The 112118-nt window shown below is 61.8% G+C and carries 109 protein-coding genes, 1 tRNA gene and 8 pseudogenes (1 of these 118 running past the window's edge); 66 read left to right on the top strand and 52 right to left on the bottom strand.

The window, feature by feature from the left end:
- From ATY29_RS30615 to ATY29_RS30600, 4 genes are all read right to left on the bottom strand, one after another.
- Window positions 1-11: the 5' end (the start) of a NifU family protein gene (locus ATY29_RS30615; RefSeq protein ID WP_003570808.1), read on the bottom strand. The gene continues 556 nt to the left of window position 1, outside the view; only the first 11 of its 567 coding nucleotides appear in the window; its start codon is at window positions 9-11; the stop codon falls past the left edge of the window.
- 106 nt (window positions 12-117) lie between these two features.
- The gene (locus ATY29_RS30610) at window positions 118-609 is read right to left on the bottom strand and encodes a universal stress protein (RefSeq protein WP_003570807.1); all 492 of its coding nucleotides are present in this window, start codon (window positions 607-609) and stop codon (window positions 118-120) included.
- Between the two features lie 80 nt (window positions 610-689).
- Complete coding sequence (trpS, locus tag ATY29_RS30605) at window positions 690-1754, bottom strand: tryptophan--tRNA ligase (protein WP_097533672.1); 1065 nt, start codon at window positions 1752-1754, stop codon at window positions 690-692.
- 184 nt (window positions 1755-1938) lie between these two features.
- The gene (locus ATY29_RS30600; protein ID WP_003570804.1) at window positions 1939-2346 is read right to left on the bottom strand and encodes a VOC family protein; all 408 of its coding nucleotides are present in this window, start codon (window positions 2344-2346) and stop codon (window positions 1939-1941) included.
- Between the two features lie 184 nt (window positions 2347-2530).
- Here ATY29_RS30600 and ATY29_RS30595 point away from each other — a divergent pair, with 184 nt between their 5' ends.
- Entirely contained in the window at window positions 2531-2959 is a 429-nt protein-coding gene (locus tag ATY29_RS30595; RefSeq protein ID WP_097533670.1) for a YcbK family protein, read from the top strand.
- A gap of 39 nt (window positions 2960-2998) precedes the next feature.
- Here ATY29_RS30595 and murJ read toward each other — a convergent pair whose 3' ends face one another.
- The 4 genes from murJ to mutS all read right to left on the bottom strand — a co-directional run bounded on the left by murJ (window position 2999) and on the right by mutS (window position 10618).
- On the bottom strand, window positions 2999-4576 hold the full coding sequence (murJ, locus tag ATY29_RS30590; RefSeq protein ID WP_003570801.1) for a murein biosynthesis integral membrane protein MurJ: 1578 nt from the start codon (window positions 4574-4576) through the stop codon (window positions 2999-3001).
- 10 nt (window positions 4577-4586) lie between these two features.
- Entirely contained in the window at window positions 4587-7493 is a 2907-nt protein-coding gene (locus ATY29_RS30585) for a [protein-PII] uridylyltransferase (protein WP_025415204.1), read from the bottom strand.
- A 110-nt stretch (window positions 7494-7603) separates the two neighbouring features.
- Window positions 7604-7879, bottom strand: a complete 276-nt coding sequence (locus ATY29_RS30580) for a hypothetical protein (protein ID WP_025415205.1) — start codon at window positions 7877-7879, stop codon at window positions 7604-7606.
- Between the two features lie 12 nt (window positions 7880-7891).
- Entirely contained in the window at window positions 7892-10618 is a 2727-nt protein-coding gene (mutS, locus tag ATY29_RS30575; RefSeq protein ID WP_097533668.1) for a DNA mismatch repair protein MutS, read from the bottom strand.
- 113 nt (window positions 10619-10731) lie between these two features.
- Between mutS and ATY29_RS30570 the strand changes: the two genes are divergently transcribed.
- Window positions 10732-13014, top strand: coding sequence for an NADP-dependent malic enzyme (locus tag ATY29_RS30570; protein ID WP_003570793.1), 2283 nt, complete (start codon window positions 10732-10734; stop codon window positions 13012-13014).
- 283 nt (window positions 13015-13297) lie between these two features.
- Window positions 13298-13490 (top strand): annotated as a pseudogene (locus ATY29_RS38055) (helix-turn-helix domain-containing protein); the annotation flags it as partial.
- 14 nt (window positions 13491-13504) lie between these two features.
- Here the strand turns inward: ATY29_RS38055 and olsB are convergent.
- The 6 genes from olsB to ATY29_RS30535 all read right to left on the bottom strand — a co-directional run bounded on the left by olsB (window position 13505) and on the right by ATY29_RS30535 (window position 19991).
- On the bottom strand, window positions 13505-14383 hold the full coding sequence (olsB, locus tag ATY29_RS30560; protein WP_003570791.1) for a l-ornithine N(alpha)-acyltransferase: 879 nt from the start codon (window positions 14381-14383) through the stop codon (window positions 13505-13507).
- A 109-nt stretch (window positions 14384-14492) separates the two neighbouring features.
- Window positions 14493-16772 carry a PAS domain-containing hybrid sensor histidine kinase/response regulator gene (locus ATY29_RS30555; protein WP_097533666.1) on the bottom strand — a complete coding sequence of 760 codons (2280 nt, stop codon included), beginning with the start codon at window positions 16770-16772 and terminating at the stop codon, window positions 14493-14495.
- Window positions 16773-16827: 55 nt separating this feature from the next.
- Window positions 16828-17331, bottom strand: coding sequence for a signal peptidase II (gene lspA, locus ATY29_RS30550; protein ID WP_003570788.1), 504 nt, complete (start codon window positions 17329-17331; stop codon window positions 16828-16830).
- Window positions 17328-18188 (bottom strand): TrmH family RNA methyltransferase, encoded by an 861-nt coding sequence (locus ATY29_RS30545; RefSeq protein WP_097533664.1) that lies wholly within the window; start codon window positions 18186-18188, stop codon window positions 17328-17330. The genes lspA and ATY29_RS30545 overlap by 4 nt, the downstream gene beginning before the upstream one ends.
- The gene (locus tag ATY29_RS30540) at window positions 18185-19282 is read right to left on the bottom strand and encodes a class I SAM-dependent methyltransferase (RefSeq protein WP_025415208.1); all 1098 of its coding nucleotides are present in this window, start codon (window positions 19280-19282) and stop codon (window positions 18185-18187) included. The genes ATY29_RS30545 and ATY29_RS30540 overlap by 4 nt, the downstream gene beginning before the upstream one ends.
- A gap of 124 nt (window positions 19283-19406) precedes the next feature.
- Window positions 19407-19991, bottom strand: coding sequence for an NUDIX hydrolase (locus tag ATY29_RS30535; protein ID WP_003570784.1), 585 nt, complete (start codon window positions 19989-19991; stop codon window positions 19407-19409).
- 101 nt (window positions 19992-20092) lie between these two features.
- Between ATY29_RS30535 and ATY29_RS30530 the strand changes: the two genes are divergently transcribed.
- A complete protein-coding gene (locus tag ATY29_RS30530) occupies window positions 20093-20548 on the top strand; it encodes an SRPBCC family protein (RefSeq protein WP_025415210.1) in 456 nt (151 codons plus the stop codon).
- A 62-nt stretch (window positions 20549-20610) separates the two neighbouring features.
- Entirely contained in the window at window positions 20611-21045 is a 435-nt protein-coding gene (locus ATY29_RS30525; protein WP_003570782.1) for a GNAT family N-acetyltransferase, read from the top strand.
- Between the two features lie 33 nt (window positions 21046-21078).
- On the opposite strand, the gene ATY29_RS30520 is transcribed toward ATY29_RS30525, so the two are convergent.
- From ATY29_RS30520 to sppA, 3 genes are all read right to left on the bottom strand, one after another.
- Window positions 21079-21411 carry a LapA family protein gene (locus ATY29_RS30520; RefSeq protein ID WP_003570781.1) on the bottom strand — a complete coding sequence of 111 codons (333 nt, stop codon included), beginning with the start codon at window positions 21409-21411 and terminating at the stop codon, window positions 21079-21081.
- Window positions 21412-21574: 163 nt separating this feature from the next.
- Window positions 21575-21874: an integration host factor subunit beta gene (locus ATY29_RS30515; RefSeq protein WP_003544934.1), complete on the bottom strand. Its 300-nt coding sequence runs from the start codon at window positions 21872-21874 to the stop codon at window positions 21575-21577.
- 29 nt (window positions 21875-21903) lie between these two features.
- On the bottom strand, window positions 21904-22854 hold the full coding sequence (sppA, locus tag ATY29_RS30510) for a signal peptide peptidase SppA (RefSeq protein WP_097533825.1): 951 nt from the start codon (window positions 22852-22854) through the stop codon (window positions 21904-21906).
- 224 nt (window positions 22855-23078) lie between these two features.
- Between sppA and lptC the strand changes: the two genes are divergently transcribed.
- From lptC to ptsN, 7 genes are all read left to right on the top strand, one after another.
- Window positions 23079-23744: an LPS export ABC transporter periplasmic protein LptC gene (lptC, locus tag ATY29_RS30505; RefSeq protein ID WP_003570779.1), complete on the top strand. Its 666-nt coding sequence runs from the start codon at window positions 23079-23081 to the stop codon at window positions 23742-23744.
- A 15-nt stretch (window positions 23745-23759) separates the two neighbouring features.
- A complete protein-coding gene (locus ATY29_RS30500; RefSeq protein WP_097533660.1) occupies window positions 23760-24398 on the top strand; it encodes an LptA/OstA family protein in 639 nt (212 codons plus the stop codon).
- Window positions 24399-24438: 40 nt separating this feature from the next.
- Entirely contained in the window at window positions 24439-25215 is a 777-nt protein-coding gene (lptB, locus tag ATY29_RS30495; RefSeq protein ID WP_003570776.1) for an LPS export ABC transporter ATP-binding protein, read from the top strand.
- 152 nt (window positions 25216-25367) lie between these two features.
- Complete coding sequence (rpoN, locus tag ATY29_RS30490; protein WP_097533658.1) at window positions 25368-26930, top strand: RNA polymerase factor sigma-54; 1563 nt, start codon at window positions 25368-25370, stop codon at window positions 26928-26930.
- A gap of 89 nt (window positions 26931-27019) precedes the next feature.
- The gene (locus tag ATY29_RS30485) at window positions 27020-27931 is read left to right on the top strand and encodes a DMT family transporter (protein ID WP_038573546.1); all 912 of its coding nucleotides are present in this window, start codon (window positions 27020-27022) and stop codon (window positions 27929-27931) included.
- 293 nt (window positions 27932-28224) lie between these two features.
- Window positions 28225-28800: a ribosome hibernation-promoting factor, HPF/YfiA family gene (gene hpf, locus ATY29_RS30480; RefSeq protein ID WP_003570772.1), complete on the top strand. Its 576-nt coding sequence runs from the start codon at window positions 28225-28227 to the stop codon at window positions 28798-28800.
- Between the two features lie 70 nt (window positions 28801-28870).
- Window positions 28871-29335: a PTS IIA-like nitrogen regulatory protein PtsN gene (ptsN, locus tag ATY29_RS30475; protein ID WP_003570770.1), complete on the top strand. Its 465-nt coding sequence runs from the start codon at window positions 28871-28873 to the stop codon at window positions 29333-29335.
- Between the two features lie 73 nt (window positions 29336-29408).
- Here the strand turns inward: ptsN and ATY29_RS30470 are convergent, their stop codons facing one another.
- The 3 genes from ATY29_RS30470 to ATY29_RS30460 all read right to left on the bottom strand — a co-directional run bounded on the left by ATY29_RS30470 (window position 29409) and on the right by ATY29_RS30460 (window position 34194).
- Complete coding sequence (locus tag ATY29_RS30470) at window positions 29409-31748, bottom strand: methyl-accepting chemotaxis protein (protein WP_097533656.1); 2340 nt, start codon at window positions 31746-31748, stop codon at window positions 29409-29411.
- A 243-nt stretch (window positions 31749-31991) separates the two neighbouring features.
- Window positions 31992-32891 carry a ribokinase gene (locus ATY29_RS30465; RefSeq protein WP_097533824.1) on the bottom strand — a complete coding sequence of 300 codons (900 nt, stop codon included), beginning with the start codon at window positions 32889-32891 and terminating at the stop codon, window positions 31992-31994.
- A 79-nt stretch (window positions 32892-32970) separates the two neighbouring features.
- Complete coding sequence (locus tag ATY29_RS30460) at window positions 32971-34194, bottom strand: DNA recombination protein RmuC (protein WP_097533654.1); 1224 nt, start codon at window positions 34192-34194, stop codon at window positions 32971-32973.
- 231 nt (window positions 34195-34425) lie between these two features.
- On the opposite strand from ATY29_RS30460, the gene def reads away from it, so the two are divergent.
- From def to truA, 5 genes are all read left to right on the top strand, one after another.
- On the top strand, window positions 34426-34941 hold the full coding sequence (gene def / locus ATY29_RS30455) for a peptide deformylase (protein WP_003570766.1): 516 nt from the start codon (window positions 34426-34428) through the stop codon (window positions 34939-34941).
- 64 nt (window positions 34942-35005) lie between these two features.
- Window positions 35006-35290: a FitA-like ribbon-helix-helix domain-containing protein gene (locus ATY29_RS30450; protein ID WP_097533652.1), complete on the top strand. Its 285-nt coding sequence runs from the start codon at window positions 35006-35008 to the stop codon at window positions 35288-35290.
- Window positions 35287-35709 carry a type II toxin-antitoxin system VapC family toxin gene (locus ATY29_RS30445; protein ID WP_003570764.1) on the top strand — a complete coding sequence of 141 codons (423 nt, stop codon included), beginning with the start codon at window positions 35287-35289 and terminating at the stop codon, window positions 35707-35709. The genes ATY29_RS30450 and ATY29_RS30445 overlap by 4 nt, the downstream gene beginning before the upstream one ends.
- A 20-nt stretch (window positions 35710-35729) precedes the next feature.
- Window positions 35730-36665, top strand: coding sequence for a methionyl-tRNA formyltransferase (fmt, locus tag ATY29_RS30440; protein WP_097533650.1), 936 nt, complete (start codon window positions 35730-35732; stop codon window positions 36663-36665).
- Entirely contained in the window at window positions 36665-37465 is an 801-nt protein-coding gene (truA, locus tag ATY29_RS30435; RefSeq protein WP_025415217.1) for a tRNA pseudouridine(38-40) synthase TruA, read from the top strand. The genes fmt and truA overlap by 1 nt, the downstream gene beginning before the upstream one ends.
- A gap of 6 nt (window positions 37466-37471) precedes the next feature.
- Here truA and ATY29_RS30430 read toward each other — a convergent pair whose 3' ends face one another.
- The 3 genes from ATY29_RS30430 to dapD form a co-directional block, all read right to left on the bottom strand.
- Complete coding sequence (locus tag ATY29_RS30430; protein ID WP_003570761.1) at window positions 37472-38068, bottom strand: hypothetical protein; 597 nt, start codon at window positions 38066-38068, stop codon at window positions 37472-37474.
- Window positions 38055-39248: a succinyl-diaminopimelate desuccinylase gene (gene dapE, locus ATY29_RS30425; RefSeq protein WP_097533649.1), complete on the bottom strand. Its 1194-nt coding sequence runs from the start codon at window positions 39246-39248 to the stop codon at window positions 38055-38057. The genes ATY29_RS30430 and dapE overlap by 14 nt, the downstream gene beginning before the upstream one ends.
- A gap of 96 nt (window positions 39249-39344) precedes the next feature.
- A complete protein-coding gene (dapD, locus tag ATY29_RS30420) occupies window positions 39345-40205 on the bottom strand; it encodes a 2,3,4,5-tetrahydropyridine-2,6-dicarboxylate N-succinyltransferase (RefSeq protein WP_003570759.1) in 861 nt (286 codons plus the stop codon).
- A gap of 193 nt (window positions 40206-40398) precedes the next feature.
- Between dapD and ATY29_RS30415 the strand changes: the two genes are divergently transcribed.
- Window positions 40399-41265: an LOG family protein gene (locus ATY29_RS30415; protein ID WP_003570758.1), complete on the top strand. Its 867-nt coding sequence runs from the start codon at window positions 40399-40401 to the stop codon at window positions 41263-41265.
- A gap of 79 nt (window positions 41266-41344) precedes the next feature.
- Here the strand turns inward: ATY29_RS30415 and ATY29_RS30410 are convergent, their stop codons facing one another.
- A complete protein-coding gene (locus ATY29_RS30410) occupies window positions 41345-41986 on the bottom strand; it encodes an EF-hand domain-containing protein (protein WP_025415219.1) in 642 nt (213 codons plus the stop codon).
- Between the two features lie 469 nt (window positions 41987-42455).
- The gene (locus tag ATY29_RS30395) at window positions 42456-43169 is read right to left on the bottom strand and encodes a pyrimidine 5'-nucleotidase (RefSeq protein WP_003570756.1); all 714 of its coding nucleotides are present in this window, start codon (window positions 43167-43169) and stop codon (window positions 42456-42458) included.
- Between the two features lie 188 nt (window positions 43170-43357).
- Between ATY29_RS30395 and bchE the strand changes: the two genes are divergently transcribed.
- Genes bchE through ATY29_RS30380 form a run of 3 tightly spaced genes read left to right on the top strand, consistent with a single transcriptional unit; the run spans window position 43358 to window position 46777 of the window.
- Window positions 43358-44887, top strand: coding sequence for a magnesium-protoporphyrin IX monomethyl ester anaerobic oxidative cyclase (gene bchE, locus ATY29_RS30390; protein ID WP_097533648.1), 1530 nt, complete (start codon window positions 43358-43360; stop codon window positions 44885-44887).
- A 55-nt stretch (window positions 44888-44942) separates the two neighbouring features.
- Window positions 44943-46013, top strand: a complete 1071-nt coding sequence (locus ATY29_RS30385; RefSeq protein WP_097533647.1) for a bifunctional transcriptional activator/DNA repair enzyme AdaA — start codon at window positions 44943-44945, stop codon at window positions 46011-46013.
- Window positions 46010-46777 carry an isocitrate lyase/PEP mutase family protein gene (locus ATY29_RS30380; RefSeq protein WP_003570753.1) on the top strand — a complete coding sequence of 256 codons (768 nt, stop codon included), beginning with the start codon at window positions 46010-46012 and terminating at the stop codon, window positions 46775-46777. Before ATY29_RS30385 ends, ATY29_RS30380 begins: the two co-directional genes overlap by 4 nt.
- Before the next feature lie 68 nt (window positions 46778-46845).
- On the opposite strand, the gene ATY29_RS30375 is transcribed toward ATY29_RS30380, so the two are convergent.
- Together ATY29_RS30375 and ATY29_RS30370 are read right to left on the bottom strand one after the other, a co-directional pair.
- Entirely contained in the window at window positions 46846-47994 is a 1149-nt protein-coding gene (locus ATY29_RS30375) for an alpha-hydroxy acid oxidase (protein WP_097533646.1), read from the bottom strand.
- 125 nt (window positions 47995-48119) lie between these two features.
- Window positions 48120-49064 (bottom strand): acyl-CoA desaturase, encoded by a 945-nt coding sequence (locus ATY29_RS30370; protein ID WP_097533645.1) that lies wholly within the window; start codon window positions 49062-49064, stop codon window positions 48120-48122.
- Window positions 49065-49232: 168 nt separating this feature from the next.
- Here ATY29_RS30370 and ATY29_RS30365 point away from each other — a divergent pair, with 168 nt between their 5' ends.
- Window positions 49233-49598 (top strand): metalloregulator ArsR/SmtB family transcription factor, encoded by a 366-nt coding sequence (locus ATY29_RS30365; RefSeq protein WP_097533644.1) that lies wholly within the window; start codon window positions 49233-49235, stop codon window positions 49596-49598.
- 198 nt (window positions 49599-49796) lie between these two features.
- Here ATY29_RS30365 and argB read toward each other — a convergent pair whose 3' ends face one another.
- Window positions 49797-50684, bottom strand: a complete 888-nt coding sequence (gene argB, locus ATY29_RS30360; RefSeq protein WP_097533643.1) for an acetylglutamate kinase — start codon at window positions 50682-50684, stop codon at window positions 49797-49799.
- Window positions 50685-50816: 132 nt separating this feature from the next.
- Here argB and ATY29_RS30355 point away from each other — a divergent pair, with 132 nt between their 5' ends.
- The 3 genes from ATY29_RS30355 to ATY29_RS30345 all read left to right on the top strand — a co-directional run bounded on the left by ATY29_RS30355 (window position 50817) and on the right by ATY29_RS30345 (window position 52799).
- Window positions 50817-51368, top strand: coding sequence for a sigma-70 family RNA polymerase sigma factor (locus ATY29_RS30355; protein WP_003570748.1), 552 nt, complete (start codon window positions 50817-50819; stop codon window positions 51366-51368).
- Window positions 51365-52084: an anti-sigma factor gene (locus ATY29_RS30350; RefSeq protein ID WP_025415223.1), complete on the top strand. Its 720-nt coding sequence runs from the start codon at window positions 51365-51367 to the stop codon at window positions 52082-52084. Before ATY29_RS30355 ends, ATY29_RS30350 begins: the two co-directional genes overlap by 4 nt.
- Before the next feature lie 160 nt (window positions 52085-52244).
- Window positions 52245-52799 carry a fasciclin domain-containing protein gene (locus ATY29_RS30345; RefSeq protein WP_025415224.1) on the top strand — a complete coding sequence of 185 codons (555 nt, stop codon included), beginning with the start codon at window positions 52245-52247 and terminating at the stop codon, window positions 52797-52799.
- Between the two features lie 23 nt (window positions 52800-52822).
- On the opposite strand, the gene yihA is transcribed toward ATY29_RS30345, so the two are convergent.
- The 4 genes from yihA to rpmH all read right to left on the bottom strand — a co-directional run bounded on the left by yihA (window position 52823) and on the right by rpmH (window position 55958).
- The gene (yihA, locus tag ATY29_RS30340) at window positions 52823-53476 is read right to left on the bottom strand and encodes a ribosome biogenesis GTP-binding protein YihA/YsxC (protein WP_003570745.1); all 654 of its coding nucleotides are present in this window, start codon (window positions 53474-53476) and stop codon (window positions 52823-52825) included.
- Window positions 53477-53607: 131 nt separating this feature from the next.
- The gene (gene yidC / locus ATY29_RS30335) at window positions 53608-55401 is read right to left on the bottom strand and encodes a membrane protein insertase YidC (RefSeq protein ID WP_003570743.1); all 1794 of its coding nucleotides are present in this window, start codon (window positions 55399-55401) and stop codon (window positions 53608-53610) included.
- Window positions 55401-55802, bottom strand: a complete 402-nt coding sequence (gene rnpA, locus ATY29_RS30330; protein ID WP_003570741.1) for a ribonuclease P protein component — start codon at window positions 55800-55802, stop codon at window positions 55401-55403. Before rnpA ends, yidC begins: the two co-directional genes overlap by 1 nt.
- Before the next feature lie 21 nt (window positions 55803-55823).
- Window positions 55824-55958, bottom strand: a complete 135-nt coding sequence (gene rpmH, locus ATY29_RS30325; RefSeq protein ID WP_003570740.1) for a 50S ribosomal protein L34 — start codon at window positions 55956-55958, stop codon at window positions 55824-55826.
- Between the two features lie 420 nt (window positions 55959-56378).
- Here rpmH and ATY29_RS30320 point away from each other — a divergent pair, with 420 nt between their 5' ends.
- From ATY29_RS30320 to ATY29_RS30285, 8 genes and pseudogenes are all read left to right on the top strand, one after another.
- On the top strand, window positions 56379-58379 hold the full coding sequence (locus tag ATY29_RS30320; RefSeq protein WP_097533642.1) for a methyl-accepting chemotaxis protein: 2001 nt from the start codon (window positions 56379-56381) through the stop codon (window positions 58377-58379).
- Window positions 58380-58537: 158 nt separating this feature from the next.
- Entirely contained in the window at window positions 58538-60058 is a 1521-nt protein-coding gene (locus tag ATY29_RS30315; protein WP_003570736.1) for an ATP-binding protein, read from the top strand.
- Window positions 60059-60181: 123 nt separating this feature from the next.
- Window positions 60182-60258: transfer RNA gene (locus ATY29_RS30310), tRNA-Arg, on the top strand.
- A gap of 112 nt (window positions 60259-60370) precedes the next feature.
- Entirely contained in the window at window positions 60371-60694 is a 324-nt protein-coding gene (locus ATY29_RS30305; RefSeq protein ID WP_173883801.1) for a hypothetical protein, read from the top strand.
- Window positions 60695-60921: 227 nt separating this feature from the next.
- Window positions 60922-62586, top strand: a complete 1665-nt coding sequence (locus ATY29_RS30300) for an arylsulfatase (protein ID WP_003570735.1) — start codon at window positions 60922-60924, stop codon at window positions 62584-62586.
- Window positions 62587-62658: 72 nt separating this feature from the next.
- Window positions 62659-63633 (top strand): formylglycine-generating enzyme family protein, encoded by a 975-nt coding sequence (locus ATY29_RS30295; protein ID WP_097533641.1) that lies wholly within the window; start codon window positions 62659-62661, stop codon window positions 63631-63633.
- A gap of 47 nt (window positions 63634-63680) precedes the next feature.
- Window positions 63681-63971, top strand: coding sequence for a hypothetical protein (locus tag ATY29_RS38590; protein WP_193550379.1), 291 nt, complete (start codon window positions 63681-63683; stop codon window positions 63969-63971).
- A 40-nt stretch (window positions 63972-64011) separates the two neighbouring features.
- Window positions 64012-64802, top strand: a pseudogene (locus tag ATY29_RS30285) (hypothetical protein).
- A gap of 457 nt (window positions 64803-65259) precedes the next feature.
- On the opposite strand, the gene ATY29_RS30275 reads toward ATY29_RS30285, so the two are convergent.
- Both ATY29_RS30275 and ATY29_RS30270 read right to left on the bottom strand, forming a co-directional pair.
- The gene (locus tag ATY29_RS30275) at window positions 65260-65685 is read right to left on the bottom strand and encodes a hypothetical protein (protein WP_003570730.1); all 426 of its coding nucleotides are present in this window, start codon (window positions 65683-65685) and stop codon (window positions 65260-65262) included.
- 190 nt (window positions 65686-65875) lie between these two features.
- Entirely contained in the window at window positions 65876-66121 is a 246-nt protein-coding gene (locus tag ATY29_RS30270; protein WP_003570728.1) for a DUF982 domain-containing protein, read from the bottom strand.
- A gap of 245 nt (window positions 66122-66366) precedes the next feature.
- On the opposite strand from ATY29_RS30270, the gene ATY29_RS30265 reads away from it, so the two are divergent.
- Complete coding sequence (locus ATY29_RS30265; RefSeq protein ID WP_097533640.1) at window positions 66367-67401, top strand: chemotaxis protein CheB; 1035 nt, start codon at window positions 66367-66369, stop codon at window positions 67399-67401.
- Between the two features lie 11 nt (window positions 67402-67412).
- Here ATY29_RS30265 and ATY29_RS30260 read toward each other — a convergent pair whose 3' ends face one another.
- The 3 genes and pseudogenes from ATY29_RS30260 to ATY29_RS30245 all read right to left on the bottom strand — a co-directional run bounded on the left by ATY29_RS30260 (window position 67413) and on the right by ATY29_RS30245 (window position 72201).
- A complete protein-coding gene (locus tag ATY29_RS30260; protein WP_003570724.1) occupies window positions 67413-67781 on the bottom strand; it encodes a response regulator in 369 nt (122 codons plus the stop codon).
- Between the two features lie 57 nt (window positions 67782-67838).
- Window positions 67839-71407 (bottom strand): annotated as a pseudogene (locus ATY29_RS30250) (sensor histidine kinase); the annotation flags it as partial.
- A gap of 272 nt (window positions 71408-71679) precedes the next feature.
- The gene (locus ATY29_RS30245) at window positions 71680-72201 is read right to left on the bottom strand and encodes a hypothetical protein (protein WP_097533637.1); all 522 of its coding nucleotides are present in this window, start codon (window positions 72199-72201) and stop codon (window positions 71680-71682) included.
- 300 nt (window positions 72202-72501) lie between these two features.
- Between ATY29_RS30245 and ATY29_RS30240 the strand changes: the two genes are divergently transcribed.
- Window positions 72502-72681: a hypothetical protein gene (locus ATY29_RS30240; RefSeq protein ID WP_003570720.1), complete on the top strand. Its 180-nt coding sequence runs from the start codon at window positions 72502-72504 to the stop codon at window positions 72679-72681.
- Between the two features lie 45 nt (window positions 72682-72726).
- A complete protein-coding gene (locus ATY29_RS30235; RefSeq protein ID WP_097533636.1) occupies window positions 72727-73023 on the top strand; it encodes a hypothetical protein in 297 nt (98 codons plus the stop codon).
- A gap of 41 nt (window positions 73024-73064) precedes the next feature.
- On the opposite strand, the gene ATY29_RS30230 is transcribed toward ATY29_RS30235, so the two are convergent.
- Window positions 73065-73940 carry a LysR substrate-binding domain-containing protein gene (locus ATY29_RS30230; RefSeq protein WP_097533635.1) on the bottom strand — a complete coding sequence of 292 codons (876 nt, stop codon included), beginning with the start codon at window positions 73938-73940 and terminating at the stop codon, window positions 73065-73067.
- A 118-nt stretch (window positions 73941-74058) separates the two neighbouring features.
- Here ATY29_RS30230 and ATY29_RS30225 point away from each other — a divergent pair, with 118 nt between their 5' ends.
- Both ATY29_RS30225 and ATY29_RS30220 read left to right on the top strand, forming a co-directional pair.
- A complete protein-coding gene (locus ATY29_RS30225; RefSeq protein ID WP_097533634.1) occupies window positions 74059-74763 on the top strand; it encodes an SDR family oxidoreductase in 705 nt (234 codons plus the stop codon).
- Between the two features lie 35 nt (window positions 74764-74798).
- The gene (locus ATY29_RS30220) at window positions 74799-75380 is read left to right on the top strand and encodes a pyridoxamine 5'-phosphate oxidase family protein (RefSeq protein WP_097533823.1); all 582 of its coding nucleotides are present in this window, start codon (window positions 74799-74801) and stop codon (window positions 75378-75380) included.
- Between the two features lie 130 nt (window positions 75381-75510).
- On the opposite strand, the pseudogene ATY29_RS38050 reads toward ATY29_RS30220, so the two are convergent.
- Window positions 75511-75918: pseudogene (locus ATY29_RS38050) on the bottom strand (hypothetical protein).
- A 280-nt stretch (window positions 75919-76198) separates the two neighbouring features.
- Here ATY29_RS38050 and ATY29_RS30210 point away from each other — a divergent pair.
- Window positions 76199-76786: a hypothetical protein gene (locus ATY29_RS30210; RefSeq protein WP_097533822.1), complete on the top strand. Its 588-nt coding sequence runs from the start codon at window positions 76199-76201 to the stop codon at window positions 76784-76786.
- Window positions 76787-76850: 64 nt separating this feature from the next.
- On the opposite strand, the gene ATY29_RS30205 is transcribed toward ATY29_RS30210, so the two are convergent.
- Window positions 76851-77573, bottom strand: a complete 723-nt coding sequence (locus ATY29_RS30205; protein WP_025415235.1) for a class I SAM-dependent methyltransferase — start codon at window positions 77571-77573, stop codon at window positions 76851-76853.
- Window positions 77574-77739: 166 nt separating this feature from the next.
- On the opposite strand from ATY29_RS30205, the gene ATY29_RS30200 reads away from it, so the two are divergent.
- The 9 genes and pseudogenes from ATY29_RS30200 (at window position 77740) to ATY29_RS30150 (ending at window position 85669) form a co-directional block, all read left to right on the top strand.
- Entirely contained in the window at window positions 77740-78060 is a 321-nt protein-coding gene (locus ATY29_RS30200; RefSeq protein WP_003570704.1) for a hypothetical protein, read from the top strand.
- A gap of 190 nt (window positions 78061-78250) precedes the next feature.
- Window positions 78251-78622 carry a hypothetical protein gene (locus tag ATY29_RS30195; RefSeq protein ID WP_025415236.1) on the top strand — a complete coding sequence of 124 codons (372 nt, stop codon included), beginning with the start codon at window positions 78251-78253 and terminating at the stop codon, window positions 78620-78622.
- A gap of 155 nt (window positions 78623-78777) precedes the next feature.
- A pseudogene (locus ATY29_RS30190) lies at window positions 78778-79072 on the top strand (hypothetical protein).
- A 189-nt stretch (window positions 79073-79261) separates the two neighbouring features.
- The gene (locus tag ATY29_RS30185; RefSeq protein WP_097533633.1) at window positions 79262-79933 is read left to right on the top strand and encodes a class I SAM-dependent methyltransferase; all 672 of its coding nucleotides are present in this window, start codon (window positions 79262-79264) and stop codon (window positions 79931-79933) included.
- A gap of 39 nt (window positions 79934-79972) precedes the next feature.
- Window positions 79973-80131, top strand: a pseudogene (locus ATY29_RS30180) (TetR family transcriptional regulator); the annotation flags it as partial.
- A 62-nt stretch (window positions 80132-80193) separates the two neighbouring features.
- Window positions 80194-81075: an aldo/keto reductase gene (locus tag ATY29_RS30175; protein ID WP_025415237.1), complete on the top strand. Its 882-nt coding sequence runs from the start codon at window positions 80194-80196 to the stop codon at window positions 81073-81075.
- Between the two features lie 840 nt (window positions 81076-81915).
- Complete coding sequence (locus ATY29_RS30160; protein ID WP_097533632.1) at window positions 81916-83193, top strand: alpha/beta hydrolase; 1278 nt, start codon at window positions 81916-81918, stop codon at window positions 83191-83193.
- A gap of 82 nt (window positions 83194-83275) precedes the next feature.
- Window positions 83276-84526 (top strand): NAD(P)/FAD-dependent oxidoreductase, encoded by a 1251-nt coding sequence (locus ATY29_RS30155; RefSeq protein WP_097533631.1) that lies wholly within the window; start codon window positions 83276-83278, stop codon window positions 84524-84526.
- A 105-nt stretch (window positions 84527-84631) separates the two neighbouring features.
- Window positions 84632-85669: a 4-hydroxyproline epimerase gene (locus ATY29_RS30150; RefSeq protein WP_097533630.1), complete on the top strand. Its 1038-nt coding sequence runs from the start codon at window positions 84632-84634 to the stop codon at window positions 85667-85669.
- A 52-nt stretch (window positions 85670-85721) separates the two neighbouring features.
- Here ATY29_RS30150 and ATY29_RS30145 read toward each other — a convergent pair whose 3' ends face one another.
- On the bottom strand, window positions 85722-87278 hold the full coding sequence (locus tag ATY29_RS30145) for a putative bifunctional diguanylate cyclase/phosphodiesterase (protein ID WP_097533629.1): 1557 nt from the start codon (window positions 87276-87278) through the stop codon (window positions 85722-85724).
- 380 nt (window positions 87279-87658) lie between these two features.
- Here ATY29_RS30145 and ATY29_RS30140 point away from each other — a divergent pair, with 380 nt between their 5' ends.
- Window positions 87659-87787, top strand: coding sequence for a glutathione binding-like protein (locus tag ATY29_RS30140; protein ID WP_310842871.1), 129 nt, complete (start codon window positions 87659-87661; stop codon window positions 87785-87787).
- Here ATY29_RS30140 and ATY29_RS30135 read toward each other — a convergent pair.
- The 4 genes from ATY29_RS30135 to ATY29_RS30120 form a co-directional block, all read right to left on the bottom strand.
- Window positions 87770-88147: a TfoX/Sxy family protein gene (locus ATY29_RS30135; protein WP_003570694.1), complete on the bottom strand. Its 378-nt coding sequence runs from the start codon at window positions 88145-88147 to the stop codon at window positions 87770-87772. The two genes, ATY29_RS30140 and ATY29_RS30135, sit on opposite strands and share 18 nt — an antisense overlap.
- Window positions 88144-88503 carry a nuclear transport factor 2 family protein gene (locus ATY29_RS30130; RefSeq protein ID WP_097533627.1) on the bottom strand — a complete coding sequence of 120 codons (360 nt, stop codon included), beginning with the start codon at window positions 88501-88503 and terminating at the stop codon, window positions 88144-88146. Before ATY29_RS30130 ends, ATY29_RS30135 begins: the two co-directional genes overlap by 4 nt.
- Window positions 88500-89081 carry a TetR/AcrR family transcriptional regulator gene (locus ATY29_RS30125; protein WP_097533625.1) on the bottom strand — a complete coding sequence of 194 codons (582 nt, stop codon included), beginning with the start codon at window positions 89079-89081 and terminating at the stop codon, window positions 88500-88502. Before ATY29_RS30125 ends, ATY29_RS30130 begins: the two co-directional genes overlap by 4 nt.
- Before the next feature lie 153 nt (window positions 89082-89234).
- Entirely contained in the window at window positions 89235-89909 is a 675-nt protein-coding gene (locus ATY29_RS30120) for a hypothetical protein (protein WP_097533622.1), read from the bottom strand.
- 534 nt (window positions 89910-90443) lie between these two features.
- On the opposite strand from ATY29_RS30120, the pseudogene ATY29_RS38045 reads away from it, so the two are divergent.
- From ATY29_RS38045 to ATY29_RS30105, 3 genes and pseudogenes are all read left to right on the top strand, one after another.
- Window positions 90444-90566: pseudogene (locus tag ATY29_RS38045) on the top strand (alpha/beta fold hydrolase); the annotation flags it as partial.
- Between the two features lie 32 nt (window positions 90567-90598).
- Complete coding sequence (locus tag ATY29_RS30110; RefSeq protein WP_097533621.1) at window positions 90599-91603, top strand: NADP-dependent oxidoreductase; 1005 nt, start codon at window positions 90599-90601, stop codon at window positions 91601-91603.
- 67 nt (window positions 91604-91670) lie between these two features.
- Window positions 91671-91882: pseudogene (locus tag ATY29_RS30105) on the top strand (alkene reductase); the annotation flags it as partial.
- Window positions 91883-91898: 16 nt separating this feature from the next.
- Here ATY29_RS30105 and ATY29_RS30100 read toward each other — a convergent pair.
- The 3 genes from ATY29_RS30100 to ATY29_RS30090 all read right to left on the bottom strand — a co-directional run bounded on the left by ATY29_RS30100 (window position 91899) and on the right by ATY29_RS30090 (window position 94358).
- The gene (locus ATY29_RS30100) at window positions 91899-92492 is read right to left on the bottom strand and encodes a TetR/AcrR family transcriptional regulator (protein ID WP_003570689.1); all 594 of its coding nucleotides are present in this window, start codon (window positions 92490-92492) and stop codon (window positions 91899-91901) included.
- A 161-nt stretch (window positions 92493-92653) separates the two neighbouring features.
- The gene (locus ATY29_RS30095; protein ID WP_097533821.1) at window positions 92654-93127 is read right to left on the bottom strand and encodes an RbsD/FucU family protein; all 474 of its coding nucleotides are present in this window, start codon (window positions 93125-93127) and stop codon (window positions 92654-92656) included.
- Window positions 93111-94358 carry an ROK family transcriptional regulator gene (locus ATY29_RS30090; protein ID WP_097533620.1) on the bottom strand — a complete coding sequence of 416 codons (1248 nt, stop codon included), beginning with the start codon at window positions 94356-94358 and terminating at the stop codon, window positions 93111-93113. Before ATY29_RS30090 ends, ATY29_RS30095 begins: the two co-directional genes overlap by 17 nt.
- A 328-nt stretch (window positions 94359-94686) precedes the next feature.
- Here ATY29_RS30090 and ATY29_RS30085 point away from each other — a divergent pair, with 328 nt between their 5' ends.
- From ATY29_RS30085 to ATY29_RS30050, 9 genes are all read left to right on the top strand, one after another.
- Entirely contained in the window at window positions 94687-95706 is a 1020-nt protein-coding gene (locus tag ATY29_RS30085; RefSeq protein WP_003570686.1) for a sugar ABC transporter substrate-binding protein, read from the top strand.
- Window positions 95707-95860: 154 nt separating this feature from the next.
- On the top strand, window positions 95861-96925 hold the full coding sequence (locus tag ATY29_RS30080; protein WP_003570685.1) for an ABC transporter permease: 1065 nt from the start codon (window positions 95861-95863) through the stop codon (window positions 96923-96925).
- A gap of 2 nt (window positions 96926-96927) precedes the next feature.
- On the top strand, window positions 96928-97710 hold the full coding sequence (locus tag ATY29_RS30075; protein ID WP_003570684.1) for an ATP-binding cassette domain-containing protein: 783 nt from the start codon (window positions 96928-96930) through the stop codon (window positions 97708-97710).
- Window positions 97707-98339, top strand: coding sequence for a nucleoside triphosphate hydrolase (locus tag ATY29_RS30070; protein ID WP_003570683.1), 633 nt, complete (start codon window positions 97707-97709; stop codon window positions 98337-98339). Before ATY29_RS30075 ends, ATY29_RS30070 begins: the two co-directional genes overlap by 4 nt.
- Before the next feature lie 72 nt (window positions 98340-98411).
- A complete protein-coding gene (gene pyrC, locus ATY29_RS30065; protein ID WP_097533619.1) occupies window positions 98412-99452 on the top strand; it encodes a dihydroorotase in 1041 nt (346 codons plus the stop codon).
- Window positions 99453-99496: 44 nt separating this feature from the next.
- A complete protein-coding gene (locus tag ATY29_RS30060) occupies window positions 99497-99742 on the top strand; it encodes a hypothetical protein (protein ID WP_003570681.1) in 246 nt (81 codons plus the stop codon).
- A gap of 58 nt (window positions 99743-99800) precedes the next feature.
- Window positions 99801-100172: a hypothetical protein gene (locus ATY29_RS36560; RefSeq protein ID WP_128398355.1), complete on the top strand. Its 372-nt coding sequence runs from the start codon at window positions 99801-99803 to the stop codon at window positions 100170-100172.
- Between the two features lie 272 nt (window positions 100173-100444).
- Window positions 100445-101623: a GGDEF domain-containing protein gene (locus tag ATY29_RS30055; protein ID WP_025415244.1), complete on the top strand. Its 1179-nt coding sequence runs from the start codon at window positions 100445-100447 to the stop codon at window positions 101621-101623.
- A gap of 203 nt (window positions 101624-101826) precedes the next feature.
- A complete protein-coding gene (locus ATY29_RS30050) occupies window positions 101827-102363 on the top strand; it encodes a glyoxalase superfamily protein (RefSeq protein ID WP_003570678.1) in 537 nt (178 codons plus the stop codon).
- Window positions 102364-102587: 224 nt separating this feature from the next.
- On the opposite strand, the gene ATY29_RS30045 is transcribed toward ATY29_RS30050, so the two are convergent.
- A complete protein-coding gene (locus ATY29_RS30045; protein WP_003570677.1) occupies window positions 102588-103070 on the bottom strand; it encodes an anthrone oxygenase family protein in 483 nt (160 codons plus the stop codon).
- 100 nt (window positions 103071-103170) lie between these two features.
- Between ATY29_RS30045 and ATY29_RS30040 the strand changes: the two genes are divergently transcribed.
- From ATY29_RS30040 to ATY29_RS30030, 3 genes are all read left to right on the top strand, one after another.
- Window positions 103171-103821: a TetR/AcrR family transcriptional regulator gene (locus ATY29_RS30040; protein ID WP_003570676.1), complete on the top strand. Its 651-nt coding sequence runs from the start codon at window positions 103171-103173 to the stop codon at window positions 103819-103821.
- A gap of 74 nt (window positions 103822-103895) precedes the next feature.
- Window positions 103896-104585 carry an orotate phosphoribosyltransferase gene (locus ATY29_RS30035; RefSeq protein ID WP_003570675.1) on the top strand — a complete coding sequence of 230 codons (690 nt, stop codon included), beginning with the start codon at window positions 103896-103898 and terminating at the stop codon, window positions 104583-104585.
- A 62-nt stretch (window positions 104586-104647) separates the two neighbouring features.
- Window positions 104648-105574, top strand: coding sequence for a carbohydrate kinase family protein (locus ATY29_RS30030; RefSeq protein ID WP_097533617.1), 927 nt, complete (start codon window positions 104648-104650; stop codon window positions 105572-105574).
- A 199-nt stretch (window positions 105575-105773) separates the two neighbouring features.
- On the opposite strand, the gene otsA is transcribed toward ATY29_RS30030, so the two are convergent.
- Window positions 105774-107174 carry an alpha,alpha-trehalose-phosphate synthase (UDP-forming) gene (gene otsA, locus ATY29_RS30025; RefSeq protein ID WP_097533616.1) on the bottom strand — a complete coding sequence of 467 codons (1401 nt, stop codon included), beginning with the start codon at window positions 107172-107174 and terminating at the stop codon, window positions 105774-105776.
- Window positions 107175-107183: 9 nt separating this feature from the next.
- Here otsA and ATY29_RS36555 point away from each other — a divergent pair, with 9 nt between their 5' ends.
- Entirely contained in the window at window positions 107184-107366 is a 183-nt protein-coding gene (locus ATY29_RS36555) for a hypothetical protein (RefSeq protein WP_133118168.1), read from the top strand.
- A gap of 332 nt (window positions 107367-107698) precedes the next feature.
- On the opposite strand, the gene pgi is transcribed toward ATY29_RS36555, so the two are convergent.
- Together pgi and ATY29_RS30015 are read right to left on the bottom strand one after the other, a co-directional pair.
- Complete coding sequence (gene pgi, locus ATY29_RS30020; protein ID WP_097533615.1) at window positions 107699-109324, bottom strand: glucose-6-phosphate isomerase; 1626 nt, start codon at window positions 109322-109324, stop codon at window positions 107699-107701.
- A gap of 186 nt (window positions 109325-109510) precedes the next feature.
- Window positions 109511-111211 (bottom strand): long-chain fatty acid--CoA ligase, encoded by a 1701-nt coding sequence (locus ATY29_RS30015; RefSeq protein ID WP_097533614.1) that lies wholly within the window; start codon window positions 111209-111211, stop codon window positions 109511-109513.
- A 250-nt stretch (window positions 111212-111461) separates the two neighbouring features.
- On the opposite strand from ATY29_RS30015, the gene ATY29_RS30010 reads away from it, so the two are divergent.
- Window positions 111462-111854, top strand: coding sequence for a PRC-barrel domain-containing protein (locus ATY29_RS30010; protein ID WP_003570670.1), 393 nt, complete (start codon window positions 111462-111464; stop codon window positions 111852-111854).
- The last annotated feature ends 264 nt before the right edge of the window (window positions 111855-112118 follow it).

Raw genomic sequence — 112118 nt, 5'->3', positions numbered from 1 at the left:
TGAATGAACATCTGGTTCTCCATGCGGCCGGCCCATAGCACAGCCGTCTTTAGAATTCTTCAAAAGAAGATAAGCCCATTGCTGGCACCATTCAAGAGATTTTTACTCAAGAAATTATCAGCAGAGGGCGTCGATTTCCTCGTTGGTCAGCGTATCCGGCAGCACGGTGACCGGGATCGGAAACGCTGCTGCGCGGCCGGCGATCGACGAGACCAGCGGTCCCGGACCTTCCTTTGCCGAACCGGCGGCCAGAACGAGGATCGCCACATCGCGGTCATCCTCGATCACGGCGTTGATCTGTTCGGCCGCACCACCTTCGCGGATAACAACCTCCGGCTCGATGCCGATCGTCTCGCGCACGATCTGGGCGATCTTGGCGACGACCGCCTCGGCCTCCTCACGCGCCTCGGCCCGCATGATCGCCTCGACTCCGAGCCATTGCTGGAAATCCCCATCGGGGATGACGTAGAGCAGCACCAGCCCGCCATTGGAATTCTTCGCGCGCCGGCCGGCATAATGAACGGCGCGTTGGCATTCGGGTGTACCGTCGATCACCGCCATAAACTTGCGGCGATGACCTTCGAGCCGTGAGAGTCGCTTCGATACCATGGCGCGGACTCTGACACCCGAAGCGGAAAATTTGCAAGCCCAGTTTTTCCTCTTCAGCCCCGGCGGGGGAGAGATCTAGCTCAGTAGACGAAGCCGATGACGTCGCGCACTTGGCTCATCGTCACCTCGGCGCGGGCTCTGGCGCGTTCGCCGCCCTTGCGCAGGATGGCGTCGATATGGCTGGTATCGTCCATCAGCCGGCGCATCTCGCCGGTGATCGGCGCCAGCACGTGGATGGCGAGGTCGACCAGCGCCGGCTTGAAGACGGAGAATTGCTGGCCGCCGAATTCAGCCAGCACCTCGGCCTTCGATTTGTCGGCAAGGGCCGCATAGATCGCCACCAGATTGTCGGCTTCCGGCCGGCCCTGCAGCCCGTCGATCTCGCTCGGCAAGCCGTCCGGATCGGTCTTGGCCTTGCGGATCTTCTTCGAGATCGCCTCCTCGTCGTCCATCAGATTGATGCGCGAGAGGTCCGAAGGGTCGGATTTCGACATTTTCTTGGTGCCGTCGCGCAGCGACATGACGCGCGGCGCCGGCCCGCCGATCAGCGGCTCGACCATCGGGAAATAGGCATGCACCGGCTCGTTGCCGACGGTGATGTCGACGCCGTAATCGGTCTTGGCGATATGCTCGGCATAATCGAGGTTGAACTTCATCGCGATGTCGCGGGCAAGTTCCAGATGCTGCTTCTGGTCCTCGCCGACCGGCACATGGGTGGCGCGATAGACGAGAATGTCGGCGGCCATCAGGCTCGGATAGGCGTAGAGGCCGAGCGAGGCCTGCTCGCGGTCCTTGCCGGCCTTGTCCTTGAACTGCGTCATGCGGTTCATCCAGCCGATGCGGGCGACGCAGTTGAAGATCCAGGCGAGTTCGGCATGCTGCGGCACGGCCGACTGGTTGAAGACGATATGTTTTTCCGGATCGATGCCGGCGGCGACGAAGGCGGCAGCGATCGAGCGCGTCTGGCCCGGCATGTCCTCATGTACGAGCTGGGCGGTCAGCGCATGCATGTCGACGACGCAGTAGATGCAGTCATTGCCTTCCTGCAGCGCCACGAACCGGCGGATCGCGCCGAGATAATTGCCGAGATGCAGATTGCCGGTCGGCTGCACGCCGGAGAATACGAGTTTCTTGAATTCGCTCATGTCGTCCTCAATAGGCTGGTGGAGGGCCTACAGCGCCGCGCGTCTTTTCAGACGCGCAAAGGACGCTGTAACACTTCAATCTGCTGCATAATTCCTAAATCGATTCCGGTTTAGGAATTATGCAGCGGGCTTGTTTCGCCTGTGTTCCTAACGCCGCGGCTTATGCACGTCCAACCGGTCGCAATCAAGAGGTTGCGGCTGGGGCATGCTGGATCAGATCGAAGCTGTTGCCGTAGGGATCGGCAAAGACCGCGACCGTGCCGTAAACCTCGTGCCTGGGCTCTTCGAGAAAGCGCACGCCGGCGGCGAGCATCGCGGCATGATCGCGGGAAAAATCATCGGTCTTCAGAAAGAAGCCGACACGGCCGCCCGTCTGATTGCCGATCGCGGCCCGCTGCGTCGCGTTTGCCGCCTGCGCCAGCAGAAAAGCGGCGCCATCTCCGCCTCTGGGCTTCACCACCACCCAGCGCTTGCCCTCCGGCTGCGGCTCGTCCTGCAGGCAATCGAAACCGAGGGCGTCGCAATAGAAAACCTTGGCCCGGTCGTAGTCGTCGACGACGAGGGTGATGAGGAAAAGCGACTGGATTGTCATGGCATATCTCCTGACTGAGATGTTTATTCCCATTTGGATCGGCGATATCCGTTATTTTAAGCCAAAGTGATCAAGCCGTTTACTCACAATTGAGTATAAAATTTCACAAAAGCTTTTATTGAACTGAAAATCCTTAACTGCGCGGGGGCGGCAATGACCGACTCGTCAACCGCCAGGAGGACCCATGCAAAACGCCAGTTTGCTCGCCATGGCAGGCCTTATCGCCCTACAGTCCGCAACCAGCGCCGTCGGTCAAGACAGCAAAAGACCGGCCGTTGACCTGCCGAAACATGAAGCGCGCCTCGCCTACACGGTCCAGACCGTCAGCGTTCGCGCCGGCTGTTTCCCCGAGCGTCTTCGAGCGGTCCTGTCGCATATCGCCGCCAAAACCGGACGCCGGCCGATGATCACGTCGGGCCTCCGGCCACATCCCCGCCGTCATGGTTCCCTGCATGGAAAATGCCTCGCCGCCGATATCAGGATGCCGGGCCTGTCGGAACGCACCATCATCGCCGCCGCCAAAACCGCGCCCGGCATTGGCGGCATCGGCACCTATTGCAACGGTATCGTCCATGTCGATGTCGGGCCGCAGCGGCGATGGGTGGATTGTTAGAGCGATTTTGAAAGTGCTGCTCGGGCCCGTGTCTCGACCTCATCCTTCCGTCTTCACCGGCTTGCGGTTCAGATTGCGCCGGATCATGCCGAGATCCGCCCCGCCGATGAGGAAGGCGGCGGCGAAATAGACCAGCATGGAGATCGCGATCAGCAGGCCCAGCGTGCCGATCTTGGTCAGAAGCGGCGCGCCGGAGGCAAGCCAGGGGGCAAAATACTGCTTGAGGAAGACGATGGCAGCACCCATGACCGCGGCAGCGACGATCAACAGGACGGTGCGTTTTGCCAGTGCCCATTCCCATGCCAGATGGCCGCGGCGCAACAGCGTGGTGAACAGCAGCACGGTGCTGATCCAGCCGGCCGTGGCTTCGGCAACGGCAATACCGGGCGCGCCCATATAGGGAAAGAGGGTGAGCGCGGTGGCGCAGTTGGTCGCCACCGCGATCGCCGAAAAGCGCATAGGCGTCTTGGTGTCCTCGCGCGCATAAAAGCCCGGCTGCAGCGCCTTGATCAGCACGAAGGCCGGTAGGCCGATGCCGTAAATAGCCAGGATCGCGCCGACGACGGCGGTGTTTTCCTGATGGAAGGCGCCGCGCTCGTAGAGCACGCGGATAATCTCGTCCGACAGGATCCAGAGCGCGAAGGCGGCGGGGATGGTCAGGAACAGCACGAATTCGATCGAGCGGTTCTGCAGGTTCCCGGCCTCGCGCAGGTGGCCGCCCTTCAGCGCCCGGGCAAGTTCCGGCAGCAGCACCACGCCGACGGCGACGCCGACGACGCCGAGCGGCAGCTGGTAGATCCGGTCGGCATATTGCAGCGCTGCGATCGCGCCGTCGCGGGAGGAGGCGATCGCCTGGCCGATCAGCTGGTTGATCTGGGTGATGCCGCCGGTCACCGCAGCCGGCACCGCCAGGATCAGCAGCCGCTTGACGTTCGGGGTCATCTTCGGGAAGCGGAAACCGATGCTCATGCCGGCCGCAAGCACGCCGATATAGACAACGGCGAGCTGCAGGACGCCGGCGGCAAGGACGCCAAAGGAGAGATACCAGGCCGTCGCCAGTGGATCGGCGCCGGTATAGAGCGCATAAAACAGCGCTCCGATCATCACCACGTTGAGGAAAACCGGCGCGATCGCGGCGGCGAAGAAATGATGCAGCGAATTCAGCATGCCGCTCATCATCGCCGTCAGCGACATGCACATCAGATAGGGAAACATCACTGCCGCCATGCGAATGGTGATCGAGAATTTTTCCGGATCGTCGGCAAAGCCCGGCGCGATGACGAAGCGCACCAAAAGCGGCATGGTAAGCTCCATCACGATGGTGATGAGAAGCAGCACCGAAAACAGCACGCCGAAGACTTCCTCCGAAAAGCGCTTGGCGCCATCGGTGCCGTTCGCCTCGATCTCCTTGGCAAAAAGCGGCACGAAGGCGGCGTTGAAGGCGCCTTCGGCAAACAGCCGGCGGAAGAGGTTCGGGAAGCGGAAGGCGGCGTAGAAGACGTCGGCCATCGGCCCGGTGCCCAGCGCCGCCGCCATCAGGGTTTCGCGGGCGAAGCCGAAGATGCGGCTGCCGAGGGTGGCACCGCCGACGGTGGCAAATTTCTTGACGAGGCTCATGCTTGGGGACTCATGCGGAGGAATCGGCTTTTTTTTCGGCGGAAGGCGATGTCCGGGCAGTGGCGGCCGGCGCGATGATGCCGGAGGGCATGCGCTCGCGCAGTTCGTCCTCCTCCTCGGCCATGACGGCCTTCATCCGGGCGGTGATGTTGGCGCGCTTGCTGTCGCCCGAGATCTTCTGTCCGACAAGGTCGGTGACGTAGAAAGTGTCGATCACCTTCTCGCCGAAGGTGGTGATGCGGGCCGACTGGATGTCGAGCGACAGATCGGAGAGCACGGCGGTGATCTCCGACAGCAATCCCGGCCGGTCGAGGCATTCGACCTCGATGACCGTGAACTTGTTCGACAGGCTGTTGGTGATGTTGACCGACGGCGGAATGACGAATGCCTTGTTCTTCCTGCGATTGCGCGCGCGCGTGGCGATGACCTCGGGCAGCCGTTTGCGGCCGGACAGCACGTCCTCGATCATCCGCCCGATCGTCGCGGCCCGGCGCAGCTCGTCGGCATCGTCGGTAAATTCGCGGCTGACATGGATCGTGTCGAGCGCCCGGCCGTCCGACGTCGTGAAGATCTGCGCGTCGACAATGTTCGCGCCGGCCGCCGCACAGGCGCCGGCGATGACGGCGAGCAGGCGCGGATGGTCGGGCGACAGCACGGTGATCTCGGTGATCGCGTGGAAACTGTCGGTGCGCACGGTGGTGGCGAGCGCCTGGCCTGATTTGTCGGCCTGGCGGATGAAATGGGCGTGGCGGACCTGGTCTTCCAGCGGCACCGAGAGCAGATAGGGCTGGTAGTGCAGCTTGGTATAGGTATTGCGGTCCTTCTGGCTCCAGTCGGCAAGGGCGGCATGCAGCGCCTCGGCGGCGGCATTTGCCCGCTCCTTGCGGGAAACCTCGGAAAAACCGCCGGCGAGCAGCAGCTCGGTTTCGTAATAGAGCGTGCGCAGCAACTGGCCTTTCCAGCCGTTCCAGACGCCCGGGCCGACGGCGCGGATATCGCAGATCGTCAGGATCAGCAGCATCTTCAGCCGGTCGAGCGATTGCACGCGGTCGGCGAAATCGGTGATCGTCTTGCGGTCGGTCAGATCGCGGGTCTGCGCCACCATCGACATCGTCAGATGTTCCTCGATCAGCCAGACGACGATCTCAGTCTGCTTCTGCGAGAGGCCGAAGCGGGCGCAGAGCTTGCGGGCGACGCGGGCGCCGGCGATCGAATGATCCTCCTGCCGGCCCTTGGCGATGTCGTGCAGGAGAACGGCGACATAAAGGGCCTCGCGGTCCTCGATGTTGGGCATCAGCTTGTTGGCGAGCGGATGCAGATCCTCGGCGCGCGCCTTGTCGATCTCGGAGAGAACATCGACGGTGCGGATTAGATGTTCGTCGACCGTATAGTGGTGATACATGTTGAATTGCATCATCGCGACGATCTTGCCGAATTCGGGAATGAAGCGGCCGAGCACGCCGGCCTCGTTCATCCGGCGCAGGATGAGGGCCGGATCGCGCTTCGACGTCAGGATCGACATGAACAGGCGGTTCGCCTCGTCGTTTTCCCTGAGCTTGTTGTCGATTAGGGCGAGTGAGCGGGTGACGCGTTTCAGCGCGTCCGGATGGAATTCCAGCCCGTTGATATCGGCGACGTGGAAGAGCCTGAGGATGCTGACCGGATCGCGCTTGAACACTTCGGGATCGGCAAGCGCGATGCGGCCGCGGTCCTCGACGAATTCGACGCTGCCGGCGATCTTGCGGTTGCGATGGGTGAAGCGGCTGATGACGCCGGTAAGGCCGGGGATCGACTTCGCCTGCTCGTCTTCAAGCGCGGCGCAGAGGATGCGGGTGAGGTCGCCGACATCCTTGGCGACGAGGAAATAGTGCTTCATGAAGCGCTCGACGGCCGAAAGGCCCGGGCGGGTGTGATAGCCGAAGGCTTCGGCGATCTCGCGCTGGATGTCGAAGGACAGGCGCTCCTCGGCCTTGCCGGTCAGGAAGTGCATATGGCAGCGCACCGCCCAGAGAAAATCGTCAGCTTTCTCGAGCAGACGGTATTCGTGCTTTGACAAGACGCCGAGCTTGACCAGCTCGGCTTGGTCGCGCACGTGATAATAATATTTCGAGATCCAGAACAGCGTGTGCAGGTCGCGAAGCCCGCCCTTGCCTTCCTTGACGTTCGGTTCGACGAGATAGCGCGTGTCGCCTGCCTTGCGGTGGCGCTCGTCGCGCTCGGCAAGCTTGGCGGCGATGAATTCAGGGCCGGTGCCGGTGACGATTTCCTTGTCGAAGCGAGTCTCGAGCTCGGTTTCCAGCCGCTGCAGGCCGCAGATGTAGCGCATCTCCAGGATAGCGGTGCGGATCGTCATATCGGACTTGGAAAGCGCGATGCATTCTTCCACCGTGCGGGTGGCGTGGCCGACCTTGAAGCCCATGTCCCAAAGCACGTAGAGCATGAATTCGACCGCCTTGTGCGTCTCTTCCGCCGGCCGCGGCGGGAAGAGAAACAACAGGTCGATATCGGAGCCTGGCGCCAGCGTGTCGCGGCCATAGCCGCCGACGGCGGTAACGGCAAACTTGTCTTTCTGCTGCGGAAAGATATGGGCGGTGGCGAAATTGTAGAGGACGGTGATGATCTGGTCCTGCAGCCAGGAAATCCGGCAGGCGCAATTCAGCCCGCCGCCGTCGGCCATCAGTGCGGCCCGCGCCTGCTGCCGGCCCTCCGTGCTGGCTTTTTTCAGGGTCGCCAGCAGATCGGCGCGCAGCACGTCCGGCCGGTTGCGGTTGGCCTCGGCAACGGCGTCGCACTGCTTCTGCAACAGCTCGACGTCGAGGATGTGGGAAAAATCGAGATCGCGCATCGCTGTCGCCGGGGCGGTTTCCTGTTCATGCCGGGCGGCCTGATCCGGGCCAGCCTCGTATTTCGTCCGCATGCGCTATAACCCCTTTATCAGGCGATTGACACGGGCTCTCATACTGCAAGAACCTTTAAATTTGGCGAAATGGTGTTGGTAAGCCGCGCAGGACAGCTTTCCCGCGAAGCTCAGCCGGCGGCCCGCGCATTCAGCAAATACAGCACCTGCCGCGTCTCGCTCATGATCTCCTCAAGCGACTGCCTGTCGCACTCGCGATAGCCCGCCTTGGCGATCGACGTCCCGAGCTCTGAGATCATCGCGCAGCAGCGGGTAATTTTCAGCATGCCGATCGGCGAGGTCCAGCCGCGCGCATGGCGGTCCCCGTCGGCGCGCCGCATCGTGTCGAGCATGGAGCAGATGAGCGAGAGGCGCTCCGTTTCGCGGATCAGCTTTTCCATGAACATCGCGTGCGTGCCCTATTTCAGCTTCTTCTTGAGGTCGTAAAGCGCGTCCATTGCCTCGCGCGGCGTCATGTCGTCAAGGCTCATCCCCTTTAGCGCCTCCTCGACCTTGGAGGGTCCCCGGGCGGTGTCCTCGCGGCGCACCGCCACCTGGAAGAGCGGCAGGTCGTCGATCAGCTGGCTCGCCGGGTTCTTGCGGTCGGCATCTTCGAGGCGGGTAAGCACGTCGCGAGCCCGCGTCACCACCGAAGCCGGAAGTCCGGCAAGCCTAGCGACCTGGATGCCGTAGGAGCGGTCGGCCGCACCCGGCCCGACCTCGTGCAGGAAAATGACGTCGCCGTCCCATTCCTTGACGCGCATCGTGGCGTTCGATAGCCGGCCAAGCTTTTCCGAAAGCACCGTCAGCTCATGGAAATGCGTGGCGAAGAGGCCGCGGCAGCGGTTGGCCTCGTGCAGGTGCTCGACGGAGGCCCAGGCGATCGACAGGCCGTCGAAGGTGGCGGTGCCTCGGCCGATCTCGTCGAGGATGACGAGCGAGCGGTCACTCGCCTGGTTGAGGATCGCCGCGGTTTCGACCATTTCGACCATGAAGGTGGAGCGCCCGCGCGCCAGGTCGTCGGAGGCGCCTACACGCGAGAAAAGCCGGTCGACGATGCCGATATGGGCTGAGGTCGCCGGCACGAAGGAGCCCATCTGCGCCAGGATCGATATCAGCGCGTTCTGCCGCAGGAAGGTCGATTTGCCGCCCATGTTCGGGCCGGTCAAGAGCCAGATCGCGCCTTCCTTATCGCCTGATTTCGGCGACAGATCGCAATTGTTGGCGACGAAGGGGCCGCCTGCCTGCCGCCGCAGCGCCTGCTCGACGACTGGATGGCGGCCGCCCTCGATGGCAAACATCTTCGAGCCGTCGACCTGCGGACGGCAATAGGCCTGCTCCTCGGCGAGAAGCGCCAGGCCCGCGGCAACGTCGATGACGGCAAGCGCTCGGGCGCCGGATTTGATCGCTTCGGCTTCCGCCACCACGGCCGCCGTCATTTTCTCGAAGGCGGCGAGCTCGATCGTCAGCGCCCGATCGGCAGCATTGGCGATGCGGCTTTCGAGATCGGCGAGTTCGGTGGTGGTGAAGCGCATGGCGCTTGCCATCGTCTGGCGGTGGATGAAGCGGGCCTTGGCTTCGGCCGTGTCCGTCATCGGGGAGGCATTGCCGGCAGTCACTTCGATGAAATAGCCCAGGATATTGTTGTGCTTGATCTTCAGCGACCGGATGCCGGTCTCCTCGGCATATTGCAATTGCAGCCCGGCGATCACGCGGCGCGACTGGTCGCGCAGCGCCCGGACCTCATCGAGTTCGGCGCTGGCGCCATCGCGCAGGAAGCCGCCGTCACGCTTCAACAGCGGCAATTCGTCGGCTAGCGTTTCGGCCAGCAGAGTTTCCAATGCTGCGGGGAGGGACAGCAGCCCGGACAGCGCCCGGCCAAGCTCTTCCGGCAGCATCGCGCTTGCCAGCATCGCCGCAACCTCGTTCGCTGCCTGAAGGCCCTGGCGGATGGCGGAGAGATCCCGCGGGCCGCCGCGGTCGAGCGCAAGCCGGGACAAAGCGCGGGGCATGTCGGGCACATGTTTCAGCGTGTCGCGCAGATTGCCGCAGAGCGACGGCTCGTCGATCAGGAAGCCGATTGAATCGAGCCGCGCATTGATGCGGGAGGGATCGGTCAGCGGCGACATCAGCCGCTCGGCAAGAAGCCGCGCGCCGCCGCCGGTGACGGTGCGGTCGATCGCCTTCAGCAACGAGCCGTTGCGATCGCCGGACAGCGTGCGGGCCAATTCCAAATTGGCGCGGGTGGCAGGATCGATGAACAGCGTCGACGCCGCACTTTCCCGCTCCGGCTGCCCAAGCGGCGGCCGCTCGGCGATCTGGGTTTTTTCGACATAGGCGACGGCGGCGGCGGCCGCCGCCAGCTCGGCGCGCGAGAAGGTGCCGAAGCCATCGAGCGTCGCGACGCCGAAATAGCGCGCGATCCGCCCTTCGGCGCTGGCGCTGTCGAAGAGTACCGAAGGCTGCGGCACCGCGGTGCGGCCGAGCACGTCGAACACCGGCTTGAGTTCCTGATCGTGGAAGATCGTCTCGGGCAGGATCAGTTCGCGCGGATCGATGCGCAGGATATCGGCAAGCAGCCGCGCGGCTTCGGTCTCGGCAACCCGGAAGACGCCGGTGGAAATATCGATCCAGGCCAGCGCCAGCAACGGTTCGGCCCCACTGCGAATGCGGGTCAGCGCCATCAGATAGTTGGATTCCGAGGGCGAAAGCAGCTTTTCTTCGGTGATCGTGCCTGGTGTGACCAGCCGGACGACGTCGCGCTTGACGACGGATTTGCCGCCGCGTTTTTTCGCTTCGGCCGGATCCTCGACCTGCTCGCAGACGGCGACGCGGAAACCGAGCGAGATCAGCTTCTGCAAATAATCATCGGCCGCATGAACCGGAACGCCGCACATCGGGATATCCTGGCCCATGTGCTGGCCGCGCTTCGTCAAGGTGATGCCGAGCGCGCGGGAGGCTTCCAGCGCATCTTCGAAGAACAGCTCGTAGAAATCGCCCATGCGATAGAACAGCAGCGAACCCGGATTGTTCGCCTTGATCTCGATATATTGCTCCATCATCGGCGTCGCCGAGGCACGGCTTTCCGCCGTGGCCAGCTCGGCAGCCGAAAAGGCTTCATTCTCTGTGTCTATTCGTGCGTTCACGGAGGTGCAGTTTTTCCCAAAAAAACAGGTGCCAACCCTATCCGCGCGCCGCTATAGATGACAACAGCATTTGAGGAAGAGCAAAGCGTCGCCCACAGGACGTTGGAGGATTTATGCCCGATATCGATAAGAAGGACCGGCCGGCGACATCAGTTACCGACCAGGAGGCGCTCGATTTTCACGCCACGGGCCGGCCCGGCAAGCTGGAAATCAACCCGACCAAACCGATGGCGACGCAGCGCGACCTGTCGCTTGCCTATTCGCCGGGTGTCGCCGTGCCCGTCAAGGCGATCGCCGCCGATCCGCAGACGGCCTATGATTATACCGCCCGCGGCAACATGGTTGCCGTCATTTCCAACGGCACGGCAATTCTCGGTCTCGGCAATCTCGGCGCGCTCGCCTCCAAGCCGGTCATGGAAGGCAAGGCGGTGCTGTTCAAGCGCTTCGCCGACGTCGATTCGATCGACCTCGAAATCGATACCGAAAATGTGGACGAGTTCATCAACTGCGTGCGTTTCCTTGGTCCCTCCTTCGGCGGCATCAATCTCGAAGACATCAAGGCGCCGGATTGTTTCGTCATCGAAAGCCGGCTGCGCGAACTGATGGATATTCCCGTCTTCCATGATGACCAGCATGGAACGGCGATCATCGCCGCTGCCGGCCTGATCAACGCGCTGGAGCTGACCGGCCGCGACCTGAAGTCAACCAAGCTCGTCTGCAACGGGGCCGGTGCTGCGGCGATCGCTTGCGTCGAACTCGTCAAGGCGATGGGGTTTGCGCCCGACAACATCATCCTCTGCGACACCAAGGGCGTCATCTACCAGGGCCGCACCGAGGGCATGAACCAGTGGAAATCGGCGCATGCGGCAAAGACCGACGCGCGCACGCTGGAAGAGGCGATGGAGGGCGCGGATGTCGTCTTCGGTCTGTCGCAGAAGGGCGCCTTCTCGGCCGAGATGATCCGCTCGATGGCGGATCGGCCGATCATCTTCGCCATGGCCAACCCCGATCCCGAAATCACCCCGGAAGAGGTCGCCCGCATCCGCGACGACGCCATCATGGCGACCGGTCGTTCGGACTACCCGAACCAGGTCAACAACGTCCTCGGCTTTCCCTATATCTTCCGCGGCGCCCTCGACGTGCGCGCCTCCACCATCAACGACGCGATGAAGATCGCCGCCGTCAGGGCGCTGGCAAACCTTGCCCGCGAGGATGTGCCGGATGACGTGGTTGCCGCCTATCAGGGCAACCGGCCGCGTTTCGGCTCGCAATACATCATCCCGGTCCCCTTCGATCCGCGGCTGATCTCGGCGATCCCGGTTGCGGTTGCCGAAGCGGCGATCGAAACCGGCGTCGCCCGCAAGGTGATCACCGACATGGCCGGTTATGCCCGCGAGCTTTCGGCGCGCCGCGATCCGATCGCCTCGACGCTCGCCAGCCTCTATGAGCGGGTGCGCCGCCGCCCGAAGCGGATCGTCTTTGCCGAGGCCGAGGAAGAACAGGTCCTGCGCGCCGCGATGTCCTACGCCAACCAGGAACTCGGCACCGCCATCCTGCTCGGCCGCGAGGACCTGATCCGGGCAACGGCCGAGCGCGCCGGCATCGATCTCAACCGCCCCGGCCTCGAGATCGTCAATGCCCGTATCTCGACCCGCGTCGAGGCCTATATCGACTATCTCTATGCCAGGCTGCAACGGCACGGTTATCTCCACCGCGACGCCCAGCGGCTGATCCACAACGACCGCAACCATTTCGCCGCCACCATGGTGGCGCTTGGCGATGCCGACGGCATGGTGACGGGCATTACCCGCAACTATTCTACGGCGCTCGAAGATGTGCGCCGTTGCATCGACGAGAAGCCCGGCCACCGCGTCATCGGTGTGTCACTGGCGCTTTGCCGCGGCCGCACCGTCTTCGTTGCCGATACGGCGGTGCATGACATGCCGACGGCTGAGCAGCTTGCCGATATCGCCGAGGAGGCAGCCGGTCTGGCAAGGCGCATGGGTTATCCGCCGCGTGTCGCCATGCTTGCCTATTCCACCTTCGGCCATCCCTCCGGCGAACGCTCCGAGCGGGTGCGCGAGGCGGTAAAGATCCTCGACAAGCGCCGCGTCGATTTCGAATATGACGGCGAGATGGCCGCCGATGTCGCTCTGAACCGCAAGGTGATGGAGCAATATCCCTTCTGCCGTCTTTCCGGCCCGGCCAATGTACTGGTCATGCCGGCCTTCCACTCGGCCTCGATCTCGACCAAGATGCTGCAGGAACTCGGCGGCTCCACGGTCATCGGCCCGATCCTTGTCGGCCTCGACAAGCCGGTGCAGATCACCTCGATGGGCGCCAAGGACAGCGACATCGTCAACATGGCGGCGATCGCGGCCTATGGCGTCTCGTAGATCTTATCCTGCTCGCATATGAGCGGCATTCAATGACCGGCCGACAGCACGTCGGCCGGGCATTGTTTTTTATGGATTATTCTAGAGGTTTGGGCTCGCCCGCCTCAGGAGTTCCAAGGCACTGTCCATAAGTCATACTTTTGATACAATAACCGCTTACGCGCGGCATGAATTGCCTGCCCGGACTTTGAAAAAGCCATGGGTGACGCTTTTGCTGCTCAATTGTTTCTAATTTCATCAGCCGGTTGGGTCCCATGACAGACGTCACATCCCCCAAGACGCGTCTATTCGCGCTGTTGAAGTCGGTTTTCGTGAGTTCAAGGGAACCACACCGCCCGCCTATCTCAGGACAATCCGCTTGCAAGCCGCCCGAGAGGATCTACGCGATCCTTCCAACCGACAGCCGTTGCGGTACATTGCTTGAAGTGGGGTTCTTTCACTTCGGCTGTTTTGCGGCAATCTACCGGGCGGCGTAGAAGAAGGCTTTAGACTAGCTCGCGAAGCGGCCGGCGTCGGCGCCGTAATAGTTGAGGTAGCGGTCGGAAATGCTGGAGATCGGCAGCACGATCAGCACGTCGGTCGTGTTGAAGGCATGATCGATGACGGCGCTGGAGCCGACCATGGCGCCGAGTCTGAGATAACCCTTGATGAGCGGCGGCAGGGCCATCAGCGCCCGCTTCGGGTTGATGGCCTCGACCGGCATCAGGTCCATGTTGCGGGCGAGATGCGGCAAGGCGCCGACGGCCCATTCGTTCTTCGCCAGCACATTATGGTAGAGGAAAGACAGTGCCAGCGCGTGGCTTTCGAGATAAACGCCAGGGAAGGAAGCGCAGCCGAACATGGCGTTGACGCCGTGCTTCAGCGCATAGGCCCAGTTGCCCTGCCACAGAAGCTCGACGGTGCGTTTGGTGCGGTATTCCGGCAGCACGCAGGAACGGCCAAGCTCCATGAAGCGCTTGTCCGGATGTTTGGCAATCAGGCCCTCGATCTCGAATTCGGAAGCCGAGTAAAAACCGCCATTGGCGATAGCGACATCCTGGCGCAACAGCCGGTAGGTGCCGACGATCTGGTCTTCCGGGTCACCCTCGATCGTGCGGTCGAGAACGAGAAGATGATCGCAAAAGGCGTCATAAGCATCGACATCGCGCTGGCGGCGCATAGCATCCAGCGGCAACTGCGCCTTCATTTCGTCGACGAAGACGCGGTAGCGCACGGCTTGGGCGGCATCGATCTCTCGCGCGGTGCGGGCAAGGCGGGTTTCCAGATTGCCGATGCGGCCGAGGATATCGCCGTCCGTCTGCGCAGCAGCCGGCGAGGGCCGTGCGGCCTCCACGGTGGTGTCACGATTCAGGATGTCGATGGCGGACATGGCGATTCTCCCGTTACCGGCTTATCGACGCCATAAAACACTTCTCTGCGACAGGAAAGTGACATATTGAATTTCTGAACGCAAGAAGCAGGCAGCCCGCCGCGGCACGTTATCGCGCCTCTGCCCGGCGGGCGGAAAGTGCGGCGACCGCCTGAACTTCGGTCAGCAGGCGCACCGGGTCGACCGGCTTGACCATGACGCGGTTGGCGCCGTTCAGCAAGACCTGCCGGCGCGATTCGTCGCTCTTGTCGGCGGTCAGCACAATCACCGGCACAGGGGCAAGATCGAGCCGTCTCTCGTGGCCGCGCAGCCGTCCGAGCATATCGATGCCGTTGCCGCCAGGCATCGACAGGTCGCTGATGATGATGTCCGGCCGGGCATTCGCCTCGCACAGGGCGCAGTCGAGAAGTGCCTCGAAATCCTCGACATGGCGCACCTTGTGCCCGCCCTTCTCAAGGACGACGCGCACCAGCATGGCATTGATCGGATCGTCCTCGCCCAGCAGGATGTTCAGCCCGCTGGCGGCAACCATCGTCTCCGCCATCGACAGGCCGAACCCCGGCTGATTGTCGTTCAGCGCGTCGCGCTTCTCCATGCCGCGCATGCGCCCGCGCAGCACGTCGATCAGCGATTGTTCGCGCAGCGGCCGGATCAGCCAGGCGTCGAAAAGATCAAGCGGATGGGCGCTGCGCTCCTCCGGATTGACGAGCAGCACTTTGCGCAGGCCAAGGGCTGCGATTTCGGCGCGGTCGGCAAGATGGGCGGAAAATTCCGCCGACATACGATGGTCGATGATGATGTCGGTCGGCCGCTTTCCGCTGTTTGCCAGGCCGAGCAGCGTTGCCCGGGCGCTCTCGCCGTCGGCAACAAGATGGCAGAGGCCGCCGAGTGCTGCGATCGTCTCGGCGATGGCGGCGCGCGCTGCCCCTGCCGGTGCCAACAGCACGACGCTGTTGCCGGCAAGCAGCGTATTGCGCCGGTCGGGGCGCTCGCTGCCGATATCGACAGGGAAGCGGATGGTGAATTCGCTGCCTCTGCCGTTTTCGCCGGCTACCGTCAGCGTGCCGTTGAATTCGCGCATGATGCGGGCGGAGATGGCAAGGCCAAGCCCGGTGCCGCTGCTCTTGTCGGCGACGCTCCCGCCTTGCTCGAATTCGCCGAAGACGCGCGCCTGCTCCTCGGCCGTCATGCCCGGACCAGTATCGGTGACGGTGATCGACAGGTCGTCGACGTCGAGCGACACGCGGATGAAAACGCCGCCGACCTGGGTGAACTTCACGGCATTGCCGATGACGTTGAAGAGAACCTGGCGCAGCCGCGCCGGATCGAAGCTCATATTCTCCGGCACGTCGGATGACACCGTGGCGCCGATCTCGATGCCTTTTTCATGCGCCCGGTGGGCGAGCATCTCGACCACGCTTTCGAGCAGCTTGCGCAGCGATTCCGAGCGTGGATGCAGCGCAAAGCGACCGACCTCGATGGTGGAGAAATCGAGCAGATCCTCGACCAGTTGCGTCAGCGCGTGGCCGGACTGGCGGATATTCGCTAGATAGTCCTGCTGCTCCTGCGTCAGCCGCGTCTCGGCGAGCAGGTGCGTCATGCCGAGGATGCCGGAAAGCGGCGTGCGCACCTCGTGGCTGACGGTGGCAAGCAGCCGCGATTTGGCGGCGCTGTTATATTCGGCTTTCTGGCGGGCCTCTTCGCGGCCCTGCGCGATCAGCCTCTCGTCGGTCACATCACGCGCCACGCTCTGCAGCAGCAGACGGCCGTTAGCCGGATCGCGGGTGACGACGTCGCGCCAGAGAAAGATGCGCTGGCCGTCCGGCGTCGAAATCTCGACGTCGAAGCAATGCGGTATCGGGCCGGGACGGAAGGCGAGCCCGATCTCCTCGCAGCTCAGTCCCTCCGGACGCAGCCGTCCGGTCAGGCGGCGAAACGTGTCGTTGGCGGAGATGATGCGCCGGTCCATGCTGCGGCTGACGGTGATATCGCCGAGTACGTCGTGCACATCGGCAAACAGCTTTGCGCCATCGCTCCAGTCCGGCAAGGATTTGCCGCCGCTGGGGCGCCGGCGTCGGCGAACCATCAGGACGGCATAACTGGCGATGACGGCAAGGCCGAGAACGACAAGCCCGCCCGACAGCAGCAGCGGATCGCCGGCATGGGCAAGCAGCGTCAGGATCATCGCGGCAAGCAGGCCTGCGCCGCCAAGCCAGTAGACCAGCAGGCGCCGTGTCGCTGCAGGCCTTGTCTGGCGGTCATCGGCTGCCTGAGGCGCCGATGCGCGCGGTCGCGAGGAGTACCCCGCCATCCGCTCTTCACGCGGCTTGGCGGCGGGTCCGCCGAAGGCGGCGGACAATGTTTCCTGCAATTGTCCCAGACTCTGCATGCTATCTGGCTAACATGAGGCCTCTTCCGAATGCCTTCAGGAAATCGATAAGATTTTAGCGGCCGGCCTTTTTTGGCAGCAGCAGCTCGTCGAGAATGACGCAGCCGGCGCCGATGGTGATGAAGCTGTCGGCGAGGTTGAACACCGCGAAGGACCAGCTTTCGGTGTAAAAGAGGATGTAGTCGATCACATGGCCGTAGGCGAAGCGGTCGACAAGATTGCCGATCGCCCCGGCAATGATCAGCGCATAGCCGAGATGGGCGAGCCAGCGGTCCTTAGCCGTGCGGTACCACAGCCAGATGACGAAGGCGACGATGATCAGCCGCATGCCGACGATGAACCAGCCGTCCATGCCCTCCAGCATCGAAAAGGCAACGCCGAGATTATAGGTGCGGTAGAGCGCCAGCATCGGAATGACGGGCACCGCCTCCTGCAGCGGCAGGGTATGATCGACGGCAATCTTGACGATCTGGTCGATGAGCACGGCGACGATGATGAAGAAGAGGATCGGCGCCGGGCGCGAAAACAGCGCGGGGCGGATAGACGTCGGTTCAGTCATTTGCCCTCGGCAAGTGAGAGGAGGTGGCGGCGCGCCTCAAAGAGCATGACGGCGGTGGCGACGGCGAGGTTCAGCGAATCGGCGCGGCCCTGCTGCGGGATGCGGGCAAGCGCATCGGCCTCCCTGGCCAGTTGCTCCGGCAGGCCGGATTGCTCGTTGCCCATCAAGAGTACGGTGGGCTTATTCCGGTAGTCGATCGTGCGGTAATCGACCGCGCCGGCAAGATGTGTCGCAACGACGGAAACGCCGGCCGATTTCCGCCAGGCGATGAACTCCTCCGGCGTCGCCCTTGCCACGGGAACGGCAAACACCGAGCCCATGGTGGCTCGCACCGTTTCGAGCGAGAAGGGATCGGTTGTCTCTCCGATCAGAATGATGCCGGAAGCGCCGGCCGCATCGGCTGTGCGGATGATGGTGCCGAGATTGCCCGGATCACGCACCCGGTCGAGCGCTACCCAGGTCTCGCCCTCCCTCGGCCGGATGTCCTTGAGCGATTTCCAGCGCTGCTCGAAGATGCCGACGACCATCTGCGGATTGTCGCGCCGGGTGATCGAGGCGATGACCTTTTCGCTGACTTCGAGCACCAGCCCGCCCGAGGCGACGGTCCTTGCCGCCATCTGCTCGACCAGCGGCTTGCCTTTGGCGGCTTTGGCATAGACCAGCGTGCGGATCGTCCAGCCGAGCTCGATCGCATCGATGACGAGTTTCAGTCCTTCGGCCAGGAAAGTTCCGCTTTCCTCGCGCGACTTCTTGTTGGTTAGCGCCTTGATGTCCTTGATGATCGGATTGGCAAGCGAGGTGACTTCCTTCACCTGGCCGACCCTGCGCGGTCCGTGATCGTGGAAGTCCTTGCTCATTTCGGCACCCAGCGGGAAAAGAGGGAGGTGGAAAGCGCGCGGCCCGGCGTCTTGCCGTCGAGGCCTGCCTCGCGGATGACCAGCTCGCCGGATTCGACCGCCCCGCCGGCGCCCCGCATCGTCTCGCGCATCAGCTCGTGGATCGAATAGAAGCTGGCGCGGATCGAATAGGCCGTCAGCACCAGACCGACCGCCGTCGGCGACAGGATTTCGCGGCAGACATCGAGCATCAGGGGGAGATGCTCGAACAGATGCCAGACCTCGCCGTTCGGGCCGCGGCCGAATTTCGGCGGATCGGTGAGGATGATGTCGTATTGGCTGCCGCGCCGTTCCTCGCGCAGGATGAATTTCATCGCATCCTCGCAGATCCAGCGGATCGGCAGCTTCTCCATGCGCCCGAGCGCCTGGTTTTCCCGCGCCCAGCCGATCGCCTTCTTCGAGGCGTCGACATGGGTGACTTCGGCGCCGGCTGCGGCGGCAACCAGCGAGGCGACGCCGGTATATCCGAACAGGTTCAGCACCTTTAGCGGCCGGCCGGCCTTTTCGACCTGATCCTTCGTCCAGCTCCAGTGCACGATCTGTTCCGGGAAGACGCCGACATGACGAAAGGAGGTGAAACGGCCGTGGAAATCGACGCCGAGCAGATTGAGCGGCCAAGTCTCGCCGAGCGCTTCCTTCGGGAAGCGCCAGCGGCCGGTGCCTTCCTCGTCGGTATCGCCGGTGAAGGCGGCATCGACCTTTTCCCAGACGTGGGAGGGCAGCGAAGGCCGCCACAGCGCCTGTGCCTCCGGGCGGATGATGCGGTAGGGGCCGTATTGCTCCAGCTTTTCGCCATTGCCGCTGTCGATCAGGTGGAAGTCGCCGGCTCCGAGCGATTCGAGGATGACGGGTACGCGCTCGGCCGGACGCTCGCCGCGGCGTGTCATCAGCGGCCGCTCGACCGCGGCAGGCACGGCAGGCTCGCGCACCGTCTCGCGGCTGACGGCCGGCCGGGCGACCGGCTTCGGCGGCCGGCCGGCCCGATCGTCCCTGCGGCTTTCGCCGGCAGGACCTGATGTCTTCTTCTGGCCCGGCCGGCGTTCTCTTTGTTTCAAGGTGCTCTTCCGCGTCTCTGTCGGGGTGTCGTTAAAGGGTCTGCGCTCAACAGGACCCTTTTGAAATTATGCAGTAGCCCAGAAAACCGTGCCGGATCAACTGCGCGCCGGCGCGGCATTTATTTCAAGTCTCGGATGAGCGCCTGCGAAGCCAGCTTTCCGCCGCATAAAGAGCTGCGATATGCATCGACTGCATGATGACCGCGCCGGACTGCAGGTCGCCAAGGATGGCGGCAAGATCCGCAAACAGCAGCTCGACCTTTTCGCCTGGGTCGAAACGCGGTTCGCCGGCCCGGCTGAGGCCGAGCGCCAGCCAGCTCGTCACCGTATTGCTGTGGCTGGCGGCATTCGGATAGGAGGTCAGCAGCTTGACGAAGGTTGAAGCGTCATAACCGGTCTCCTCCCGCAGTTCGCGTCGGGCTGCCGCCAGCCCCGCATCGCCGGTCTCGCTGTCGCCGCGCTCGACACCGCCGGCGACGAGCCCATGGATGATCTCGCCGCGACCGTGCCGGTATTCCCGCGTCAGCAACACACGCCCGTCAGGCATGATCGGGATGACGTTGATCCAGTCGGGATAGTCGAGCACATGGAAGGGGGCGATGACGGTCCCATCGGCGGTGATGCAGTCGTCGCTTCGCAGCCGGATCCAGCGGTCCTCATAAGAGATGCGGCTTGCCGTCACGCTCCAGGGCTTCAGTTCGTCGTCCATCGCCGGTTCCTTGCTTCGAACGCCAGATAACATTCCTTTCCGGCGTGGCAAATAGCCTCGCCGCTGGGATAAGGTGAGCGAATCGAAGATGGGGCTATCGAATGGATTTCACCGGCGAAGAACGCATCGCCGCGCCACGGGATGTCGTCTGGGCGGCGCTCAACGATCCCGAGATCATGCGCGGCTGCATTCCAGGCTGCCAGAGCATCGAACGGCTGTCGCCTGATAGCTTCGAGGCGACGATCAAGGTCAGGTTCAGCCTGCTGTCGGCCACCTTCCACGGGCTGTTGACGCTTTCCAATGTCGATGCGCCGAAGAGCTACACGCTGTCGGCCGAAGGCAAGGGTGGTCTTGCCGGCTTCGCCAGAGGCAGCGCCGATGTCGTGCTCGAAGAAAGCGGCGCTAACACCATCCTGCATTATCGGGCAAAAGCCGAACTCGGCGGCAGGCTTGCCCAGTTCGGGGCACGCCTGCTCGATGCGACCTCGCAGAGGCTCGCCGAAGGGTTCTTTTCGGATTTCAATGCCGCCGTCGTCGCAAGGATGGCGGCCGGCTGATCGCAGTCGAGGGCACACGCTTTAAGCTTGGCGCGCCTGGGAGCTTGGGTTAAATCGACGTCATGACGTGGACCATCAGGCCGCCGCGGGCGGAAGACCAGGAAATGCTCGCGGAGATTTATCTTTCCGTGCGGCGCGAAACATTCCTCTGGGTCGATCCCGGTAAGTTTTACCGCGAAGATTTCGCCGCCCATACCAATGGCGAGACGGTCTTCGTCTGCGAGCATGAAAACGGCGATGTAGCCGGCTTCCTGTCGCTCTGGCCGGCCGATGATTTCATCCACATGCTCTATATCAGCCGGGACTACCAGGGCTTCGGCGCCGGTACGGCGCTGCTGCAGGCGCTGCCGGAATGGCCGCAACACCACTACCGGCTGAAGTGCCTGGTGAAGAACCGGCGGGCCAAGGCTTTCTACCTCGCCCATGGTTTTCGCGTCACTGGCAACGGCACGTCGCCGGAGGGCGACTACGAGGAGCTGAGCTTTTTTCCGGTCTGACCGATGCCGAAGCATCGGCGGAATCGGGCCGGTCTATCGTGCCGGAAGCTGCCCGGCGATTTCCTCGGCGCGGCTCTTGTGGCGGTCGGCCTCGCCCTGCCAGCGGATGGCTTCCTTGGCCTCGGTGCGGGCGCGCTTGCGGTGTTTGCCCTGGCTGAACCAGGTGGCGGCCGAGCCGATCAGCATGCCTGCGATCAGCGCAACCACCAGGAAGACGAAGAAGGGCGCGGAAACCGCAAGCACCTGATCTTCCGGCCGGAACGGATTGAAGGCGAGCGTGACGCTTTGCCGGTTGGCGACGCAGAAGACGATGAGAATGACGCCGAGCGGCAGCAGAATCAACAGGTTGACGATCTTCTTGGCCATTGGGGTCTCCATGCGTCGGATGGCGCCGCCCTGTTTGAGCGGTGCGTTGTAACTACGCATCGGCCCCGAAAATCGATTCCGATTTTCGGGGCCGATGCGTGAGCAGAATAGGAAAACGGTCTTCGAGTTCAAGTGCGGATTCGCCGCAGGCGGCTTGCGCCGCTCAATCCTCTTCGTCGGCCTGGCCGGGATTGAGCCGCTCGCGCAGCTCCTTGCCGGTCTTGAAGAAGGGAACCCACTTCTCCTCGACGAAGACGGTATCGCCGGTGCGCGGGTTGCGGCCGGAGCGCGACGGGCGGTTCTTCACCGAAAACGCGCCGAAGCCGCGCAATTCGACGCGGTTGCCCGCAGCCAGTGCATCCGTGATCTCGTCGAGAACCGCGTTGACGATATTTTCGACGTCGCGATGATAGAGATGCGGGTTGCGTGCTGCAACAATCTGCACCAATTCGGACTTGATCACGTTCGCCCCCTTAAATTATTGATTTCTTATCAATCGTGGCCAACCTGCCAAACTGAAAGCAGCCCGTCAAGAAGCAACTTTGGGGGCAGGATTCCATTGATATCCTGGCCTTTCAAGAGATCATCATAACCGAAGATCGTAATCAACCGCGAAACAGCTCCAGCGAGCAGAAAAGGCGTATTGCTCTTCTTGTCCCAGTCGACCATCGGCAGGTCGGCGTCAACGCCGCGCGATTTGAGATAGGCCCGGATTTCCGGCTCGCCGCCGATCGTATCGACGAGTTTTACCTTGAGCGCCTGACGGCCGGTATAGATCGTGCCGTCGGCGAGTTTCAGCACCTCGTCGCGCGGCAGCTTGCGCCGGTCGGCGACCAAATCGACGAACCAGCTATAGCTGTCGACCACCATGTTGCGGATCATCGCCTTGGCCTCTTCGCTCGCCTCGTGGAAGGGCGAGGGCTCGGCCTTCAGCGGCGAAGATTTGATTTCCTGCAGCGAGACGCCGATCTTGTCGAGCAGCGGCTGGATCTGCGGATATTGGAAGATGACGCCGATCGAGCCGGTGATCGAGCTGTCGCCGGCAATGATCGTATCGCCGGCGGTGGCGATCATATAGCCGGCGGAGGCGGCAAGCGTGCGGACGTCGGAAACCACTGGCTTCTTGGCTGCGATCGCACGGATCGCCTTGAAGACCTTTTCGCCGCCATAGGTCGTGCCGCCGGGCGAGGAGATCGAGATCACCGCGGCCTTGACTTGGTCGCTGGTCTCGACCTTCTTCAGCCGCTCCAGAAGCTTGTCGTCATCGACGATCAGCCCCGATATCGTCACATGGGCGATATGCGGGCGGCTGGTCTTGGTGTCGCCGACGGCGAAGCTGTAGAAGGCAAAACCGAGCGCCACCAAGACGGCGACCGTGAAGAGGCGCCAGAACCACAGCTTGCGGCGCAGCCGCCGGCGATCTGCGATCATCGAACTGTCCATAGAAACCTCCAGCGCTGGACCCGGCTTCGGCATGCTCGCCGATGGATCGGTGAAATAGGTGGCAGCGGCGCGTACGAATGCCACTTTTTGATGTTTTTCCGTTTTGTTGCTTGTTGCAGAAAAAATTCCATATTGGCAAGCCAATGTAATAATGCGAAACGAACTGTGATTGGCGGCCGGCTTTGTTACAAGGCGCGGCAATCACCGCACATGGAACGAGACCTATGCTCGATACCCTGAAGAACAACGGAAACGCCGCCTATGCGCGCTCCGGCAGGAGCGCCTATGGCGATGCGTTGTTCCATTCCGCCCGCGTGCGGCGGCTGAAGATTTTGCTGCCGGTGGCAGCCCTCGTCATCGGCGCCGGCCTCGCGGCGGTGGCGTTGGTCAGCATCTATTTGCCCGAGAACATCAAGATGGAAGGCGCCAAGATCGAGAACGGCAAGGTCGTCATGGAAAAGCCGGCGATCTCTGGCCGCAATTCCGACGGCATCAACTATTCGATGCTGGCCGAACGGGCGCTGCAGGATATCCGCAATCCCGATCTCATCACGCTGGAGACCATCAAGGCGGCCGTGCCAATGAACGACGGCCTGATCGCCCGCGTCGTCGCTTCGACCGCCGATTACAATCGCGCCACCGACAACCTGCATATGACGGCCCCTTTCACCTTGGTGCTGAGCAGCGGTCTCAACGCGAATTTCCAGTCCGCCCGCCTCGACATCAAGGGCGGAAACATGCGCAGTGACGACCCCGTCACCATCACCAAGGACAATGCCTCCATTGTTGCGAAGACGATGGAGATAACCGATAAGGGGCGGGTGATCACATTCGAGGGGAATGTTCGCATGAATGTCGATCCATCCACCATCCATAAACAGGGCACTTAACCAGCCGGGTCATCCATGACAAAAGATTGTCGCATTTCCACTTGCAAGACCGGTATGGCATTCGCTGCCGCCGCATTCGCCCTTATTCTGACGGCTTCTGGCGCGAGCGCACAGCAGGCCGCCACGATGTCGGGCATGAAGCTATCCAACGACCAGCCGATCCAGATCGAAAGCGACAAGCTCGAGATTCACGACCAGGAGCACACCGCGCTGTTCACCGGCAAGGTCAAGGTCGTCCAGGGGACGACGACGATGCAGTCCGGCAAGATGACCGTCTATTACAAGGACAAGGCGGCAAAGCCGGCCGCTGATGCGACGCAACCGGCGGCCCAACCCGCAGCGCAGTCCGGTTCGCTTGCATCGGGGAGTGCCGATATCGACAAGATCCTGGTCACCGACAAGGTTCTGCTGACCTCAGGCACGCAGACTGCGACCGCCGATGACGGCAATTTCGATATGGCTTCGCAGACATTCATCCTCACGGCCGATCAGGGCAACAAGGTTATTCTGTCGGACGGACCGAACGTCTTCACCGGCTGCAAACTGACCGTTCACATGCAAACCGGCCAGGCGGAGCTTGAAAGCTGCGGCGGGCGTGTCCAGATTCAGCTCGATCCAAAATCGCAGCCGAATGCGCAGCAGAAGCAGAACTGAGAAGCCGGCCTCCCACGTGAAATTATCATCGCTATCCACCATGTTCGGCCAGCCCGAGCCACAAGCTGCGGGCGCCGCCGACAAAAGCCGCTATCAGGGAACGCTGATCGCACGCGGTCTGACGAAGACCTATGCGACGCGTCGCGTCGTGAACGGCGTCTCGCTGGTGGTGCGCCGTGGCGAGGCTGTCGGCCTGCTCGGCCCGAACGGTGCCGGCAAAACCACCTGTTTTTACATGATCACCGGCCTCGTGCCGGTCGATGAAGGCACGATCGAGATCGACGGCAACGACGTTACGACCATGCCGATGTACCGCCGCTCCCGCCTCGGCGTCGGCTACCTGCCTCAGGAAGCCTCGATTTTTCGCGGCCTGACCGTGGAAGAAAACATTCGCGCCGTCCTGGAAGTGCACGTCAAGGACAAGGCCGAGCGCGAGCAGAAGCTGAACGAGCTGCTGGAAGAATTCCATATCCAAAAGCTGCGCAAGAGCGCCGCCGTCGCCCTGTCGGGTGGTGAGCGCCGCCGCCTCGAAATCGCCCGTGCGCTGGCGACCGACCCGACCTTCATGCTGCTCGACGAACCCTTCGCCGGCGTCGACCCGATCTCGGTCGCCGACATCCAGAATCTCGTCCACCACCTCACGGCGCGCGGCATCGGCGTTCTGATCACCGACCACAATGTGCGCGAGACGCTGGGTCTGATCGACCGGGCCTACATCATCCATGCCGGTGAAGTGCTGACCCATGGCCGGGCGAACGACATCGTCAACAACCCGGAAGTGCGCCGGCTTTATCTCGGCGACAATTTCAGCCTGTGAACGGCCGGTCCCTCAGAAATTCACCTTGCGGCATAGTTCCGCTTGACCAAATACCACAAAAGAGCAATTTTTGGGCCAAGTTGGATTTCCGTGGCCTGAAGCCTTGATCGGACACGGTTTCCCGGAGGAATCGAGGGAGTTTCGCGTCCGTCATGGCACTGTCCGCCAGTCTTTTCCTGCGCCAGAACCAATCCCTGGTGATGACACCGCAGCTGATGCAATCCATCCAGCTGCTGCAGATGACGCATGTCGAACTCACCCAGTTCATCGCCCAGGAAGTGGAAAAGAACCCGCTGCTCGAATTCCCGTCGAATGACGGCGAGGCAGGGCAAGAACGCGGCGAAGCCGAGGACGAACCTTACGCCCGTTCACCGGAGGATGCGGGCTCCGACGACGGCGATGACAACCGCACCGAGGCGCTCTCCAGCGACTGGTACGACAATGGCGGCAGCGCCAGCACCAGCCGGCTGAACGACGAGCTCGACGCCAATTACACCAATGTCTTTCCCGATGACAGCGCGCCGCAGCGCCCCGATGCGCCGGAGCTTGTCGGCCAGTGGAAATCGATGCCGGGCAGCGGCGGCGAGGGCGCCGATTACGATCTCGACGATTTCGTCGCCGGCCAGGTGTCGCTGCGCGATCATCTCGCCCAGCAGATCCCCTTCGTTCTGCCCGACATCGCCGATCGGCTGATCGCCCAGAACTTTGTCGATCAGCTCGACGATGCCGGTTATCTGCAAGTCGATCTCGTCGAGACCGGCGAACGGCTGGGCACCAGCCTGACTGCGGCCGAGCGCGTGCTGGCCGCTCTGCAGACGCTCGACCCGCCGGGGGTTTTCGCCCGCAGCCTCGCCGAATGCCTGGCGATCCAGCTCAAGCAGAAGGACCGGTACGATCCGGCCATGCAGGCGCTCGTCGAAAACCTCGAACTGCTGGCGCGGCGCGATTTTGCCACGCTGAAGCGGCTCTGCGGCGTCGACGAGGAAGACCTTCTCGACATGCTCGGCGAAATCCGTCAGCTCAATCCCAAGCCCGGCAGCGGTTTCGAGACCGGCGTTTCCGAAGCGATCATGCCCGATGTGGTCGTCAGGTCCTCCTCGGAGGGCGGCTGGCTGGTCGAGCTCAATCCGGATACGCTGCCGCGCGTGCTTGTCAATCAGTCCTATTTTTCTCGCGTGACCAGGAACGGCGAGGATCACGCCTTCCTGTCCGAATGCCTGCAGAGCGCCAATTGGCTGACGCGCAGCCTCGATCAGCGGGCGAAGACCATCATGAAGGTGGCAAGCGAGATCGTCCGCCAGCAGGATGCCTTCCTGCTGAACGGTGTCGACCACCTGCGCCCGCTGAACCTGAAGACGGTCGCCGAGGCGATCAAAATGCACGAATCCACCGTCAGCCGCGTCACCTCGAACAAATACATGCTGACGCCACGCGGCCTATTCGAGCTCAAATATTTCTTTACCGTCTCAATCAGCGCCGTCGCCGGCGGCGACAGCCATTCGGCCGAGGCCGTGCGTCACAAGATCCGCGCGCTGATCATGCAGGAGAGCCCGGAGGCGGTACTGTCCGACGACGATATCGTCGACATGCTGAAGAAGGGCGGCGTCGATCTCGCCCGCCGCACAGTTGCCAAATACCGCGAGGCCATGAACATCGCCTCGTCGGTCCAGCGCCGCCGCGAAAAGCGGGCGCTCGCCAAGGTCGCCGGCTTTTGATGCGGCAACGCTTCGGCCTTGATCGAAGCATCCGGCCGGCAAATTCCGCTATTCCTCCGGTGTCTTGAACCAACAGCGAAATACCTACCATGCCGCAAAAGCCGAATCTTGCCCGGGAGCTTTCCCTGCTGCTGGCGCTGGCCACCCTCTGGGGCGCCTCCTATACCTTCATCAAAATCGGCGTCGAGACCATTCCGCCGGTGACGTTGATCGCCGCGCGCACGCTGATTGCCGGCGCCATCCTGCTTGCCGTCCTCCGACACCGGCAAATCCGCCTGCCCACTGACCGCGCGACGTGGCGGCGCTTCTTCCTCCAGGCCTGTCTGAACAGCGTCATTCCCTTCACGCTGATCGCCTGGGCGGAGCAATCCGTCGATGCCGGGCTGGCGGTGATCCTCAATTCGGCGACGCCAATCTTCACCTTCCTGCTGACCGTGCTGATAGTCCGACACGAACAGGTGACGGCTCGAAAGCTTTTCGGCGTCATGGCAGGACTTGCAGGGATCTGTCTCGTCATCGGCGTCGAAGCGCTCAGTGGTCTCGGCGAAAGCCTGATGGCGCAGATCGCCATCATCCTGGCGACCGCCTGCTATGCCGGTGCCGCGATTTTCAGCAAAAACTTCAAGGGGCTCGATCCCGCCGTGCCGGCGGCCGGCTCGTTGATCTCAGGTGCTGTCATTCTGCTGCCCGTCAGCCTCGTCGTCGATCGACCGTGGACGCTCGATCCCTCGGCGGCATCGGTGCTGGCGCTGCTTGCCCTTTCCGCCTTTTCGACAGCCCTCGCCTTTGCAATCTATTTCCGTCTCGTCCAGACGCTGGGGTCTGTGGGTACGACCTCGCAAGCCTATCTCAGGGTGCCGATCGGAGTGACGATCGGCATCGTCTTCCTCGGCGAAAGCTTGAGCCCAACGGCCTGGATCGGACTCATTTGCGTCATATCAGGTGTCGCAGCCATGACGATCCCGGCAAGGCTTGGAACAACCAGGGAGAGAATCGTCTGACAATCATTGGACCATTGATCGGCGCGATGCGCTGCGTGGCATGGGACGTGACGCACGTAATGCGAGCATTAGCGGTCACGATTTTGCACCCTATTGACTTTTCGTTGCCGGCTGGCTAGAAGCCCGCCGCAATCGATGCCGTAAACGGCGTCTGGAGTTATCCCCAGCATCAGAAGGGCACCAAGGACCTGCAGGCTGACGCCGATCTTGCTTGAGATTGCGCGAAGTGCTTGGATGAACCTGAGGCTTGGCGTAAACTGATACCCGCAAACGATGATAAGAAGGGAAACTCCATGAGTGTGCGTGTGTCCGGTAAACATATGGAAATTGGTGAATCGTTCCGTCAAAAGATCGAGGACCAAATTGGTATGGCCATCACGAAATACTTCGACGGGGGGTATTCCGGCCAGGTGACCGTGGAAAAGGCGAGTTCTCGTTTCTCCGCAGACTGCAAGCTTCACCTCGACAGCGGGGTGGTACTGCATGCGGCCGGCGAAGCGACCGATCCCCAGCTTGCTTTTGACGCCGCTTCGGAGCGCATCGAAAAGCGCCTGCGCCGCTACAAGCGCAAGCTGAAGGACCATCACGCCGGAAACCATCTGAACGGTTTTGCAGAAGTCTCCTACACGGTCATGGATTCTGTTCCCGACCATGAGGATGAAATCCCCGACGATTTCGCCCCGGCGATCGTCGCTGAAAGCACGAAGCAGCTGAAGACCATGTCGGTCGCCACCGCCGTGATGGCACTCGACATGACCGACGAGCCGCTTCTCCTGTTCCGCAGCCCCGGCAAGGAACATTTGAACATCGTTTACCGTCGGCACGACGGAAATATTGGCTGGATCGATTCAGCCAATATCAAAGGCTGAGGTCAGGGCTCCGAGCGGCGGTATCGCCGCCGCTCCTTGCATCTGATCCCGGCGACAGAAGGAAAAAGAAATGGCATTGGCAGATTTGCTCCATCAGGATGCGATCATTCCCGCCCTCAGAGTAAATTCCAAGAAACAGCTGCTTCAGGAATTGGCCGCAAGAGCCGCCAGGATTACCGGGCTCTCCGAGCGGGAGATCTTCGACGTCATCCTGCAGCGCGAACGCCTTGGCTCGACCGGCGTCGGCAACGGCATCGCTATTCCCCACGGCAAGCTGGTCAACATCCATTCGATCGTCGGCATCTTCGCCCGGCTGGAGCAGCCGGTCGATTTCGAGGCTCTGGACGACCAGCCTGTCGACCTCGTCTTCCTGCTGCTGGCGCCGGAAGGCGCCGGCGCTGATCATCTCAAGGCGCTGTCGCGGATCGCCCGCGTCCTGCGGGATCACGATCTGGTCGCCAAGCTGCGTGCCACCGATTCCGCTTCGGCGATCTACGCCTTCCTCAACGAAGAGCAGACGTCGAACGCCGCCTGACCGACATCTTTCCCTGAAATGAAAAAGGCGCCGGGTCTTCCTGGCGCCTCTTCATTTCATAGGGATTGAGCGCTCAGAACTCTTCCCAATTGTCCTGCGCCACGGCAGCCGAACCGCGTGAGGGGAGAGCCGCGCGGCGCGCAGCCGGGGCGACAGCGCGATGCGACGCGGCTGGAGCAGCCGGTGCCCGCATCTCTTGCGCCACCGAGGCGAGCGCGGCTGTATTACCCGAGCCTGCGACCCGGAAGCGCGTGGCAAGCGCCTTCAGCGTCTGCGCCTCGTCATTGAGTGCGACGCTGGCAGCGGTTGCTTCCTCCACCATCGCCGCGTTCTGCTGCGTCACCTGGTCCATTTGGTTCATGGCCTGGTTGATTTCCTTCAGGCCGACAGCCTGCTCGCTCGCCGATGCGGAGATCTGCCGGATGAGGTCGTTGATGCTCATCACCTGTTCGGCGATCTTGTGCAGCGTGCCGCCGGCGCGCCCGACGAGATCGACGCCTTCCTTGACCTGGACGGCCGAGGTGTTGATCAGCGTCTTGATCTCCTTGGCGGCATTGGCCGAACGCTGCGCCAGTTCACGCACCTCCTGGGCGACGACGGCAAATCCCTTGCCGGCTTCGCCGGCACGCGCCGCCTCGACGCCGGCGTTTAGCGCCAATAGGTTGGTCTGGAAGGCGATCTCGTCGATGACGCCGATGATCCTGGAAACTTCCGTCGAAGACTGTTCGATGCCCTGCATCGAGGCGATCGCCTTCTGCACCACTTCGCCGGATTTTTCGGCATCCTGGCAGGCGAGGTTGACATTGTCGGCGGCCGTGCGGGCATGATCGGCGCTAGAATCGACCTGTGCGGTGAGTTCGTTGAGCGCAGCCGCCGTCTCCTCCAGGCTTGCCGCCTGCTGTTCGGTGCGCTTGGCGAGGTCGGAAGCGCTGTTGCTGATCTCGCCGGTGCCCAAACCGATATTGGCGACGCTGAGGTTCATCGTGTTGATGGTCTCTTCGAGGCTCGCAAGCGCGGCGTTGAAATCCTGTTTCAGCTTGCCGTATTCGCCGGGGAATTCATCGGTGATTCGGTAACCGAGATTGCCTTGTGACAACTCGGAAAGGCCGGTTCCGACGATCGCGACGATACGGCGCTGCAGCGACACCGATTGCTGGCGTTCCGATTCCGAACGGCTGCGCTCGCCCTCCGCTGCCTGCCGCTCTCTGGCCGCCTCGTCCTCGAGGCGACGGCTGTCGGCCAGCGTGAAGCGGAAGCCTTCCAGCGCCTTGGCGACCGAACCGATTTCGTCGGTGCGGTGCTGGGCGGCGACCGCTTCGTCATATTTGCCGTCGCCGAGCGCTTCGACGCTGGCAACCAGCCCGCCAAGCGGTCGCTGCACCAGCGAGCGAACGGCGAAATAGAGCGCCAGCATGACGGCGCCGAGCACGATCAGGCCGTTGATGATCATCATATAGGTCTGGTCCCGCACCGGCGCGTTGATCGCCGTATGCGGCACGTCGACGAGCACGACCCAGGTGGCGTTGACGCCGGGAACCGCGAAGGGATAGACGACGCGGTCGAAGGGGGCGAGGCCGTCATAGGTGAGGTTGCTGACGAGGCCGGGCTGCTTGCTCGACAGCGCCGATTTGACGACATCGGCGCCTTCGCCGTCATACTGCTTGGTCACCAGGTCGGGGATCGGCGCGACGATCCAGTTGCCTGCCTGCGACAGCAGCGTCACGCGGCCGGAGCCGAAGGGATGCAGCGCCTGCAGCTTGTCGGTCAGCGACTTCAGCGAGATGTCGACGCCTCCGACGCCGATCATCTTGCCATCAGACATAACGGGATAGGCGATCGAGGTGAGCAGCGTCGGAACGTCGGTTCCTTCGGCCAGGTAAGGCGTGGTGATCGCACCCTTGCCGCTGTCGGCGGCGAGCTTCCACCATTCGGCGGTATAATCATTGTCGAAGGTCGAATATTGGATGCCACCGTCCTTGGTCTTCGACCAGTAGGGCGTGAAGGCGCCGTTCTTGTTGGTGCCTTCGTCATTATTGTTGGCGATCTCGCTGGTCTTGCCGTCGAGCGCGCCGAGCTGTTCGCAGAACCAGCTGCCGAAGGCGAAGGCATTCTGCTCGAGATTGGCCTTCAGCACATTGATCATGCCCTTGCGATCGAGCGACTTGCCTTCATGGCCGCGGCCTATGACGCCCGTCATGGTGCGCGCGGCGCTGGCGAGCTCGCCGACATTGGCGGCGATTTCATTGGCGATCGATTTGGCCTCGAGGTTGGCCTGATCCATCGTCAGCGTCTGGACGCGATCCCGGGTTTGGTCAATGAGGAAAAAGTTCGAAACGATGAGAACGAGTGCGATAGCGATGCCGGTGATGACGATGAGTTTCGCCGCCAGCGATTTCATTCTAAAAATGAACATGAGATCCTCGGGCAAGGATGCGCCGAACGGGCATTCTCCGGCGCAGCAGCAAAGGCATCGCCCCCTCATGGAGCAGCCGCGTCGCCGGCCGGATCCCAAATAAATGGGGACCCGCCGGCCACGTGCAACATCGCCGGAGATCCCTTAAATTTGAATGAAACTTTCGCTGTCCGCCGAGGCAAAACGCAGAAATTCCCCTTAAAATTAAAGGGCTCGGCCGGCGGCTTCGCAAAGAGACATCACTTATATTCTGGCTGCGACGTCCGCGCTCGTGGGGATCGAAGGCTGCGCCCCTGATTTGAGGCAGGCGAGCGAACCGGCAACCGCCGCTCGGCGCAGCGCCGAGGCAAAATCGAGGCCCTCGTCGAGGCTGGCCGCGAAGTAGCCGCAGAAAGTGTCGCCGGCGCCGACCGTATCGACGGGTTCGATCTTCAGACCTTGCGCCCTTGAAATCGCCCCGTCGCGGATGGCGACGACGCCGTCGCCGCCGAGCGTCACGATCAGCGTCTGGCCAGTCTCCTGATGCAGGCGGACGAGTGCCGCCTCGCGCGCCTGAGCGTCCATTCCCTCCTGTCCGGCGAGCCGCTCGAACTCGGTCTCGTTGGCAATGACGATATCGGCGAGCCGGCCGAGACGCGGCGCGTCGGGGATTAGCGGAGCAAGGTTGAGAATGCTGGTGATGCCCTTGGCGCGGGCGGCCGATAAAGCGCGTTCGACGGCATCAACCGGCACTTCGAGCTGCAGCATCAGGATATCGCCTTCACTCATGCCGCCGATCGCGGTTTCGGCATCGGCCGATGTGACGAGGCCATTGGCGGCGGGAACGACGGCGATCATGTTTTCGCCGTCGCCGCCGACAAGGATCAGCGCGGTGCCGGTGGGGCCATCGACATGTTCAACGAGAGAAAGATCGGTTCCCGCCTCATCGAGCAGGGCAAGGGCATCAGCGGCGAAGCTGTCCCTGCCCACGGCGCCCGCCATATGCACATAGCGGCCGGCGCGGCGCGCGGCCAGCGCCTGGTTGGCGCCCTTGCCGCCGGCGGCCGTGGCAAAACCGTTGCCGGCCACCGTTTCGCCGGGCTTCGGCAGACGGTCGGTGGTGGCGATGAGGTCCATATTGATGGACCCGAAAACTGTGATCATCAGGGTGTCCCGTCTTTTGGAGCATGCGACGACATCATGCTCCAACTGTTTCATGCGGGCGAGACACTGCCCGAAGCAGTCACTCCTCGTCAACCACCCGCAGCTTGAGAAGACCGGTGCGGCTTTCCACCGATTTGGCGGCGGGTTCGTTGTCGCGACCCGGTTTGCTGTCGCCGCCGGCCTCGAATTCCAGCGCTTCAATCTTGGCGCCGCGCTTGGTCAGCTTGTCGGCCGAGGTGACCACCATGTCGATATCCTTCTGCGCCATGGCGAAATGGCCTTGCAGCCTGCGCACCCGCTCGTCCAAGCGGCCGAGATCGTCCATCAGGATCGCCACTTCGCCCTGAATCAGATGCGCCTGCGCCCGCATGCGCTGGTCCTTGAGCACGGCCTGGATGACTTGGATCGACAGCATCAGCAGCGACGGCGAGACGATGACGATGCGCGCGCGGTGCGCCTTCTGCACCAGGGCTTCGAAGTTTTCGTGGATCTCGGCGAAGATCGATTCCGACGGCACGAAGAGAAAGGCCGTATCCTGGGTTTCGCCGTGGATCAGATATTTCTCGGAAATGTCCCTGATATGGACCTCCATGTCGCGGCGGAACTGCTGGCCGGCGATCTTGCCGGCCTCCGGGCTGCCGGCGTCGCGGATGGCGTTCCAGGCTTCGAGCGGAAATTTCGCATCGATCACCAGCGGCGGCGCGCCGTTCGGCATGCGGATCGTGCAGTCCGGCCGCGAGCCGTTCGATAGCGTCTGCTGGAAGCCATAGGCACCCATCGGCAGGCCGTCGGCGACGATCGTCTCCATCCTCGACTGGCCGAAGGCGCCGCGCGTCTGCTTGTTGGAAAGAATGGTCTGCAGCCCGACGACATCCTTGGCGAGCGTCTGGATATTGTTCTGCGCCGCATCGATCACCGCCAGCCGCTCCTGCAGCCGCTGCAAATTCTCATGCGTCGATTTGGTCTGCTCGGTGATCGTCGAGTTGACCCGCTGCGACATGCCGTCGAGGCGTTGGCTAATCGCCTGGTTGAGCTCACTCTGCCGCGCGCCGAAGACTTCGGTCATCGCCGCGATGCGGCCCTGCATCTCCGCCTGGATCTTTAAAAGCTCGGCCATGCGCGCGTCGCCTTCAGCCGCGCGCAAATTCGCCTCTTCCGCCTGCTCGCGGCGAAGGCTTGCGCCGCGCAGCAGAAGGACGATCACCAGAAGGACGACGGCCAGGAGAACCCCACCGGCAAGCGCCAGCGTGGCCGGGCTGATCGAGGCAAGCGACAGAGTGAACGAATCGGAATTGACGGTCATACCGCAACCATAACAGAAGAGGTGGCAATATATAGATCAAAACGTGAACGAAATTGGCAATCCCCAATATCTTCGCGCTACGGCTAGCGCCAGAACGGCGGTCGTCCAGATACTGCCGCCCGCCGGGCGGCTGAGGCGAATATGGCGAAATTCCGGGCGAGGATGCAAAAAAGCGGCTTCCCCGCCTGCCGGATAATTCCATAGTCGGAAAAGATGGGTTATGGGAACGCCATGACCATCAAGCCACTCATCATTCTTCCCGATCCTATTCTCCGCCAGGCCTCCAAGCCGATCGAGCGGGTCGACGCCGACCTGCAACGTCTTGCCGATGATATGCTGGAAACCATGTACGACGCGCCGGGCATCGGCCTTGCAGCGATCCAGATCGGCGTGCCGCGCCGCATGCTCGTCATCGACGTGTCGCGCGAGGGTGAGGAGAAGCAGCCGCAAGTCTTCATCAACCCCGAGATCGTCAAATCCTCCGACGAGCGTTCGGTCTATGAGGAGGGCTGCCTGTCGATCCCGGATTATTATGCCGAGGTCGAGCGCCCGGCTGTCGTCTCGGTCAAATATCTCGACCGCAACGGCAAGGAACAGACGGTGGATGCCGATGGCCTGCTGGCCACCTGCCTGCAGCACGAGATCGATCACCTGAACGGGGTGCTGTTCATCGATTACATTTCGCGGCTGAAGCGCGAAATGGTGATCAAGAAGTTCACCAAGGCGGCGAAATCCAAGGCGCTCTGACGACGCGTTGAAAATTCATCGGCAACGCGCTATGATATCAGTGATATCATGATGGAGGCGCCGCATGGGTGATTTTCTGATCAGGAATATTTCCGAGGCGATGAAGCGAGACATTGCGGAATCGGCGCAGCGCAGTGGAAACAGTCTTTCCGACGAGGCCAAGGAGCTTTTGCGGGAAGCGCTTCAAAGAAAAACCGAAGCAAAGCCTGAGGCTATGTCGGCCTATGCAGCGATACGCGCCGCTTTCGAAAGAGAAGACGCGGTAGACGACGAATTTGCTGCAATCATGGAGGAAATCGAGGCCGCGCGGAAAAAGGATTTTGGCCTGCCGTTCGAGGACTTCGAATGATCGTTCTCGATACGAATGTAGTTTCCGAGTTTGCCAGGTCATTACCCCATGAAAATGTAAAGGCTTGGATGTTGCGGCAGGACAGCTCGAGAATCTGGCTTTGCACCGTCGGCTTGATGGAGCAGATTTACGGCGCTGAAAGGGTTCTCTTGAAGACCGGATCGGATCGCTTCTTTCGCGCCATCGAGAATTTGGTGAAAGGCCAATTTCGTGACCGTATCGTCGGCTGGGATTTGGAAGCGGCCATGGCAACTGGGCGCCTGCGGGCGAAACGTGAAAACATCGGGCGGCCGATTTCGGTCCAGGACGCGATGATTGCCGCTATCTGCCTTGCCAACGGCGCGACGCTCGCCACCCGCAACACCAGAGATTTCGAAGGTCTTGATCTCAAGCTCGTAAACCCGTTTGAAGACGGTTGATCCTCAATTGGCGAGATAGAATGTCTCTTAGCATCATCTTCATGGGAACCCCGGAGTTCTCGGTTCCGACCCTACGCCTGCTCGTCGACGCGGGCCACCGGGTCGTCGCGGTCTATACGCAGCCGCCGAGGCCGGGCGGGCGGCGCGGGCTCGATCTGCAGAAATCGCCGGTGCATCAGGCGGCGGAACTGCTCGGTCTTCCCGTTTTCACGCCGGTCAATTTCAAGGATGCCGAGGAGCGCGAGCGGTTTGCCGCCCTCAAGGCCGATGTCGCCGTCGTCGTCGCCTACGGATTGCTGCTGCCGGAGGCGATTTTGAACGGCACCCGCGACGGCTGCTATAACGGCCATGCTTCGCTGCTGCCGCGCTGGCGGGGAGCTGCTCCCATCCAGCGGGCGATCATGGCCGGTGACGATAAGACCGGCGTGATGGTGATGAAGATGGACAAGGGCCTCGATACCGGCCCCGTCGCATTGACCCGTGAGGTCGAGATCGGCGTCAACATGACGGCAGGCGAGTTGCATGACCGGCTGATGCAGGTCGGCGCCAAGGCGATGACGGAGGCCATGGTGAAGCTCGAGATGAACGACCTGCCGCTGACGCCGCAGCCGGAAGAGGGCGCGCTCTATGCCGCCAAGATCGACAAGGGCGAGACGCGCATCGATTTCGGAAGGAGCGCGAGCGATGTGCACAATCATATCCGCGGCTTGGCGCCATTTCCGGGCGCCTGGTTCGAGCTTATGATCGGCGGCAAGCCGGAGCGGGTGAAGGTGCTGGGCTCGGAGCTGGCTGCAGGGCAGGGGCCGGCCGGGCAATTGCTGAGCGATGATCTCGTGGTCGCCTGCGCGTTGGGCGCGGTGCGGCTGACACGGCTGCAGAAGGCCGGCGGCAAGCCGCTGGCGGCAGCCGATTTCCTCCGGGGCACGCCGCTTGGCGCAGGCACGAGGCTTTCCTGATGCCGCGTTTCCGCATGACCGTCGAATATGACGGCGGCCCCTATGTCGGCTGGCAGCGGCAGGAGAACGGTCCCTCGGTACAGGGCGCGATCGAAGCCGCGGTACTGTCGCTGACCGGCGAGACGGTCTCGGTCCGCGGCGCCGGGCGCACCGATTCCGGCGTCCACGCCATGGGGCAGGTGATCCATGCCGATCTTTCGAAGGACTGGTCGCCCTATCAGCTGCAGAATGCCTTGAACGCGCATTTGAGGCTTGCCGGTGAACGTGTCGCCATTCTCGATGTCGAGACAGCTCCCGAATTCTTCGATGCCCGCTTCTCGGCGCTCAGGCGCCATTACCTCTACCGCATCGTCAGCCGCCGCGCGCCGCTGGCGCTCGAAGCCGGCAAGGCCTGGTGGGTGCCGAAGCTGCTCGACCACGAGACCATGCACGCCGCCGCCCAGAGGCTGGTCGGCCGGCACGATTTCTCCACCTTCCGTGCCGCTCATTGCCAGGCAAACAGCCCGGTGCGCACGCTCGACCGGCTGGATGTGACGCGCAACGGCGAGCTGATCGAGATCCGCGCCACGGCGCAGAGCTTCCTCCACAATCAGATCCGTTCCTTCGCCGGCACGCTGAAGCTTGCCGGCGAAGGCAAATGGACGCCTGACGATGTCGAGGCAGCGCTTGAGGCGCGCGACCGCAAGGCCTGCGGCCCCGTGGCGCCGCCCGACGGGCTCTATTTCCTGCAGGTGGATTATCCCGACGTGATTCCCGACCGCCGCAGGCCGGTCAGCGATCCCGATGACGATCAATCGTAAGCTTCGTCAGACCGGATAGATGCCGAGGAAGTGCTGCAGATATTCCGAAAGGATCATCGATGGCACGAGCAGCACCAGCGTCATTGCCCCGACCATCAGCGGGTGGCCGTGGCAGATCATCCGCAGAATGCGCGCCAGCACGAAGACCTGCGCCAGCATGAAGGCAAGCAGCAGCAGCGAGACAAGGCCGACGGAGCCGGGAAGGAAGACCACCATCGCCAGCAACAGCCCGTTGATATAGGAGAGCGGCACGCCGAGCCAGTTGACGCTGACGACGACAGGCGCGAAACGCTCACCCATGCGGAAGGCCAGCAGCAGCAGCCCGGCAAAAACCAGCGGCACGAACCAGTTGGCGAGCTCGACGAGGCCGAGCCTGAGATAGAAGGCAAAGCCGACATCGGCTTCCGGCGGCATCGACCGCAGAAAGACCTGTCGCCACCAGAGCCAGGAAATGCCCATCGGCGGCAGGCACCAGGCGATCGCCCAGAACGAGCGGTTGACGCCGCGCTCGGACATATCGAGGTAGCGGAAACCGCGCGGATCCAGCCGGATCAGCAGCCAGAGGCCGGCCAGATAGTACTGGACTTCCTTAAAGCCTGGCATTGGCGAACCAGCGGGCGATGAAAGTCTCGTAGATTGCCGTCAGCGTTTCCAGATCGGAAACGGCGACGCGTTCATCGACCATGTGCATCGTCTGGCCGACAAGGCCGAACTCGACGACCGGGCAATAATCCTTGATGAAGCGCGCATCCGACGTGCCGCCGGTGGTCGAAAGCTGCGGCGACCGGCCGGCGACGCTCTCGATAGCTGAAGACAGCGAGGCGATCAGTGCATTGTTGCGCGTCAGGAAAACATGGCTTGGCCGGTCGGCCCACTCGATATCGTATTTCACCGGTTCGCGGCCGGGCCTGAGCTGGCCGCTGCCGGCGGCGGCATCGAGGCGCCGGAGGATTTCGGCGCGCAGCGTCTCGGCCGTCCAGCTGTCGTTGAAGCGGATGTTGAAACTTGCCGAGGCCTTGGCCGGAATGACATTGGTCGCCGGATTGCCGACATCGACCGTGGTCACCTCGAGGTTCGACGGCTGGAAGTCGTCGGTGCCGCTGTCGAAGGGCGGGTCCATCAGCGCTTGGGTCAGCTGCAGCATGCCGCGCACCGGATTGTCGGCAAGATGCGGATAGGCGGCATGCCCCTGGACGCCGTGCACGGTGATCCTGCCCGACTGCGAACCGCGCCGGCCGATCTTGATCATGTCGCCGAGGCTCGCAGGATTGGTCGGCTCGCCCACAAGGCAGGCATCCCAGCGTTCGCCGCGCTCGGCCGCCCATTGCAAGAGCTTGATCGTGCCGTTGATCGCCGGGCCTTCTTCGTCGCCGGTGATCAGAAAAGAGATCGAGCCGGGCGGTGGCCCGTTCTTTTCGATATGGCGGGCGACGGCAGCGACGAAACAGGCGATGCCGCCCTTCATATCGACGGCGCCGCGGCCGAAAAGCTCGCCTTTGGCAATCTCGGCGGCAAAGGGCGGATGGCTCCAGGCCGCCTCGTCGCCGACTGGCACGACATCGGTATGGCCGGCAAACATCAGATGCGGGCCGTCCGTGCCGAGCCGGGCATAGAGGTTTTCGATATCGGGCGTTCCCTCTTCGCTCGCCTTCACGCGGTCGACGGTGAAGCCGAGCGGCGCAAGCATGGTGTCGAGCGCAGACAACGCGCCGCCTTCGGCCGGTGTCACGGAGGGGCAGCGAATCAGCGTCTGAAGATTGGCGACGGGATCGGTAGGGCTCATGGCGTCGAACTATCCGGCGGGAATGGCAAAGACATGGCAAGGCGGCGCCTCGCGTAAAGGACGCCGCCTGTTTACCGGATCAATGTCCTGGTGTCATCAATCTCTGAGCAGCTCGTTGATGCCGGTCTTGGAGCGGGTCTTTTCATCGACGCGCTTGACGATGACGGCGCAGTAGAGATGCGGCGCCGGCTGGCCGTTGCCCATGGTGGCATTGCCCGACGGCATCGAGCCGGCGACGACGACGGAATAGGGCGGGACTTCGCCGTAGCTCACCTCGCCGGTGGCGCGGTCGACGATCTTGGTCGACTTGCCGATATAGACGCCCATGCCGAGCACCGAGCCTTCGCGGATGATGCAGCCTTCGACCACTTCCGAACGGGCGCCGATGAAGCAATTGTCTTCGATGATCGTCGGGCCGGCCTGCATCGGCTCCAGCACGCCGCCGATGCCGACGCCGCCGGAGAGATGCACATGTTTGCCGATCTGCGCGCAGGAGCCGACCGTCGCCCAGGTGTCGACCATCGTGCCTTCGCCGACATAGGCGCCGAGATTGACGAAGGAGGGCATCAGGATCGCATTCGGAGCGATATAGGCCGAGCGGCGCACGACGCAGTTCGGCACGGCACGGAAGCCGCTGGCGCGGAACTGGTTCTCGCCCCAGTTCTCGAATTTGGAAGGCACCTTGTCCCACCAGGTGGAATTGCCCGAGCCGCCCTTGACCACCTCCATGTCGTTGAGGCGGAAGGACAGGAGCACGGCCTTCTTCAGCCACTGATTGACCGTCCAGGCGCCATCGGCGCCGCGCGTCGCCACACGGACCTTGCCGGCATCGAGCAGGTCGAGTGCTGCTTCGACCGCATCGCGAACCTCGCCCTTGGTCGACGTGTTCACATTGTCGCGATTGTCGAAGGCGGCTTCGATGGTCTTTTCGAGGGATGCGAGGTCGGTGGCGCTCATGAGAATTCCTTAAACTTCGATCTTTATCGTGGAGACGGTAAGATCTCCGGAATTGCGGTTGGCGGGATTGTGTCCTGCTCTACAGCATGCACCCGTAGAATGGAATGAATTTTCGGGCAAGATCAACCTGGATTCAAGGCGTTATAGCGACATATCCGGCACTATGGCCGGCAGGACTGAAAGGCATTTCGACATGGCGAAGGGACGAAACGGCGGATCGCGGCGCAAGGATGGCGTATGGGACCCGCTAAAGAGCAGCTCGACCGACAGGCAGCGCGCCGCGGCGGTGCCGAAGACGCCGCAGACGATGTCGCCCGCCTACCGCCTTGCCTATGTCGACGAGGATTTCCTTTGCCGCGAGGAGTTGCGGCCGATCCGCCTGCAGCTGGAACTGTTGAAGCCGGAAATGATGTTGACCGAACGCGGCATCAAGTCGACCGTCGTCATGTTCGGCGGCGCCCGCATTCCCGCCCCGGGCCAGAGCGCCTGGGCTGCCCGCAACGATGTCCAGCGCGTCAATCTGGAGGCGGCTTCCGTCTATTATGACGAGGCGCGCAAATTCGCCCGGCTCTGCTCGAAATATTCGGCAAGCCTCGATTTCCACGAATATGTCATCGTCACCGGCGGCGGCCCCGGCGTGATGGAAGCCGGCAATCGCGGCGCGGCCGACGAAGGCGCCCCGTCGATCGGCCTGAATATCGTGCTGCCGCACGAGCAGGCGCCGAACGCCTATGTGACACCGGAACTCAGCTTCAACTTCCACTATTTCGCCATTCGCAAGATGCATTTCATGGTGCGCGCCAAAGCGATCGCGGTCTTTCCGGGCGGCTTTGGAACACTCGACGAATTCTTCGAGTGCTTGACGCTGATCCAGACTGGCCGCATGGAGCGCCTGCCATTGATCCTCTTCGGCGAGGCGTTCTGGCGCAGCATCGTCAATTTCGACGCATTGGCCGAATTCGGCACCATCGCGCCCGACGATGTCAAGCTGATCAGCTTCGTCGACACGGCCGAAGCCGCCTGGAAGATCATCCAGGATTTCTACGAACATCGCGAATAGCGCCTCAGTACCTCGATCGTGAGACGTGGCTCTTTCCCCACTGAGCGGGGAAAGAGCGGAGGCAATGGTTCGGCCGGCCTTACAGCAGCGGCCGGTCCGGCATGTCGTCGATCGAGATGACGCCGTCCTTGTTGCGGTCCATCCGCGCAAACAGCTTGTCGAAGGCGGCGACGGCTTCCGGTTTGGAAATCTGGCCGTTCTGGTCGGTATCGACCCGGTGCATCATCATCGAGGCGCGCATGAAGGGGGCGCCATGGCGCATCCAGCGATGCCCGTCACGACCGTCATGCCCGCCGTGACCGTCGTGTGGCGGCCGTCCCTGGTCGTTATTATCAGGCGTCGCGGCTGCTGTATCCGCATCCATGTTTTCGCCCGCGTCCTTCTTGCGTTGATCTCTCATCGCCTGCATCTGCGCCTTCTGGTATGCGCCGATTTCGCCAGGCGTGAGGGAGCCGTCATTATTGGTGTCGATCGCAGCGAAAACCTTGTCGAGGCCGGCGGTCGCCTCTTCCTTGGAGACCTTGCCATCCTTGTTCGTGTCGAATTGCTTGAGCATGCGGACATAGGTGATTTCGAGGAAGGCATCGCGGCCCGGGCCCGGATGGTCCCTGCCGGCGTGCTGACGCGGCCCGTCGCCGGGTGCGGCATAGCCTGCCCCGGCGGCTGCGCCGAAGACGAGGGTGGAGGAAAGCGCTGCCAATATCAGCTTGTTGCGATACATCGTATTTGCCTTTCGTGAGGTGTCCCCTCACGAAGAAAGCTACGGCAGCAGGGCGCAAAGACCCAGTTAAACATCGGTAAGCTGAATGAAACTTTGGTAATGCTGCCAGCCGGTTACTTAGAGCCTTCCGGATTAGATTGCAGCATTCTGCCGGAGCAGGCTTTCGTCAGGGCAAAGGCGATTGGCGAAGGCATACCCCAAGGTACTCCGAGCCGATCGCCTATGATCCTGGCTAGAGATGCCCGGCCCACCGGCCGCACCGCTTCGCCATGGCGAAGCGATAAGTGCGTCCGGCGTTTCGTGAGTCTTGCAGATTTGCCAAGGCAAATCTGCGCGAGGGTTGGCTGAAACGGGCCGGCTGATCGGCCGGCCGGCTTGGCCATAGAGCTTTGCTACGACGCGCGCCGGCCGGTCGACCATCCGACTCCGTTTGAGCCAACAGAATGCTGCAATCTAACCCGGAAAGGCTCTAGGCCGAACCGGTAATCTTGCCGAGAAAGGCGGCGAGGTCGTCGGTGACGAAATCGATATGATCCTCTTCGCCGCTGGTCTTTTCCCACCATTCGACGACCGTCTCTTCGAGATTGCGCGGCACCAGCAGCACGGTCTGCATGCCGAGCGCCTTAGGCACTGTCAGGTTGCGCGGCAGATCTTCGAACATCGCCGCCTTGCTCGTTTCGACGCGTTTTAATGCCGTGAACTTGTCGTAGGTCGCCTGCGCCGGCTTCGGCACGTAGTCGGCGGCGACGATATCGAAGATGTCGTCGAAATGCTCGAGAACGCCGAGGGCTTCGGCCGCCATTTCTGCATGCTTGACGCTGCCATTGGTAAAGATGAATTTGCGCCCCGGCAGCGCCTTGATCGCCGCGCCGAGTTCCGGCTGCGGCGTCAGCGCCGAATAGTCGATCGCATGCGCCTTTTCGAGGAAGTCGTTCGGATCGATGCCGTGATGGATCATCAGCCCCTGCAGCGTCGTACCATGCTCGAGGTAATATTGCTTCTGCAGCTTGCGCGCCTCGTCCCGCTCCATCTGTAAGAGCGTCGCGACATAAGCGGTCATGTTCTTGTCGATCTGGGCGAAGAGATTGACATGATGCGGATAGAGCGTGTTGTCGAGGTCAAAGACCCAGTCTGTGACGTGTGCGAAATCGGCTTTGTCAGGCGTGCGGTCGATCTTGGTCATGGCGGTCTTATGCCATGGCTGCCCTGGGAAACCAAAGCCTTTTGCTTGGGCGGCCTGGTTGCGGCCGTCGCCCCCAAAAAAGCCGCTAGATTTTCACAACTTTAAGAAGATTTCGGCTGAATATTGCCATTGACCGCTGGTGACTTTCTGCCTGCGTCAGACAGGGGGACCCGCAAGGGTAAAGTCGCATGAAGATCGTTCTGATCAATCCGCCGCATACCGCGATCGGCAGCCGTATTCCCGATGATCACCTTCCGCCGCTCGGCCTGCTCTCGGTCGGGGGGCCGCTGATCGACGACGGCCATAGTGTCAGCCTTATCGATGCCGAGTTCGGACCGATGGCGATGGCGGAGATTGTTAGTCGAGCGGTGGCGAGCCACCCCGATCTGGTGCTGATCGGCCATTCCGGCTCGACGTCGGCCCATCCCACCGCCAGAGTGATCGCAGAGGCTGTCAAGCGCAGCAATCCTGCAACCCGGATCGTCTATGGCGGCGTCTTTCCCACTTACCATTGGCGCGAGGTACTGGCCGAGACGAAGGCATTCGATATCCTCGTACGCGGCGAAGGCGAGGAATCGATGCGGCGCCTTGCCGATTGCCTGGCAACGGGCCGCCCGCTCGCAACCATTCCCGGCATTGCCTATCGGGACGCTCATGGTCAAATCCAGGCAACCCAGCCCGCGCAGGCGATCGCCGATCTCGATGCTTATCGCGTCGGTTGGGAACTGATCGACCATGCCGACTATAGCTATTGGGGCGGCAAACGCGCCGTCGTGATGCAGTTCTCCCGCGGCTGTCCGCATCTTTGCAACTATTGCGGCCAGCGCGGCTTCTGGACCCGCTGGCGTCACCGTTCGCCGGAGCTGTTTGCCCGCGAGATCGCCAGGCTCTATCGCGAACAAGGCGTCGAACTGATCAATCTTGCCGACGAGAACCCGACCTCGTCGCGCAAGGCCTGGCGGGCCTTCCTCGAGGCGATGATCGCTGAGAATGTGCCGGTGCAGATCGTCGGCTCGACGCGGGCGGATGATATCGTCCGTGATGCCGATATCCTGCATCTTTACCGCCAGGCCGGCGTCGTGCGCTGGCTTCTCGGCATGGAAAACACCGACGAGGCAACCTTGGCGCTGATCAGGAAGGGCGGGGCCAAGGCAACCGACCGGGAGGCAATCCGCCTCTTGCGCCAGCATGATATCCTCTCCATGGCGACCTGGGTCGTCGGCTTCGAGGAGGAGAAGCTGCGTGATCTCTGGCGCGGCTTCCGGCAATTGCTCTCCTATGATCCCGACCAGATCCAGGCACTTTACGTCACCCCGCATCGCTGGACGCCCTTTTTCCGTTTCGCCCGCGACCGGCAGGTGATCGAGACCGATATCCGCAAATGGGATTACAAGCATCAGGTCTTGAAGATGCGGCATCTGAACCCGGTCGTGCTGGTCGCCTGCGTCAAGCTCATCGAGGTTGCGGTCCAGGCGCGGCCGAAGGCGCTGATGCGTATCCTCTTCCATCGCGACCGCGAGCAGCGCCATTCCATGCGTTGGTATACTGAGATGGGCCGCCGCGTCTGGTTTCATGAGATCCTCGAGTTCCTTTTCCGTCGCCGCCACCTGAAGGATGGCCCGACGCTCGAGAATTTCTGGGGTGCGCCGCAGGATGCCGAGGAGGAGTCGATGCTGCGTCCGCAACGGCATATGAAAAGCCTCGACGCGGCGGAATAAAATAGACGCCTGATTTTCGGCGGACGCGGCAGGCGCGGGGTGTTAGAAGGCGGGTATGCTTTTCGAACGCCCCGACGATGATACGCTCTATGATGCCTTGATCGCGCGTAGCGCCGATTATGAGGGCCAGGCCTATGTCTGCGTCAAGACGACAGGCATCTTCTGCCGCCTGACCTGCCCGGCGCGCAAGCCGAAGCGCGAGAACACCCTGTTCTTCGAGACGATCGCCGCCTGCATGCATTCCGGTTTCCGCCCCTGCCAGCGCTGCCGGCCGCTGGAGCAGCCGGGCAGGGAGGCGATCGTCGACGCATTGCTCGCCGCGCTCGGCAGCGAGCTGGAGGTTCGCTGGACCGAGGATGAACTCATGCGCCGCGGTTATGATCCCTCGACCGTGCGCCGCGCCTTCAAGCGAGCGCTCGGCATGACCTTCCATGACATCGTCCGCTATGTCAGGCTCGGCGAAGCGGCCCGGCAGCTGGCGGACGGCGCGCGTGTCATCGATGCGCAGATCGATGCCGGATATGAATCCCCGAGCGGCTTCCGCACGGCATTCCAGCGGCTCGTCGGCAAGGCGCCGGCGCTTGCGCAGAACCGCGAACTGCTCTTTGCCGACTGGTTCGACACGCCGCTCGGGCCGATGATCGCGGTTGCCGACAAGACCCATCTGCATCTGCTCGAATTTCACGATCGCAAGGCGCTACTGAGCGAACTCGAAGCGCTGCAGAAGCGCGTCCGCTCCTCGGTCGCGATCGGCCGCACCGCGGCGATCGACCAGATCGAGGCGGAGATCCGCGATTATTTCGAGGGGCGGCTCACGGTTTTCAAAACGCCATTGGCGCTCGGCGGCACGCCGTTCGAAAAACATGTCTGGGCAAAGCTGATGGACATTCCGGGCCAGACGCGCGCCTATGGCGATCTTGCACGGGAGATGGAAAGGCCGGAAGTGGTACGCGCCGTCGGCCGCGCCAACGGCGCCAACCAGCTTGCCATCATCGTGCCCTGTCACCGTGTCCTCGGCGCCGATGGTTCTTTGACCGGTTACGGCGGCGGGCTCTGGCGCAAGCAATGGCTGCTGCGGCATGAAGAGAAGATCAGCATGCAAACAAGGATGGAGGAAACAGCATGAACCAGACTGAGATGGCCAAGGCATTCGCCGCGCTTCACCAGAAGGGCAACCCGATCGTCCTCTACAATATCTGGGATGCCGGCACGGCAAAGGCCGTTGCCGATGCCGGCGCCAAGGCGCTTGCGACGGGAAGTTGGTCGGTCGCCGCCGCCCATGGATTTGCCGATGGCGAGAAGCTGCCGATGTCGGTGCTGGTGGACACGGCGAAATCCATCACCGATGCTGTCGACCTGCCGCTCTCAGTCGATTTCGAAGGCGCCTATTCGGCCGAGCCCGAGGGAGCGGCCGCCAATGTCGCCAGGCTGGTGGAGGTCGGCGCCATCGGCATCAATTTCGAAGATCGGGTGGTCGCCGGCGAGGGGCTCTATTCCGTCGAGAGCCAGGCGGACCGCATCCGCGCCATTCGCGCCATGGCCGACGGCAAGGATATCCCCTTCTTCATCAACGCCCGCACCGATCTTTTTCTGGCCGAGAGCGATCTTTCCAAACATGCCGGCCTGGTGGACGAGGCGATCGAGCGGGGCAGGGCCTATGCGGCCGCCGGCGGCAACGGCTTCTTCGTGCCCGGCCTGATCGATCCCGCCTTGATCGAAAAGATCTGCGCGGCATCGACGCTGCCGGTCAATATCATGATGCGGGCAGGCGCCCCCGATGTGAAGACCCTGGCAAAGCTCGGCGTCGGCCGCATCAGTTATGGCCCGGGGCCTTACCGGTCGATGATGGAAAAGCTGAAACAGGAAGCGGCGGCGATCTACAGCCTCTGATCAGATTAGAGCGCCGCGCGACTTTCAAACCGCGCGGCGCGGCAACATTTTCAATTGCCGCCGCCTATTCAGGAACGGAAGCGCAGATTGCGCCGCGTCAGCTGGTCGACCGAAGTGCAGCCCATCAGCTTCATGTCGCGTTCGATCTCGGTGCGCATCGTCTCCAGCGCCCGCTCGACGCCGGGCTGTCCGGCGGCTGCAAGCGGGAAGAGATAGTAGCGGCCGAGGCCGACCGCCTTCGCCCCCAGCGACAGCGCCTTGAGAACATGCGTGCCCCGCTGCACGCCGCCATCCATCATTACGTCGATCCGGTCGCCGACGGCATCGACGATTTCGGCCAGCTGATCGAAAGCGCTACGCGAGCCGTCGAGCTGGCGGCCGCCGTGGTTGGACAGTACGATGCCGGTGCAGCCGATCTCGACCGCGCGCTTGGCGTCTTCGACCGACATGATGCCCTTCAGGCAGAATTGTCCGCCCCAGGCTTGCACCATGTCAGCCACGTCGCTCCACGACATCGAGGGGTCGAGCATTTCGGTGAAGTACCGGCTGATCGACAGCGCGCCGCCATCCATCTTCACGTGGTTTTCCAGCTGCGGCAGCCGGAAAGCCTCATGCGTCATCCAGTCGATCGCCCAGGACGGCTTGATCGCAAACTGCATCATGCCGGCGAGATTGAGCTTGAAGGGAATGGCAAATCCCGTCCGCTTGTCGCGCTCGCGGTTGCCGCCGGTGATGCTGTCGACCGTCAGCATCATCGCTTGCACGCCGGCATTCTTCGCTCGCGCCATCATCTCGTGGTTGAGACCGCGGTCCTTGTGGAAATAGAACTGATAGACCTGCGGCCCGGCGCTGATCTGGCGGGCTTCCTCCAGACTGATCGTGCCGAGCGAGGAAACGCCGAACATCGTGCCGTGTTTTCCCGCCGCCGCCGCGACCGCCCGCTCTCCCTGGTGGTGAAAAAGCCGCTGCAGCGCCGTCGGCGAGCAATAGACCGGCATTGCCAGCTTCTGCCCCATGACCGTCACCGACATGTCGACCTCGGCCACGCCCCTAAGAACGTCGGGCACCAGATCGCAAGCCTCGAAGGCCGCGCTATTGCGCCGATAGGTCACCTCGTCATCGGCCGCACCATCGATATAGTCGAAGATCGGCCCGGGAAGCCGCCGTTTGGCCATGCGCCGGAAATCGTGGAAATTATAGCAGTCTCTAAGGCGCATCTTTTTGCTCGACCCGTTTTGATTTCGGGCGGCAACCTAAAGCACGATTCCAAATCTTGCCAAGGCTTCATTGGGCGATTTCCGGCCCCCAAGAGGAGATATCGCATTCACGGACGCGATTCCGCCTAGCCGGCCGCGTGATGTGGGGGCCGACTGCCACCAGAAGCTTCAGAGGTGTTGACGCGCCGCAATCCTCGCCTTGGCACGATCATGTGCGGGAGCTTGATCGCCGAAGCCAGACCCAGCGTCGCCAGCAGCCGGATGAAATGCCAACCGAGGTCCAGTTGCCCCGGCTCGATGCCGAGCCGCGCCGATTCCGGAAAAGCATGATGGTTGCCATGGAAGCTCTCGCCGAACGTCACCAGCCCGAAACCCGGCAGATTATAACCCTGCACCGCTACATTATCGACACTCCAGCCCTGATGACCGGCCCGATGCGCGAAATGACCGACCAGCCAGTGTCCGGTCAGTGACACCGATATCCGTACGGCGATACCCCAGACTACCCATGGCAGGCCGCCGAGGATGAAGAGCAGGAGTCCCAAGGGAAGCTGCTGCGCCATCCATGTCGCCTCGAGGAAACGATAGAAGCGGTCGCGCCGCTCACGCGCATCGAGGACGAAGCGTGGCGGATGGTCGAGCTCCACGACGCAATGCATCTGCCAGAAGGCGTCGATGAGGAAAGACCGCCGATGGGCATAGAGGTCATGGCAGTTCTGCTGCCGTTGCGCCCAGTCGCGAATGTCGTGGGCGTAGATCATGCCGAAGGGACCGGCCATGCCGACCAGCGTACCGAGATAAACGAGGAAACGCTCGATCCAGAGAGGCGTACCGAAGGAGCGGTGGATCAGAAGCCGGTGCATGCCGACCGAATGACCGAGGCAGATGGTGATGGCGGTCGAGAGGATAAAGACGGCAAAGGCGCTCCAGGTGAAGGTCAGTGGCCCGCCAATAATGGCAATCAGGGTCATGGCGGTGATCCAGATCGACTTTACGGGCATCCAGACCACTTTGCCCTTCACTGAATCGCTGCGGTTATCGATCATCCGCTCGGTGGAAATACTGCTCATGACAAGCTCCTTCCGATTGGGCGCTTTCTCCACTTGAACATCGCCCGCCAATTCATTAATTAAGCAATTATCTAATTACTTTGCATGAATGAAATTAATTAAGCAATACATTAATTGCTTAATTAATCGCCGATCGACGCGGTGATGCCGCAAGCATGGAGACTGGACTTGGAAGATAAGACTTTCGATGACACTGCAGAAGGCAGCTCTGTCAGCGCCGCCCAGCGCGTATTCCACGCGCTTTCCAGTGCACCACGGCGGAAGATCCTCGCCTATCTCTCGGCATCGGGCCTGACCGCTGGCGAGATCGCCGACCGCTTCAGCATGTCCAAGCCCGCTGTTTCGCAGCATCTGTCCATCCTCGAAACTGCCGGGCTGATCAGACGCGAGAAACAGGGCCAGTTCGTTCACTATTCTCTGATCGAGAACAATCTCGTCAACACGCTGAACGGCTTTGTACAGGAGGTCTGCCCGGTCGGCCGGCCGATCAAGAAGGAAAGCCAGGCGCGCGCCCGCGTGAAGGAGGCGCCTTGAACTTCCAGACGGATCCTCTGCCGGCGTGGTCGCCGGATGGTGGATCGCGAGAAAAGGGGAAGCATTTGGAGAGGGCGCCTGCGCCCGATGGAAAAGCCCAGGACGCGGCGATTTAGAGCCTGCGTCGATTGCGAGTCCGCCCATCCGCTAGGGCGAGGAAGATGCGCCCCTCGTTCCGGTGAAGGGCGCAGCCCTTAATCAGGGAACGATCAGCGTTCCGATGCCGTGCTCGGTGAAGATCTCGAGCAGGACGGAATGGGCGGTCTTGCCGTTTAGGATCACGACGCCTTGGACGCCGGCCTTGATCGCGTCGATGCAGGTCTCGACCTTCGGGATCATGCCGCCGGAGATCGTGCCGTCGGCGATCAGCGCATGCGCTTCGGCGACGGAAAGCTCCTTGATCAGCTGGCCGTTCTTGTCGAGCACCCCTGCCACATCGGTCAGGAACAGCAGGCGGGTGGCGTTCAGCGCGCCGGCAATGGCGCCGGCGAAGGTGTCGGCATTGATATTATAGGTGGCGCCGTCGCGGCCGGGTGCGACCGGCGCGATCACCGGGATCATCTCGGAACGGGCGAGCAGATCGAGCAACGTCCGGTCGACCTCGACCACTTCGCCGACGAAGCCGAGATCGAGCACGCGCTCGATATTGGAATCGGGATCCTTGACGGTCCTGCGCGCCTTTTCGGCGAAGACCATGTTGCCGTCCTTGCCGCAAAGGCCGATCGCCCATTCGCCGGTCTGGTTGATCAGCGCGACGATCTCCTTGTTGATCGACCCGGCCAGCACCATCTCGACGATCTCGACCGTCTTCTGGTCGGTGACGCGCAGCCCGCCCTCGAATTTCGATTCGATGCCCATCTTGTTCAGCATGGCGCCGATCTGCGGGCCGCCGCCGTGAACGACGATCGGGTTGACGCCCGATTGCTTCAACAGCGCGATGTCGCTGGCAAAGGCCTTGCCGAGCTCGGGGTTGCCCATGGCGTGGCCGCCATATTTCACGACGATCGTCTTGTTCTCGTAACGCTGCATGAAGGGCAGCGCCTTGGCCAGAAGCCGTGCCTGCAGTTCGCTTTCGGACTCGTTCATGGGGACCCCGCAGAATTGTTCGCGGCCTTTTATCGCAAGTTTCCGACAGAGGGAATAATCCAGAGGGCAATAGTTTTTCGTATGTGGCACGGAACCGGCGAACTTCAGCCTCCTCGGGCAGGGCAGCATGACATGACGAACAGCAGGCAAGGCGATGAGATCAAGGACCTGATCGGCCGCGTCGCGCTCGGCGACCGCACGGCCTTCACGGCCCTCTACAACCAGACCGGACCGAAACTTTTTGCGATCTGCCTGCGTATCTTGAGGGATCGCACCGAGGCCGAGGAAACCCTGCAGGAAGTCTATATCAGCATCTGGCAAAGGGCTGGAAGTTTCCAGGCAGCCACGGGTTCGTCCTCGGCCTGGCTCTCGGCAATTGCCCGCAACCGGTCGATCGATGCACTGCGAGCGCGCAAGCCTGTCGCCGACGAAATCGACAGCGCCTACGATCTTGCCGATGCAGCGCCCGACCCGGAAATGCAGACGGTCACAAAGGATGAAGGAAGGCGGATTGACACCTGCATGGAAGAGTTGGAAGCTGATCGTGCGGTCGCGGTGAAACGGGCTTATGTCGAAGGGCTGAGCTATCAGGAACTGGCCGATCAGTTTGGTGTCCCGCTGAACACGATGCGGACCTGGCTCAGGCGCAGCCTCTTGAAACTGAGAGAGTGCATGGAACGATGACATCGCCCGACAAAAGCAAGGGAGACCGCTCCCGCGACGAGGTTCTCGCCGGCGAATATGTGCTTGGCGTCCTGTCGCTGCAGGATCGCCGGGTGGTGGAAGAGCGCATGCGCCACGATCGGCCGTTTGCGGCGATCGTCAGCCGCTGGGAAACCAACCTTTCCGCCTTCAATGACGATTATGAGACCGCCGCCCCAAGCCGGGAAACCTTCAAGCAGATCGAGGCGCGGCTTTTCGGCGATGCCGGAAAATCCCCATCCTTTTCGCAAGGGCTGTGGAATTCGGCGGGTTTCTGGCGCTCGCTGAGCTTTGCCTGCATCGTCGTCGCCGTCAGCGCCGTGATCTTCGCCTCCGGCGTGGTGCCGCAGCCGCAGGGGCCGACACCGCTGGTCGCCTCGCTTTCCGGCCAGAACAACGCCATCAATCTTGTCGCCTCCTACGAACTGCAAAGCGGCCGGCTGAAGATCGTGCCGGTCGCCGCCGGCAAGCCGGAGGAGAAGTCGCTGGAACTTTGGCTGGTGCCGGGCAGCGGCGCGCCGAAATCGCTCGGCGTCTTCCAGCCGGGTGAAAGTGGTGAACTCGTCATTCCCGCCGATCTGCGCAAGAATCTCTCCGATGGCGCAACGCTTGCCGTCAGCCTCGAGCCCTTCGGTGGTTCGCCGACCGGCCAGGCGACCGGTCCGGTGATCGCAAGCGGCCCGTTACGTCGGCCATAATGGGGCGCCGGCCATAAGGGGCGCCGGCATGATCGGGCGCCGGCCGTAAAATCATTTTCTCCTGTCTGAAACTCTTTGGCGCAGGCCTCCGTAGTTCGAAATGTCCGGACGACGCTCAGGCATAAGGCCCGCGGAGGCTGTCCGGCCAGAGGAGAAAATCATGATCAAGTCCGTATTGCGCGGCTTCGCGCTCGCCACTGCCCTGTCCGCCGTCGCCTTTGCTGCCGCCAAGAACCCGATCGTCGGCGGTGCGGCGATGTTCGACAGCAAGAACATCATCGAAAATGCCGTCAATTCCAAGGATCACACGACGCTGGTCGCCGCCGTCAAGGCAGCCGGCCTGGTCGGCACACTCGAGAGCAAGGGCCCCTTCACCGTGTTTGCGCCGACCAACGAAGCTTTCGCCGCCCTGCCGAAGGGCACCGTCGACACGCTGCTGAAACCGGAAAACAAGGCGACGCTCACCAAGGTTCTGACCTGCCATGTCGTGGCCGCCGATGCGATGGCCAAGACCGTTGCCAAGATGATCAAGGATGACGGTGGCGAGCACGACATCAAGACCGTCGGCGGCTGCGTGCTGAAAGCCAGGGAAAGCAAGGGCAAGATCACCCTGACCGACGAAAACGGCGGCGTCTCCCATGTGACGATCGCCGACGTCAAGCAATCGAACGGCGTCATCCACGTCGTCGACAAGGTGCTGCTGCCGAAGATGTAAATCTATCCGTATCGGCGCCCCTTCTATTTCCAGTGGGCGATGCCGACGGTTTCAGCGATTGCCTGGCGCAATTCATCCATCCCGTCGCCCTTTTCAGACGAAGTGGACAGCACGCCGGGATAGGCGGCCGGGCGCTTGCGGATCTTTTCCGCGGTCTCCGCAAGCAGCTTCGGCACGGCGGGCGCCTTGATCTTGTCGGTCTTGGTCAACACGATCTGATAAGAGACGGCCGCCTTGTCGAGCAGATCAAGCACGTCATCGTCGTTCTTCTTGATGCCGTGACGGCTGTCGATCAGCACATAGACGCGCTTCAGCGTCGCGCGGCCGCGCAGATAATCGAAGACGAGCTTAGTCCAATTGTCCACAAGCTCCTTCGGGGCCTGCGCATAACCATAGCCCGGCATGTCGACGATCGCCATCGGCGGCAGGTCTTGGCCTTCGCCGGAATAGCCGTCCGGAACGAAGTAATTGAGTTCTTGCGTGCGCCCCGGCGTGTTCGACGTGCGCGCCAGACCCTTCTGGCCGACCAGCGCATTGATCAGCGACGACTTGCCGACATTAGAACGTCCGGCGAAGGCCACCTCAAGCGGCCCTTCCGGCGGCAGGAAGTTGAGCGACGGGACGCCGCGGATGAAGATCCATGGGTGGCCGAAGAGTGGCTTTTCGGTTTCAGGCATGCGGGGCTCAGCGATCTCCGAGGTCGGTCTTTGTCGGACTTCGTGGTTTTGTGGGCGGATGTCAAGCTTCGAGGCGGTTTACGGAGCCAGCCAAAAAGAAAAGCCCCGCCGGAGCGGGGCTATTATAAGCATCATTTCGATGGCGCCGTCTTTCGTCGGAACAGGCCCTTCAGATTGTCGAACAGCTCGACCTTGACGCCGTGGCGCTTCATGATCACCGACTGCTGGATCACCGAGAGCGTGTTGTTCCAGGCCCAGTAGATGACCAGGCCGGCCGGGAAGCTTGCCAGCATGAACATGAACACCAGCGGCATCCAGGTGAAGATCATCGCCTGGGTCGGATCGGGCGGCGTCGGGTTCATGCGCATCTGCAGGAACATGGTGATGCCCATGATCAGCGGCCAGACGCCGAGATGCAGCAGCGTCGGCGCTTCGAACGGCAGCAGGCCGAACAGATTGACGATCGACGTCGGATCGGGGGCCGAAAGGTCCTTGATCCAGCCGAAGAACGGCGCATGTCGCATTTCGATGGTGATGTAGATCACCTTGTAGAGCGAGAAGAAGATCGGGATCTGCAGTGCCACCGGCCAACAGCCGGCGATCGGATTGATCTTCTCTTCCTTGTAGAGCTGCATCGTTGCCTGCTGCAGCCCCATGCGGTCGTCGGCGAATTTCGCCTTCAGTTCCTCCATCTTCGGCTGCATGCGCTTCATGTTCGCCATCGAAGCGTACTGCTTGCTGGCGAGCGGGAAGAACAGCGCCTTGACGACGATGGTCGTGCACAGGATCGCCACGCCGAAATTGCCGAAGTAGCGGAAGAAGAAGTCCATCAGCTTGAACATCGGCTTGGTGATGAAATAGAACCAGCCCCAGTCGATCAGCCGGTCGAACTTTGGGATCGAATAGCTGGTCTCATAGCCGTCGATGACGGGCACTTCCTTGGCGCCGGCGAAGACGAGGTTCTTGAGCTCGATCGATTGGCCGGGCGCCACGGTGAAGGCGTCGTCCTTGTAGTCGGCCTGATAGCGCGGCTGGCCGTCGGCAAAATGCGAGAAGCGTGCTTCATAGGCTGACGTCTGCGGCGGAATGATCGTCGCGGCCCAGTATTTGTCGGTAATGCCAAGCCAGCCGCCGGTGGATTTCGGCGGCATGACGGCTTCCTTCTCGGCGGCGGTATATTTGGTTTCGACGAGACCGTCATCGCCGATGACGCCGATGAAACCTTCATGCAGCACGTAGACGGAGGGCGTCGTCGGCTTGTTGTAACGCGTCACACGGCCGTAGGAAGACAGTGATACGGGAGCCTGGCCGGTGTTTTCGATCTTGTCGGCGACGGTGAACATGTAGCGTTCGTCGACGGAAATCGTCCGGGTGAAGGTCAGGCCCTTGTCGTTGGTGTAGGAAAGCGTCACCGGCGTCTTGTCGGTGAGCTTGGCGCCCTCGGGCGCCGTCCAGAGCGTCGAGGCGCCGGGCACGTTGCCCGTCGCGTCGCTGCCGATATAGCCGAGTTCGGTGAAATAACCGTCCTTGGTTTCCGCCGGGCTGAACAGGGTGATGGTTGGGCTCGAATCGTCGACGGTCTCGTGATAGCCCTTGAGCTTCAGATCGTCGAGCCGGGCGCCGGCGAGGTTGATCGAGCCGGAAAGCGCAGGCGTATCGATGACGACGCGCGGGTTCTTTGCGAGCGCCTGATCGAGCGTCGCCGTGGCGACGGCCTGACCGGAAGGGGCGGTGCCAGTCGTCGGGGCGGGCGCTGTGCCGTCGGCTGCGGGCTGCTGCACCTGTTCGGTCTTCTGCTGCGCCTTCTGGGCTTCCTGCGCCTTGCGCTGAGCCTCGATGCGCGGATTCATATAGAGAAACTGCCAGCCGAGGACGATCAGCACCGAGAGAGCGATCGCAATGAAGTAATTGCGGTTTTTTTCCATCATACGTTCCTGGGGCGTCCGTCTCCGGAGCGCCGGGGTTTCGGCCTGGTTTCCACGCGAAATTTCAGCTCCGCGGCCAATTCTTTGAAGGACGCCTCAAGCACGTCCCTGCGCGCGACAACCACATAGTCGTGTCCGGGCTGCATTGCAAACCCCGCATGAAGCCGCACCGCCTCTTTGAGGCGGCGGCGCATGCGGTTGCGTTCGACCGCGTTGCCATGTTTTTTGGTGACTGTGAAACCGACGCGGGCTTGGCTGTCGGGTTCCTTCCGGTCAAGGACTTCGAGAAGGAAGAGGCCGCCGCGGCGTTTTTCGCCTTCGCGCACGGCAAGAAACTGCGGGCGACTTTTCAGCCGCCCGACAGTGTGTTTCTGGTCTTTGGTCGTCAATTCGCCCGCCATCTCTTCTCGGGCAACCCGGCCTTAAGCCGAAAGACGCTTGCGGCCCTGCGCGCGGCGGCCGGCGATGACCTTGCGGCCACCCTTGGTGGACATGCGCGCACGGAAGCCGTGGCGACGCTTGCGAACAAGCTTGGATGGTTGGTAGGTACGCTTCATTTATTTAAACACCGCGGAGTGCGGCCCTTCTTGAATTTGCATAATGCAAGGAGCGTTGTTTTTCGAACGGGCGGGCCATGAAAGGCTGAGTGACCGGACGTGCGGCGGCTTATAAGGACGATGCCGGTGAAAGTCAATTATACCGGATAATTTCACTTTGCTTCGCCGGCTTGGTAAGTATTTTCGCATTCTGGTGTTAATAAATTCAGTCTGCGCTGACTGGTTGTGTTTGTCGGTTGCTGCAGCTCGATGGCCCGGTTTTTCAGGGGGTTCCGCGTCCCGGCCGACATCGACGCCGATCATTTTACCCAGCCATAATCGTAAATATTGGCAATCTAACTTTAATAAATTTCGCCGATATTCCCACCATCGGCTGGGAGTTTGCTTTCCAGGCATCGGCGTAGTTCAGGAGAGAGTGCATTGAAGATCCGCGGCAAAATTAATCTGCTGGTATGCGTGATGGGCTCCGTCGCGCTGCTGATCGGCGCAACGGCATTGTCGGCCATGCACGAATATAGTCGCAACCTGACGGCCTATGAGCAGGCTGCCGCCCGCGCCTATGCCGGCGAACGCCTCAACCGTTTCGTCACCGCGGTCGTTATGGAATCGCGCGGCATCTATGCCGCAAAAACGATCAAGGATACGCCGAACTTCGCCAAGGGCCTGCTGGCCGGCCTCGACGAAATCGACAAGGTCATCGCGGGCTGGGCGCCGCTCGTCCCCGAGGACGAGAAGGCCGATTTTGCCAAGCTGGTCGCCCGCGCCGCCGAATTCCGCACCTTCCGCGCGGAAACGGCCCGTCTCGGCACCGAGGTCGGCCCCGAGGCCGCCAGCGCGCAGGGCAACAATGATGCCAACCGCGCCAACCGCAAGGCGTTCCAGGCTGAGATCGACGCGGTCGTCGCCACCGACAAGGCAGCGCTGGAGACCGTCAACGCCGATATCGAGAGCTTCCGCTCCTGGGTGCTGGTGCTCGTGCTCAGCATCACCGGCATCGGAATCGCGGCCGGCATCGGCATGGGCTTCTATATCGGTACCAGCCATCTGAGCCGCCCGATCAAGCGCGTCACCCATGCGATCAAGGAGGTCGCCGACGGTAATTTCGACGCCGAGGTTCCCTTCGCCGGGCGCCGGGACGAAATCGGCGAGATGGCCGCCGCGGTTGCGGTCTTCAAGGAGAACGGCCTTGCCGTCAAGCGCCTGAACGCCCAGGAAGTGGCGATGCGCGCCAAGAGCGACGACCTGCAGTCGAGCATGTCGGTCGTCGTCGCTGCAGCTGCGGCCGGCGATTTCAGCCACCGCATCGGCAAGGACTATGAGGACGAGAACCTCAACCAGTTCGCCGGCAACATCAACACGCTGCTTTCGAGCGTCGATGCCGGCATCGGCGAGACCCGCCGCGTCATCGCCAGCCTTGCCGAAGGCGATCTCACCCAGACGATGCGCGGCAGCTTCCAGGGCGCCTTCGCCGAGCTGCAGCAGAACGTCAACAATACTTTCGTCACCCTGCAGGCGACGATGCGCGAAGTGCGCGAGACGACGGAAGCGATGAACGGCAACACCGCCGAGCTGCGCAATGCCAGCGATGACCTGTCGAAGCGCACCGAGCAGCAGGCGGCCGCCCTCGAACAGACCTCGGCGGCCCTCGATCAAATCACCGCCGTCGTCCAGAACTCCACCGAACGGGCGCACGAAGCCACCATCATGGTCTCCGAAGCCAAGGATAAGTCTGGCGCTTCGGGTGTCGTCGTCGGCAATGCCGTCGAGGCCATGGGACGCATCGAGCAGGCGTCGCGCGAAATCAGCCAGATCATCAACGTCATCGACGAGATCGCTTTCCAAACCAACCTGTTGGCGCTGAATGCCGGCGTCGAAGCGGCCCGTGCCGGCGAGGCCGGAAAGGGCTTTGCGGTGGTGGCACAGGAAGTGCGCGAACTCGCCCAGCGTTCGGCAAAGGCCGCCAAGGACATCAAGGCGCTGATCACCAAGTCGGGCAACGAGGTGCAGGTCGGCGTCAAGCTGGTGCAAGCGACCGGTGAGGCGTTGGCCGAAATCGGCACCCGCGTCATCGCCATCAACGACCACATCCATTCGATCGCGACCGCCGCGACCGAACAGTCGACCGGCCTCAAGGAAGTCAACACCGCCGTCAACCAGATGGATCAGGTGACCCAGCAGAACGCCGCGATGGTGGAAGAGACCTCCGCCGCCACCCACAGGCTTTCGGCCGAAGCCAGCGGGCTGGTGCATCTCATTTCCCGCTTCAAGCTGTCGGATGATGCGCCGAGGCCTGTGGCCCTTGTCCGCAACGAGCCGCAAAGGCCGGTCGCCTCGCCCGCCCGCCGGGCGATCGCCAAGGTCGCCCGCGCCTTCGGTGGCGGCAACGCGCCCGCCGCCGAACAGAGCTGGGAAGAGTTCTAAGCTCTGCTGATCACGCGCCATTTAACGCCGCCTCCGGGCGGCGTTTTCTTGTGGCGACGTGACGCTGCTCGCAAAGATTTGAAAGCGGAGCCTTTTGGTCTAATATAGAGCTCCAACGGTGAGGGCGGCCGAAGCGCTGCCGATCGGGCGAGACGAGAATGCCGGTACAAGATCAGGGCGACAATCCTTCGGCGGATATTCCCGCGGCCGGCGAGGTCGCAAGGGTGCGGTGCCCGTCAGCGGGCATGTTCGGCGGATTGTCGGGCAAGCTGCTCTGGCTCACCGTCATCTTTATCATGCTCGCCGAAATCCTGATCTTCTTTCCCTCGGTCGCCAGCATGCGCATACGCTGGCTGGAGGAGAGGCTGAACACGGCCGCTGCCGCGGCCATCGTCATCGATGGGCTGCAGCCGGTCGAGCTGCCGCGCGCGCTGCAGAAGGAGACGCTGGAGGCGACTGGCACCAAGGCGATCGTGCTGCGCAAGGACGGCACCTCGCGGCTCTTGGCGACGACCGATATGCCGACCTCCGTCGATGAAGCCTATGATCTCACCGACGTGCCGCCGGCAACGGCGATCCGCGATGCGCTGGATACCTTGATCTTCGGCGGCAGCAGGATGATCCGCGTCTACGGCCCCGTTGGCGACACCAATACCGGCGTCGAGGTGGTGATGAAGGATAGGCAGCTGCGCACCGCGATGTTTGCCTATTCCCGCAACGTCCTGCTGCTGTCGGTGCTGATCTCGCTCTTCACCGCGACGCTGATCTTCTTTGCGATCAACCGCATCCTGATCGGCCCGATCCGCCGGCTGACCGGCAGCATGCAGCAGTTCTCCTCCGACCCCGAAAATCCCGCCCATATTTATATCGGCGACGGCGGCCGCGACGAACTGGCGGTGGCTGGCCGCAACCTTACCTCGATGCAGATGGAGCTGCAGAAGACGCTGAAGCAGCAGAAGAACCTCGCCGCTCTCGGCCTTGCCGTCTCCAAGATCAATCACGACATGCGCAATATCCTGGCCTCGGCGCAGCTGATGTCTGACCGGCTGGTCGATGTCGACGACCCGATGGTGAAAAGCTTTGCCCCGAAGCTGTTGCGCACCATTGACCGCGCCGTCGGTTATACCACCGAGGTGCTATCCTACGGCAAGGCGAGCGAATCGGCCCCGCGCCGCCGCCACATCCTGCTTCTTGAGCTCATCCAGGACGTCAAGGACATACTGGCGATCGATCCGCAAAGCGGCATCGAATTCACCGAGCAGATCGGCGCCGATCTCAAGGTCGATGCCGATGGCGAGCAGTTGTTCCGGGTCATCCACAATCTCTGCCGCAACGCGCTGCAGGCGCTGACCGCGCCGGGCGAAGGAGCCCCTGGGGCAGTCAGGCGCATCACCGTCGCCGCCCAGCGCGTCGGCAGCGTCGTCAGCATCACCGTGGATGATACCGGCCCCGGCATGCCTTTGAAGGCGCGCCAGAACCTCTTTGCCGCCTTCCGCGGCTCCGCCCGCTCCGGCGGCACCGGCCTCGGCCTGACGATCGCCCGCGAGCTGGTGCTCGCCCATGGCGGGACCATCGCACTGGTGGAAAAACCGACGGTCGGCACCCTATTCCGCATCGAGATCCCCGATCGCCCGGTTTCGCTGGAGGATTACCGCAGTCGGACGCACGTCGAAAAGTGACGGAATTTCCCAAGCACGCTGACGCAAATTTTGAAACGCGCGATTTTTTCAGAAATGCTCTTGCATTGTCCTGAAGGACGCTTTAGAGGATCGCCCACGCAAGCGGCACCGCCGCAGTTGCACGCACCCGTAGCTCAGCTGGATAGAGCACCAGACTACGAATCTGGGGGTCAGGAGTTCGAATCTCTTCGGGTGCGCCATTCTTTTCAATCACTTAGCATCAGCGTAATTTTAGCAAGCCGGATGCCTGGCTAACTCTGGGCTAACATCATTCGCGCGATAGTGATGATCCGGCCTGTGGCATACCCCGGCATGCTCGCGCCATCTAAGAAGTTAAAGCTCCGCCCTGTCCTCGTGGAGAACCCCTTTCATTCCCGCGCCCATCCGTCCGATACGACGAACCCTCGCGACGTCGTCGCGATGATGAACGTCCGCGAAAGTGCCATCACGACAATGGCGGCGAGAGGTGTTCTCGATTCTGCCCAGGTGGCCGCCGCGACGCGCTTCCGGGTATTATGGGAGGCCATGGACGGCAAGGGAACCGGCGCCATCGATTACGGCCGGGAACGCGTTGACGGCGGCAAGGCCCGCGACCAGATCACGCGGGTCCGTAGACGACCTTCATCATCAGCTTGACCCACCCCCCGGTAGCAGGCGAAGCGCTCCACCGAACTTACGGTAACATACTTCCAATCACCCTTCTGCGAACGTACAATCCAACCTGCTCGGGCCGGACCCCTACACTCAGAGGGCGATCCCTCGGCGTGGACATTCTTTCGAGGGACATTCCGACTACCGAAATATTGTATTTGTCATCACACATATGGCTGCCGGCTCCCGAGCTATCGTAAAGGGAGGAAGCTATGCGTGTAGAGTATCGAGACGATGCAGAACGTCCTAACGACGAAGTCACTCTCAGCCGGCGTAGCGTCCTGCTCGGAGGCAGTGCGCTAGCGGCCGCCACAGTCGCCTTCGCGACCAGGCCCGCGGTCCAGAACGCCTCGGCCCAGGCGGCAGGAGGAGGCAAGCCGAACATCCTCGTCATCTTCGGTGACGACATCGGCTACTGGAATGTCAGTGCCTACAACCGAGGCATGATGGGCTACCGCACGCCCAACATCGATCGCATCGCCAGGGAAGGCGCAATCTTCACCGATCTCTATGCGCAGCAGTCCTGCACCGCGGGTCGCGCTGCCTTCATCACCGGGCAGAGCTGCTTCCGCACGGGGCTGCTCAAGGTCGGCCTGCCGGCGGCGAAAGAGGGATTATCCGAGAAAGATCCAACCCTCGCCGACTTGCTCAAGCCGCAGGGTTACGCCACCGGCCAGTTCGGCAAGAACCATGTCGGCGACCGCAACGAATTCCTTCCGACGGTGCATGGCTTCGATGAATTCTTCGGCAACCTCTACCATCTCAACGCGGAGGAGGAGCCGGAGAACGTCGACTACCCGAAGAACCAGGAGTTCCACGCGAAATACGGACCGCGCGGCGTGCTCAAGTGCGTTGCCAGCGAGACTGACGACGCCACCGAGGATCCGCGCTTCGGTCGTGTGGGCAAGCAGAAGATCGAGGATACCGGCCCGCTGACCAAGAAGCGCATGGAGACGGTCGACGAGGAGTTCCTCGCTGCGGCGATGGCTTTCATCGACAAAAATGCCAAGGCCGATAAGCCGTTCTTCTGCTGGTTCAATTCGACGCGCATGCACATCCACACCCACCTCAAGCCGGAATCGGAGGGTAAGACCGGCCTTGGTATCGAGGCCGACGGCATGGTCGAGCACGATGGCATGGTCGGCCGGCTCTTGAAGCAGCTCGACGACCTCGGTATCGCCGACAACACCGTCGTACTGTGGACCACGGACAACGGCGCTGAGGAGTTCTCCTGGCCCGACGGCGGCACGACGCCGTTCCGCGGCGAGAAGAACGCAAACTGGGAGGGCGGTTATCGGGCGCCGGGGGCGATCCGCTGGCCTGGTGTCGTCAAGCCGGGCACCGAGATCAATGAGCTCGTCTCACACGAGGATTGGGTGCCGACTTTTGTGGCGGCAGCCGGCGAGCCGGACATCGCCCGGAAGCTGCTGACCGGATATGACGCGGCCGGCAAGACCTTCAAGGTTCATCTTGATGGCTACGACCAGCGCACCCTGCTGGCCGGCGCCGGGCCCGGTGCACGCAAGGAATATTTCTTCTGGACCGATGACGGAAATCTCGCTGCTTTGCGCTACGACCGTTGGAAGGTGGTGTTCCTGGAGCAGCGAGCACACGGGATGGATGTCTGGCAGGACCCACTTGTGCCGCTCCGGCTGCCCAAGATTTTCGACCTCCGCGCCGATCCCTTCGAGAAGGCCGACATCAACTCCGGCGAGTACGAGCGGTGGCGTTTGGATCGCACGTATCTGCTCGTTCCTGCGCAGGCGCTCGTGGCCGATCATTTGAAAACATATATCGACTTCCCGCCGAGGCAAAAACCGGGCAGCTTCTCGCTCGACCAGGTGCTTGCAAAGCTGCAGGAGGGGGGGCAGAAGTGAGCGTATTCGTTGCGATTGTGACGGTATGGTGAGACGATCCGTCCGGATGGAAGAACCAGGGTGAGGTGACGCATGAAGGTATCGCGCCGACCGACTCCCAGTCAAACGCACCTGCAGACCAGCGCTCGCGACCAGATCTGGATCGACGGGGGCGGGTTCCTCATGGGCTCGGATCAACATTATCCTGAGGAAGCCCCCGTCCATCCGGTGAAGGTCGATGGCTTCTGGATCGATGTTGCGCCGGTGACAAACCGCCAGTTTGCCGAGTTCGTGGAGGCGACTGGCTATGTGACATTGGCTGAAAAGGCTTCCAATCCGGAGGATTACCCCGGCGCGCCGCCCGAGATGCTGAAGCCGGGGTCGGTGGTCTTCGACCCGCCAAAGCGGGTCTCCGGCAGCGGTCCGCCTCAATGGTGGAAGTTCAGGTTCGGTGCGAATTGGCGCAGACCCTATGGCGGCTTGAGCAACCTGCGTGGCAAGCTCGACCATCCGGTCGTCCAGGTCGCCTTCGCGGACGCCATGGCCTACGCACTATGGAGGGGTAAGGACCTGCCGACGGAGGCGGAATGGGAATTTGCCGCCAAGGGCGGCCTCGAAGGCAAGGAGTTTGCCTGGGGAGACGAGTTCATCCCGGACGGCCGTTTCATGGGCAATACGTGGCACGGCCTGTTTCCGACCGAAGATCTCAAACCCGATAGTTTCGAACGCACCTCGCCCGTCGGCAGCTTCCCGCCGAATGGCTACGGGCTTTACGACATGATCGGTAATGTCTGGGAGTGGACGAGCGACTACTGGACGACGCGGCATCCAGCTCCGGCCGAAATGAGCTGCTGCATCCCCGTCAATCCCCGAGCCGGTTCTGCCGAGGCAAGCCGCGATCCCGGACAGCCTGACATCAGGATTGCAAGGCGCGTCCTGAAAGGCGGGTCGCATCTTTGCGCCCCGAATTATTGCCGCCGCTATCGGCCTGCGGCTCGCCATGCGCAGGAGGAGAACTCGGCAACAACTCATATCGGCTTTCGCTGCGTCCGCCGCCATTATGCGTGAGATCTTGTAGGTGACGGCAATGCTTCACCTTTGGAGTAGATTTCGACATGATCGCTTTTAAAGGGCCGGCAGCAATCCGTATCGGAATGCGATATACGCGATCTCTTGCCCTCGAGGTGGCGGCCACCGCCACGCTCTGTCCATTGTTCGCCCTCCCGGCTGCGATTGCGGCCGATGCGGCAATCTCGCAGCTTGCCTCCTGGAACGATCGCGAGGCAAAGTCGGCGATCATCGCGTTTGTCGAGCGCGTCACGAACGAAAGCGGACCCGATTTCGTCGCCGTGCAGGACCGGATCGCCGTCTTCGACAATGACGGCACGCTCTGGTCGGAACGATGATCGATAAGCGTCGCAGCGAGGAAAAACATAGGGGGAAATGATGAAACCTTGCCTTCTTCTAGCTTTTGTATCTGCTTCCAGCGTCTTTTTGGCCAATCACGTTACGGCCGCAGATATCAATTCGCCGATGATTCCCGAGGTCCGCGAAACCACCACCAAGACGGCTGGACGTTTTCCTTCGCGTCTTACTTCTGGGCAGCGGGGCTTTCGGGAGACGTCGCGCAGTTTGGATTGCCCGAGACCCATGTCGACACCAGCTTCGGCGATATCTTCGACCATCTCGATTTCGGCGCGATGGCCGTCGGGGAAGCTCGTTATGGACCATACAGCATCTTCGCCGACGTGATGTATACGAAGATTTCGGGTCAGGGTGGCACGCCCAGAGGCATTCTCGCCGACGATGTCGAACTCACGTCCGAGACCTTCGCGGGCTTTGTCGGAGCCGGCTACACCATCTACGAGGACCAGGCTGCGCGCCTCGATGTCGCAGCCGGCCTGCGCGTCTGGTCCGTCGAGAGCGAACTCTCCTTCAGCGGCGGCATTCTCCACGGGATTTCGAGAACCGATGACGCGACCTGGGTAGACGGGCTAGCAGGCCTTCGCGGCACCTATTCGTTGACGCCTCAAGTCTATTTGGCCGGATGGGGTTTTGTCGGTGCCGGCGGCGCGGACTTCGACTGGGATGTCGCCGCGGCAATCGGCTACCGCTTCAACGACAGCGTATCTGCCGTTGCTGGGTATCGCGCTCTCGGCGTGGACTACAACAACGATGGATTTGTGTTCGACATCGTTCAGCTGGGGCCGGTTCTCGGGCTTGTCGTGCATTTTTAACTGCTGCGCCCCGAGATCATCGGATCAGTGCGCGGTTCGGCTTCACCCTCTGCGACAGTCTTCAGGGCAATCCAAACGCTTCCGGGGATGCGGGACGGTCTCGCCTTTCGAGTAGCCGGACGCACGCTGATAATTCCCCAAGTATCGAATTCCACCTCCCTCAAGTGCTGCAACGCGGTCAGCGAGCGGCCGGATCTGCCAACGCATGAAGACAAACGCTTACCTTGTCGTCCAAGCCGACAATCTGACCAACGAACAATTCTCCCCCCTTGTCTGGGATCTAGGAAGAGCTTTGTCAGAGGTTATGACGCTTGAAGGGGAAATTATGGTGAATTGGTCTGGTTCAGTGGAAAGCGGCAACCGGTTCACACAGTGCCTCGTGTTCAAGAATGCAAGCGGATGAAAAGTTTGCCGCGACGGTCGCTCCAGTAACTGCCCAAGGCAGCGACCCGAGAAACTATTGAGCGGTCGGGTAGTCTCTCTCAAAGTCTTCCCTTTCTTCCTTCCCGAGCGCGGATGAGTAATAGCCACTGCAAATCAGATATGAGCACTCATCCGGGTCGCCCATTTCCCAACCCGGCAGGCAGGTTACCACGCGCTGAAATTTTGCGTTGCAAAGGCCGTGGTTTGCCAGGAGCCTCGGCTCGTTTCCGAAATACGCGCTTATGGCTTTCTGGCGAGTCCATGCAGGAACGGCTTTCCAATCCGCGGCGCCACCCTCATCGCTTACATTGGCGATCGCACAGAGCGACCAATTGGAAATCACAACCGGCTGATCGCAGGGAAAGGCCTGTACAGCGCTTCCCAGCAGTATCGAAACCAATGCCAACAGCCGCTGGCCATAGACCATCGCGCCCTTCTTCCTCATGCCGACCTTTCGCATCTTGGCCTCCACCGCGTGCAATTACCTGTCGTCATTTGACGGGATCAGGTAATCTCAAAACCGCTATAAGATTTTTTTCCTAGTTCATGAAATGTTCTTACGCTAGATTGCTCGCCGTTGCAACCATGGAATGTTGAATGTCGAACAATATTGTGGGGATTGGCGATGTGGGCTCTTGGGCCGCCTGGCCCTACTCCTTGATCGGGATTCCCGCTTCGATCGCCGCTTCGATAAAGGCCTGCCGTGCCTCTTCCCGGGTTCTTTTGCCCGACATTACATCCGCGCAAACCGCACACGCCCGATCCAGGGCCGGACCCTCGTCCGTCGGCCAGTCTTCGATCAACGCCCATGTTGCGGCCTGGGTCGTCTGGATGACCACCCACTGATCCGGGCCTTCAAGAGCGAGCGTCACCGGCTTCTTCCAAATGGTTTGCATGATCTCAGGACCTCCGCTGCGTGCTCTGTGCCGCCTGCTCACATAGGGCAATTTGCCCGGCGTGGCGAGGGACGGCGTGGACGAGATGCTTTCTCGTATTTTGCTGGCGGATCGTCGGCGCGCTGGCCATCGAATATGCGTCCGTCGAACGCTTGTCTTCCCCTGTAAGGCGCAACCGAAAAACCTGACATCGAACAATCACCTCCCTTGCGCGTTAGCCCAACTACGTCAAACGCGCAATCCGGATGGCTTTTATGACTCGCTCTTCGATTATCGCAATTGGGGCGTCGGCCGGAGGTGTTGGTGCTTTGCACGAACTCGCCGCAGCCCTTCCCGCGACATTGCCTGTGCCGGTTCTGGTCGTCCTGCACATCGGCGCACATCGAAGCGAACTGCCGGCGATCCTGTCTGCAGCAGGGCCGGTTCCGGCAAAACACGCCGAGGATGGTGAAAACATCCAATCGGGCTGCATCTATCTGGCGCCGCCGGATCGTCACATGATCGTCGTCGACGGACAGCTGCGTCTTTTGAGAAGTCCGAAGGAAAACTGTGCCAGGCCGGCAATCGACCCCCTGTTCCGGAGTGTCGCAGAACACTATGGGCCAGCCGCAATCGGCGTTATACTGACCGGCAGGCTGAATGACGGAACATTGGGCCTGTACGAGATCAAGCGACGAGGGGGCGTCGCGATCGCGCAGGATCCGGACGACGCACCTTATTCCCAGATGCCGGAAAGCGCGGCCGAACATGTCGAACTGGACTATTGCCTGCCACTGGCGGCCATGCCCGGATGTTTGTTGAAGCTGATCGAGGGAAAGACAGGAAAGGAAGTGCCGATGGCTGAAACTTCTTCTCTACTCGATCATGAGCAGGAGCCTGAGATCGTCGCCGGCCGAACATTCGATCGGCCGTTGACGGTCACTTGCCCGGAATGCGGCGGCGCGCTGAAGAAGTTCGAACGGGGATCCATCCTCAAGTTCGGCTGCCACATCGGCCATAGTTACACCTCGGAGGTCATGGCTGCAGCGCAGTTCGAAGAAATGGAAAAGGTCATGCGCGCGGCCGTAAGGTTCCTCAACGAGCGGGCTGAATTCTGCCTTCAGATGGCCGAGTACACGCATGCGCCCCATCCCGATATTTCCGCGCAGTGGCACGCCGCCAGCAGGCAGGCGCTGGATCGTGCATACAAACTCCGCGACCTCGTCGAGCAGGATTGGCTGACGCCGGAATCCTCGGCAGAGCCCCCCATTGCCGCCCGCGCACATGGCAAAGCCGGCTGAAATGCTTCCGGTCAGCAATGGCTCACCAATACCGCTGCGATTGCCCGCTCGAGGTCGCCAAAATCGTAGGGCTTATGCAGGGTGACATCATCACGATAGCCATCTCGGAAGCCCTCGGCACCGTAACCGGTGGCAAAGACGAACGGGATATGTCGCTCGCGCAGGATATCTGCGACGGGGAACGACTGGCTCCCCGCAAGATTGACGTCGAGTATTGCGAAGTGAAGGTCGGCTTGCCGCGCAAATTCCAGTGCGTCGTGAATGCGAAATGCAGGACCGACGACCTCATGCCCCATTTCGATCAGCAAGTCTTCGAGCATCATCGCGACCAGGACTTCATCCTCGACGACGAGAATCCGCAACGCTCCTCGTTTGGTCATGTGTGGCGCCTACCCATCGCCGTCCCCAAACCATCGGTGTCCCCAACCCTATCGCTGTCACGGCATTGGCGCATCGATGATGCATATCGCGCCCGACGGCTCGTAGGTAACGCTGACTGTGCCGCTAAGTTCCTGGGCCAAGGCACGTTCGATCAGACGGGATCCGAAACCCTTGCGCGTCGGAATGTTCACGGGAGGCCCGCCATTCTCTGACCAGGTGAAATTCAGGCGGCGGTCGTCACCCTCTCCGACGAGCCGCCAGATGATGGCGACTTGGCCTGCATCACTGGAGAGCGCTCCGTATTTCGCGGCGTTGGTGCACAATTCATGCAGAGCCATCGACATTGCCAGCGCCGAGCTCGGTCCCAGCCGAACATGCGGACCCTCGATGCGGAAGCGATTTTCTCCCCCCGCATGCGGATTGACCGTGTCGGTGACGATATTGACAAGATCGGCGCCGTCCCAGCTTTCTCGGGTCAGCACGTCGTGCGCTTTAGCCAGGTTGACCAATCGCGAACCGAAGGCATTGCGCGCTTCCTCCACCGTCGAAGCCTGGCTTAGGGTCTGGCTGGCGATCGACTGGATCACCGCCAATGTATTTTTCACACGATGATTGAGTTCGGCGATGAGGATTTCCCGATGCCGCGCCGCGCGCTTGCGATCGGTGACGTCTTCGATCCCCACCAGGATCAACTCGTCCCGACCCCGCTGCTGCGGCAGCCGGCTTGCGGTGAGCAGCATGGATTTGTGTCCACTCAGGCGGAAATCCTGTTCGATCTCGAAATTGTGGATTTCGTCGCCGGCAGAGACGACCTTGTCCAGAAGCGAGCGAAGCGGAGGATTATTCCATTCGCCGCTCCCCAGTTCAAAGATCAAACGTCCCTTCGGCTCTTCCTCGAACACAGCGAAGAGTTCGCGGAAAGCTATATTGGCTGTCTGGACACGCAGATCGCGGTTGAGCACCAGCAATGGATGCTGGACGGTTCGAACGATGGTTTCCGCAAATATGCGGGCGTCGTTGATCGCGTCGGCGTCGCGTTTTCGGTCGGTGATATTGTGGAATGTGATCACGACACCCGCAATGCGATTGTCCTGTGTGCGATAGGGCAGCATCCGTCGCAAATACCAGCGGTCGGAGCTTGGTACTTCGACCTCGATGGCCTCAGTTTCTTCAGGACGGTCTCGGCGTCGCGCAGGAGATTCTCATCGAAGAACTTCTGCGCGAAAGCGGAAATCGGCCGCCCGACATCGGATGGCGCAAGATCGAACAGGTCCTTGATGGCAGGGGCGAACCAGCGAATGCGAAACGTCTCGTCGAGGAACAGGGTCGCCGTTTCCGATCCGGTCAGGAGATTGTGAAGGTCGTTGGTCGTACTTTCCAGCTCACCGATCTTGTACTGAAGCTGGCTGTTGACGGTATTCAGTTCCTCGTTGAAGGACTGCAGCTCCTCCTTCGAAGTCTCGAGTTCCTCGTTGGTCGATTGAAGCTCCTCGTTCATCGAGATCGCTTCCTCGTTCGAGGCCTTCAATTCCTCGTTGGTGGTTTCCTGATGTTCGATGGTGTTCTGCAACTCGGCGCGCGTGGCCTTCAATTCTTCCAGCAAAGCGCGTTCGCCCGCCGAGGCGTCTTCGGCGGCCTCGCCGACAGGCATCCTTGTGTGATCGAGCTGCGGCAAGGCTGGGACAAAACTGACGAGAAGGAACGGGCCGCTCTGGGCAGCACTCGGCACCGGTGTCACCGTCATCGTGACGGAAAGGCCGACCTTGTCTTCGCGCATCAAGGCATCGACAGTGACGCTCCTGTTCTCTCTGGATGCTTGTCGGATCGCGGCGCGAAGTGTGGGGGCCAGCCCATCACGCGCCATCAAAAGCAAATCCCGGGTCGGTTCCCCTGACGGATGCTCCAGATATTCCCTGGTCGTTCCGTGGAAATACAATACGCGCGCCTTCTCGTCGATCAGCACCGATGCAGGGGCGAAGCGATCGAGCAGCGCACGTCGGGCCAGTTCCGCAGCCGGCAGATTAGGCTCAGGGGGCGGTGTCGATTTATCCATCGGCAATAGTCCAGTTGATAGGCGCGTCGGCGGATGATCGATGAGATGATGCCGTCCTGCGCCGAGTTTCCGGTAGATCCGCCATTTCTTCGACTCGGTTTCGAATAACTCCTCATGCCGGCCAATCGTTTCGGCATTGCCCAGAAAAAGATGTCCGCCGGGACGCAGGGCAAAATGACATAGAGTGATGATCCGCTGCTGCGATTCGGCATCCAGATAGATCAGCACATTGCGGCAGGTTACCAGGTCCAGCCGGGAGAAGGGGGGATCGCGCAGCAGGTTCTGTGCCGCGAACACGACCATGTCTCGAAGCTCCTTGCTGACCTGGAACATACTGTCGTGTTTTTCGAAGAAGCGTTTCAGGCGCGCCGCAGGGAAAGCAGACATGGCGGCCGCCGGATAACTGCCCTCCCGCGCCTTTCGAAGATTTTCTTCCTGGGCATCGGTGGCGAACACCTTGAGTTGGAACCGCTTTCCAGCCGCTTCAGCCAGTTCCGTCACCAGCATGGCAATGGTATAGGCTTCCTCGCCGGTGGAGCAGGCAGGCGTCCAGACACGGATTGCCGCGCCGGTCTCACGCTGCTCGACAATGGGGGCGATCACCAGTTCAGCCAAAGCCTTCCATGCCTCGGCATCCCGGAAGAATCCGGTCACGTTGATCATCAGGTCGCCAGCCAGCGTCGTGAGCTCATGCGGATTGGTCCTGAGGTCGTCGACATAGGCATCCAGAGTATCGATATTTCTCAGTCCAAGACGACGATGGACACGCCGCCCGAGCGTCGAGTGCTTGTAGCCCCGGAAATCGTAACCGCCGCGAGCCCGCAAAAGATCCAGCACATTGCCCAGCGTTGCCGGGCTCTCGGACGAGCTGACGTCGATGGCCGCGGGATGCACGATGTAGCCATGTTTTACGAAGGCAAGCAGAGCCTCCGGCATTTTTTCCGGAGGCAGGACGTGGTCGGCCATGCCGGCCAGAATGGCGCTCCTCGGCATGCCGTCGAATTCTGCGGTCTCGGGCGCCTGCACCAGGCTCATGCCGCCCTCGGCTCGGATGTCCCTGAGGCCTTCCGTACCGTTGCTTCCGGTTCCCGAAAGGACGACGGCAATCGCTCGCTCGCCCCGATCGCGCGCAAGTGAACTGAACAGCACATCAACCGGGTGGCCGTGTGATGCGGAAGGTTTGGCCATGTGCAGCGCTCCGTCTCGGACGCTCAAATCGGAACCGGGAGCGATGACGTAAACATGGCCTGGCGCGATCGTCGTTCCGTCGGTGATCTGGGCAACCGGCATGGCGGTGTGGGCGCTCAATATGCGCGCGAGTTCGCTCTCGCGCACCGGATCAAGGTGCAGCACAACCACAAAGGCGCAGCCGTTGTCATCGGGCATTGCGTCAAAGAACCGGCTGAGCGCCGAAATGCCGCCTGCCGATGCGCCGATGCCGATAATCGGAAGCGCCGATATGTCGTCGCTTTGGATATCGGCCTTGCCGTCGCTCTTTCTCAATGAGTCGCTAGGCTTCGTTTTCGGCTGGTGATCCGTGCTTACATGCTTCCCAGATTGTTCTTCGTCCATAGCGCACCTCCCGACCCGAAAACACGCTTTATATGGCGGTTGGCCCACTGCTTTAGATTTCACGAGAGTCCGCAGCCCGACGCAGCCGGATTTACTTCCGTACCCACAACCTTACCCGCGATCTTTCCCTACGGCTACAAGCGAAAGCTCCGGCGAGCTATTCCTTTCCTGCCCCGCCGTTCGCGGCGTCGGCGAGCAGGGCACGGTCGTCGCCCCCCATTTGGCTGTTGACCAGGCCGCCGGAGGCAGGATCCCCGACGACGCAGCGCCTTTTAAAAATCCTGAACGAATTCACACGCCAGCAAGGTTTTGCCAGGCAACGCATCTCCCTGGCGAGCGACGATCGAGACCTTTCCGGGGCCGGCAAGTCCAGGTTCGGGCTGCTGATCTGCCGGAAGCGCGCGCGAATAGCCTTTGGTGGATGTTCCGAGTAGGTCCGAGGTCTCCGGCTTCAAGCCGTATTTTGCCGCCAGATCGTCAGCGCGTTGGCCCTCGACCAGAATTCCGACGGCGTTGCTGGCAAAGAATACCTCGGTCGATTTGAAGCCGTCGCGGCCTATCTCACTCGGCAGCTTGTAGATCGCCGCACCGAGCGAAGAGGTGTCCGGCTTGGCCAGAGCTTCCGCGGCATCATAGATCTCCGTCGCCGAAGTCATCGTATAGGGCGGCTTGCACAGGGCCGCGTCAAAGAACTTTGCATTCGCCGAAGCCGCCATAAGGTTTTCGGCCTGGAAAATCTGAAGAGCGGCGCAGAGCGAGAAGGCAGCGGCGCGAAGGAATTTGGCGTTGTGCATGAAATATTCCCGAGAATGGCTGTAGCGGGTCGCATTCCTTTGCGAGTGCCAGATGCTTACGGGATTCGAAATGGCATTGCCACCTTGAGTTTAATTTTTGGCCTTCTCCAAAGGGCCGCCGGATGTTTAATTGAGGTTCGACGGCAGGCCCGGGGAAAACCTTGCCGCCGAAGCTTGATCGCAAGCAGCTCGGCCCATTGCCATGTGGGCACTTGTCTTCGATGCGGCCCATGCTGTGATGGGCGGCTTCGCCTGTCGAGACGGAGATTGACGCAGTGTCCTTACGACGGCAGGAGAGCCATGATCGCAGCCTATATCGACGAAATCATCATGTTTTGCGCCGGCCTGTGGATGACATCGGTGGGCTTTGGTTATCTGCCGATGCCAGGCTATTCGGCCACCCCGCCGTTGGTTCGCCATTTCAAATGGATGGGTCCGATGCTGCTTGTCATCGCCATCATTCTGGCCGCCGCCTCATAGGCTGACCGTCTTCGGAAGGGCAGGGACTCACCCCGGAGTGAACCGATGAACGATATCTTGGCCTGCCCCTCGTGCGGATTGGACAAAACAGAGGCGATCGTCCACCGCGGCTCGTACATTCTGCGATGCGCCGCCTGCGGCGAAGCGATCGTCGCGACGTCCTTCATGGCGATCTCCGACTTGGAACATCAGTTTTCAGCCTTTGCCGATCCGGGTCCCGGGAAACGCCCTCGGCCGGAGACGCTCATTGCGCGCGGGCCGCTGCGGCAAATCTCACCGGCAATCAGCGACGCGGCGGGTGAGGGAATGCTGATCCTTCTGATCCCTGAAGGCGCACCATAGCTTTTCTCTTTATGTCTGTTGGCATCCCATACCGCTATGCATCAGTCGAGCGACAGCCGGGCTGCACACCAGTGCCATACCGCATCGACGGCCCTTCGCGGCGATGACGAACGTTTGCGGATCAGGAAATAGTCGGGTTCGATCGTCGTTGTCGCATCCGTCACCTGCACCAGCCGCCCGGCCTCGATATCCGCCGCCACGAAAGCCCGGCATGCCAAGGCGACGCCCTGGCCGGCGAGTGCCGCATCCAGCGCCAGCGTCGTGTGGTTGAACACCGCACCCGGCAGCTTCTCGCGTGATTGCAGGACGAGCGGCCAGGGGCTGACTGTGTCGTGCAGCAGCGGCAGTGTGCGAAGTGCCGCGGCCGTCAGCGGAAGCGCCAAGCCCTTGACCAAATGGGGACTGGCGACGGCGACGAGTTCCTGGCGAAACAGCAGCCTTGCCTCCAGGGAGGCCGGAAACGGCCGGCGGGTCAGCCGCACGGCAATGTCCACCTGATCGCGATCGAAATCGGACAGCGCCTCGGTGGCGACCGTTCGCAGTTCAACGTCGGGAAGGGCCGCCTTGAACTCGGCAAGGCGCGGGATCAGCAGCTTGGCGGCGACAGTCGGGGTGACGCTGATCGTCACGGCGTCCGGCCGTGCGAGAAGCCGTCCGGTCGCCTCACCGAGCGTATCGAAGGCGCGGCTCACATCGGAAAGATAGGCAGCGCCCTGCGGGGTCAGGGCCAGGCCGCGCGGGAGGCGCTGAAACAACATCAGGCCGAGTTGATCTTCCAAGGCGCGCACCTGCTGCGCCACCGCCCCCTGCGACACCCCTAGCTCCTCGGCGGCGGCGCGGAAATTCAACCGGCGGCCCGAGACCTCGAAGGCGCGAAGGGCGTTCAGCGGCGGCAGCGTGCGGCGAGGTTGGATCATTGGTTTTTCCCGGGAGGCAATCCAGTAGATTTTCTACAGTCTGACACGTTTCTTTCTGGCGCGAAAGTCGATGCGGTCTCTGGCATACTGCTGCACAATTCAACGATTGGAGGCTCCAATGCCGAACGAAAAAGTCGCTCTCATCACCGCAGGCGGTTCCGGCATGGGTGCTGCCGCTGCCAGGAAACTGGCTGCCGACGGCTATCACATTGCGGTGCTCTCCTCGTCGGGCAAGGGCGAAGCGCTCGCCAGGGAATTGGGCGGTGTCGGCGTCACTGGCTCGAACCTGGTGAACGATGATGTCAAGCGGCTCGTCGATCTGGCGATGGAGAAATGGGGGCGGATCGACGCACTGGTCAACTCAGCCGGCCACGGTCCGCGCGCGCCGATCCTCGAAATATCCGACGAGGACTGGCACAAGGGTTTGGAGGTCTATTTCCTCAGCGCCGTGCGGCCGATCCGGCTGGTCGCGCCGATCATGGAAGCGCAGGGCGGCGGCGCCATCGTCAATATCTCGACGGCATGGGCCTTCGAGCCGTCGCCGATGTTCCCAACTTCGGCGTTTGCCAGGGCGGGGCTCGCGACCTTCACCAAGATCTTCGCCGATACTTATGCGGCCAAGAACATCCGCATGAACAACGTCCTGCCCGGCTGGATCGACAGCCTGCCCGCCACCGACGAACGGCGTGACAGCGTGCCGATGGGCCGCTACGGCACGGCCGAGGAAATCGCGGCGACGGTTGCCTTCCTGCTCTCCGAGGGCGCCGGCTATATCACCGGCCAGAACATCCGCGTCGATGGCGGCATTACCCGCTCGATCTGAGCCGCGCCATGGAGATGGAGCATGGAGGCGCGCCGCTGACCCTCGCTGATATCGATGCATCGACATGGCGAGAGCTGGAAGCGGCGGCGGCAAACCCGCAGTCGGGTTTCCGGTTCTTGAACCTCTGCTCCGTCGACGCCGAGGCGAGGCCACAGGCGCGCATGGTGGTGCTGCGGCGTGCTGACCGGTCTTTGCGGCTGCTGGAATTTCACACCGACATGCGCAGCCCGAAATGGCAGGAGCTTTCGGCAAATCCGCATGCCACGATCCTCGGCTTCTGGCCGCAGACGCAATTGCAGTTTCGGCTTCAGGGCACGGTCGAACGCCATGCCGCCGGCGGCGACCAAGCCGACGCCGCCTGGGGCAAGCTCTCAACTTGGACACGGATGACCTATGCCGGCGGTCCGCCCGGCGACGAGCGTGGCTTTGACACGATCGATGAGGCGGCTCTATCCCGTCCCGTGGATGAGGCCGAGGGAAAGCCGCATTTCGGCCTGTTGATCTTTCGCGTCCGGACGCTGGACTGGTTCCAGTTACGCCGGCAGGGCAATCGCAGAGCGCTGCTGACCTATGACGAGACGGGCGCTCTTGCCGCCAGCCGATGGGTCAATCCATGACAGGGATCGGCGGCCCTCACGGGCGCAGCCGCACGACAATTGAAGCGCCGGGAATCCGCAACTGTTGGCAAACGCCTCCGCTCCAGTCTCCGCCCCAAGATAGCGAAGCGAAAAACTATTGAGCGGTTGGCTAGTTGCCTTCCAACATCTCTTTCCGCTCCTCCGCTGCGCTCGAAGCTGTCACATAGCCACTGCAAAGGAGAAATGAGCACTCGTCCGGATCGCCTATTTGCCATCCTGGCCAGCAGAGCGCGACGCGACGGAATTTGGCGTTGCAGAGTCCGTGAGTTGCCAGCGCGCGCGGATCATGCCCGAAATAAACGGCTTTGTCGCGAGTCCATTCAGGCACGGCTTGCCAATCGGCGTCGCCGCCCTTATCGCTCAACTAACCGACTTGGCAGGACTTCCAATTCGATATCACGATCGGCTGATCGCAAGGGAAGGCCTGCACGGCGCTTGCGAAAAAGACGGATAACAATACCAGCAATCGCTTGCCGTAAACCACCACGCTCACCTTCCCTCGATCGACCATTCGCATCGTGCTCCCACCCCTGAGATTCAGCACTCTGATCCGAGCAGACGCAATCGGAGAATATAAGATCCAAACTAAGAATATTTTCCTAGGTCATGGATCGCTCTTGCGCTAGCGTGTGCGCAATTGCAACCATGGAATGTCGGATGTCGAGCAAATTTTTCTCTACCGGCGAGGTCCTCGCCCAGGCGGGCCCAGGCCGTCGCCTGTTTTGCGAACAGAATTGCCGGTCGCGCAGCACAGGCAGATTGCCGAAGGGTCGGCCGGCAACAGGGGCGAGGGGCTGATGGTGGAATTCAACCCTCGTGACAAGAGCCGAACCAATGCCGGAAAGACGCGGGCGATGGTGCGCAAGCATACCGCCCCGCCGAGCGGGAGCGATGACGGCAGCCATCGCTGGCAGTGGCTGACGATCCAGCTGCTGGAATCGCCCGCTTTCACGACATTGAGCGCCAATGCCTGCCGGGCTTTCTTCCGCATCGTCATCGAACACACCGCCCACGCAGCACTCGAGAACGGCAAGCTGGTCGTGACCCATCCGCAATTCGTGTCCTACGGCGTCACCGGCGAATATGTCGCCGATGCACTGGACGAGCTGGAATATAAGGGGCTCATCAAGGTGCGCCGCGGCCGGGCCGGCAGCGGGGTCGCGCATCCCAACCGGTTCACGCTGACATTTGTCGGCGATTTTGAAGGTGCGCCGGCCACCGATGAGTGGATGCGGTGCACGGCCGAAAACTGCCGCAAATGGTCCGAGACCGATCGTAAGCTTGCCGCCGACAAACGCGGACGCCTCGGCCGGAAGAAAAAAACCTCACTTCGGAATCCCGAAATACTGCCGCTTCGGGATTCCGAAATCCGCCGCGCTTCCTGAGGGGTGAGTCCGGGAGAATATTGAAGCATTTCAATGCCACAGCCAATTTCGGGATTCCGAACTGCTATATAGAGTTTGGTGGGAGTTGGCTACGAAGGCACTTTGCCACGATCAGAAACTCCGTCTCCCGCCCGCCGATCCTTCCGGCCGAAGTCGTGCGGAGCAGCAGGCCGAAAGCCTCGTAAAGCCAATAAAGTGGCGGAATTCGGCTCTTGAGCGCATGCACCTGGGTCGACACATACTCGCCGACGAAGACGATATCCATGCCGAGTTCCTTCAGCGTCCCGGCAATCTCCGAATGGGACGCCTCTGCGGCATGCTCGACGCGAAAGGGGGCATAGCCCGGTTTGCCGGCATTTTTCTGCCTGAGGACATAGCGATAGAACAACACGTGGCTCCACCAGGGCGTGAGGTCGGTGAAGATCCCTTTGGCCGAGCTGAGGATTGGACCCTTGACGAACACCAGGCCACCGGGAGACAGGGTGTCATGGGCTCTCAACAGGGCGGCGCGCGGGCTTTCCAGGTGTTCGAGAACGTCCCAGAAGACACAGGCGTCGAAGCGGCGATCGCCGTAGTCTATGGTTTGAGCATCGCCGAGGATGCGCTCGGCGGCGTCCCTGTTCTTCTCGAGCTGTTCCTTCGAGATGTCGAGCACCGTATATCGCGCGCCTTGCAATGGGATATGGGTGCGAGAGCCGCCGCCAACTTCAAGGATATCGGTGTTGATTTTGCTTGAAAACGCCGATTGCGCATGCGACAGCGCGTCGTTTACCCACGGCGAAGCCATAATCTTCCTCCCCCCGGATAGATTAGTGTCTACGACTATAAGTAAGCATTAATATAATATTTAAGCAATATTGAAACACCCAAAGTCGGTTTGCCTAGTTTCGCGCAACCTTGCTGATGTACCCGCTGCTCTGATGATCTCAGAGGCGCTTCGGCCGGAGGAATGCATGATGGCGGGAATTTTTCGGGCTCTGGCAGTCCTGGCGGTGATGACGGCGCTGGCCGGCTGCATCGACCACGCCAATGATCCGGTGCTGCTGGCGATCGGCGTGCCGGTCAATCCGCCTGCTGTTGCGCACAGCCTCTGCATGACCGACGGCAACGCCATGTATCGCGAGGCGAGGAACCAGTATCATCTGCGTGCCCAGCTGACCGGCTATGTTGATGCCGATGAGTTGGAGGCGGAAACGACGGCGCGCGCCGCTGCCCATCGGCAATATGTCGCCTGCCTCTCCGGCCAAGGCTACCGGACATTATACGCCTATTGAGACCAGAGAATTCACGTTTCTGCCCCAGCGCCGTTTAGCCCGTCTGCCGATCGCGACTTTTCACGTTTTTTGCCGATTTAGTCACGCCGGATCGCTTGCAATCACAAGTTCCGGAAGTTGCATGTGAGCCCGGAACTCGGGCCTCGGGAAAGGTATTTTCTTCACGTAAATCCACGAAGAAGGGTTTATCATGAAGATGTTCAGACTTGCCCCTTCCACCACAGCACTCAGCGCTTTCCTCGCCCTGGCGTCAACTGCTCCAGCGCTGGCGGCCCCCGTCCAGACGGTTCAGCCGCCCGATCTCCTGGCGGTGAAAATGGAGCAATATAAATCACATGCCGGATCCTGGCATGGTTATCAGGGCTTTCGCACCGAGCGCCCCGGCACCCGCCGCCATTCCGACGGCTACTGGTATCCGCTTGCCGCCTTCGGCGTCGAATCCGGTGTCACCGGCTCCATCGTCCGCCAGCCGGTGAACAGACCGGCAGCCCCGGAAATGTGCAACCCTACGTTTTCCGGATCGATCGGTCCCGGCAGCATGCCCTGCGATAACGGCCATTGAGCCGGCAAATGAAAAGGCGGCGATGAGCCGCCTTTTTCTCGTTCGGGGTCCTCGCTCACATGTCCGTGATCCCTTCTTTGACACCGTGGTTTGTGACAGATCGTCTTCCTAACTCGGGGGCGTAAATTCCCCTGAATCCTCCCCAGGAGACGATCATGACCACCAGTTTTAAGGCCGGCCTGATGGCTGCAGCGCTCGGTGCGACCCTCGGCCTCTCGGCCCTTTCAGCCGCGGCCGCTCCCCTCCAGTCGAGCGCGACAGAGCAGGGCGCGACCGCACGCCCGGTTGCCCAGGAAACCAAGCTTGAGCACGACAGGCGCACCACCGGTTCGATCGGCGAGCGCGGAAAGCACGGGCTCGACCCACTATATGATAAACCCTCAGAAACCTCTCAACATGGATTGCAAGCTCGGCTTCAACCCGACGAGCAGCTCCAGCTGCAATTACTGACGAGGCGCTCGGCCATTCGCAATCGCGAGCGGCCGTGCCGCGCAAGTACAAGGTGACGCCGGCTTTCGATATGAAAATCGTGGGAAACGCCTGTTCAGGCTTGTGATTGACGCGTATGCCTTGGAATTGCCACGCTCGCCGCGATGGTCGTTTTCATAATCAATCGAATTTCAGACAGGTGGGATAATCATGACTGCAAAGGCTGCATGCGCCGATTTCCTGCATTTTTTCCGCTCCTGGATTAGCAACCCGCTTCGGGTCGCCGCCATCGCGCCCTCGGGCGATTCGCTCGCCAGGATAATGACCAGTGAAATTGCCGCACTCGACGGGCCGATCATCGAGCTCGGTCCCGGTACCGGCGTCTTCACCCGGGCGCTGCTGGCGCGCGGCGTCAGCGAGGCGGATCTGACTCTGATCGAATACGGTCCGGAGTTCATCACCGCGCTGCAGGCGCGTTTCCCCACCGCGCGCGTGTTGCAGATGGATGCGGCGCAGCTCGCCCAGGCCGATATTTTCGAGGGCGAACCGGTCGGCGCGGTTGTCAGCGGCCTGCCGCTTCTGTCGATGTCGCCGCGCAAGATCGCCTCGATCCTGGCCGGCGCCTTCACCTATATCAGGCCGGGCGGCGCCGTCTATCAATTCACCTATGGTCCGCGCTGCCCGGTGCCCCGGCCGATCCTCGATCGCCTCGGCCTGGAGGCGGTGCGCATCGGCGGCACGGTGCGCAACCTGCCGCCGGCCTCCGTCTACCGGATTTCGCGCCGTGAGCCACTGGAATTGTCGCGCGAGCGCTTCAACTATCGTGAGAGCGATCCCGAACTCGACGCTATCGCCGCCTTCTCAAACGAGACCGGCGGCTGAACGATGACGCCGCGCCGGAAGGGCTGAGAACAGGCGGAAGCAAGAGGCGGAAGGCCGGCAGATGGGTCCTCGGTCGCGGTGGCGATCACCGCAACCGTCATCGCCGCTGTCGCCGAACGTGGCCTGGCGCTTGGTGACCTCATCCATCGCTCGCCGGCGCTGAACGCCCGCGACCGGCTGAAATGTGCCAGGCTCGAACCGGCGGCACCTCGCCGCTCCACCGACTTTGACCAATTTCATTGACCAGGAGAGAAAAGATCATGTCCAGTCACAACGCAGCCAAGTCAGGCACCTTTAAGATCGGCGGCGAGATAGAGGTCAACCGCCTCGGTTTCGGCGCCATGCGCGTCACCGGCAAAGGCATCTGGGGCGAGCCCGACGATCATGCCGAATCCATCCGCACGCTGAAGCGGCTGCCGGATCTCGGCGTCAACTTCATCGATACCGCCGACTCCTATGGCCCCGATGTCTCCGAATGGCTGATCAAGGAGGCGCTGCATCCCTATGGCGGCAAGTCGATCGTCGCCACCAAGGGCGGCCTGACCCGCCACGGCCCGGATATCTGGATGCCCGTCGGTCGGCCGGAATATCTGATCCAGCAGGTACATAAGAGCCTGCGCAATCTCGGCCTCGAGCAGATCGATCTCTGGCAGCTGCACCGCATCGATTCGAAGGTGCCGGCCAAGGAGCAGTTCGATGCGATCAAATCGCTGCTCGACGGCGGTCTGATCCGCCATGCCGGCTTGAGCGAAGTGTCGGTTGCCGACATCGAGGCGGCGTCGAAGCACTTCAAGGTGGCGACCGTCCAGAACCGCTACAATCTCGTCGACCGCACCAGCGAGGACGTGCTCGATTATTGCACCAAGCACAATATCGGCTTCATCCCCTGGTATCCGCTGGCCGCCGGCGACCTCGCCAAGTCAGGCTCGCTGCTCGATACCATCGCCAAAAAGCACAATGCCGTCCCGAGCCAGATCGCGCTCGCCTGGGTGCTGAAACGCAGCCCGGTCATGCTGCCGATCCCCGGCACATCCAAGGTCAAACACCTCGAGGAAAACGTCGCGGCAGTGGACATTGCACTGTCGGACGAGGAATTCTCGGCGCTGGATGCCGAAGGCCGGAAGGTCTTCAAGGCCGCGTGAGGGGCGAGGCAAGCTTTCGGCTGCTGCAGCCTTTGTGCCGCATGGCTGCCCCTCACCCTGACCCTCTCCCCGTAAAAACGGGGAGAGGGACGTGCCCTGTGAGGTGGCGGGGAACGGAGACGACGCGGCATGTCCCTTCGCCCCGTTTATGGGGAGAAAATGGCGGCAGCCGGATGAGGTGCCGCCGCTGCCGGATCTTTCATCAATATTTTGACCGTCCGGTCAAAGATGCCGCAAAATGAGGCGTCGCCCTGTCATTTTGTGGGCAAGCGTTGCATCCAGTGCATTGCTGCATTGCGGTATTTTCGCTATTCCCGATCAGATGAATGGGGTACATATATCTCCGTAAGCAGCGCACTCCTCCTCCCAGCGCTCTTACATCGGACTGACAACACTCCTCCTCCCAGTTGTCAGTCAGGATCAAGAGCCTGGCGCACCTCCTCCCGCGCCAGGCTCTTTTCTTTTGTCCACCCAGGTACTCCACCGCACGCAAATTTGACTCGGCAAGCCTCGTTGGCCTATTTGAACGGGCGCCGCCTGTCCGGTGCGCGCACCGGTTGGAGTTTAGAGCCTTTCCGGGCTAGATTGCAGCATTCTGTTGGCTCAAACGGAGTCGGATGGTCGACCGGCCGGCGCGCGTCGTAGCCCGGCTCTACGGCCAAGCCGGTCGGTCGATCAGCCGGCCCGTTTCAGCCAACCCGAAGGGCCGGGCATCTTTCCGCCAGGATCAAAGGCAATCGGCTCGGACGTACCAAAGGGTATGCCCTTCGCCAATCGCCTTTGCCCTGACGAAAACCTGCTCCGGCAGAATGCTTCAATCTAACCCGGAAAGGCTCTCTCATGATCGGCAAATGGCGCGGCTCGCGGGCGGCTCTGACAGGTCTGCTGCTGGCGGCGATGGCGCTCGCCGGCTGCGGCGGCAGGCCGGTCGGCGTCATGCAGGCGGCCGGCACCGTGCCGCCGGGCACGTCGAAGGTCGATCTGCTGGTGGCAACGACGCGCGCTGCCGACGACAATCCCGCCGTGCTTTTCTCCGGGGAACGCGGCACCGGCTTGACCGTCAATGCCGTCGATATCTCGATCCCGCCGGAGGCCAACCGCAAGGTCGGACAGGTGCAATGGCCGAAGCGGCTGCCGGCCGATCCCTTGCGCGATTTCGTCACCGTATCCGTCGATCCGCTGGAAGGCGAGGGGGCGGGCGAGACCTGGCTGAAAGGCCATATGCCGAAGAGCCGCCGCGTGCTGGTCTTCGTGCACGGCTTCAACAATCGTTATGAGGATGCCGTCTACCGCTTCGCCCAGATCGTCCATGATTCGCATGCCGATGTCGCACCCGTCGTCTTCACCTGGCCGTCGCGCGCCAGCATCTTCGATTATAATTACGACAAGGAAAGCACCAACTATTCCCGCGATGCGCTGGAAGAGCTGCTGACCCGCACCGCCGCCAATCCAGCCGTCAGCGACGTCACCGTCATGGCCCATTCGATGGGCACGTGGCTCACCGTCGAAGCGCTCCGGCAGATGGCGATCCGCAATGGTCATGTCGCCTCGAAGATCAACAATGTCATCCTCGCCTCGCCGGATCTCGATGTCGACGTCTTCGGCCGCCAGTTCATGAGCCTCGGCAAGGACAAGCCGCATTTCACCATCTTCGTCTCCAGGGATGATCGGGCTCTGGCTTTGTCGCGGCGCATCTCCGGCAATGTCGATCGCCTCGGCCAGATCGATCCTTCCGTCGAACCCTATCGCAGCAAGCTCGAGGCGGCCGGCATCACTGTGCTCGATCTCACCAAGCTCAAGGGCGGCGACCGGTTGAACCACGGCAAATTCGCCGAAAGCCCCGAAGTGGTGAAGCTGATCGGCGATCGGCTGATTGCCGGCCAGACGATCACCGATTCCAATGTTGGCCTCGGCGAAGCCGTCGGCGCGGTGGCGATGGGGGCTGCCCAGACCGCCGGAAGTGCGGTCAGCGTCGCCGTCAGTACGCCGATCGCGATCTTCGATCCGCGCACCCGGCGCAACTACGATGCCCAGCTGAAGCGTCTCGGCCAGTCGATGGACAATACTGTCGGTTCGGTCGGCGACAGCGTCGGTGCCGGCCTGCCGGCAAGCCAGTAAAAATCTCATAGGCATCGCCGCCGATCTGATATATCAGGTTGACGAACGGCAATCTTGTCTGCCGTGTGGGTGGTTTGACAACATGGCGGATGAGACGAAAAAGCGGGTGGTTGTCGTCGGCGCGGGCGTGATCGGCGCCTCGATCGCCTTCGAATTGCAGCGGCGTGGCCTGCAAGTGACGCTGGTCGACAAGGGTGAGCCGGGGCGCGGCACGTCTTACGGTAATATGGCGAGCATCGCGCTCGATTTTGTCGCCGGCTCCGGCCCTTCGACCTGGAAGAAAATGCCCGGCTGGCTGCTCGATCCCGAAGGCCCGGTCTGGCTGCGGCCCTCCTATGCGGCAAAAATGCTGCCCTGGTTCCTGCGCTTTCTTGCGGCCGGCCGCCCGTCGCGGCTTCGAGCGATCGAGGACGCCGGCATGAACCTGTCGCAGCGGGCGCTCGGCGATTTCAGGGAGATGCTCCAGGCGATCGGGGCGTCCGAGCTGATGACCGAGGAGGGGTGCCTGGCGATCTACGAGACCGAGGCGGAATTTGCCGCCGACCGCGGCCATCTCGCCATGATGCAGCGCTATGGCCTCGAATTCGAGGTCTTGAGCAATGGCGCCATCCAATATTATGAGCCGGCCCTTTCGCCTTCGATTGCCAAGGCCGTGCTGCTCCCCGACAACAAGTCGATCCGCGATCCCTATCAGCTGGTGGTCAAACTCGCCGACGCCGCGAAAGCCGCAGGCGCCGCCTTCGTCTCCGGCTCTGTGAGGAACATCGAGCGCAAGGGCGATGGCACCGCCGTCGTTCTCCTAGAGGACGGCAGCCGGATCGAGGCGGATTCGGTGGTGCTCGCCGCCGGCGTCCACACCCGTTTCCTTGCCGCCAAGCTCGGCGAGCCGATCCCGCTGGAAACCGAGCGCGGCTATCACACGCAGATCATGAAACCCGGCATCTCCATGCGCTATTCGATGATCTGGCCGGCGCGCGCCTTCATGGTGACGCCGACGGCGGGTGGCATCCGCGTCGGCGGCAATGTCGAACTCGCCGGACTTGACGCCGCCCCCGATTTCCGCCGCCCGCGGGTGCTCGTGCGCCATGCCCAGCGGGCGCTGCCGGGTCTCAAAGTCGAGGAGGCGACGGACTGGATGGGCCATCGCCCGGCGCTGCCCGATACGATCCCGATCATTTCGCCGTCGTCGAAGATGCCGGGGGTTTTTTATGCGACCGGCCATGGCCATCTCGGCCTGACCTACGCGGCAACGACAGCGCGGCTGATCGGCGATATGGTGAGCGGCACTAAGCCGCCGGTCGACATGACCCCGTTCCGCATAGACCGATACTGATTTAGAGCAATTCCAGGAAAAGTGTTTTGCCGGGAATTGCGTTAAAACAAAAAGTTACAACCGCATCGACGACGTCACCCGTCCCGTCTGAACCGGAGTTTCGATATGAGATGGAAGCGCACGATCCAGCTGCTGGATGTCCATGCCGAAGGCGAGATCGGCCGCGTTGCGATCGGCGGCGTGCCGAAGATCCCCGGCGACACCATCGCCGCCCAGCTGCATTGGCTGAATACCGATCCGAAGGGCGACGAGCTTCGCCGCTTCCTCTGCCTGGAGCCGCGCGGCGCCCCGATCGGCTCGGTCAATCTGCTGCTGCCGGCACGCCACCCGCAGGCCGACGCCGCCTTCATCATCCTGCAGCCCGACCAGGCGCATGCGAGTTCCGGCTCGAACTCGATCTGCGTGACGACGGCCCTGCTCGAATCCGGTATCGTCGAGATGCAGGAGCCGGAGACGATTGTGACGCTTGAAACCGCGGCCGGCCTCGTCAAGGCGACGGCAACCTGCCGCGACGGGCGCTGCGAGAAGGTGAAGCTCACCATGGTGCCCTCCTTCGTGCATAAGCTCGATGTCGAGATCGACACGCCGCATTGGGGAAGGATCAAGGCCGATCTCTGCTATGGCGGCATCTTCTATGCGCTGGTCGATGTCGGCCAGATCAATCTGAAGATCGAGAAGGCCAATGCCGCCGGCCTCGTCCAGGCGGGCATGATCCTGAAAGAACTGATCAACCGCGACATCAAGGTCGTCCACCCGGAGATCCCGGCAATCTCAGGCGTCGCCTATGTGATGTTCCGCGATACCGAGGCCGACGGCACGGTGCGCACCTGCACCACCATGTGGCCGGGCCGGGCCGACCGCTCGCCCTGCGGCACCGGCAACTCCGCCAATCTCGCCGCGCTGCATGCCCGCGGCAAGGCGAAAGCCGGCGATGTCTTCACCTCGAAATCGATCATCGGCTCCGAGTTCGAGGTCGGCCTGCAGGCCGTGACCGAAGTCGCAGGCCGACCGGCGGTCATCCCCACCATCACCGGCCGCGGCTTCACCTTCGGCCTCACCCAGGTGGCGCTCGACCCCTTCGACCCGCATCCCGGCGGCTTCGCGCTCACTGATGTCTGGGGGCCTTCGGCGGGGGAGATCTGATCTTCAGCGGCATGTTCCGTCGGGCGGATCGAACGCACCGCTTCCGGGCGAATCATGCGATCAACGGCGTTGCAAAATCCTGGTGCCACCGTGATCTGCGGGCGATCTCCTCGATCGGCGCCGGTCTGCCAAGCAGATACCCCTGGCCGATGTCGCAACCGAGATCCTGAAGCCTCTGGAGCTGGCTTTCCTCTTCGATGCCTTCGGCGGTTATCGTTACGCCAAGCCCGGTGCCGAGAGCGATAATGGCCTTGATCACCTTGTCCTGCTTGTCATTGGTCTCGAACGAGGCGACGAAACTCCTGTCGATCTTGATCTTGTCGAAGCGATAGTTGGACAGCTGGGAGAGGCTGGAATAGCCCGTTCCGAAGTCGTCGAGCGCAATCCTGATCCCCGCATTCACCAGATCGTCGAGGACGATTCGTGCCGTGGCGGCGTCCTGGATGATGGCGCTTTCCGTCACCTCAAGCTCGACCCTGTGCGGGGGGAAACCGACATCGCCCAATATTTTGAGAATCCGTAAGCCGAGCAACCGGTCGCTCAGTTGGATCGGAGACAGGTTGAAGGACAGAACAAGCTCGTTTGGCCAGGAAAGCGCATCGGTGCAGGCGCGGCGCAGCAGATGGTCGGTCAACTCGACGATCAGACCGGCCTCCTCGGCCACCGGAATGAATTCGCTCGGCGGTATGAACGCGCCTGATGCAGTCTTCCAGCGCGCCAGCGCCTCGAAGCCGATAATTTTGTTCGCCTTCAGGTCGACGAGCGGCTGATAATAGGGAACGATCTCGGCCTTCCTGATCGCCGCGCGCAGATCCCCCTCTATTCGAACCCGTTTCGCCAACTCGTCCTGCATCGAAGGCGCGAAGGGCTTCACCAGATTGCGCCCCTGCTTTTTCGCCACATACATGGCACAGTCCGAATGCCGGATGACTTGACCGAGGTCGTCACCGTCCTCCGGATAAAGGGCGAAGCCGACACTGGCGCCGAGGTCAACGGCGGCGCCGTTGAAGGTGAACGGTTTGCCGATCACGCTGACGATGCGGTCCCCCAAGGCGGCAAGATCGGGATTTCCAACGCGCCGCGCCAGAACGACGAACTCGTCTCCGCCAAGGCGGAAAACATGATCGTGGGGAAAGAGGGCGCAGAGCCGCTGCGCAACCGTCTTCAGCACCGCATCGCCGTGATCGTGCCCCAGCAGGTCATTGACCTTCTTGAAGCCGTCGAGATCGATGCTGAACACGGCATAGGTTTCGTGTGCCCTTTGATCGCTCATCGCCTGAGCGCATATCGAATCCAGAAATCTGCGGTTGGGCAGCTCGGTCAGCGTGTCGTGGCAGGCAATCCAGTCCACGTTCTTTTCGGCCTGCAGCCTGCGATTGACCTCCTTCGAAAGATCCCGGATCCGCAGCGCCGAATAAAACAGCCCCAGAAAGCCGGAGATGTTCAAGGCAAGGAGCGCGTGGTCCAGCGGATAGTCGTGATGCCGCTCGATGAACTCATCCAGCCCCTCATGCCAATGGAAGCACCAGGACAGACAGAAGAGCAGCAGGAAGAACAAAAGCCAGGCCAGGGTCTCAATCTGGGTTCTAGTCGCCTGGATGCGCGGCATGGGAATAGGCTCCTGTTGGGTGGAGAGCCATCATGGCCAGTTCATAACCGCATCGTCCCAGGCGGTGGTCGAAGACCGCCCAACTCATTCGGGCGGAATTGAGCAGCCGGCTTGCCGTGGTTGATTGAAAGCGCACCCGCCGACATGTCGCAAAGATTTTTCTGAACGCCGAAGGTTAACGCTGGGTTGCCTAGCCGCAGGTGCGGACATTTTGATTCGCACATCGGATAGATTTCCCGCAAATCGGACGAGGCCTGACCACGCCCAACTATCACCGGTCGCGGCTTCCGCCTGACCGAGGCGGCACCTGACCCTCACCGATCCGCATCCCGGCGCCTTCGCTTTGACGGAATCCGCTCGACGTCTGGCTGCTGCAGAGCTTGGAAGCCGTGCTGGCGCAGCGCCAGTGGCTGGCCGCCGGGCAACTCACCGTCGCCGATATCCTGATGACCGACGCGCTCCGCGTCCTGTGGTTGCGCCGGGCATCGGCATCAGCCAAACGAGGTTAGAGCCCGGATTTCGGAGCGTCTATGGCCTGGCGCGGAGGCCGCGTGCAATGCGCGCTCCGCGTAGCTGCACAGCAGCGCAGGATCGTCGATCACATGTGCCGGGACTGCGTAGTAGCGGCGAACCGTCACCTCCCTGCCGGCAGCGCCGTAGCGGAACGGTTCGGACCCATCTGTCTCGAACTCCGTGCGCATCGCGTTGTCGACGCGGAGATACAGAATGCCCTTCATGACAAATCCGAACTGCAGGCCGTCTCGGACCAGGGCAGATCCGCCGAAAAAACGCTTGATATCGATGGAGCCGGCTGGGGCGATCTGGCTCGCAAAGTCGAGCGCCAACCCGCGTGTCGCTGCGCTATTCATGGCCGCTGCTCCGGCGGCGGATTGAAGAAGCCGGTAATTGCGCCGAACCGGCCTTCGGACATTACCGCGAAGCTCGTGCCGGTTTGCAGGACAGTCTCGTCTTCGTGGCACAGTTCCCAGTGTGCCAGCGACCGTTCATTGTGATGGAGAACACTCAATATTTTGAACCGGCCCGCCGGTACGCTCTCCTTGAAGTCGGCCATGTAAGCCGAGAGACCGGCTCGCCCCGCGATCGCTCCATTCGGATCGCAATACGTCACATCGTCTGCAAGGCAAGCCGACAATTCCGGCTCGCGCGCGTCAGCATTCAGCGACCAGATGGCCGCGTATCGATTCCATAATGCCTCAGGCGTCATAACAGTGTCTCCAGTTGATTGAATTCGTCTTCAATCGCCAGCCGCAAGGCGGCCTTGCCTTCGCCACCGCGAATGAGCACGAGATGGCCTTGATAGAAGGCAAGAAGGCGTATGGCTGTCCTGTCGGCCTTGGCTCCATCCGCGTCTCGAGCGAAGGTCGGCGGCTCGCCGAGCCTTAAGCGGAATGTCGTGCGAAGCAGGCCGAGCGCGGCCTCGACACGGGGATGCGGATTGACGCCACCTCCGAACTCCACCGCCATGTTGGTGATCAGGCAGCCAAGCGAGGCATCGTCGGGCTCATGCAGGAGCGACAGGAACAGTTCGCGCAAGCCTCGAAGCCCGCTTCCCGGCGGCGCAAACCGCTCGATCCGTCCTTCCAGCACCGTCCGGTTGTAATGTCCGAATGCCGCATCGAAGAGGCCGGCCTTGTCGCCGAAGGCGTGATAGATGCTTCCGCCTTTGAGGCCGGTCGCCTCCTCGAGATCTCGGATCGATGCAGCTTGATAGCCTTGCTTGCGAAAGATGTGCATCGCCCCCGTCAGCACTGCCGCCTCATCGAATTCCCGCGATCTGCCCATGATTGCCTCGATTCTTTATCATTTGTTCTAGAATGACTGATCAAGAATTGAAACGCAACGGCCGCCCATGACTTTTCTGCGAAAATCCTCATCTGGTCGGTCGCGGACCGGCTGCTGGAAATCTCGCCAGGGCAGGGCGCATCCCGGGATGGATCAATCTGCCAGCATCTCATCCGCCAGGCTGTAGCAGTGGCTCGCCTGATAGGCGTTTCGGCCGCGGTTCATGTGCGTCACATTGAAGGTCCGAATGGCCCGCAGGATGCGGCGCTCCGCGAGGAATTTGCGGATCGAGGCGGCGCCCCGCACATTGATGCCGAAAATGTCGTCGCCGCGCGGATAAAAATAACTGACGTCTTCGGGCGTCGTGACGCACTGCTCGAGAAAAGCCTCGTCGACACCGCCCTGCGGGGGGGATTGGTCCGTGGCGAAATGCGAAAGATGCACCAGGCATCGCGCCCGCAGGTCCTCGCCGTCGGCGTAGAGCGTGAAAAGCTCCATCCAGCTCGCATTGATGCGGATGAGCGGCTTGTCGGACGTCGAGGGCAGACATGAGACCGACCAATAGTGGCGCTCGGTCCTGCGCGGGATGGGGAGGCAGCTTTGCCCATAGAGCCTCAGAATTTCCAGAAGGTCCTGCGCCTGCGGGCGACGAAGCAGCTTTTGGAAGCGGGCGACGTACTTGAAGCGCTGTTCCAGTGACTCCGAGCGCTCTTCGGCGTCGACCAACTCCGCCTCGCCGTCTATCCAGTCGCGCTGCTGCTCGAGATCCAGAAACAGGCGCAAACCGGTGGTGTTGCGGCGAGGGGTCGTGCTCATCCCAGGTGCCATATGAGATCGTGTCCCCATCGCATCATCGGCCCAGTCCCGAATGCGCAGCGCCCGGCTTAGCCGCTTTGCCCGCGCGGTGAGCCCAGCGCACCGGCCGCACAATAGCATCGATCGAACGAATGGCGAGGAAATTGGCAATGCGGCTGGTGAAGCTTTGTCTCGCGACACTCCACCTTTGCATTCGCCGTCCCGGCAGAACGAGCAGGCGATTGCTTTCGGCCCCAAAAATTTCGCTTGACAACTATGATGACGAATAACATTAATAATTATGATGACGGTTATCATTAAAAGTTGGGATGACTGGTTGGCTGCCGCGTGCTGCGCAACTGCGGTTGATACGGAAGGTAGGGGCAGGGGCGATGATTGAGGCAAAGGCAGCGGCACGATGAAAACCCTGCGCCTGCGCCGAGCGTGCTCAAAACTCCGACCGAAACCCGCGATCCTAGGCTTGCCGGTTCGCGCGGGATGATGGAGTAAATGATGAACACTTCTGTCAGATGCCTTGGGCCTGCTACGTGCTACGCCGAGGCATTATCTCCGGGTATGGCCCGACGCAGCCCGGGCGCGCGGCTGGTTATCTACGACGCCGGACATGGCGGGATTTTTCAGAACCACGCCGATTTCGTGCCGAAGGCATTGTCGTTCCTTGGCGCCTGACCCCACAAAAACTTCGAATTGGAGAAAGCCCTGTGAAGGCATTCGTCGTTGATAAGTACAAGAAGAAAGGCGCTTTGCGCCTGGCCAACCTGCCCGAACCGGAACTGCAAGACAGTGATGTCCTGGTGCGGATTCAGGCCACGGCCGTGAACCTCCTGGACTCCAAGCTCCGTGACGGAGAGTTCAAGCTTGTTCTTCCCTATCGCCCGCCCTTTATTCTGGGACATGACGTTGCCGGAACGGTTGTCAAAGCCGGCCCCAAGGTCAGGCGGTTCAAGGTTGGTGACGAGGTCTATGCCCGGCCGCGCGATCATCGGGTCGGTACGTTCGCCGAATTCATCGCCGTCGATGAGGCCGATGTGGCGCTGAAGCCGAAAAACCTCAGCATGACCGAGGCGGCATCCCTTCCGCTGGTGGGTCTGACCGCGTGGCAGGCGCTGGTCGAAGTGGGCAAGGTCAAGCCCGGCCAGAAGGTTTTCATCCAGGCCGGCTCCGGCGGTGTCGGGACGTTTGCCATTCAGCTCGCCAAGCACCTCGGCGCGACGGTGGCGACGACGACCAGTGCTCGCAACGCCGAGCTGGCCAGAAGTCTTGGGGCGGATGTGGTCATCGACTACAAGACGCAGGATTTCGAAAAGGTTTTGTCGGGCTACGATCTCGTGCTGAACAGTCAGGATCCGAAGACGCTGGAAAAATCGCTGGCTGTGCTGAAGCCGGGTGGTCAGCTCATTTCCATCTCGGGTCCGCCCGATCCGGCTTTCGCCCGGGAGCTCGGCCTCAACCTGTTCCTGAAACTGGTGCTGCGCCTGCTGAGCCGAGGCGTTCGGAAAAAGGCCAAGCGTCTCGGCATCGGTTATGCATTCCTGTTCATGCGCGCTGAGGGGCGGCAGTTGGCTGAGATCGCGCGCCTGATCGAACAGGGCGTGATCCGACCGGTCGTCGACAAGGTGTTCCCGTTCGAGAAGACCGGGGATGCCCTGGCTTATGTCGAGACCGGGCGTGCGAAGGGAAAGGTGGTCATCACGGTTGCAGCGTGATGCCGGAAATTATCAATAGAATGAACTTCATAACGGAGTCCGATCCGGCCGACGTGCTACCTCGCCTAACGGCTACGATCTGGAACTCGCGACGACCAGACTGGAGCAGGGGCTGGCGGATTTGTTCGCTTTCGGCAGGCCATTCATCACCGACCCGGATCTTGTCGAACGCCTCGAAGCCGGTGCACCACTGGCCAATCTCGGTATGGCGACGCTCTAAGCGGCGGCGCGGCGGGTTATACGGACTATCTCACCATGGTCGCGCCGGTTGGCGCCTGACGGGCATAGGGGCCGCTCATACGCGGCCCTCTTGTACCCGCGTCCGATTTTCGATGGCGTCGCGGCAATCCGCTCGGCAGGCGTCGAGCAGTTCGTCCGCCAGCGGGGAATCGTCCGGGCAGGCCCTCGAAAGCACGATTGCGCCAACGGCCTGAGCGAGGATGGTGATGGCTTGCGCCCGCCCGCTGGTGCCGGAAGGGTGATTGCGTGCAATGCCCTGCTCAAGTGCACGCACGAGATTATCTATTCCTGCAGCAAAGACGGCCTTCGTTTCCTCAGGTTGCCGAGCTGCATCACAACTCAGCGCCGCGGCCGCGCACCCCTGGCCGCGGCCATCCCGGTGTTCGCGCGCGAGATAAAGCTCCATGACGGCGAGAACGTCATGACCGGCATAGCGCTTCAGGGTCTCGCTCAAACCATTCTCGGTTGCCTCCGCGATCAACTCCTCCTTGGAGCGGAAGTGATTGTAGAAGCCGCCATGGGTGAGCCCCGCGCGCTCCATCAACTCCGCCACCCCCACGCCATCGAACCCGCGCTCGCGAAACAGCTCTGAGGCGGTGGCGACAATCCGTTCGTAGTTTTCCTGCTTCTTTTCCTTGGTAATCCGCACTTTACAGCCCTTTCGACCGCCATGCCCGAGCTATGATGTCGTATGTCATCATAGCTCGACTCATTGATGATGTACATCATTAATGATCGGATCTCGTGCGTGATCCCGAAGCGATTGCTTGTGGCTGCAACGATTAACGAGCGGCGCTGGCCTTAGTCGGCCTAGTAAACGAACGGATCCACCTCGGCTGCCTGGGCGCCCGCTTCTTTCGGATAGATCACCCCCTTGCGCAGAATGATATTGGCATAGAGCCTCGGCTCGCTGGTCTGGATCAGCGCATGGGCGGCCTTCACCCTGCTGTAGAAATCCGCGCCGATCAGCGGCACCACCTGCCGGTGCGGCTCGTGGTGGGCGCAGCAGTCGATCATCTCCTCATGCACCGGATCGAGCTTGTCGCGCTCGGCCTTGACGGTCGAGCGGAAGATCGCCTCGGGCACGAAATCGTCGATCGGCAGCACGCTGAGCACGGCGTTGAGGACCGGGATCAGGCGGTGGCCATCGAGTCGGATCAGCCGGCGGGCATGTTCGACGCCCGGATAATTGCCGTCGACGATGGCGATCTCGTCGCCATGGCCCATGGCCCGAAGTGTGAAAAGCAACTCCGGGCTCAACAGCGGGTCAAGTCCTTTCAGCATGGTCTACCTCCTTGAAGAGAACGTTCTGGTCGGTGAGGTAACGCGCAAAGATCGGCAGGCTGGCGCCGCCGATGGCGCGTGCCTGCGCGCCGACCGCGCCCTCGATGATTTCGGGCATGACGACGCCCTGCAGGTCGAGTTTGGCGGCTTCGTCGATGGTTGCCTGCACCATGCGGCTGCGCACCCAATGGGGAAAACCGCCGTCGATAACGGCGGCGCTGAAATCGACGATCGAGGCGGCAGCGACGATCGCCTGCGCCAGCGCCTTGGCGCTGTCCTGGATCCAGGCCTCCATCGGTTCGCCGAAATCCACCCAGTCGTCGGCCGAATACCACAGCGGCTCGGGATCGATGCCGCGCTCGCGCAGCATGTTTTCGAGCACGAAAATCGAGGCGATTTCGAGAAGCTGCTTGGTCTCGCCGTTCTTGCCGCGCACCGGCAGCGGCCCGATTGCACCTGCCGTGCCTGTACGGCCGGAAAAGATCGCCGAATTCAGCACGATGCCGCCGCCGATGAAGGAGCCGATGAAGAAATAGACGAAATCCGGATAGGATGGCCCGACGCCGAACACCAGCTCGGCCCCGCAGGCGCTGGTCGCATCGTTCTGCATGAAAACCGGATGGGAAACACGTCCGGCGATATCGGCCTGCAGGTCGACGTCGCGCCAGACCTCCATGGCGCCCGCCGGCGCGCCCACCTCTTCGGCCCAGTTCCAGAGCTCGAAAGGTGCTGCGATGCCGAGGCCGGCGATGCGGCCGCGCTGCTTGTCATCCAGCCGGCCTTCGAGCTCCTCTATGCCCGAGGTGACGAAATCGAGGATTTCCTCCGGCAGCGGATAGGCATAGGTCTTATGCAGCTGCATGCGGATACGGCCGACAAAATCCATCAGCACCAGATCGGCGCTGCGCCGGCCCATCTTCAGCCCGAAAGAATAGACGGCGTCGGGATTGAGATGCATCGGGATCGACGGTTGGCCGACCCGGCCGCGCACCGGCGCCCCCCGCGACAGCAGCCCTTCCTTTTCCAGAACCCGCATGATCACCGAGACCGTCTGCGCCGACAGCCCGCTGCGGCGCGCGATATCGGCCTTCGACAGCGCGCCGTAGAGACGCACCAGCGACAGCACGAGCCGTTCGTTATAGGCCCGGACCCTGACTTGGTTCGCACCGCCGGCCGGATTGAGAATTGGCGGCGGGACCGATGTGTGTTCCGGTCCATCCAAGGACGACATGGCCGCTCCTCCCGAGCGTTGGCCCCCTGCAGGATTGCTTGGATCGGAATCGATTTACGCAATCATGCGGCAGTTCAAAATGGTGCAGTGTCCTTTTGCGCGTCTGTAAACACGCGCGGCGCTGCACGCCCCGATTTGAACGGAGCATGCCACATCGAATTAATAATTCAATTGGATTTATTTATTGACAAGGCGATTTCTTTTCGCTCTTAATTGCCCTCGTCAAGGACACGGGACGGCTTTGGGCGCTTAACAATCCACGGCAAAGTGTCATATCTTAAATTCCGGCCCCGCACGGGCGGTGCCGGCAAACTCTGGGAGGAGTTCCATGAAGAAATCTGTTCTCGCTTTCGGCGCGCTGGCGCTCGGTGTTGCTTTTTCCGCTCCGGCGATGGCGGCTGACGTTTCCGCCTGCCTGATCACCAAGACCGACACCAACCCCTTCTTCGTCAAGATGAAGGAAGGTGCGACGGCCAAGGCCAAGGAACTCGGCGTTTCGCTGAAGTCCTATGCCGGCAAGATCGACGGTGACAGCGAAAGCCAGGTTGCAGCGATCGAAAGCTGCATTGCCGACGGCGCAAAGGGCATCCTGCTGACGGCTTCGGACACCAAGGGCATCGTGCCTGCGGTCAAGAAGGCCCGCGACGCCGGCCTGCTGGTCATCGCCCTCGACACGCCGCTGGAACCGGCCGATGCCGCTGACGCCACCTTCGCCACCGACAACCTGCTCGCCGGCAAGCTGATCGGCCAGTGGGCCAAGGAAACCATGGGCGACAAGGCCAAGGATGCCAAGGTCGGCTTCCTCGACCTGACCCCGTCGCAGCCGACGGTCGACGTTCTGCGCGACCAGGGCTTCATGATGGGCTTCGGCATCGACCCGAAGAACCCGGACAAGATCGGCGACGAAGACGACAAGCGCATCGTCGGCCATGACGTGACCAACGGCAATGAAGAAGGCGGCCGAAAGGCCATGGAAAACCTTCTCCAGAAGGATCCTGGCATCAACGTCATCCACACGATCAACGAGCCAGCCGCTGTCGGCGCCTACCAGGCGCTGAAGGCCGTCGGCATGGAAAAGAACGTGCTGATCGTCTCGGTCGACGGCGGTTGCCCCGGCGTGAAGTCGGTCAAGGAAGGCGTCATCGGCGCCACCTCGCAGCAATATCCGCTGCTGATGGCGTCGCTCGGCATCGAGGCGATCAAGAAGTTCGCCGACTCCGGTGAAAAGCCGAAGCCGACCGAAGGTAAGTCGTTCTTCGACACCGGCGTCTCGCTCGTCACCGACAAGCCGGTTTCCGGCGTCAAGTCTATCGACACCAAGGAAGGCACCGACAAGTGCTGGGGCTGAGCCCGCTTTATTGAAAGCAGACGGCCGGGGCTTGATCCCCGGCCGTTTTCGACGGACGATGTGCCGTCGCCTCACGAACCGGCTCAGCAAAGACCGGAAGGATATCGGTGACGGCCCCCGCGCGAGTTCGGTGCGCGGATGCGGAGGAGGAACCATGACCGGAACACAGGAATTCGAACGCGTCCTCGACGGCAGCGACAAGAGCGTCGCCTCCTTCGAGCACCAAGATGTCTCGCTGATCAAGCGTGCCCAGCATTTTCTGCACTCGACGCCGGCCGCCGTGCCGCTGATCGTGCTGGTGCTGGCAATCATCATTTTCGGGGCCACGATCGGCGGACGGTTCTTTTCGTCCTACACTCTGACGCTGATCCTGCAGCAGATCGCCATCGTCGGCATTCTCGGCGCCGCCCAGACGCTGGTCATCCTGACCGCCGGCATCGATCTTTCGATCGGCGTCATCATGGTGATCTCGGCGGTGATCATGGGCAATGTCGCCATCACTTACGGCATACCGACACCGATCGCGGTCGTAGGCGGCCTCCTCGTCGGCGGCCTCTGCGGATTGCTGAACGGCTTTCTCGTCGCCTTCATGAAGCTGCCGCCCTTCATCGTCACGCTCGGCACCTGGAATATCGTCATGGCGACGAATTTCATCTATTCGGCCAATGAGACGATCCGCGACACCGACGTCGATGAACAGGCGCCGCTGCTGCATCTTTTCGCTGCAAGCTTCAGGCTCGGCAGCGCCGTGCTGACGCTGGGCGTCATCGCCATGGTGCTGCTCGTCCTCGTGCTCTGGTACGTGCTCAATCACACCGCCTGGGGCCGGCATGTCTATGCCGTCGGCGACGATCCGGAGGCGGCCAAGCTCTCCGGCATCCAGACCAAGAAGGTGCTGCTCACGGTCTACACGATTTCGGGCGTTATCGCCGCCTTCGCCGCCTGGGTTTCGATCGGCCGCAACGGCTCGATCTCGCCGTCCTCGGCGGTCACCGATTATAACCTCCAGGCGATCACCGCGACTGTGATCGGCGGCATCTCGCTGTTCGGCGGCCGCGGCTCCATTCTCGGCACGCTCTTCGGCGCCATGATCGTCGGTGTCGTGTCCATGGGCCTCAACATGCTCGGCGCCGACCCGCAATGGAAAGTGCTTTTGACTGGCGTGCTGATCATCGCCGCCGTCGCCATCGACCAGTGGATCAGAAAGGTTTCGGTGTAATCATGGCTCGCGAACCCCTTCTCACCGCCCGCGGTCTGGTCAAGCGTTATGGCCGCGTGACCGCGCTCGACAATGCCGATTTCGACCTCTATCCGGGTGAAATCCTTGCCGTCATCGGCGATAACGGCGCCGGCAAATCCTCGCTGATCAAGGCGATTTCGGGCGCCGTCACCCCGGACGAGGGCGTAATCACCCTGGAAGGCAAGCAGGTGCAATTCCGCTCGCCGATGGAAGCGCGCGAGGCCGGCATCGAGACCGTCTACCAGAACCTCGCTCTGTCGCCGGCGCTGTCGATCGCCGACAATATGTTCCTCGGCCGCGAGATCCGCAAAAAAGGGCCGCTCGGCTCGCTGTTTCGCATGCTCGACCGGCCGGCCATGGAAAAGCTGGCGCGCAACAAGCTCTCCGAACTCGGCCTGATGACCATCCAGAACATCAACCAGGCGGTGGAAACGCTGTCCGGCGGTCAGCGCCAGGGTGTCGCGGTTGCCCGCGCCGCCGCCTTCGGCTCGAAGGTCATCATCATGGACGAACCGACGGCCGCCCTAGGCGTCAAGGAAAGCCGCCGCGTGCTGGAACTGATCCTCGACGTCAGAGCCCGCGGCCTGCCGATCGTGCTGATCTCGCACAACATGCCGCATGTCTTCGAGGTCGCCGACCGGATCCATATCCACCGTCTCGGCCGGCGCCTGACGGTGATCGATCCGAAGGAATACACCATGTCCGATGCCGTCGCCTTCATGACCGGCGCCAAGGCGGTGCCGACGGAGCCTGTCGCTGCATGAGCGTACGCATCGATGACATCGCCGGCGAGCTTATCGGCCGCGCCGGCGATGCCAAACGTTTCCTGGTCGGCGTCGCCGGGCCGCCGGGTTCGGGCAAGTCGACCATGGCCGACAATCTGGCGGTGGCGTTGAAAGCCAGGGGCGAAAGCGCCGCTGTTCTGCCGATGGACGGCTTCCACATGGATAACGCCATCCTGATCGAACGTGGCCTTTTGGCGCGCAAGGGCATCCCTGAAACCTTCGATGTCCGCGGCTTCCTCGATATCGTCCGTGCCGTCAGACCGGCCGATCAAGAGGTTCTCGTCCCCGTTTTCGACCGCTCGCGCGAGCTTGCGATTGCCTCGGCCCGGCCGATCGATCCGAAGGACCGTTTCATCATTGTCGAGGGCAATTATCTGCTCTTCACCCAGGGCAAATGGGCCGAACTCGACGGCATCTTCGACTACACGATCATGCTCGCCCCGCCGATCGAGGTGCTGGAAGAGCGCCTTTGGGATCGCTGGCGCGGTTATAAGCTGACCGAGGAAGAGGCGAGCGCCAAGGTCTACGGCAACGACCTGCCGAACGGCCGGCTGATCCTCGAAAACCGCCGCCCGGCCGATGTGACGCTGGAGATCGCGCTGGCGTGATCCCACGGTGATTGTTTTCTCATAAGGGATAGTGGTATCGAAGCCGCAGACGCATCGCTTCGGAGGCCTGCCATGCAATCGATCACCATCCGCCGCCCTGACGACTGGCACCTGCATCTGCGCGACGGCGCCATGCTGGAAGGCGTGATCGCCGATACGAGCCGCACCTTCGCCCGCGCCATCATCATGCCCAACCTCGTGCCGCCCGTCGTCACCACAGCAGATGCGACGGCCTATCGTGAGCGCGTCCTCAGGGCGCTGCCGGCCGGCCATCGCTTCCAGCCGCTGATGACGCTTTATCTCACCGAACATACCAGCCCCGACGATGTCGAGGCGGGCGCCAAAAGCGGCCTGATCACCGCGGTCAAGCTATATCCGGCCGGCGCCACCACCAATTCGCATGGCGGCGTGCGCGACATGGAAAAGGCGATGCCGGTGCTGGAGCGCATGGCTGCGATCGGCCTGCCCCTCTGCGTCCATGGCGAGGTGACGACGCCCGATGTCGATATCTTCGACCGCGAAGCCGTCTTCATCGACACCGTGCTCGATCCGCTGCGCAAACGCCTGCCCGAGTTGAAGGTGACGATGGAACATGTAACGACCTCGGACGGCATCGACTACATCAAGGCTGCCAAATCAAATCTCGCCGGCTCGATCACCACCCACCATCTGATCATCAACCGCAACGCGATCCTGGTCGGCGGCATCCGCCCGCATTATTACTGCCTGCCGGTCGCCAAGCGCGAGAACCACCGGCTGGCGCTGCGCGCCGCCGCCGTCAGCGGTGATCCGCGCTTCTTCCTCGGCACCGATTCCGCCCCGCATGTCGATCCGCTGAAGGAATGCGCCTGCGGCTGCGCCGGCATCTACACCTCGATCAATACGATGAGCTGCCTTGCCCATGTCTTCGAACAGGAGGGCGCGCTGGAAAATCTCGAAGCCTTCGCCTCGCTGAACGGACCGGCCTGGTACGGCCTTCAGCCGAACGAGGAACGCATCACCTTGTCCAAGCAGGCCGAGCCGGTCGTCTTCCCCGCCAGGATCGAAACCGGCGCCGGCCCGGTGACGGTGTTCGATCCGATGTTTCCGCTGCATTGGCAGGTGGTGGGGTAGGCGCCCGACGGCGCCGCCCGCACACTCTGGGGAAGAGGTAGCCGATGCAGATCAGCAATTCCTGGCCGGATATCTGGACGATCATGTTGATCGGGGCCGGTGTCATTTGCGGCTCGATGTTGATCGCCAGTGTCATTTTCCTCTCCTATCTCTCGCAGGAGCGGGCGCGGCGGAGGTCTCGGCCGGCAACGTCGGAGAACGGCGCACCGAGCGGTGTTCAATTCGAACGCACGGAGGGCGGCGATTGGCCAACATGGCACGGCGACGGAAGCGGAGGAGCGCATCAATGAACAGGGGCACCGTTTTGATGAAGCTGGCACCTGATATCGTAGAGCCATCCGGGCAATCATGAGCGATAAGGGTCGTTACTCCGCAGCACCGAAAGGCCGCCTTGGTCGAGTACTGGGCTGGACCATACTGGTGCTGGGTTTGCCGTTGGCGCTGCTTGCTGCCCTGATGCCGCCCAATGAATACCAGGCGACGCTGGGTATCGACGCGCTGGACTGCGACGGCTTGGCCAATGTTGTGATCTTCGCCATCCCCGCGCTTCTCCTCTACGGAGCAGGATTTGTCGTCAACGCCTTGAATTGGCGCGAGCGGGCAAGGCTGGTGTGCGCGATTGCCTGCGCCGTCATATGCGTTGCGGTTGCAGCAAACCTTGCTCGCGCCTTTATCGAAGACCGCAAACAGCAGGCGGCCTGTCTCGCCAGAACAGGATGATTTTAGACCGGGTCGGCCTAAAATCTGAATCCTGTTCTAAATTAGATAGTTAGAGCATGATGTTGTCCGAAAACCGCTCACACTTTTCGGCATCATGCTCTGGAGAGCTAAGCGCGACGCAGCCTGATCCTTTTAAAGTCCCAAGTTACCCCGCTAACATTTCCGTGTGCAGTGCATCATTTTTTAATGGAATGCATAAGACATTCCTCACCGCTGATCCCATAGGTTGTCAAACATTATCCGGTGGTTGCAGTCGCGGAGACTGAAAAAGCATGATGCTTGACTATAACTCCCTTTTGTTGGCGCTTGGCGTCTCCACGGCATGTCTGGCCGTGACCTTGATGGGCAGCTGGCTCGCGCGCCGGGCGGAAACGGTGCTGCTCACCGCCACCATCGGTCTGGTCCTCGTCATCGGCGGCATTTTTGTCTACGGCGCCTATGTGAACAGGCCGGAGATATGGCTGGGTGTGGCCAATTTCGTGCTGTTCCATGCCGGTTTTGCGACGATCTGGGGCGCCGGCAGACAGTTTCTCACCGGCCGGCTGTCCGTTCCGGCCATCTCGATCCGAGCGCTCGCTGCGATAGTCTTCTCCGTCGCGCCGATGCTGTCGGGTTATGACGGCCTGGCCTTCATCGCCGACAATCTTGCCATTGCCCTGCTGCTCTTTGCCACCGCCCGGCAATATTGGCTGGCCCGTGCCGAGGCGCCGGCCCCGATCCTCGGCATCACCGTGCTCTACACGCTGACGGCGATCTCCTTCGTCCTTTGCGCCGCCGTGCTGATCTCCGATGGCAAGCTGGTGCTGGGCAAGGCGCCGAACAACTGGGCCGAAGATCTGAGTCTGGCCGTCTGCATCGCCGGCATGACCGGGATCGGCGCGCTGTCGCTGGCGCTGCATCAGTGGCGGCTTGCCGCCCGCCATCGTCTGGAGGCGATCACCGATCCGCTGACCGGTCTGCTCAACCGCCGCGCCCTGTTCGATCAATACGGCACGCGCCCGATGGGCTCGACCACCGCCGTCATCGTCTTCGATATCGACCACTTCAAATCCGTCAACGACCGTTATGGCCATGCGATCGGCGACCGCGTGATCAAGGACTTTGCCGCCGAGCTCGCTAGCCATTGCCGCGCCGGTGACATCGCCGCACGCTTGGGCGGTGAGGAGTTCGCGCTGGTGCTGAAAGAGACCATGCCGGGTCGGGCGGAACTGGCGGCCGAGCGCATCCGCAGGGCTTTCGAGGCGCGCGAGATTGATATCGATGACGGGGTGCTGACATGCACCGTCAGCGTCGGCGTCGCGCCCGGGCGTGCCAAGAGCCTGGATTTCGACGCCATGCTGAGCGCCGCCGACAAGGCGCTCTACGCCGCCAAGCGTGGCGGCCGCAACCGCGTCGAGCTTGCCGGCCACCTGCAGGCGGTGCCGGTCGAGGTGTCGCGCACCGCGTCTTGATCGGCGATCGATCCTCTCATACTATCGCCCTCGGCCGGATGCGGCCAGCCGCCCCGCGACGCCCGATGTTTGACACTTTGGCGTTATGGTGAATGCATCCAGAGAACATCCTTCACATCCCTTGCCGTTTGGCGATCGATGGCGAACGGGTCAGCAGACGCGGGCACTGATCGTCCTGTTTGCCGCCGACGGAAGGATCCACTATGCGCGATTTTCGCGATGCCAAGCTCATGGCAAAGACATTGCGGCAGGCCCTTGCCGACCGCGACATATCACTCAGCCACAGCGAAACGCTCGAAATCGTCGCCCGACAGTTCGGGCTCGAACAATGGAATATCCTCTCGGCCAAGATCGATGCGGCGGGCGCTTCCGGCTCCGCTGTTCGTATCGAGCCGCCGATGCCGATCTTCCGCATCTTCTCCGTGGAAAAGGCCATGGAGTTTTATTGCGGCTTTCTCGGCTTCAATCTCGATTGGGAGCATCGCTTCGGCGAAAACTCCCCGCTCTATTGCCAGGTCTCGCGCGACGGCATGGCGCTGCACTTAAGCGAACATTCCGGCGACGCCAGCCCCGGCGCCAAGGCTTTCGTCCGCGTCGCCAATGTGCGGGCCTACCACGCCGAACTTGCCGGCAAGGACTACCGCTATATGAACCCCGGCGTGGAGGAGGCGCCGTGGGGACTTGAGATGATGGTCATCGACCCCTTCAGCAACCGCATCGCTTTTTGCCAGCAGGCGTAGGCGGTGGCGGCTGACAAAGTTCGTCGGCTTCTCCTTCGTCATACTCGGGCATCACGCAGGTCGTTGCTGGGCGCCGTCATATCCCCACCCTCATTCCTGTGACAGGCACAGGAATGAGGGTAGTTGAAGGACGCACTACAACGGTGCTCCTCGCAAACATCAGAAGGCGGCATGCCCGCCCCGTCCCTCGAAGCCCCTCAGGATGAGGCTCTCTTGAATGCTTCTCACACCAGCATCAGCGCCCGCACGAAGGCGACCGCGGCAAGCAGCGAGGCCACCGTCCGCACGTGGTTCCACCATGTCCATTCCCGGATATAGGTGCTCCAGAGCGCCGCCGCTTCCGGACCGCCGCCGCTGACCTTATCAAGCGCATCGTTCATCGGCACGTTGAAGATGATGGTCGAGAGGAAGGAAGCGAAGACATAGAGGGCAGCACCCGCCAGCATCAGCGCGGATGCGCCGCCGCGCCAGTTCATCAGTGCCAGCACTGCGATGACGAGGCAGAGGATTGCTGTCGGCACGAAAAGCGCCATGAAGGGCGAGCGGACGATCGTCACGTTGATCGAGTTCATCGCGGCAATGCCCTGTTCGGCCGGGATGCGCGAGAAGGCGGTCATGATGAAGGTCGAGAAGGCGAAGAAGATGCCGGCGACGAGGCCGCTACCGATGGCGGCGGCCACCAGCGAGAGGATGAGGACGATCTGCATGTCGAAGCTCCTTCCGACGGGGTAAACAAGAGAAACTCTCTTATTTGCAAAATGAGATAAACTCTCTTATTTTGTTTGTCAACCGCCGTAGGAGAAACGCATGTCGGAACAGCCGGTCGCAACGCGCAGGCGCCAGCAGCATAGCGGCCAGCCGCGCCGGATCCCCAGCCAGCAACGTGGCCGCGAGCGCTTTGAAAAAATCCTTACTGTTGCCGCCGAGCTGATCGAAAGCCATGGCAGCGACGGCCTGAAGATGAGTGAGATCGTCGAAAAGGCCGGTCTTTCCTTCGGCGCGCTCTACCAATATTTCCCCGACAAGAGCTCGATCATCCGCACATTGGCCGAGCGCTTCAACGACGAGGGCAGGCGCTGCGTGGAAGTGGAGCTGGCGAAGGTGACCGACGCTGCGGCGCTCACAGCCGCGCTCGCCAATATTGCCGACGAATATTATGCCTTCTTCCGCCGCGAGCCCGTGATGCGCGACATCTGGCATGCGACCCATACCGACAAGCTGCTGCAGCAGATCGATGCCGAGGACATGGAATTTCATGCCCAGGCATTTCTCGCCGTACTCATCCGCCTGTGGCCGGAGCGCGATCGCAGCGAGCTTCTGGCGATCGCCCGGCTGACGATGCAGCTGCTTGCGGCCGCGGTGCGTTATGCCGTTTCGCTGGACGCGGAGGAGGGCGATGCGGCCATTGCCCTGTTCAAGAAGATGCAGGGACCCGATATCGGCCGCTTGTTGCGGTGATTGGCCGGTCTTCTATCTGGAAACGAGGGGCTCTTGCTGCTATTGCCGGAGACGCAAAGCTGAAGGAGAGCCGCATGATCCAGACGACATTTCCCGACCGCGCCGTGATGGCCGAACTGGTGGCCAAGATGCTCTGGGAGATCAAGGCGGTGCATTTCAACGCTGCCCAGCCCTATAAGCTAGCCTCCGGCATGGCGAGCCCGGTCTATATCGATTGCCGCAAGCTGCTCTCCTTTCCGCGCATCCGTTCGACGGTGATGGATTTTGCCGCCAGCACCTTGCTGCGCGATGCCGGTTTCGAGCAGTTCGATTGCATCGCCGGCGGCGAGACCGCCGGCATTCCCTTCGCCGCCCTGCTTGCCGATCGCCTCGGCCTGCCGATGATCTATGTCCGCAAGCAGCCGAAAGGCCATGGCCGCAATGCCCAGATCGAAGGCAATATGCCGGAAGGTTCGCGCGTGCTTGTCATCGAGGACCTGACGACGGCCGGCGGCAGCATGTTCAAATTCATCGACGCCATTCGCGCCGCCGGCGGCGTTGTCGACCACGGCATCGCGCTGTTCTTCTACGGCATTTTCGGTCAACAGCGTTTTGACGAGGGCAAGGTCCGGCTGCATCATATCGCCACCTGGCGCAATGTGCTGGCGGTCGCCAAGGAGCAGAAGCTGTTCGACGACAAGACGCTTGCCGAGGTCGAAGCCTTCCTGGATGCGCCGCTGGCTTGGTCGGGACGCAACGGCGGCGTTAGTGAGCTTTCGCTCTAGCCAGTTGACAAAAGCTCGCCAAATCGATTGATGAACATAGACGTTCTGTTGGGAGGAATCCGATGATTTTGTGCTGCGGCGAAGCCCTGATCGACATGCTGCCGAGAGACACGACCCTTGGTGAAAAGGGCTTTGCGCCCTATGCCGGCGGCGCGATCTTCAATACCGCCATCGCGCTCGGCCGCCTCGGCATTCCCACCGCCTTTTTCACCGGCATTGCCGATGACATGATGGGCGAAATCCTGCTTACGACGTTGAAGGCGAGCAATGTCGATTACAGCCCGTGCGCCATCACCCAGCGCCCCTCGACGATCGCCTTCGTCAAGCTGGTCAACGGCCAGGCGACCTATGCCTTCTATGACGAAGGCACGGCCGGCCGGATGATCACCGAGGCCGATCTGCCGGCCCTTGGCGACGATTGCGAAGCCCTGCATTTCGGCGCGATCAGCCTAATCCCGAGCCCGTGCGGCGAAACCTACGAAGCGCTGCTCGACCGGGAAGCCGCTCACCGTGTCATATCGCTCGACCCGAATATCCGCCCCGGCTTCATCAAGGACAAACAGGCGCATATGGCCCGTATCAAGCGCATGGCGGCCAAATCCGACATCATCAAATTCTCCGACGAAGATCTCGACTGGTTCGGTCTTTCCGGCGACCATGACGCGCTCGCCGCCCACTGGCTCGCCCACGGCGCCAAACTCGTCGTCATCACCAAGGGCGCAGAAGGCGCCTCCGGCTATACCAGCGAGCGCAAGGTGACGGTGCCGAGCGAGCGGGTCACCGTGGTCGACACGGTCGGCGCCGGCGATACCTTCGATGCCGGCGTGCTGGCGTCGCTGAAGAGGGATGGCCTGCTGACCAAGCGCCAAGTCGCCACCCTCGACGAACAGGCAGTGCGCAACGCCCTGACGCTCGGCGCCAAAGCCGCCGCCGTCACCGTGTCGCGCGCTGGCGCCAACCCGCCCTGGGCGCACGAGATCGGGCTGTAAGGCTTAAGCGAGCATCAGCCCCTCATCCGCCTGCCGTACGGGGCGAAGGGGCTATGCCGCAACCTTTCCGGTCCCCGTTACGTCTCGTAGGGCAGGTCCCCTCTTCCCGTCAGAACGGGGAGAGGGCTAGGGTGAGGGACATTTTTTTACTTTGCCAGCGCCGCAGCCAGCCCTGCATCGAGGCCTCGACACCGATCGATCAGGCGGCTGTCCGGGGATGCTCGGCAGCGATCACCAGATCTCCCAGGAAGTTTTCGCACCAAAGCGAGACGTCGTAGGACAGCAGATGTTCCATCATCATGCTCCAGCGGTCGCGGCGCTCCTCAAGCGACATGGCAAGGCCCTTGGCAATCGCATTGGCAGTGCCCTCGACATCGTAGGGATTGACCAGCAGTGCGCCCTTCAATTCCCGTGCCGCGCCGGCAAAGCGTGATAGCACCAGGACGCCCGGGCGGTCCGGGTTCTGGGCGGCGACATATTCCTTGGCGACGAGGTTCATGCCGTCGCGCAACGGTGTGACCAGCCCGATCGTCGCGAGGCGGTAGAGGCCGGCGAGCACGTTGCGGCTGATCGATCGGTTGACATAGCGGATCGGCACCCAGTCGACCGTCCCGATGGCGCCGTTGACGCGGCCGGCCTGTTCGGCGACCATCTTCTGCATGTGCTCGTATTCGGGGACTTCCGATCGCGATTTCGGCGTGACCTGCAGATAGGTGACCTTGTTCTGGTAGGCAGGATTGTCGGTGAGGAAACGTTCGAATGCTTCCAGCCGCTGAATGATGCCTTTCGAATAATCGAGCCGATCGACGCCGATGATCATGTCCCGGCCTTCGATGCTGCGCTGGGTCTTCTGCACCATGACATTGCTGGCGGCTTTCTCGGCGAATTCGGCGAAGGCCGCGGTCTCGATCCCGATCGGATAGGCGCCGGCCTTGAAGATCCGCCCATGGGAATTGAACAATCCGTTTCCGAGGTCGTCGCCAATGCCTTCCCTTCTGAGATAGCCGGCGAAGTTCTGCAGGTCGTAATCGGTCTGGAAGCCGACGAGATCGTAATGGGAAAGACCGCGCATGATTTCCTCATGGACCGGCATGGTGACGAGAATGTCGGCCGGCGGCCAGGGAATGTGCAGGAAGAAGCCGATCCGGTTTTTCAGCCCCATTTGCCGCAGTTCGGCCGCCAGCGGAATCAGGTGGTAATCATGAACCCAGATGATGTCGTCCGGCTCGATCATCGGCGCCAGCCGATGCGCGAAGAAGCGGTTGACGCGGAAATAGCCGGCCATTTCCTTGCGGCCATATTCGGCAAGATCCAGGCGGTAGTGGCAGATCGGCCAGAGAACCCGGTTTGCAAAGCCGCGATAATATTCCTCGACGTCGGTGTCGGTGAGATCGGTCAAGGCATAGGTGATGTTGCCCTTCTGCAGCTGCGACAGCGGGCCGGGTTCTTTGTCTCCGCTCGACTCTCCCGACCACCCCATCCAGATGCCGCCGCGCTTCTGCAGGGCTGCCTGCAACGCGACGGCGAGGCCACCGGCGGCGGCGCTGCCATCCTTGGCCGGCATGGGGACACGATTGGAAACGACGATAAGACGGCTCATGAGCTTCCTTTGAAGACGATGGAACTTGAAACGCTTTGTGACGAGCGTCTCGGGAAATCTCCGACCTTGGCACGGGCCTTGATCCGGACGCGGGTGGCCCGGTTGAAGCGCCAGCGGAACAATGAAATGGAGCGCGATCCCGACATGGCAAGCCATGTCGTCGAAACTGCACTCCGCACAGAATTTGCTTGAATCTAGGGCGATTGCGGCGGATTGAAAGAATTCTTTCTACAATTTTCTATTAGTAGAACATTCAATCCGGATTGCGCACGGCAGCGATGCGCCAGGCCTGACGATATCAGTTGATCATTTGCGGCCGTTATGCGGATGTTGGCAGCCGCCCCTCATTCGCCTGCCGGCAGCGACGGGGGTCGAGCCACGGGTCTCGACCCGTCCTTCGGACCCCCGCTCGCGGGGCGAAGGGGATATGCCGCCACCTCTCGTTCCTCATCCACGCCTCGTTTGGCACGTGCCCTCGCCCCGCAAGCGGGGAAAGGGTTAGCGTGAGGGGCAATCTCGAATGCCTACTTCGCCAGCTTCGCCAGCGCCGCAACCAGCCCCTGCGTCGAAGAGTCATGCGATGCAGCACTCTCCTTGCCCTCGACGACAGGCAGCAGGCCGGTTGCCAGTTCCTTGCCGAGTTCGACGCCCCATTGGTCGAAGGAGTTGATGCGGAAGAGCACGCCTTCGACGAAGACCCGATGTTCGTAGAGCGCGATCAGGCGGCCGAGTGCGTAGGGGGTCAGCTTGTCGTAGACGAAGGTGATCGACGGACGGTTGCCGGTGAAGACGCGGTGCGGCGCGATGAAATCCGCCTTCTTGTCGTCCATGCCCTTGTCGGTCAGCTGCTTCTTGGCTTCGGCGAAGGTGCGGCCCTTCATCAGCGCTTCCGACTGGGCGAGCACGTTGGAGATCAGCAGCTGGTGCTGGTGGCGCAGCTCCGGCTCGAAGGCGTTGGCGGCGATCATGAACTCGGCCGGGATGATGCTCGTGCCCTGATGGATCAGCTGGTAGAAGGCGTGCTGGCCATTGGTGCCGGGCTCGCCCCAGACGACCGGGCCGGAATTGCCCTCGACCGGCGTGCCGTCGATGGTCACACCCTTGCCGTTCGATTCCATGTCCAGCTGCTGCAGATAGGCCGGGAAACGCGACAGGCGCTGGTCATAGGGCAGGATGGCGCGGGTGGGGTAGCCAAGCACATTGCGGTGGTAGAAGCCGATCAGGCCGAGCAGCATCGGCAGGTTTTTGGTAATTGGCGCCTTACGGAAGTGATTGTCGACGGCATGGGCGCCGTCGAGGAACTTGACGAAATTGTCCGGGCCGACCGCGATCATCAGCGGCAGGCCGATCGCCGACCAGATCGAGTAACGGCCGCCGACCCAGTCCCAGAAGCCGAAGACTCGGGCGCTGTCGATGCCGAAGGCGGCAACCTTGTCGAGCGCCGTCGAGACGGCAGCGAAATGGTGCTGGACGGCGGCTTCGCCGAGCGCCTTGGCAATGAAATTGCGCGCCGTCTGCGCATTGGTCATCGTCTCGACTGTCGTGAAGGTCTTCGAGGCGACGATGAAGAGCGTCGTCTCCGGCTGCACCAGCTTCAGGATATCGGCGATATGGGCGCCGTCGATATTGGAGACGAAATGGGCGCGCGGACCGTCGTGGAACGGGGCAAGCGCCAGCGTCGCCATGACGGGGCCGAGATCCGAGCCGCCGATACCGATATTGATGACATCGGTGATCGCCTTGCCGGTCGCGCCCTTCAGCGTGCCGGAGCGGATGCCGTCGGCAAACCTACCCATGGCGGCAAGCACCGCATTGACATCGGGCATGACATCCTTGCCGTCGACCAGCACCGGCGTGTTGGAGCGGTTGCGCAGAGCGGTATGCAGGACGGCGCGGTCCTCGGTGAAATTGATCGCCTTGCCGGAGAACATTTCCTCGCGCTTCTTTTCGACGCCGCCTTCTTCGGCAAGCTTGACCAGGAGCTTGAGGATCTCCTCGTTCACCGCCGTCTTGGAGAAATCCATCAGCAGGTCGTCGAGCGACACGGAGAAGCGCGAAAAGCGCTGCGGATCGGCTGCGAAGGCGGCACGGATGTCGGTTGCCTTGGTGGCATCAGCGGTGCTTTTCAGCTGTTCGACGATGGCGTTCATGGGAGGCTCCTTTGGAGGCGGAAAGGTTGCGGAAACTATTCGCTTTATCGGGGGCAAATCAAGTTCAGCCGCCGCTCCAATATGAAAAAAGCCAGCCGCGGGGGAGCGGATGGCTTTAATTTCATTACAGCGCCGCGCGTCCGAAAGAAGCGCAAAGGACGCTGTAACACATTGAATTCGTCAAACTCAGCCGCGCAGGTCCTTGCGCAGGATCTTGCCGACTGGCGACTTCGGCAGCTCGGTGCGGAACTCGATGAAGCGCGGGCGCTTGTAGTTGGTGAGGTTGGCAATGCAATGCGCCTTCACCTCGGCTTCCGTCAGGTTAGGATCTTTCCTGACCACGAAGAGTTTCACTGCTTCGCCCGAATGGCCGTCCGGCACGCCGACGGCCGCCGCCTCGAGGATGCCGGCATGCATGGCGGCGACTTCCTCGATCTCGTTCGGATAGACGTTGAAGCCGGAAACCAGGATCATATCCTTCTTGCGGTCGACGATCTTGGTGTAGCCGCGCGCATCCATGAAACCCATGTCGCCCGAGCGGAAATACCCATCGGCGGTCATCACCCGCGCCGTCTCCTCCGGCTTCTGCCAATAGCCGGCCATCACCTGTGGCCCGCGGATGCAGATCTCGCCGACATCGCCGAGCGGCAGAGAATGGCCGTCCTCGTCGCGGATATCGAGGTCGGTGGAGGGCATCGGCAGGCCGATCGAGCCGGTGAATTCGGGCGAATCGAAGCGGTTGGCGGTGGCAACCGGCGAGGTCTCGGAAAGGCCATAGCCCTCTGTCACCGCCGTGCCGGTCATCTTTAGCCAGCGTTCGGCGACCGGGCGCTGCACGGCCATGCCGCCGCCGAGCGACATGATCAGCGGCGAGAAATCGAGCTTGGCGAAATCGGCATTGTTCATCAGCGCATTGAACAGCGTGTTGAGGCCGGGGAAGATGTGCACGTCCGACTTGCCGAATTCCTTGACGAGGCCGGGAATGTCGCGCGGATTGGCGATCAGGATGTTGCGGGCGCCGAGCGACATGCCCATCAGCGAATTCACCGTTAGCGCGAAGATATGGTAGAGCGGCAGGGCGCAGAGGAAATTCAGCACCTCCGGCTGTTTCTTGCGCTCGAATGCCGATCGCAGCCAGAGCGACAGCTGCAGCTTGTTGGCAAGCAGGTTTGCATGCGTCAGCACCGCGCCCTTGGCAACGCCCGTCGTGCCGCCGGTATATTGCAGGAAGGCGATATCGCTGCCGGCAAGCGTCACCGGCTGCAGCGTCTTTTTCGCTCCTTCGCGCAGCACCTGGCCAAAGCTCTTGTGCTCGGGGATCGACCAGGAGGGAACGAGCTTCTTCACCTTGCGCACGAGGAAATTGACGATCAGCCCCTTGGCCCCCAGCATTTCGCCGAGCGAGGTGACGACAACATGCTTGACGTCGGTCTTGTTCAGAACCTGCTCGACGGTACGGGCGAAATTCTCCAGCACGAAGATCGCCTTGGCGCCGGAATCGCGCAGCTGATGTTCGAGCTCGCGCGGCGTATAGAGCGGGTTGACGTTGACGACGATAAGGCCGGCCCTCAGAATGGCGTAGGTCGCGATCGGGTTCTGCAAGACGTTCGGCATCATCACCGCGACACGGTCGCCCTTCTCAAGGCCGGTGCTCTGCAGCCAGGCGGCGAGTTTGCGCGTCTGGCTTTCCAGCTCGTGGTAGCTCATCGCCTTGCCCATGCTGGCAAAGGCGATGCGGTCGGCATAACGGGCGCAGGATTTTTCGAGCAGTTCCGCCAGTGAGGCATGCTCCAGCGGCGGAAGCTCGGCCGGAACCATATCCGGATAGGCGGCAAGCCAGGGTTTTTCGGGCTTGGCGCCGTTCGGATGGACGGAAATGCTGTTCATTTTATCCTCTCTCCCTTGCGGCCGCCCTGCCGGCATTGCGCCGGGAATCGACTGAAGGATCCTCCATCTTCCAGTCCGGCAGCTTATGCCATTGCCTGAACGGTTCAAGCCGAGATTGAAGCTATACTAACCTTGACGTAAACGTCAATATTCACCGGCCGCGCAATTGTGCCGAGGACGGGAACTTTGAGTCCGCCATGGCGTTGATCTTGCATACCCAAACCGAGGAAACACCTGAAGGAGGTGCACAATGTTGACTCAGGATACCGACGCCAGCCGCCGCGACCCGAATGAAAAAAGCACGCATTCGCTGATCGCCAGTGACCGCGTCGAAGGCACCCGCGTCTATGGCGCCGACGGCAAGCATATCGGCTCGATCGAACGCCTGATCATCGGTAAGCTCGATGGCCGCGTCGCCTATGCCGTGCTGAGCTTCGGCGGCTTCCTGGGCATCGGCCACGATCACTATCCGCTGCCCTGGGAAAAACTGAACTACGACACGCAGCTGGATGGCTATCGCATCGACCTGACCAAGGAACAGATCGAAGGCGCCCCGAGCTATGCGGACGATGACGACAGCTGGTACAACGATAATGGCCGCCGGGTCTATGATTACTACGGCGTGCCGCCTTACTGGATGTAACGTCGTCCGATAGGCCGAACTGGAAGGGCCCCGTGGAGGCGGGGCCTTTTTGGTGTTGGTGATGTCGTGGCTTGGCACGTGGTGGGTGCTTTATCAGACAGGCGCCACCCCACCCTCATTCCTGTGCTCGTCACAGGAATCCAGTGCGCCCAAGTCCTTGGGCGCGGAAGACTTTTCCGCTTGAGGTGTCGAGTGGCTGGATTCCTGTGACAAGCACAGGAATTGTCTCTCAAATCTGTGCTTTACTGCAGGGGAAGCTGGGAT

The organism is Rhizobium hidalgonense, assembly GCF_002914525.1.
In the GTDB taxonomy this organism is placed as follows: domain Bacteria; phylum Pseudomonadota; class Alphaproteobacteria; order Rhizobiales; family Rhizobiaceae; genus Rhizobium; species Rhizobium hidalgonense.
The sequence above is the reverse complement of the archived record's forward strand: the minus strand, read 5'-3'. Positions and strand labels throughout refer to the sequence as shown.

Bases quoted from the DNA above. Each gene is read 5' to 3' on its own strand.
- ATY29_RS30610 (WP_003570807.1), bottom strand. From the start codon at position 609: ATGGTATCGAAGCGACTCTCACGGCTCGAAGGTCATCGCCGCAAGTTT.
- trpS (WP_097533672.1), bottom strand. From the start codon at position 1,754: ATGAGCGAATTCAAGAAACTCGTATTCTCCGGCGTGCAGCCGACCGGC.
- ATY29_RS30600 (WP_003570804.1), bottom strand. From the start codon at position 2,346: ATGACAATCCAGTCGCTTTTCCTCATCACCCTCGTCGTCGACGACTAC.
- ATY29_RS30595 (WP_097533670.1), top strand. From the start codon at position 2,531: ATGCAAAACGCCAGTTTGCTCGCCATGGCAGGCCTTATCGCCCTACAG.
- murJ (WP_003570801.1), bottom strand. From the start codon at position 4,576: ATGAGCCTCGTCAAGAAATTTGCCACCGTCGGCGGTGCCACCCTCGGC.
- ATY29_RS30585 (WP_025415204.1), bottom strand. From the start codon at position 7,493: ATGCGGACGAAATACGAGGCTGGCCCGGATCAGGCCGCCCGGCATGAA.
- ATY29_RS30580 (WP_025415205.1), bottom strand. From the start codon at position 7,879: ATGTTCATGGAAAAGCTGATCCGCGAAACGGAGCGCCTCTCGCTCATC.
- ATY29_RS30570 (WP_003570793.1), top strand. From the start codon at position 10,732: ATGCCCGATATCGATAAGAAGGACCGGCCGGCGACATCAGTTACCGAC.
- olsB (WP_003570791.1), bottom strand. From the start codon at position 14,383: ATGTCCGCCATCGACATCCTGAATCGTGACACCACCGTGGAGGCCGCA.
- ATY29_RS30555 (WP_097533666.1), bottom strand. From the start codon at position 16,772: ATGCAGAGTCTGGGACAATTGCAGGAAACATTGTCCGCCGCCTTCGGC.
- lspA (WP_003570788.1), bottom strand. From the start codon at position 17,331: ATGACTGAACCGACGTCTATCCGCCCCGCGCTGTTTTCGCGCCCGGCG.
- ATY29_RS30545 (WP_097533664.1), bottom strand. From the start codon at position 18,188: ATGAGCAAGGACTTCCACGATCACGGACCGCGCAGGGTCGGCCAGGTG.
- ATY29_RS30535 (WP_003570784.1), bottom strand. From the start codon at position 19,991: ATGGACGACGAACTGAAGCCCTGGAGCGTGACGGCAAGCCGCATCTCT.
- ATY29_RS30530 (WP_025415210.1), top strand. From the start codon at position 20,093: ATGGATTTCACCGGCGAAGAACGCATCGCCGCGCCACGGGATGTCGTC.
- ATY29_RS30525 (WP_003570782.1), top strand. From the start codon at position 20,611: ATGACGTGGACCATCAGGCCGCCGCGGGCGGAAGACCAGGAAATGCTC.
- ATY29_RS30520 (WP_003570781.1), bottom strand. From the start codon at position 21,411: ATGGCCAAGAAGATCGTCAACCTGTTGATTCTGCTGCCGCTCGGCGTC.
- sppA (WP_097533825.1), bottom strand. From the start codon at position 22,854: ATGGACAGTTCGATGATCGCAGATCGCCGGCGGCTGCGCCGCAAGCTG.
- lptC (WP_003570779.1), top strand. From the start codon at position 23,079: ATGCTCGATACCCTGAAGAACAACGGAAACGCCGCCTATGCGCGCTCC.
- ATY29_RS30500 (WP_097533660.1), top strand. From the start codon at position 23,760: ATGACAAAAGATTGTCGCATTTCCACTTGCAAGACCGGTATGGCATTC.
- lptB (WP_003570776.1), top strand. From the start codon at position 24,439: ATGTTCGGCCAGCCCGAGCCACAAGCTGCGGGCGCCGCCGACAAAAGC.
- rpoN (WP_097533658.1), top strand. From the start codon at position 25,368: ATGGCACTGTCCGCCAGTCTTTTCCTGCGCCAGAACCAATCCCTGGTG.
- ATY29_RS30485 (WP_038573546.1), top strand. From the start codon at position 27,020: ATGCCGCAAAAGCCGAATCTTGCCCGGGAGCTTTCCCTGCTGCTGGCG.
- hpf (WP_003570772.1), top strand. From the start codon at position 28,225: ATGAGTGTGCGTGTGTCCGGTAAACATATGGAAATTGGTGAATCGTTC.
- ptsN (WP_003570770.1), top strand. From the start codon at position 28,871: ATGGCATTGGCAGATTTGCTCCATCAGGATGCGATCATTCCCGCCCTC.
- ATY29_RS30470 (WP_097533656.1), bottom strand. From the start codon at position 31,748: ATGTTCATTTTTAGAATGAAATCGCTGGCGGCGAAACTCATCGTCATC.
- ATY29_RS30465 (WP_097533824.1), bottom strand. From the start codon at position 32,891: ATGATCACAGTTTTCGGGTCCATCAATATGGACCTCATCGCCACCACC.
- ATY29_RS30460 (WP_097533654.1), bottom strand. From the start codon at position 34,194: ATGACCGTCAATTCCGATTCGTTCACTCTGTCGCTTGCCTCGATCAGC.
- def (WP_003570766.1), top strand. From the start codon at position 34,426: ATGACCATCAAGCCACTCATCATTCTTCCCGATCCTATTCTCCGCCAG.
- ATY29_RS30450 (WP_097533652.1), top strand. From the start codon at position 35,006: ATGGGTGATTTTCTGATCAGGAATATTTCCGAGGCGATGAAGCGAGAC.
- ATY29_RS30445 (WP_003570764.1), top strand. From the start codon at position 35,287: ATGATCGTTCTCGATACGAATGTAGTTTCCGAGTTTGCCAGGTCATTA.
- fmt (WP_097533650.1), top strand. From the start codon at position 35,730: ATGTCTCTTAGCATCATCTTCATGGGAACCCCGGAGTTCTCGGTTCCG.
- truA (WP_025415217.1), top strand. From the start codon at position 36,665: ATGCCGCGTTTCCGCATGACCGTCGAATATGACGGCGGCCCCTATGTC.
- ATY29_RS30430 (WP_003570761.1), bottom strand. From the start codon at position 38,068: ATGCCAGGCTTTAAGGAAGTCCAGTACTATCTGGCCGGCCTCTGGCTG.
- dapE (WP_097533649.1), bottom strand. From the start codon at position 39,248: ATGAGCCCTACCGATCCCGTCGCCAATCTTCAGACGCTGATTCGCTGC.
- dapD (WP_003570759.1), bottom strand. From the start codon at position 40,205: ATGAGCGCCACCGACCTCGCATCCCTCGAAAAGACCATCGAAGCCGCC.
- ATY29_RS30415 (WP_003570758.1), top strand. From the start codon at position 40,399: ATGGCGAAGGGACGAAACGGCGGATCGCGGCGCAAGGATGGCGTATGG.
- ATY29_RS30410 (WP_025415219.1), bottom strand. From the start codon at position 41,986: ATGTATCGCAACAAGCTGATATTGGCAGCGCTTTCCTCCACCCTCGTC.
- ATY29_RS30395 (WP_003570756.1), bottom strand. From the start codon at position 43,169: ATGACCAAGATCGACCGCACGCCTGACAAAGCCGATTTCGCACACGTC.
- bchE (WP_097533648.1), top strand. From the start codon at position 43,358: ATGAAGATCGTTCTGATCAATCCGCCGCATACCGCGATCGGCAGCCGT.
- ATY29_RS30385 (WP_097533647.1), top strand. From the start codon at position 44,943: ATGCTTTTCGAACGCCCCGACGATGATACGCTCTATGATGCCTTGATC.
- ATY29_RS30380 (WP_003570753.1), top strand. From the start codon at position 46,010: ATGAACCAGACTGAGATGGCCAAGGCATTCGCCGCGCTTCACCAGAAG.
- ATY29_RS30375 (WP_097533646.1), bottom strand. From the start codon at position 47,994: ATGCGCCTTAGAGACTGCTATAATTTCCACGATTTCCGGCGCATGGCC.
- ATY29_RS30370 (WP_097533645.1), bottom strand. From the start codon at position 49,064: ATGAGCAGTATTTCCACCGAGCGGATGATCGATAACCGCAGCGATTCA.
- argB (WP_097533643.1), bottom strand. From the start codon at position 50,684: ATGAACGAGTCCGAAAGCGAACTGCAGGCACGGCTTCTGGCCAAGGCG.
- ATY29_RS30355 (WP_003570748.1), top strand. From the start codon at position 50,817: ATGACGAACAGCAGGCAAGGCGATGAGATCAAGGACCTGATCGGCCGC.
- ATY29_RS30350 (WP_025415223.1), top strand. From the start codon at position 51,365: ATGACATCGCCCGACAAAAGCAAGGGAGACCGCTCCCGCGACGAGGTT.
- ATY29_RS30345 (WP_025415224.1), top strand. From the start codon at position 52,245: ATGATCAAGTCCGTATTGCGCGGCTTCGCGCTCGCCACTGCCCTGTCC.
- yihA (WP_003570745.1), bottom strand. From the start codon at position 53,476: ATGCCTGAAACCGAAAAGCCACTCTTCGGCCACCCATGGATCTTCATC.
- yidC (WP_003570743.1), bottom strand. From the start codon at position 55,401: ATGGAAAAAAACCGCAATTACTTCATTGCGATCGCTCTCTCGGTGCTG.
- rnpA (WP_003570741.1), bottom strand. From the start codon at position 55,802: ATGGCGGGCGAATTGACGACCAAAGACCAGAAACACACTGTCGGGCGG.
- rpmH (WP_003570740.1), bottom strand. From the start codon at position 55,958: ATGAAGCGTACCTACCAACCATCCAAGCTTGTTCGCAAGCGTCGCCAC.
- ATY29_RS30315 (WP_003570736.1), top strand. From the start codon at position 58,538: ATGCCGGTACAAGATCAGGGCGACAATCCTTCGGCGGATATTCCCGCG.
- ATY29_RS30305 (WP_173883801.1), top strand. From the start codon at position 60,371: ATGCTCGCGCCATCTAAGAAGTTAAAGCTCCGCCCTGTCCTCGTGGAG.
- ATY29_RS30300 (WP_003570735.1), top strand. From the start codon at position 60,922: ATGCGTGTAGAGTATCGAGACGATGCAGAACGTCCTAACGACGAAGTC.
- ATY29_RS30295 (WP_097533641.1), top strand. From the start codon at position 62,659: ATGAAGGTATCGCGCCGACCGACTCCCAGTCAAACGCACCTGCAGACC.
- ATY29_RS38590 (WP_193550379.1), top strand. From the start codon at position 63,681: ATGATCGCTTTTAAAGGGCCGGCAGCAATCCGTATCGGAATGCGATAT.
- ATY29_RS30275 (WP_003570730.1), bottom strand. From the start codon at position 65,685: ATGCGAAAGGTCGGCATGAGGAAGAAGGGCGCGATGGTCTATGGCCAG.
- ATY29_RS30270 (WP_003570728.1), bottom strand. From the start codon at position 66,121: ATGCAAACCATTTGGAAGAAGCCGGTGACGCTCGCTCTTGAAGGCCCG.
- ATY29_RS30265 (WP_097533640.1), top strand. From the start codon at position 66,367: ATGGCTTTTATGACTCGCTCTTCGATTATCGCAATTGGGGCGTCGGCC.
- ATY29_RS30260 (WP_003570724.1), bottom strand. From the start codon at position 67,781: ATGACCAAACGAGGAGCGTTGCGGATTCTCGTCGTCGAGGATGAAGTC.
- ATY29_RS30245 (WP_097533637.1), bottom strand. From the start codon at position 72,201: ATGCACAACGCCAAATTCCTTCGCGCCGCTGCCTTCTCGCTCTGCGCC.
- ATY29_RS30240 (WP_003570720.1), top strand. From the start codon at position 72,502: ATGATCGCAGCCTATATCGACGAAATCATCATGTTTTGCGCCGGCCTG.
- ATY29_RS30235 (WP_097533636.1), top strand. From the start codon at position 72,727: ATGAACGATATCTTGGCCTGCCCCTCGTGCGGATTGGACAAAACAGAG.
- ATY29_RS30230 (WP_097533635.1), bottom strand. From the start codon at position 73,940: ATGATCCAACCTCGCCGCACGCTGCCGCCGCTGAACGCCCTTCGCGCC.
- ATY29_RS30225 (WP_097533634.1), top strand. From the start codon at position 74,059: ATGCCGAACGAAAAAGTCGCTCTCATCACCGCAGGCGGTTCCGGCATG.
- ATY29_RS30210 (WP_097533822.1), top strand. From the start codon at position 76,199: ATGGTGGAATTCAACCCTCGTGACAAGAGCCGAACCAATGCCGGAAAG.
- ATY29_RS30205 (WP_025415235.1), bottom strand. From the start codon at position 77,573: ATGGCTTCGCCGTGGGTAAACGACGCGCTGTCGCATGCGCAATCGGCG.
- ATY29_RS30200 (WP_003570704.1), top strand. From the start codon at position 77,740: ATGATGGCGGGAATTTTTCGGGCTCTGGCAGTCCTGGCGGTGATGACG.
- ATY29_RS30195 (WP_025415236.1), top strand. From the start codon at position 78,251: ATGAAGATGTTCAGACTTGCCCCTTCCACCACAGCACTCAGCGCTTTC.
- ATY29_RS30185 (WP_097533633.1), top strand. From the start codon at position 79,262: ATGACTGCAAAGGCTGCATGCGCCGATTTCCTGCATTTTTTCCGCTCC.
- ATY29_RS30175 (WP_025415237.1), top strand. From the start codon at position 80,194: ATGTCCAGTCACAACGCAGCCAAGTCAGGCACCTTTAAGATCGGCGGC.
- ATY29_RS30160 (WP_097533632.1), top strand. From the start codon at position 81,916: ATGATCGGCAAATGGCGCGGCTCGCGGGCGGCTCTGACAGGTCTGCTG.
- ATY29_RS30155 (WP_097533631.1), top strand. From the start codon at position 83,276: ATGGCGGATGAGACGAAAAAGCGGGTGGTTGTCGTCGGCGCGGGCGTG.
- ATY29_RS30150 (WP_097533630.1), top strand. From the start codon at position 84,632: ATGAGATGGAAGCGCACGATCCAGCTGCTGGATGTCCATGCCGAAGGC.
- ATY29_RS30145 (WP_097533629.1), bottom strand. From the start codon at position 87,278: ATGCCGCGCATCCAGGCGACTAGAACCCAGATTGAGACCCTGGCCTGG.
- ATY29_RS30135 (WP_003570694.1), bottom strand. From the start codon at position 88,147: ATGAATAGCGCAGCGACACGCGGGTTGGCGCTCGACTTTGCGAGCCAG.
- ATY29_RS30130 (WP_097533627.1), bottom strand. From the start codon at position 88,503: ATGACGCCTGAGGCATTATGGAATCGATACGCGGCCATCTGGTCGCTG.
- ATY29_RS30125 (WP_097533625.1), bottom strand. From the start codon at position 89,081: ATGGGCAGATCGCGGGAATTCGATGAGGCGGCAGTGCTGACGGGGGCG.
- ATY29_RS30120 (WP_097533622.1), bottom strand. From the start codon at position 89,909: ATGGCACCTGGGATGAGCACGACCCCTCGCCGCAACACCACCGGTTTG.
- ATY29_RS30095 (WP_097533821.1), bottom strand. From the start codon at position 93,127: ATGCTGAAAGGACTTGACCCGCTGTTGAGCCCGGAGTTGCTTTTCACA.
- ATY29_RS30090 (WP_097533620.1), bottom strand. From the start codon at position 94,358: ATGTCGTCCTTGGATGGACCGGAACACACATCGGTCCCGCCGCCAATT.
- ATY29_RS30085 (WP_003570686.1), top strand. From the start codon at position 94,687: ATGAAGAAATCTGTTCTCGCTTTCGGCGCGCTGGCGCTCGGTGTTGCT.
- ATY29_RS30080 (WP_003570685.1), top strand. From the start codon at position 95,861: ATGACCGGAACACAGGAATTCGAACGCGTCCTCGACGGCAGCGACAAG.
- ATY29_RS30075 (WP_003570684.1), top strand. From the start codon at position 96,928: ATGGCTCGCGAACCCCTTCTCACCGCCCGCGGTCTGGTCAAGCGTTAT.
- ATY29_RS30070 (WP_003570683.1), top strand. From the start codon at position 97,707: ATGAGCGTACGCATCGATGACATCGCCGGCGAGCTTATCGGCCGCGCC.
- pyrC (WP_097533619.1), top strand. From the start codon at position 98,412: ATGCAATCGATCACCATCCGCCGCCCTGACGACTGGCACCTGCATCTG.
- ATY29_RS30060 (WP_003570681.1), top strand. From the start codon at position 99,497: ATGCAGATCAGCAATTCCTGGCCGGATATCTGGACGATCATGTTGATC.
- ATY29_RS36560 (WP_128398355.1), top strand. From the start codon at position 99,801: ATGAGCGATAAGGGTCGTTACTCCGCAGCACCGAAAGGCCGCCTTGGT.
- ATY29_RS30055 (WP_025415244.1), top strand. From the start codon at position 100,445: ATGATGCTTGACTATAACTCCCTTTTGTTGGCGCTTGGCGTCTCCACG.
- ATY29_RS30050 (WP_003570678.1), top strand. From the start codon at position 101,827: ATGCGCGATTTTCGCGATGCCAAGCTCATGGCAAAGACATTGCGGCAG.
- ATY29_RS30045 (WP_003570677.1), bottom strand. From the start codon at position 103,070: ATGCAGATCGTCCTCATCCTCTCGCTGGTGGCCGCCGCCATCGGTAGC.
- ATY29_RS30040 (WP_003570676.1), top strand. From the start codon at position 103,171: ATGTCGGAACAGCCGGTCGCAACGCGCAGGCGCCAGCAGCATAGCGGC.
- ATY29_RS30035 (WP_003570675.1), top strand. From the start codon at position 103,896: ATGATCCAGACGACATTTCCCGACCGCGCCGTGATGGCCGAACTGGTG.
- ATY29_RS30030 (WP_097533617.1), top strand. From the start codon at position 104,648: ATGATTTTGTGCTGCGGCGAAGCCCTGATCGACATGCTGCCGAGAGAC.
- otsA (WP_097533616.1), bottom strand. From the start codon at position 107,174: ATGAGCCGTCTTATCGTCGTTTCCAATCGTGTCCCCATGCCGGCCAAG.
- pgi (WP_097533615.1), bottom strand. From the start codon at position 109,324: ATGAACGCCATCGTCGAACAGCTGAAAAGCACCGCTGATGCCACCAAG.
- ATY29_RS30015 (WP_097533614.1), bottom strand. From the start codon at position 111,211: ATGAACAGCATTTCCGTCCATCCGAACGGCGCCAAGCCCGAAAAACCC.
- ATY29_RS30010 (WP_003570670.1), top strand. From the start codon at position 111,462: ATGTTGACTCAGGATACCGACGCCAGCCGCCGCGACCCGAATGAAAAA.